Below are 114,482 nucleotides of genomic sequence, written 5' to 3' on the forward strand. Positions count from 1 at the left end.
CGGCCGCGGTCTGCTGGACGGCGAGGGCGGGTTGACGGAGTCCGGCGTGGCCCTGCGGGCGGAGCTGGAGGAGGCGACGGACCGGATGGACGCCGCACCGTACGAGCATCTGGGCGCGGCCGGTGTGGAGCGTCTGACGGAGCTGGGGCGCGGCTTCCTGTTCTCGGCGGCCACGGCGGGCGCGTTCCCCGAGGACCTGACCGGCAAGGGCTGAGCGCGCCTTCGGGCCGTGTTCGTGGAGGGCGCGCGACACGGCCCCCGGCCACCCGGCACAATGCAGGCGAACGGGACCACCCCGTAACAGCGTGCAGCGGTAGGAGCGGAAAGCTCTGTGCACGGCCAGCACAGCCAGTACAGCCAGTACGAGAAGGCGAGTCGGGAAAACCGTGACGACGTCCATCGAAGGCAGGATCGCCGAGGAGCTCGGCGTACGTGAGCGCCAGGTGAAGGCGGCCGTCGAGCTGCTCGACGGCGGGTCGACCGTGCCGTTCATCGCGCGCTACCGCAAGGAAGCGACCGAGATGCTCGACGACGCGCAGTTGCGCACGTTGGAGGAGCGGCTGCGGTATCTGCGGGAGCTGGAGGAGCGGCGCACGTCGATCCTCGACTCCGTACGTGAGCAGGGCAAGCTCGACGAGGCGCTGGAGGCGCGGATCCGGGCCGCCGACACCAAGGCGCGTCTTGAGGACATCTATCTGCCGTTCAAGCCGAAGCGCCGCACGAAGGCGCAGATCGCCCGTGAGGCGGGGCTCGGACCGCTGGCGGACGGGCTGCTCGGCGACCCGTCGGTGGACCCGCTCGTGTCCGCCGCCGCGTTCGTCGACGCCGACAAGGGGGTCGCGGACCCGGCGGCGGCACTGGAGGGCGCCCGCTCCATCCTCACCGAGCGCTTCTCCGAGGACGCCGATCTGACCGGTGAGCTGCGCGAGCGCATGTGGTCGCGCGGGCGGCTCGCGGCGAAGGTCCGGGAGGGCAAGGAGGAGGCGGGCGCGAAGTTCGCCGACTACTTCGCCTTCTCGGAGCCGTTCACCGCACTGCCCTCGCACCGGATCCTCGCGATGCTGCGGGGCGAGAAGGAGGACGTGCTCGACCTGGTCCTGGAACCCGAGGAGCCCTCGGAGGCGGACCGGCCCGGTGCGTCCGCCTACGAGAACATGATCGCCCGCCGCTTCGGCGTCGCCGACCGCGGCCGCCCCGGCGACAAGTGGCTCGGCGACACGGTGCGCTGGGCATGGCGGACCCGGATCCTGGTGCACCTCGGCATCGATGTGCGGCTGCGGCTGCGTACGGCGGCGGAGGACGAGGCGGTACGCGTCTTCGCGTCGAACCTGCGCGATCTGCTGCTCGCCGCCCCGGCCGGGACACGGGCCACGCTGGGGCTCGACCCCGGTTTCCGTACGGGCGTCAAGGTCGCCGTGGTCGACGCGACCGGCAAGGTCGTGGCCACCGACGTCATCCACCCGCATGTCCCGGCCAACAAGTGGGACCAGTCGCTGGCGCAGCTGGAGCGGCTGGCGAAGGCGCACGATGTCGATCTGATCGCGATCGGCAACGGCACGGCGTCCCGCGAGACGGACAAGCTTGCCGGTGAACTCATCGACAAGCACCCCGAGTTGAAGCTCACCAAGGTGATGGTGTCGGAGGCGGGCGCCTCCGTGTACTCCGCTTCGGCGTTCGCCTCGCAGGAACTGCCCGACATGGACGTGTCGTTGCGCGGCGCCGTCTCGATCGCACGGCGTCTGCAGGACCCGCTGGCCGAGCTGGTGAAGATCGACCCGAAGTCGATCGGGGTCGGCCAGTACCAGCACGACCTGTCCGAGGTGAAGCTGTCGCGTTCGCTGGACGCGGTGGTCGAGGACTGTGTGAACGGTGTCGGAGTCGACGTCAACACCGCCTCGGCGCCCCTGCTTTCGCGGGTCTCCGGGATCAGCTCCGGACTCGCCGAGAACATCGTCGCGCACCGGGACGGCAACGGCCCCTTCCGTTCCCGCAAGGCGCTCAAGGACGTGGCACGGCTCGGCCCGAAGGCGTACGAGCAGTGCGCGGGCTTCCTCCGGATCCGTGACGGCGACGACCCGCTGGACGGGTCGAGCGTGCACCCCGAGGCGTACCCCGTGGTGCGGCGGATGGTGAGGACGACGGGCGGCGAGGTCGCCTCCCTGATCGGGAACGCGACCGCGCTGAAGTCGCTGCGGGCGGCCGACTTCGTGGACGACACCTTCGGTCTGCCCACGGTGACCGACATCCTGAAGGAGCTGGAGAAGCCGGGCCGCGACCCGCGCCCGGCATTCCGGACGGCCACGTTCAAGGAGGGCGTCGAGAAGCTCGGCGATCTGTCTCCCGGGATGGTGCTGGAGGGCGTCGTCACGAACGTCGCCGCGTTCGGCGCGTTCGTCGACATCGGTGTCCACCAGGACGGTCTGGTGCATGTCTCGGCTCTGTCGAAGACGTTCGTGAAGGACCCGCGGGACGTCGTGAAGCCCGGGGACATCGTGAAGGTCAAGGTCATGGACGTCGACATTCCGCGCAAGCGGATCTCGTTGACGCTGCGGCTGGACGACGAGGACCGACCGGCCGCGGGCTCCGGTTCCGGGCAGTCGGGGCAGGCCGGTGGCCGGGGCGGCCGGCCGCCGAAGCAGCGGCAGGGGCAGGCGCAGGGCCAGCAGCAGGGCGGCGGTCAGGCGGCGCGCGGCGAGCGCGGTCGGGACGGCCAGGGCGGTCGGGACCGGCGCGGTGGTGGCGGTGCGCCTCGCGGCGGGGGCGGTGCCGCTCGTGGTGGCACGGGGGCTCCCGCTCCGGCCAACAGCGCGATGGCCGACGCGCTGCGGCGGGCCGGGCTGACGGATCCGCAGCAGGGCGGCCGGAAGCGCTGAGTCCGGCGGGGGCGGGGTGGGGACGGGCCGCTGTGCGCGGCACTGTCCCACCCCGCCCGGTCACCACCGCGCCCCTTCGCCCCCGCGTTCCTTCACGGGACGGGGGCCGGCCCCTCAGAGTTCCTTGACGCCGCCGTCGGCCACCTCGACCCGCCGGGTCGTCCGCACCGCTTCCAGCATCCGCCGGTCGTGCGTGACCAGCAGCAGCGTGCCGGTGTACGACTCCAGCGCCGATTCCAGCTGCTCGATCGCGGGCAGGTCCAGGTGGTTCGTCGGCTCGTCGAGGACGAGGAGATTGACGCCCCGGCCCTGGAGGAGGGCCAGGGCCGACCGGGTGCGTTCGCCCGGGGAGAGGGTCGTCGCCGGGCGCATCACATGCTCCGCGCGCAGGCCGAACTTGGCGAGCAGGGTGCGGACCTCGGCCGGCTCCGTGTCGGGGACCGCCGCGCAGAACGCCTCCAGCAGCGACTCCGCGCCGAGGAACAGCTTCCGTGCCTGGTCGACCTCACCGACCACCACTCCCGAGCCGAGCGTGGCGTACCCGGAATCCAGCGGCAGCCGGCCCAGGAGGGCGGCGAGGAGGGTGGACTTGCCGGCACCGTTGGCCCCGGTGATGGCGACCCGGTCCGCCCAGTCGATCTGGAGCGATGCCGGGCCGAACGTGAAGTCGCCGCGCACGACCTGTGCGTCGCGCAGGGTGGCGACGACCGATCCGGAGCGGGGAGCGGTGGCGATCTCCATCCGCAGGTCCCACTCCTTGCGCGGCTCGTCGACGACATCGAGCCGCTCGATCATGCGCTGCGTCTGCCGTGCCTTCGCCGCCTGCTTCTCGCTCGCCTCGCTGCGCGCGTTACGGCCGAGCTTGTCGCCGTCGGTGGCCTTGCGCCGGGCGTTCCTGACGCCCTTGTCCATCCAGGAGCGCTGCATATGGCCGCGGGCTTCGAGGGCGGACCGCTTGCCCGCGTACTCCTCGTATCCCTCGCGGGCGTGCCTGCGGGCCGTCTCGCGCTCCTCCAGGTAGGCCTCGTAACCGCCGCCGTACAGGTTGATCTGCTGCTGGGCGAGGTCGAGTTCGAGGACCTTGGTGACCGTACGCAGCAGGAACTCGCGGTCGTGGCTGATGACGACCGTACCCGCGCGCAGTCCGGCCACGAAGCGTTCGAGGCGTTCCAGACCGTCCAGGTCGAGATCGTTGGTCGGCTCGTCGAGCAGGAAGATGTCGTAGCGGGACAGGAGGAGCGAGGCGAGTCCGGCGCGGGCCGCCTGGCCGCCGGAGAGTGCCGTCATCGGGAGATCGAGGCCGATGGTCAGCCCCAGGTCGGCGGCGATCTCCTCGGCCCGCTCGTCCAGGTCGGCCCCACCGAGGGCGAGCCAGCGCTCCAGGGTGTCGGAGTACGCGTCGTCCGCGCCCGGCGCCCCGTCGACCAGGCCCTGCGTCGCGGCGTCCATCGCGCTCTGGGCGTCGGCGACCCCCGTACGGCGGGCCAGGAACTCCCGCACGGTCTCCCCCGGGCGCCGCTCGGGCTCCTGCGGGAGGTGCCCGACCGTGGCGGTGGGCGGGGAGAGCTTCAGCTCCCCCTCCTCGGGCCGGTCGAGCCCGGCGAACAGACGGAGGAGGGACGATTTACCGGCGCCGTTGACTCCGACGAGACCGATCACATCACCGGGTGCGACCACGAGGTCGAGCCCGGCGAAGAGTGTGCGGTCGCCGTGTCCGGCGGCGAGGTCCTTGGCGACGAGGGTGGCAGTCATCAGGGCTCGATAGTAATCGGCGACCGGGCCGCCGGTCAGCCCGGCCCGGCCCGATGGCCGGTCCTCGACGGGTCCCCGCCGCGCGCGCCGGGTACCGGTGCGGCGGCGGCTCCCGGACGGTGGGCCGGGCCGCCGCCGCACCCCTGCCGGCGGTTCTCGGTACTCGGTACTCGGTACTCGGAGGGTGCCGTCAGTCGGTGGGGTCGGACGTGTGGCGCCGGTCCGTGGTGATCTGGGTGGTCCCCGGGCCGATCCGGATCTCGAAGTCTCCGTCGTACTTGGCGTGGCCCTCGATCACGGCGGATTCGACCGCTTCGACCCCGAACTCCTGCCGGACGATCATCGGGTCCTGCCGCAGGTCCCGCATCAGGGACACACACATCCCGATCATCACGATGGTGAACGGCGCGGCCACCAGGATGGTGAGGTTCTGGAGCCCGGCCAGCGCATCGCCCTTGCCGTCACCGATGAGCAGCATGACCGCGGCGACGGCGCCGGTGACGACGCCCCAGAAGATCACGACCCACTTGGCCGGTTCGAGGACGCCCTTCTGGGAGAGCGTGCCCATCACGATGGAGGCGGCGTCCGCGCCGGAGACGAAGAAGATGCCGACGAGCACCATGACCAGGACGCTCATCGCGGTGGCGATCGGGAATTCCTGGAGGACACCGAAGAGCTGGGCCTCCGGGGTGTCGGCGTCGTTGAGCTTCCCGGCTTCCTGGAGCTTGATGGCCGAGCCGCCGAACACCGCGAACCAGACCAGGCTGACGGTGCTGGGCACCAGGATGACGCCGCCGATGAACTGCCGGATCGTCCGGCCGCGGCTGATCCTGGCGATGAACATGCCGACGAAGGGCGTCCAGGAGATCCACCAGGCCCAGTAGAAGACCGTCCAGTCGCCGAGCCAGGTGGCCACCTCACCCTTGCCGGTCGCCTCGGTGCGTCCGGCGAGCTGTGCGAGGTCACCGAAGTACGCGGCCAGCGAGGTGGGCAGCAGGTCCAGCACGATGATGGTGGGACCGGCGATGAAGACGAACACGACAAGGACCAGGGCGAGCACCATATTGGTGTTGGACAGCCACTGAATGCCTTTTTCCACGCCGGACACGGCGGAGGCGACGAAGGCGACGGTCAGGACCGCGATGATGGTGACCAGCAGTCCCGTGCCGGTCTTCTCCTTCCAGTTCAGCTCGTGAAATCCACTGCCGATCTGGAGGGCGCCCAGGCCCAGGGAGGCGGCCGAGCCGAAGAGGGTCGCGAAGATCGCGAGGATGTCGATGAACCGGCCGACGCCTCCGTGGGCGTGCCGTTCGCCGATCAGCGGCTCGAAGACCGCGCTGATCGTCTGCCGCCTGCGCCGCCGGTAGGTGCTGTACGCGATGGCCAGCCCGACGACCGCGTAGATCGCCCAGGGGTGCAGCGTCCAGTGGAAGAGGGTGGTGGCCATGGCCGTCTGCATGGCCTCGGCCGCGTCGGCGGGGTGGGTACCCGGCGGCGGATCGATGAAGTGGGCCAGCGGCTCACTCACCCCGTAGAACATCAGGCCGATACCCATTCCGGCGCTGAACATCATCGCGACCCAGGAGACGGTCCGGAATTCGGGCTTCTCGCCCTCCTGGCCCAGCGCGATCTTCCCGTAGCGGCTGATCGCGAGCCACAGCGCGAAGACCACGAAGCCGGAGGCCGCGAGCATGAAGGCCCAACCACCGTTGTGGATCAGCCCGTTGAGCAGTCGGCTGGAGACCCTTTCCAGCGAGTCGGTGGCGATCGAACCCCAGAGCACAAAAGCGAGGGTGAGGACCGCCGTGACACCGAACACCACCCGGTCGGTCGTGGGGCGCCTGCCGTGGGGCGACTCGGCGGGGAGATCCGCCGTGACCGACAGATCTCCCCGCCCACCCGTTCTCTGATCGTCCTGCGACACAAGTGGCACCTTTCACGGAGTCCGAAAATCGCTCTCCGTAGGCAGTACCACACCCGCCGCACAACTCAGGGGATCAACAAGCGGTATCGGCTTGACCGTTTGTGAGGTGATATGTCGCCCGCTCGTCCAGCAGCAGGGGAACCAGGTCCCGCGCGGACTGCCGCAGGGGTACGTACGCTCCGTCACCGTCGCGCCGGGAGGTGACACCGTGCAGGGCCAGTTCGTCCTTGACATCGGCGTACTGGGCGGCGTCGAGCCGGTAGCCGCACGGCGGATCCTGAAGCACCTCGTCCGGCTCCGCCGGGTCGTTGTCCGCTCCGCCGAGGTGGATGGGACCGCGGTCGCTGAACCCCGCGAGGCGCGAGGCGGTGGTGGCGGCCTCGATCCGGCCGCGCTGTTCACCGGTGAAGGTGAACAGACCGTCGAGCGCCGCCTGCTGCGACTGGACCCGGCGCCGCTGGTTGAGCGCGTGGTCGGCCTTCTCCGCGGCGGAGAGCGCGTCGACCCGGGACTCGATGAGGAGGCCGACCGCGTGCTTGATGCCCGAGGTGTTGCGCAGGATGCGCTCCTGGCCGTCGCCCGCCGTCTGCTTGATGGGATCACCGGTGACCGGGTCCGTCCAGATGCCGTACAGACCGCTGCTGTACCCGGCCGCTGTCGCCGCGGTCCTGACATAGCGGTCGGAGAGGGTCTGCGAGGCGTCGTGCACCCCGTCGTCGACATTGAGGTTGCGCGGCCACAGGACGAAGAGGTCCTTGTCGTAGTACGGAGGTGTCGCACCGTACTCGTGCAAGTCGTAGATGACGTCGGGCCGTTGGTCACGGATCACCGCCGCCATGGCGCGGCCCTCGGCGGTCTGCAGGGCGATGTGGTCGCGGTTGATGTCGACGCCGTCCGAGTTGCCCCGGGTGTTGGCGGCGCGCCCGTCGGGGTTGGCCGTCGGCAGGACCAGCACCGTCGTGCGGGACAGGAAGGCACGGGTCGCGCGGTCCTCGGCGAAGGCGAGATCGCGGACCGTGGACAGACACGCCTCGCGGCCGGAGGGTTCGTTGCCGTGCTGACTGCAGATCAGCAGCATCGTGTTCGCCGTGGGGCGGTGACCACCGATGCGGACGAGCTGGAGCGGCCGGCCCTCCTCGGTCGTGCCGATCCGGTCGATGGAGACCCGGTCGCTGCCCCGGTCGACGGCGGCGAGGAAGGACCGCTCCTCCGGCTGCCCGGTCCAGCGGGCCCCGTCGCTGAGCTCGAAGCCGGTGCGGGGCGGGCGGTGCGCGGCCTCGGCGGGGACGGTGGCGAACGGTACGGCGAGTGCGGCGACCGAGGCCGCCAGCGCCACTTGGCGCAGGGCCGTGCGACGGCGGCATGGAAGCCCCGGTGCGCTCGTCCGTCGCCCGTCGCCCGGCATGGGGGCCGGGCGACGGGTGAGGATACGGAGAGCTCGGGCGATGCGAGGGGTCATCAGCGACTGCCTCCCGGGATGCGGAGGACGGGCACGGGGGTACCCGCCGGCCTGTCGGCGTGTGCGGAAGGTACCCCGGTGAACTCCGGTGCGACAGGGGGCGATCACCTGGTCACCGTGACAGCCGGATGGCGATCGTGTGACAGAAATGGCCATGAGCCGGTCAAAAGCGGTCTCGGCTGATTAGTCTCACCAACGACCGGTCGGAAGATCATCCGTCCCGACGACTTGGAGCATTCGTGCACCGCAGACTCATCGTCCCCAGCGCACTCGCGGCCACCCTCGTGCTGGCGATCCCGGCATCGGCCGCCGAAGGCACCGTGGGCGCCCCGGGTATCGGCGACCCCTACTACCCGGCCAGCGGAAACGGTGGCTACGACGTGTCCCACTACGACCTGCGGCTGAAGTATCAGCCCGCGACCGATCTGCTGGAGGGCACGGCGACGCTGGTCGCCACCCCCACGCAGCAGTTGTCCCGCTTCAACCTCGACTTCGGACTCGCCGTCTCCGAGGTACGGGTGAACGGCAAGAAGGCGCGCTTCACGAAGACCGGGGAGCAGGAGCTGGAGATCACCCCGTCGGCCGCCCTCACCAAGGGCAGGTCGGTCTCGGTCGTCGTCCGCTACGCCGGAAAGCCCTCCGAGGTGAAGGTCAACGGCTGGACCGCCTGGGCCCGTACCCCGGACGGCGGCGTCGCCGCGCAGGAGCCGGACTCGGCGGTGTGGTGGTTCCCGAGCAACGACCACCCGCTGGACAAGGCGACGTACGACGTGTCGGTGTCCGTACCGGACGGCACCCAGGCGATCAGCAACGGGGTCCTCCAGTCGCAGAGCTCGAAGCTCGGCTGGACCCGCTTCAACTGGCGTTCGAACAAGCCGCAGGCGACCTATCTGACGACGCTCGCGATCGGCAAGTTCGACATCACGACGGACAAGACGGCGGACGGTCTGCCGGTCCTGAACGCGTACAGCAAGGACCTCGGCGACAACGACGGTGCCGCGCGTGCCAGCATCGAGCGCACGGGCGAGGTCGCCGAGTGGCTGACCGAGGTGTTCGGGCCGTATCCGTTCAACGCGCTCGGCGGCTACGTCCCCAATGTGACCAGCGGATTCGCCCTGGAGACCCAGACGCGCCCGTTCTACAGCCCGAAGCAGTTCGCGAACGGCGCCAATGTGTCGGTCGTCGTGCATGAGCTGGCGCACCAGTGGTACGGCGACAGCGTGTCGGTCGAGGGCTGGAAGGACATCTGGATCAACGAGGGCTTCGCCCGCTACAGCCAGTGGCTGTGGTCGGAGAAGGAGGGCGAGGGCACGGCGCAGGAGCTGGCCGACTACACCTACGCCCAGCACCCGGCCGACGACAGCTTCTGGACGGTGAAGCCGGGCGATCCGGGCCCGGACAACCAGTTCGCCGGGGCCGTCTACGACCGGGGTGCGCTGGCGCTCCAGGCACTGCGCAACCAGGTCGGCGACGAGACGTTCTTCGAGCTGCTGAAGGGCTGGCCGGCCGAGCACGCCTACGGCAACGCGAGCGTGGGCGACTTCGTACGGTACGCGGAGCGGGTCTCGGGCAAGCCGCTCGCCGCCTTCTTCGACACCTGGCTGTACCAGCCGTCCCGGCCGGAGTCCCCGGCGGCCGACACCTCCACAGGCGCACGGACCCAGGCACCGGCCGCGCGGGAGGCCGCGCGCAAGGCCGCTCGTGAAGCCGATCGTGAGGTGGCGAGCCCCGAGCGGCCCGCCTCCTGGAAGAAGATCGCGGCGACGAACACCATCCACGACCACCGCTGACCCTCATCGGTACGCTCCGGGCGCCGCCGCCGTCACCCGACGGCGGCGGCGCCCTGTCCCGGCTTCCGGCGAGGGACGGCTCCAGGCTTCCGGTGGGGGACAGCCTCAGGCCTCCGGTGGGGGAAGGCGCTCCGGCACTTCGCGAGGGGCGGCGGATAGGCTGGCGGTGTTCGTGCAGTTCCGCCAGTCCCCGGCTGTTCCCGGCCGGATTCCCGTGCGTACGAGGAGCGTCCCTTGTCCGGTCCGAGCCCCGATTCCCTGCGTGACGCCCGGCCCACCCTGGAGGCGGTGGCGGCCCGTGCGGGAGTCTCCCGGGCGACGGCCTCCCGGGTCGTCAACGGTGGCGCCGGGGTGCGGCAGCCGCTGGTGGATCAGGTGCGCAAGGCCGTCGAGGAGCTCGGTTACATACCGAACCACGCCGCGCGGACGCTGGTCACCCGGCGCAACGGGGCGGTCGCCGTGATCATCGACGAGCCCGAGTTCCGCATCTTCTCCGATCCGTTCTTCTCCCGGCAGATACGCGGCATCAGCCGCGAACTGAATCTGCACGACGCTCAGTTGGTGCTCCTCCTCGTGGAGGGGAGCGGTGACTTCGACCGGGTCACGCGCTATCTCGCCGGTGGCCATGTCGATGGCGTGCTGGCGTTCTCGCTGCACACCGACGACGAACTGCCCGCGATCATCCGCCGGTTCCATGTCCCCACGGTGTACGGCGGCCGCCCCGGGGCGGGTTCCGGACCGGCGGTGCCCTATGTCGACTGCGACAACCGGGGCGGTGCGCGCGAGGCCGTGCGCCATCTGGTCTCGCTCGGCCGGCGGCGGATCGCGCACATCGCCGGACCGCGCGACCAGACCTCGGCGCTGGACCGCATCGACGGCTACCTCGATGTACTGCCCGACGGCGATCCCGGCCTGATCGTGGACGCCGACTTCACCGCCGAGGGCGGCGCACGGGCCATGACGGAACTGCTGGAGCGCCACCCCGCCCTGGACGCCGTCTTCGTCTCCAACGACCTGATGGCCTCGGGGGCCCTGCGGGTGCTGCGGGAAAACGGCAGGCGGGTGCCCGAGGATGTGGCCCTGGTGGGCTTCGACGACATGACGTCCGTCGCGGAGGCCACGCAGCCACCGCTGACGACGGTGCGTCAGGACGTGGAGGGCATGGGGCGGTTGATGGTGCGGCTGCTGATGGAGCGGCTGAACGGCGCCACGGGTGACGGGGCCGAGTCCGTGATCACCCCGACCGAGCTGATCCACCGCGCCTCGGCCTGATCCCCCGCCGGCCGCCTCCTCCCCTTTCCCTTCCCCTTCCCCATCGGCCCGCTTCCCGATCCCGGGGACGCGGGCCGATGGGATGCCCGCCGACGCCCACCCCACCTCTTCCTGGAATATGTGTCAGCAGTGTTGACGCGCCCCATGAAACAAGTCGATAGTCTTTGTAACATTGACTCCCGTGGAACAGATGCACCGTCAGACGCCCTGTGTGTCACGGAAGTTGAGCCGGAAGATCATCGTCACCGCTCGCACAGGAGGGTGCACCATGGGCCGCTACAGCCGTCTCCGCGAGATCCGCCGGATGGATCCCAGTCGCGACTATGCCGAGATCCTCCGGCTGATCTCGCAGTACGAGTTCCCCTGGGACTACCGGCAGGGCGTGAGCATCGCGTTCCTCCGTGACTTCGGGGTCCCCCGGATCTCCGTACTCCTGGACCGCACCCAGGAGTTCGAGCGGTCCGGGCAGAAGCGGTACGACGACACCGTCCTGATCGGGTACGAGATGTCCGCGGACGGCTTCGACTCGGCGCGCGGCCGGGCCGCCGCCCGCCATCTGAACCGGATCCACGGCAAGTACCGCATTCCGAACGAGGACTTTCTCTATGTGCTGGCCACGACGGTCGTGGGACCGAAGCGCTGGATCGACCGGTTCGGCTGGCGGCCCCTGTGTGCCCAGGAGGTCGAGGCGCTGACCCAGGTCGCGCGGAAGACGGCGGCCATGATGGGCATCGAGGGAGCACCCGCCACCTACGAGGGCTTCGAGCTGCTTCTCGATTCCTACGAGGAGCGGATGTTCGCGTACGACCCGGCGAACCGGCGGGTCGCGAGCGCCACGTTCCGCACGATGGCGAGCTGGTATCCGCGCCCGGTGCGCCCGCTGACCGCACGCTTCTCGCTCGCGCTGCTGGACGAGCCGCTGCTGCGGGCGCTGGGCTTCCGGGTGCAGCCGCTCCCGGTCCGGTCGGCGGCCGCAGGTGCCCTGAGGGCACGGTCCCGGCTGGTGCGGCTGCTGCCGGCCCGGCCGCGGTGGCTGCCCTCACGCCCGCAGCCCCGCTCGTACCCGTTCGGCTGGCGGCTGGATGATCTCGGCCCGCACTGGGCCCGCAGCCGTCCCCTGGAGCCCCTGCCCGACGAGATCCGGGCTCCGGCGCCCCCGGCCCGGGAACCGTCATGAGCACCGTCCGGGCCGGGGACGCCCGCACCGGACGCCCGGCCGCGCCCCGGACACCGACGGCGGACCGACTGACCGGCTGACCGGCTATCCGGCGGCGAGCAGCGGCGCGAAGTAGCGGCGCGCGAAGGACCGGACCTGCGCGTCGTCGTCCAGCGCGAAACAGCTGACCGGGTTGAGCAGGAACGAGACGGTGATCCGCACCATCAGCTCGGCGACGGGTGTCGGATCGCTCTCCGGTCTGCCTTCGGCCCGTCGTGCCTCGCGCAGCCGGTCGGCCAGATATCCCCGCATGGCGAGGAAGGCCGGCCCGCTCTCCAGGGTGAGGAAAGGAAGCATGATCTCCGGTTCGAGCCGCAGCAGTCCGCCGACGAGCGGGTGTTCACGGATGTGCCTGAGGACGGCGACGAACCCCTCGACCATCCGGTCCTCGATGGTGGGCAGCATGGCGACCGCGTCGTCCACCTCCACCAGGAAGCGCCGGTACTCACGCAGCAGACAGGCCGAGACGAGGCCGTCCTTGTTGCCGATCCGCCGGTAGACGGTCACCCGCGAGACCTTGGCCCGTTTGGCGACATCGTCCACGGTCGACCGGCGCAGCCCGAACGTGATGAACTGCTCGCGCGCCGCGTCGAGGATCTGTTCGCTGAGCGCGTCGGACGGCGGGGTCTGCGTGAGCGCCCCCGCGAGCAGCGCCTCGTTGGTGTCCTGCGTCGGCATGAGCCCTCCCCCCGTCACTGCGGTTCGATTCCACCATAGCCATGCCGGGACAGAGCGACATGATCCGTCACCCCGTAACTCTCCCCCGCTCAGGCAGCCTTCCGGAAGGATCCGCCGCGAGGTCGGTCCGAGCCGTAGTCGTACACCGTCACGGGTATGTCCTTGCCGAGGAGCCGTTGTCCGATCAGCGGCTCGATCCTGGACCACTTGCCGCCCGCCAGACCGCAGCCGATCCGCGGCATATGGACCGATACCCCCAGCTCCGCCGCCCGTTCGGCCACGGAGCCCAGGGCCGCGTCCACCGCCTCGTACCGTATGGGCACCCCCTTACTGCCCGTACGCATCCCCCGCTGTCCGATCATGTTCGCCACCCAGAGGTACGGACCGACCTGGACGAACTGCACGGCGCCCAGGGCGAAGTCGTTCCCCGCGCGCTCCCGGTGCCAGCGGCGGTACTCCCGCTCCGGCTCGGGCCAGCGGCGCGAGAGGGCCAGGACGAAGCCCTTGCCCCAGCCGCCCAGGTCGTTGCAGACGTGCGCGATCAGCTTGACGCCCTTGCCCTGCGGAGCGGTGGCGTCCCCCCGTACATACGTGATCTCCAGCATGTCACCACCGTACGGACCACCACCGACAATCGCTTTCCGACGCCGGCGGCCACTTTCACCACAGTGGTGAGACAGCAATACTGATGAACCGGATCGGCGCACGGGTACAGCCGTGGGACGCAAGGAGCAGACATCGTGACCGGGACCGACGAGCCGACGCTGACCGTCGACGAGCTGGCGGCGCGCGCCGGAGTCACCGTGCGTACGGTGCGCTTCTACAGCACCCGGGGCCTGCTGCCGCCTCCGGTCATCGGTCCGCGCCGGGTCGGGCACTACGGGCGCGAGCACCTGTCCCGTCTCGCCCTGATCGAGGAGCTCCAGCACCAGGGCATGACGCTGGCCGCCATCGAACGGTATCTGGAGCAGCTGCCGCCGGATCTGAGCGCCCGTGACCTGGCGATCCACCGGGCCCTCGTGGCGTCCTGGGCGCCGGACAAGGCGGAGGACACGACCAGGGCCGAGCTGGAGCGCCGGGCGGGCCGGACCCTGACCGAGGGGGACGTGGACCGGCTGGCCGCGATGGAGGTGCTGGAGCGTCCCGAGGTGGCCGGGGGCACCTACCGGGTGGACCCCGGGCTGCTGCGGCTCGGCGTGGAACTGCTGGACGTGCCGATCGCGCACGAGACGATCCTGGCGGCGCGCACGGTCCTGCTGGAGCACACCCGGTCGGCCGCCCAGGAGCTGACACGGCTGTTCCGGGACGAGGTGTGGAATCCGTACCGTGAGCGCGAGTCGGACCCGGAGCATGTCGCGGCGATGAAGTCGCTGTCGGCCCATATGCAGCCGATGGTGGTCCAGGCGCTGGTGACCGCGTTCCAGCGGTCGTTGAAGCAGGAGCTGCGGGCCGCGTTCACGGCGGAGTGAGTACGCCGTGCACGCGGCCCGCGCCGCCCGGCCTCAGTCGTGGAAGGTCTCGCCCTTCCCGGCCATCTCCACGAGCAGTGCGGGCGGCAGGAACCGGTCCCCGTAGCGCTCGGCGAGTTCGCGGGCGCGGGCCACGAAACCGGGCAGGCCGCCCTCGTACCCGTTGATGTACTGGAGCACACCGCCGGTCCACGGCGGGAAGCCGATGCCCATGATGGAGCCGATGTTGGCGTCCGCGACAGAGATCAGGACGTTCTCCTCCAGGCAGCGGACGCTGTCCAGCGCCTCGGAGAACAGCATCCGCTCCTTCATGTCGACGAAGGGCACATCGGCGTCCGGCTTGGTGAAGTGCTCGCGCAGCCCCGGCCACAGGCGGGCCCGCTTGCCGTCCTCGTCGTACTCGTAGAAGCCCGCGCCGCCACTGCGTCCCGGCCGCCCGAACTCGTCGACCATCCGGTCGATGACCTCGTCGGAGGGGTGCCCGGCCCAGGTGCCGCCCGCCTCCTCGACGGCCCGCCGGGTCTCGTCGCGGATCTTGCGCGGCAGGGTGAGGGTCAGCTCGTCCATCAGGGAGAGCACCTTGGCCGGGTAACCGGACTGCGCGGCGGCCTGCTCGACCGAAGCGGGCTCGACGCCCTCGCCGACCATGGCGACGCCCTCGTTGATGAACTGGCCGATGACGCGTGAGGTGAAGAAGCCGCGTGAGTCGTTGACGACGATCGGCGTCTTCTTGATCCGGCGGACCAGGTCGAAGGCGCGGGCCAGGGCCTCGTCGCCGGTCCGCTCCCCCTTGATGATCTCGACGAGCGGCATCTTGTCGACGGGAGAGAAGAAGTGGAGGCCGATGAAGTCGGCCGGCCGTGACACACCTTCGGCGAGGACCGTGATCGGCAGCGTGGAGGTGTTGGAGCAGAGCAGGGCGTCGGGCTCGATGACGTCCTGGATCTCCTGGAACACCTTGTGCTTGAGCGAGGTGTCCTCGAAGACCGCCTCGATCACGGCGTCGCAGCCCGCCAGATCGGCCGCGTCGCCGGTCGGGGTGATGCGGGCCAGCAGCTCGTCGCGCTTCGCCTCGGTCGTACGGCCCCGGGAGAGCGCCTTGGCGAGGAGCTTCTCGCTGTACGCCTTGCCCTTGGCCGCCGCTTCCGCGGAGACGTCCTTCAGGACGACGTCGATGCCCGCGCGGGCGCAGGAGTACGCGATTCCGGCGCCCATCATCCCGGCTCCGAGGACGGCGACCTTGCGGACCGGGCGCTCCGGGACGCCCTTGGGGCGGTTGGCGCCGGAGTTGACGGCCTGGAGGTCGAAGAAGAACGCCTGGATCATGTTCTTCGCGACCTGGCCGGTGACCAGCTCGGTGAAGTAGCGGGCCTCGATGGTCAGCGCGGTCTCGAAGTCGACCTGCGATCCCTCTACCGCGGCGGCCAGGATGTTGCGGGGCGCGGGCATGGGGGCGCCGGCGATCTGCTTCTTCAGGTTGGACGGGAAGGCGGGCAGATTGGCGGCGAACCGCGGGTTGGACGGGGTGCCGCCGGGGATCTTGTAACCCTTGACGTCCCAGGGCTGCTGCGACTCGGGGTGCGCGTCGATGAAGGCGCGGGCCTTGGTGAGCATCTCCTCACGGGTGGCGGCGACCTCGTGGACCAGACCGTTCTCCAGGGCGCGCGCGGGCGTGTACTGGGTGCCCTGGAGCAGCACCTTCAGGAGCGCGTCGGCGATGCCCATGAGGCGCACGGTGCGGGTGACGCCGCCGCCCGCGGGCAGCAGTCCGAGGGTGACCTCGGGCAGGCCGATGCGGGAGCCGGGCGCGTCGAGGGCGACCCGGTGGTGGGAGGCGAGCGCGATCTCGTAACCGCCGCCGAGGGCGGCTCCGTTGATGGCGGCGACGACGGGCTTGCCGAGGGTCTCGATGCGGCGCAGCGACCTCTTGATGGCGGTGCCGGTGTCGAAGGCGGCCTGGGCGTTCTCGGGGCCGACCTTGATCATGTCCTTGAGGTCGCCGCCCGCGAAGAAGGTCTTCTTGGCGGAGGTGTAGATGATGCCGCGGATGGAGTCCTTCTCGGCCTCGGCGCGGTCGGCGACGGCGGCGATGGAGTCCTTGAACGCCTGGTTCATCGTGTTGGCGGACTGGTCGGGGTCGTCGAGGACGAGGGTGACGACGCCGGTCCCGTCCTGTTCCCAGCGGATGGTCGTGCTCTCGGTCATTGCTCTTCTTCTCCGTAAGCAGGGGTGGCCGGGGACGGTCAGAGACGTTCGATGACGGTGGCGATGCCCATCCCGCCGCCGACGCAGAGGGTGACGAGGCCGTACCGCTTGTCGCGCCGCTCCAGTTCGTCGATGAGCGTGCCGAGGATCATCGCGCCGGTCGCGCCGAGCGGGTGGCCGAGCGCGATGGCGCCGCCGTTGACATTGACCTTGTCCAGGGAGAGGCCCATGTCCTTGACGAAGCGCAGGACCACTCCGGCGAATGCCTCGTTGATCTCGACGAGGTCGATGTCGTCGATGGTCAGCCCGGCCTTGGCCAGCGCCTTGCGGGTGGCGGGAGCGGGGCCGGTCAGCATGATGGTCGGCTCGGAGCCGGAGACGGCGGCGGAGACGATCCGGGCGCGCGGGGTGAGGCCGTAGCGCTCGCCGACCTCCTTGGAGCCGATCGCGACGAGGGCGGCGCCGTCCACGATGCCGGAGGAGTTGCCCGCGTGGTGGACATGGTCGATCTTCTCGACCCAGTGGTACTTCTGCAGCGCGACCGCGTCGAAGCCGCCCATCTCGCCGATCGCCGCGAAGGACGGCTTGAGGGCGGCGAGCGAGTCGGCGGTGGTGCCGGGCCGCAGGTGCTCGTCGCGGTCGAGGACGACGAGGCCGTTGCGGTCCTTGACGGGAACGACGGAACGGGCGAACCGCTCGTCCTTCCAGGCCGCGGCGGCGCGCTCCTGGGACAGGGCGGCGTACTCGTCGACATCGCGTCGGGAGAAGCCCTCGATGGTGGCGATGAGGTCGGCGCCGATGCCCTGCGGGGCGAAACCGGTCTCGAAGTTGGTCATCGGGTCCATCGCCCAGGCGCCGCCGTCGGAGCCCATCGGGACCCGGGACATCGACTCGACGCCACCGGCCAGGACGAGGTCCTCCCAGCCCGAACGGACCTTGGCGGCGGCCAGGTTGACCGCTTCGAGGCCGGAGGCACAGAAGCGGTTCTCCTGGACACCGGCGACGGAGTCGGGGAGCCCCGCCGCGATGGCGGCGATCCTCGCGATGTCGGAGCCCTGGTCGCCGAGCGGGCTGACCACGCCGAGCACGATGTCGTCGATGGCCGCCGGGTCGAGGTCCGGGAATCGGCCGCGGATCTCGTGGATGAGGCCGACGACCAGGTCGATCGGCTTGGTGCCGTGCAGGGCGCCATTGGCCTTGCCGCGGCCGCGCGGAGTGCGGATCGCGTCGTAGACAAATGCTTCGGTACTCAAGACAGCTGCCTTTCGGGGGTGGTGGGGCGACGAGGGGTCGGACGGACGGGGAGGATCAGGCGAGCAGCGAGCGGCCGATGATCTCCTTCATGATCTCGGTCGTACCGCCGTAGATGGTCTGGATACGGCCGTCGGTGAACGCCTTGGCCACCCGGTACTCCGCCATGTAGCCGTAGCCGCCGTGCAGTTGGAGGCATCGGTCGGCGACGCGCTTTTGCAGTTCGGTGGCCCACCACTTCGCCATGGAGGCGTGTACGGCGTCGAGGACGCCCTCCGAGTGGTCGACGATGCACCGGTCCAGGAAGGCCCTGGTGACGGCGCACTCGGTGGCCATCTCGGCGATCTCGAACCGGATGTGCTGGAGCTTGGAGAGCGGCCGCCCGAACGCCTCGCGCTCCTTGACGTACTGCGTGGTGATCTCCAGGAGATGTTCGGCGGCGGCGATCCCGGCGACCGCGATACCCATCCGCTCCTGGGCGAGGTTGGTCATCAGGTGGATGAAGGCGCCGTCCCGCTCACCGAGGAGGTTCTCCTTGGGTACCCGGACGTCGTGGAAGAACAGCTCGGCGGTGTCCTGGGACTTCTGGCCGATCTTGTCGAGGTTGCGGCCCCGCTCGAAGCCCTCCGCGCCGCGTTCGACGACGATCAGGGAGAGTCCCTTCGCGCCGCCCTCGGCGGTGGTCTTCGCGACGACGATCACCAGATCGGCGAGGACCCCGTTGGAGATGAAGGTCTTCGAGCCGTTGAGCAGCCAGTGGTCGCCCCTGTCCTCGGCCGTGGTGCGGATGCCCTGGAGGTCGGAGCCCGCGCCCGGTTCGGTCATGGCGATCGCGGTGATGGTCCCGCCGCTGCAGAAGCCGGGCAGCCAGCGGCGCTTCTGCTCCTCGGTGGCCAGGCCCGTGAGGTAGGGGCCGATGATGTCGTTGTGCAGACCGACGGCGAATCCGGGCGCCCCGGCCCGGGTGAACTCCTCGGCGAGAACGGCGCTGTAGCGGAAGTCGGCGTTGCCCCCGCCGCCGTACTCCTCGGGGACGGCGAAGCCGAGCAGGCCCTGCCGTCCGGCGGCGAGCCATGCCTCGCGGGAGACGATGCCGTCCTTCTCCCACTGCTCGTAGTGCGGGAGGACCTCCTTGGCCAGGAAGGTCCGGACGGTCTCGCGGAACGCGTGGTGCTCCTCGGTGAAGATCTGCCGCTGCACGGGGCCCCCTGGAGCCGGTTCTTGACGGTGGAGGTCGGCCGGGCGGCCTCGGGGCCGCCCGGCGTGACGGTGGGTGTGCTGACGCCCGCGTCGCAAAGTACGCGCCCCATCAGCCGGTGGCGCCCTTGCGCGGGGCGGCTGTTCCGGTGGTGTCCGTTCCGGTCGTTTCTGCCCCGGCGGCGTCCGTTCCCGCCGGCTCCGTGGCCCGCAGGCCCGGTACGTCCCAGTCGGCGGCGACCGCCTCGGTGTCCGCACCGGGCCGCGCGGGTCCGCTGCGTACGGAGACCGGGGTCACCGAGAACCGGGGGGCCGGCGCGGGCTGGGTGAGGCCGCCGTGCTCGACGAAGGTGCCGCGGGCGGCGAGATGCGGATGGTGCGGGGCCTCGCGGAGCGAGAGCACCGGGGCGACGCAGGCGTCCGTGCCCTCGAACACCTCGGTCCACTCCTCGCGCGTCCGGGTCAGGAACCGCTCGGCGACAGCGGTGCGCAGGTCGTCCCAGCGGGTGAGGTCCTTGCGGTCCGGGGCCTGGTCCGCGATACCGAGCAGGGTGATGAACTCGTCGTAGAACCGCTGCTCCAGCGGCCCCACCGCCATGTACTGCCCGTCGGCGGTCTCGTACGAGCCGTAGAACGGGCAGCCGCCGTCGAGGAGGTTGGAGCCGCGCCGGTCCTGCCAGCCGCCGGCCGCCAGCATCCCGTGGATCATCGTCGCGAGGTGGGCGGCGCCGTCGACGATGGCGGCGTCCACGACCTGGCCCGCCCCGCCGGGCGTGCGGGCGTGCTGGAGGGCGGCGAGGACGCCGACGACGAGGTAGAGCGAGCCCCCCGCGTAGTCGCCGACCAGGTTGGCGGGGACGGTGGGCGGCTCACCGGGTCCGCCGATCATGGAGAGGGTGCCGGTGAGGGCGATGTACGCGATGTCGTGCCCGGCCCGCTCCGCGAGGGGGCCGTCCTGTCCCCAGCCGGTCATCCGCCCGTAGACGAGTCGCGGATTGCGGGCGAGACAGCTCGCGGGCCCGACCCCGAGACGTTCGGCGACGCCCGGCCGGTATCCCTCGATGAGGATGTCGGCGCGTTCGGCGAGATCCAGGACCCGGCCGGGCCCGCCCTCGGCCTTGAGGTCGACGAGGACCGAGCGCTTGTTGCGGTTGGTGAGGTCGTACGCGGGGTCGATGCCCAGACCCGAGCCGCCGGGGCGGTCGACCCGCACCACGTCGGCCCCGAGGTCGGCCAGCAGCATCGCGGCGAACGGACCGGGCCCGATCCCCGCCAGCTCGACGACGCGCACCCCCGTCAGCGGGCCTCGCGGGCTGTGCTCTGTCCTTGCCATCAAGCCCCCAGCGGTGTGACACAACCGATGTAACATCAATGATGCTAAGAACGCGTCACGCTCCGCACAACCCCTAGGGCCGAGCAAGCGCTTAGTTCTCCCTCCCGATCCTCCCTCATAGTTGCCGCCCGGCCGTGCCCCGCCGCGTCCCGCTCCGCTAGCCTCTGCCTGCCACATCGGCACCGGCTCCCTGCGGAGGTACGCGTGAACAGGCAGAGCGGGGCGAAACGCCCCTATGACGTCGTCCTTTTCGGTGCCACCGGATTCGTGGGGGTACTCACCGCCGAATATCTGGCCGCGAACGCGCCGGCCGGCTGCCGCTGGGCACTGGCCGGCCGCGATCGCGCCAAGCTGGAGCGGCTGCGCGAGCGGCTGACCGCCATCGAGCCGCGCTGCGCCGAACTGCCCCTGGTGCGGGCGGACGCCGACGACGCCGACGCGCTGCGCGCGCTGGCCGAGTCCGCGCGGGTGGTGGCCACGACGGTGGGTCCGTACGTCTGGTACGGCGAGAAACTGGTCGCCGCCTGCGCCGAGGCGGGAACGGACTATGTGGACCTCACCGGTGAGGCGGAGTTCATCGACCGGGTGTACCTGGAGCACGATACGCGGGCGCGCGAAACGGGGACACGCCTCGTGCACGCCTGCGGATTCGACTCCGTACCGCACGACCTGGGCGCGTACTTCACCGTTCAGCAGCTGCCCCGCGACGTACCGCTCGTCATCGACGGCTTCGTCCGGAGCAACGCCGCGTTCTCCGGCGGTACGTTCGCCTCCGCGCTGACGGCGATGGGCCGCGGCCCCCAGATGCTCCAGGCGGCCAAGGAGCGGCGTCTGCACGAACCCCGGCTGGTCGGCCGACGCGTGCGCGCCCCGCTGGGCACCCCGCACTTCAGCGCGGCGACCGGCACCTGGGCGCTCCCGCTGCCGACCGTGGACGCCCGGATCATCGGCCGTTCCGCGCGGGCGCTGGAACGTTACGGCCCCGACTTCCAGTACCGGCACTTCGCCTCGGTGAAGCACCTGCCGGTGGCCATCGGCTCGACCGCGGCACTCGGCGCGCTGGTCACGGCCGCCCAACTCCCGTCCGTACGCGAGTGGCTGATGAGCCGATACGAACCCGGCGAGGGGCCCGACGCGGAGCGCAGGAAGCGGAGCTGGTTCACGGTGCGCTTCGTCGGGGAGGGCGGCGGACGCCGGGTCTTCACGGAGGTGTCCGGCGGCGATCCCGGTTACGGGGAGACGGCGAAGATGCTGGCCGAGTCGGCGCTCTGCCTGGCCCTGGACGAGCTTCCGGCGACGTCCGGGCAGGTCACCACGGCGGTGGCGATGGGTGACGCGCTGCTGGAACGGCTCAGGGCGGCCGGTCTGGGCTTCCGGGTCGCGGCGGTCCGCTGAGCGCCGGTGCCCCATTCGGTCCGGTGGCCACCGTTTCTTCCGGTGGCCACCGTTCACAGGACCCAGGCGGCCAGGGTGTAGAGCATCGCACCGAGCCAGACGAGCCCCACGGCACTGCCGAGGGCCATGCCCACCGCGATCCGGCGCTGAGCGGGGTGCAGAGGTGCCATACGGACGACTGTACGAGAAGTGTTCATACGTACCAGCCTGCCGATCATGACCGGCAGGCGCTATCCGTACGCGTACTCAGGCGGTCTCCTCGCGCAGGGCCCGCCTGCACAGCGCGTCGGCCTTGCGGGTCGTCTCCGGCTGCCGGAAGCGACGGGCCAGCCGCAGGGTGTGGGCGCAGGCGTTGTCCAGGCTGATCCGGTGGCCGACCGAGACGAAGACCGGATTCGTGCCGACCTGGGTGCGCAGGGCCCGGCCCACCACCTCGTCGCCGTCGAGCAGCGGCGAGGAGTCACCGCGCAGGGGTCCGGGGGCTTCGTACGAAAAGGTGAACGGGTTCTTGCCGACGCCGATGACCGGCAGCCCGGTGAGGACGCCGAGGTGGCTGGCCAGCCCGAAGCGGCGCGGGTGCGCCAGCCCGTAACCGTCGCAGACCACGAGGCCGGGGTCGACGGAGAGCGACTCCAGCGCCGCCAGGACCGTGGGCATCTCGCGGAAGGCGAGCAGCCCGGGAATGTACGGGAAGGTGACCTTGCCGACGGAGGTGGCCTCCTCGACCACGTCCAGGGTCGCGGCGTCCAGGACCACGGCCGCCGCGACGACGACGTTGCGTTCCTCGTCGTAGGCGACGTCCACCCCGGTCACCAGGCCGGTACCGGGCGCCGGTCCCGGCTCGTCGAGCACCACACGCGAACGCAGGGTCTCCTGGATCGCGCGGGCCTCGGATTCGTCGGCGGGCATCGTCACTGCGGGCATCTCGTCGGCGGGCAGCCCGTCGTCGGGCATCCCGTCGGCCGGCATGGGGGGCTTCGTCATAGTGAGGTCCACCTTAGGGAACGGCCGGGGGAAGAGGCGCGGCGGGCGGGTCCGGGGCCGCACGGCGGAATGGCCCCGGGCGGGCCGGGGCGGGGGAACGCGACGGATCGGCGCGGGCGAGGGCGGGCCGGGGCGAGGGAACGCGACGGATCGGCGCGGGCGAGGGCGGGGCGCACGACGGACCGGCGCGGGCGGGGGAACGAATTCTGCGGGCGGCGGGCATCCCGGTAGCCTGACGATCATGTTCGTACTCGAATTGACCTACACCGCTCCGGTCGAGCGGGTGGACGCGCTGCTGCAGGACCACGTCGCCTGGCTGGACGCGCAGTACGCGGCCGGGGTGTTCATCGCCTCGGGCCGCAAGGACCCCCGGGACGGCGGGGTGATCCTGGCCGTCGGGGACGACCGCGCGCGGATCGAGAAGATCGCGGCGGCCGACCCCTTCGTGGTGCACGCCGTGTGCGCGTACCGGATCACGGAGTTCATCGCGACCAAGACGTCGCCCGAACTGGCCTCGTACAAGCAGCGGTTGCCCGGCTGAGGGCTCTCCCGGCGCCCCGTGCGCGGACGGGACGGGTCGGCCTAGAAGCCGAGCCGTGCCACCCGGCCCCGCTCTCCGGCGGCCCAGCAGCCGAAGTCGGATGTGCAGTCGACGGTGTCGTAGGAGCCCGTGTCGACCGTGCGCCAGGTACGGCCGCCGTCGCGGGTGAGATCGGTGCCCGTCGGGCCGACCGCCAGTGCGGCGGACCTGCTGTGCGGCAGCCAGGCGACACCCGAGCGGTAGGCGGCGGGCGGGGTGGCGGACTGGCGCCACCTGCGGCCACCGTCGGCGGTCACGGCCGAGGCGTTCGGCGACGCCTGGTCGGCGCGGTAGTCGCCGCCGACCGCGATGCCGTGCGTACGGTCGCGGAACGCGACGCCGAAGACGCCCCGTGCCGGGTCCCCCGCCGGGATCGCGGACGGGGTCGCCGTCCAGGTCAGGCCGCGGTCCCCGGAGTGCAGCACCCGTGCGGTGGCGGCGCCGCCGGTGGTCAGCCAGACGTCCTTCGGTCCCGAGCTGACCAGACACTGGCCGCTCGCGGCGAAGCCCGCCTCCCCGGTCTGTGCCACCGGCATCCCGGCGTTGGACAGGACCTTCCAGTTACGGCCGCCGTCCGCCGTGGACAGGATGCGGAACTTGCCGTCCACCGGATCGCTCATGGCGAGCCCGTGCCGGCTGTCGAAGAAGGTCAGGCAGTCGTAGAAGGCGCGGGCGTCGGTGTTGCGGAACGATTCGGTCCAGGTGGCTCCGCCGTCGTCGGTGCGCAGGACCCGCGAGGCCTCTCCCTCGCCGATGGCCAGCACCACCGCGCGGCGGCTGTCGAATGCCTCGATGTCGCGGAACTCCAGATCGGCCGCGCCGGGCGGTGACACGGTGCGCCAGTTCCGGCCGCCGTCGGCCGTCCGCAGGACCGTGCCCTTCGATCCGGCGACCCAGGCGGTACGTCGGTCGACAGCGGCGAGTCCGCGGAACCGGGCGTCGGTGCCGGTGTCGGTGAGTACCCATCCCGGTGCGGCGTGTGCGCCGCGCGTTGCCTGCGCGGCGGGTGTTGCCGACGTTGCGTCTGCTGCCGATGTCATGTCTGCTGCCGTTGCTGTGTCTGCTGCTGGTGTTGCGTGTGCTGCTGGTGCGGCCAGTGCGGCAGTCACTGCCGCCCCGCACAGCACCAGCGACATCAGTCGTCTCGTCTTCCCCAAGGCCCTCATGGCGCTGGAAGCTAGCCCACCGGCAGCGGGCCGTCCAGGGTACGGCGTCCGGAACCGGGCATCCGTACGACAACGTGTTCTTCGGTGACGCAGCTCACGCCACCCGCCAGTGCACGGATCGAGGAGATCCGTCGTCTACTCCCATGCCGGGAGCCGTTCACCCAGCCGTGAGAGGGAGCAGGTCTTGTCCAGCGTTATCGAGCAGTCCGTGCAGGCCCGCATGGTCGCATCCGCTCCGCAGATGGAGACCCTGCCCGCCACCCTGCAATACGACCGCGAGGACCCGTTCGCCGTACGCATGGCGTTCCCCGGCCCGGCGACCCTGGAAGGCACCGAGGTGTCGTGGGAATTCTCGCGTGAGCTGCTCGCCACGGGGATCGACGCGCCGGCCGGTGTCGGCGACGTCCGGGTGCGGCCGTTCGGTTTCGAGCGGACGGTGCTGGAGTTCCATGCCGCCGAGGGTGTCGCGATGGTGCACGTGCGGACGGCGGAGCTGCGGCAGTTCCTCGACCGGGCCCAAAAGATGGTGCCGGTGGGTGACGAACACCGGTTCATGGACCTCGACCGCAGTCTGACCGACCTGCTCGGCGGGGCCTGTTGACGCCCGGTGGGACCTGGTGACGGTCGACGGGCCCTGGTGACGCTCCGGGTGCCCGGTGACGCCCGTCGGGGGTCGGTGAGCGCTCGCCGGTGCTTGTCGACGCTACGGGTGAAGTAACGCCCAGGTCTTGGAGCCGCCGGAAGGTGTCAGCGCCGGAGCCAGTCCCCAGTCCCCGCCGTGTTCGTCGACCGCGGCGGCCAGCAGCCACATGCTCGCGCTGCGGCGCTCCCGGCACTCCTCGGACCGCTCGGCCTCCTCATGCGCCGGGTGCTGGTCGTAGAGGACGATGCGCAGCGCGTCGAACTGCCAGTGCACCTTCAGCAGCATCTCCCGGTCGGGGGTGAACCGGTAGGCGGCCGCCACCAGTTCGGAGGCCGCCAGGACCGCCGGGTCACGCAGTCCGGCGAGTCCGTGCCGCTCCAGGAGTCCGTGCACGGCTTCGCGGGCGAGCCCCGCGCAATACGCGCCGCCCGGCAGGGCGAAGGAATAACTGAGATTGTCCGGCACCGGCGGGCGGGGTCCCGCGGGTACGGGTGCCGGGAGGCAACACATGGCGCCCTTCATCCAGGTACTCACATTTCTCGGTACATGTGGGGACGATCACACACAGGCACGGTCGCCCCGTGTGAGACTTGCGCTACCGACCGTAGCGCACACCGGAGCACAGTGCTACTACTCGTGCTGTTCCGGTCATTTCGCCGACCGCCCAACCGGAAGGAGGCCACCATGCCCCCCAGGAGCACCCCGACAGCCAGGCAGCAGCGCCTCGGCTACGAGCTGCGCAAGCTGCGGGAACAATCCGGAATGTCGGCCCAGCAGGCCGCCGCCCTGCTGGGCGTCGACCGCACCCGCATCCCGAACATCGAGTCGGGTCGGTTCGGCATAAGTTCCGAGCGGGTGCGGACGCTGGCCTTCAACTACGGCTGCCCCGACACCGGTCTGATCGACCTGCTCGCCGAAATCGCGCAGGAGCGGGCCAGGGGCTGGTGGGAGGAGCACCGCGGACTCCTGCTTCCGAGCCTGCTCGACATCGCCGAACTCGAATACCATGCAGTGGAGTTGAACACTTCGACCACCACGCACATCCCCGGTCTCCTCCAGACGGAGGAGCACGCGCGAGCGGTGTTCGACACCGCCGACCCCCGGCTGCCGGGGCCGGATCTGCAAGCCCGGCTCTCGCTCCGGCTGCGCCGCCAGGAGGTTCTGGACCGGGACCGGCCCCCGTTGTACGAGGCGGTGATCCATGAAGCGGCGCTGCGGATGCAGTTCGGCGGACCCAAGGTGAGCGGCGCTCAGCTGGCCCACATCCTGGAGCGGTCCGAACGGGACCGGACAACGGTCCGGGTGATCCCGTTCACGGCCGGCGGCTTCCCCGGAGCGGGACAGTCCTTCACCTATGTGGGCGCCGCGGTTCCTCAGCTCGACACCGTGCAGCTCGACTCCTCGCACGGTTCGATGCTGCTGGACGCGGACATGCAACTGCGCCGCTACCGGGGCCTGTTGGAACGACTGCGGACGCTCGCACTGCCCGTCCAGGAGTCGCGCGACTTCATCAGGTGCATAGCCCAGGACCTCTGAGGAGAGAGACCATGACCGATATCCGCTGGGACGAAGCCTTCTGCAGCGAGGGCGCGAACTGCTTCCGCTTCGGCCAGGACGACCAGGGAAGGGCCTACATCGGGTCCACCACCGACACCGCCACGTACATCACCGACTCCATCGAGGCGATGCGCGCGCTGATCGCCGCGGTGAAGTCCGGCGCCGCGGACCATCTGCTCTGACCCGTCATCCTGCGAACGCCCCGTGCCCCCGTGCCCGGCGCTCCGAGTACGCCGACCACTCTGAGCGGATCAGCACCGGGGGCCCGAGGTCTGCCGGGCTCCTGGGCCGGGCCTCGCCCGGCCCGAAAGCCCGGCCCAGGAGCCCGATAAATCACGACAGGACCTGTCCGGTATTCCGGTTAGCTTCGCGACCATGGATCGGAACATGGACCGGAGCATCGTCATCACCGGCGCGCGCGAGAACAACCTCCGCGACGTCTCCCTCACTCTCCCCAAGGGCCGCATCACCGTCTTCACCGGGGTGTCCGGGTCGGGCAAGTCCTCGATCGTCTTCGACACGATCGCCGTCGAATCGCGGCGGCAGCTGAACGAGACCTTCACCTCGTTCCTCAGGAACCGGCTGCCGAAGTACGAGCGGCCGCACGTCGAGTCCGTCGAGGACCTGTCGGTGGCGATCATCGTCGACCAGAAGCCCGTGGGCGGCAATGTGCGCTCCACCGTCGGCACGATGACCGACATCTGGTCGGTCATCCGGGTGCTGTTCTCCCGGCACGGCACGCCGAGCGCCGGTCCGGCGACCGCGTACTCGTTCAACGATCCGAGCGGCATGTGCCCCGAGTGCGACGGCGCGGGCCGCACGGTCCGTCTGGACCTCGACCGGGCGGTCGACTGGACGAAGTCGCTCAACGAAGGGGCTCTCCTGCTGCCCGGCCTCTCGGTCGGCAGCTGGGAGTGGAACCTGTACGCCGGTTCGGGGCGCTTCGACAACGACCGGCCGCTCGCGGACTACACCGAGGAGGAGCGCCGCCTCCTGCTGCACGGCAAGGGGTTCACGGTCCGCCTGGAGCTCCGGACGGCCTCGGCGGACATGCGGTTCGAGGGCGTCGTGGAACGCTTCGACCGGCTCTACCTCAAGCGGGACACCGAGTCGCTCTCCGAGAAACGGCGCGAGGCCGCCCGCCGGTTCACCGTCGAGACGGTGTGCGGCTCCTGCGACGGTGCGCGGCTCAACGCGGCGGCGCTCGCCACCCGTATCGACGGGCACTCCCCCGCCGACTACGCGAGGATGGAGGTGGCCGACCTCGTCGGCGTACTGGCGAAGATCGACGATCCGGTGGCGGGTCCGATCGCGCTGGCCGCCCGCGAACGGCTGGAGCGGCTGGTCGGCATCGGCCTCGGCTATCTCAGTCTGGACCGGGAGACCACCACGCTGTCGGGCGGTGAGGGACAGCGGCTCAAGATGGTGCGTCATCTGGGCAGTTCACTCACCGGTCTGACCTTCGTCTTCGACGAGCCGAGCGTCGGACTGCACCCGCGCGACGTCGGCAGGCTCAACGATCTGCTGGTACGGCTCCGGGACAAGGGCAACACCGTGCTGGTCGTGGAACACGACCCGGATGTGATGGCCGTCGCCGACCATGTCGTCGACATGGGGCCGGGCGCCGGCACCGACGGCGGACGCGTCGTCTTCGAGGGGCCCTTCGACCGGCTGCGCGAGGCCGGTACGCTCACCGGCCGGTGTCTGCGCCGGCGCACCACGGTCAAGGAGGCGTTCCGCTCCCCCACCGGGTGGCTGCCGGTGTCCGGTGCCGACCTGCACAACCTCAAGGGCGTGGACGTGTCGTTCCCCGTCGGTGTGCTGACGGCGGTGACCGGGGTGGCCGGGTCCGGCAAGTCGACTCTGGTGTCACGGGTGTTCACGGCGGCGTACCCGGACACGGTGGTCGTCGACCAGACGGCGATCACCGCCTCGTCCCGGTCCACCCCGGCCTCGTACCTCGGCGCGCTCGACATCATCCGCAAGGTCTTCGCCAAGGAGAACGGCGTCGATCCGGGGCTGTTCAGCTTCAACTCCTCGGGCGCCTGCGCCGCGTGTACCGGGCGAGGCGTGATCATCACCGATCTCGCGTTCATGGATCCGGTCACCACGACCTGCCGGATGTGCGAGGGGCGGCGCTTCCAGGACGACGTCCTCGCGCACCGGCTCGGCGGCAAGTCCATTGTCGACGTCCTGGACATGACGGCCGCTCAGGCCATCGAGCTGTTCGACGACCCGTCCCTGCTGCGGAAGTTGCGCACGCTGGACGACGTCGGGCTCGGATACCTCACGCTGGGGCGGCCCCTCAGTTCGCTCTCGGGCGGTGAGCGCCAGCGCATCAAGCTCGCGACGCGGCTGCACCGTACGGGCAGTGTGTACGTCCTGGACGAACCGACGACCGGACTGCACATGGCCGACACCGGCACGCTGGTGGATCTGCTGGACCGGCTGGTCGACGCGGGCAACACCGTCATCTGCGTCGAGCACAACCTGGATGTGGTCAAGCGGGCGGACTGGGTGATCGACCTCGGCCCCGACGGCGGCAGGAACGGCGGCGAGCTGGTCTTCGAGGGCACCCCGTCGGCGCTGGCGGCGCATCGCACATCGTTCACCGCCGCGTATCTGCGCCGGGATCTGGAGCAGCCGCGAGGCCGCGGGGCATGATGGCAGCCCGACCGCCGCCGCGCCCCTGGAGAGCCCTCGTGCCCAGCAGAACAGCCCTGGTCCGCCGTGTGAGCCCGCGACTCGGCGAGGGGCTCGTGACCCGTGTCGAGCGCATACCCGTCGACGTCGGGGCGGCCGCCGAGCAGTGGGAGCGGTACGTCGCCGTGCTCGCCGAGCACGGCTGGGACACGGTCGAGGCGGATCGGGCCGACGACTGCCCGGACGGGGTGTTCGTCGAGGACGCCGTCGTGATGTTCCGCAATGTGGCGCTGATCGCCCGGTCCGGGGCGGAGTCCCGCCGGGGCGAGACCCCGGGCGTCGAGGAGGCGCTGGTGCGGCTCGGCTGCTCGGTCAACCGGATCCGCGAGCCCGGCACGCTGGATGGCGGCGATGTCCTGAAGATCGGCGACACGGTGTACGTCGGGCGCGGCGGGCGGACGAACGCGGAGGGGGTCCGGCAGCTCCGGGCCGCCTTCGAGCCCTTGGGCGCCTGTGTCGTGGCGGTGCCGATCAGCACGGTTCTGCATCTGAAGTCCGCGGTGACGGCGCTCCCCGACGGGACGGTCATCGGGTACCCGCCGCTGGTCGACGAGCCCTCGGTGTTCGGCCGGTTCCTGCCGGTGCCGGAGGAGGCGGGCGCGCATGTGGTGCTGCTCGGGGGCGGCGATCTGCTGCTGGCGGCGAGCGCCCCGAAGTCCGCCGAACTGTTCCGGGAGCTCGGATTCCGGCCCGTCGCGGTCGATATCAGCGAGTTCGAAAAACTGGAAGGCTGCGTGACATGCCTCTCCGTACGCGTCCGTGACCTGCACACATAACGGTACGTAAGCGGATGCCCGGAGGGACGGGCTTGGCTTGGGCCTTAACGTCGCTTTAACCTACGGTCACGTAACCTACGAAGCCGTAGGTAATTCTCCCGTCCCCAGGAGCTCCCCGTGACGATCACCTCTCCCCACCTCGGCAGTTCGAAGGCGTGGACCGACGCCCAGCTGCTGTACGCGCTGGAAGAGGTGGTGGAGAAAGAACTCAACCGCCATCTCAAGGTCGCCAAGGACTGGATGCCGCACGAGTACGTCCCGTTCTCCGACGGCCGGAATTTCCCCGGTGTCTTCGAGGACGGCGACGCGTGGGCGCCGGAGCAGTCCAAGGTGACCGACATCGGCAAGATCGCGCTGGTCGTGAATCTGCTGACCGAGGACAACCTCCCGAGCTACCACCACGAGATCGCCTCGCTCTTCGGCCGTGACGGCGCCTGGGGCACCTGGGTGCACCGCTGGACCGCGGAGGAGGGCCGGCACGGCATCGTGATGCGCGACTATCTGCTCACCTCGCGCGCCGTGGACCCGGACAAGCTGGAGCAGTTCCGCATGGCGCACATGGCGGAGGGCTTCGAGTCGGACAACCGCCACTCGATGCTGCACTCCGTCGCGTACGTCGCCTTCCAGGAGCTGGCGACCCGGGTCTCGCACCGCAACACCGGCCACCAGTCGGGCGACCCGGTCTGCGACCGGATGCTGGCCCGGATCGCGACCGACGAGAACCTCCACATGGTCTTCTACCGCAACCTCCTGGGCGCCGCCTTCGAGCTCGCCCCGGACCTGACGATGCAGGCCGTGCGCGATGTCGTCGTGAACTTCCGGATGCCGGGACACGGGATGCCGGGCTTCGAGCGGGCCGCAGCGCAGATGGCGATCGGTGAGATCTACAACATGCGCATCCACCACGACGACGTGATCCAGCCGGTCCTGCGCTACCTGAAGGTCCTCGACATCGACGGGCTCGGCCCGGAGGGTCTGAAGGCACAGGACGAACTGGGCCTGTACATGGGCGGCCTGGACAGCGAGGCGTCGAAGTTCGACGAGAAGCTGGCGGCCCGCAAGGCACGCATGGCCGCGCGCGGCCGGGCCTGACCCTCCCCGTGCGGGTATGACCGTGCGGGTATGACCGTGCGGGTATGACCGTGCGGGACTGACACACCCCCGCACACGACAGCGACCGCCGAGCACCGACCACCGAGCGCCGGACGGACCCGACACCACGGGCCGTCCGGCGCTCGCGTCGTTCCGGCCCCGTTCGCTCCCGCGCTCAGTCCCGCGCTCGTGTCAGGTCTGCCCCCGGCTCACTCGCGCGCTCGTGTCAGGTCGGGCCCGACTCACTCGCGCGCCGTCACCTCCGCGTACGCGACGTCCCGCACATCGGCGACCGGATGCTGGCGCAGCATCCGCAGTTGGGTGCGCCAGGGCCCCGTCCAGCCCGTGCGACGGCCTCCCGCCACGGTCAGTCCGGCGGCGAACAGTCCTTCGGCCGGGTCGCCGCTGCCCGTGAGGCGTGCGGTGACGACGAGCAGCGTGTCGAGGCCGCCGACGGCCGGACCGTCCGCGGCGCCGGCCCGCCGGCCGACGCTCAGCGCGGTACGGGCGGCGAGCACCGGCCGCCCGTGGTGCAGTCCGGCGAGCCGGACCAGCGCGGAGTACAGGGGCTCCGCGTCCGCGTCGAGATCCACGGCGTGCGCGAGCAGACCGGCCGCCTGCGGCACGAAGTCCCGGAATCCGGCGAGTACTTCCCCGGTGGCGCCGAGCACGGCCCGTGTCCGCGGGCCGCGCGACGCGATCCGCCGGCCGAGCGCCTCGGCCACGTACACCACCCGCTGCCGGGCGGGCCGGTCCCGCTCGGCGCCCGCCTCGTCCGCCGTGTCGTCGGTGGCCAGGGCCGTCAGTACCCGGTTCAGCGCATCCACCGCCTCCGGGACCGCCATGGCCGCCTCGATCAGCGCGTCCGCCGCGGACCGCCAGGTACCGCGCCGGTCCAGGTCGGTGAGCGCGCCCACCAGGACGTCGCACGCGCCGGGCGCCCACGGCAGCCAGCGGGCCACCGCGTGGTGGGCGAGGGCGGCGAGCTCCTCGTCGTCGGTGTCGCACACCTGCTGGACCAGCCCGGCGTACCGCTGCCGGTGTCCGGCGGCCAGCTCCGCCGGGTGCGCCCGCAGCACGGCGGAACGCGGCGCACCGGCACCGCTCGCCGCGTCGGCCAGCACGTCCCACATCCGCTCGTCGTCGAGCAGGGGGACACCGAAGGCCACACAGGCGGCCCGCACGTCCGGATGCTGGTCCGGCAGGGCGTACGCGTGGGCGAGCAGGCCCGCCGCATGTGTGGTGGGCAGCCGGAGCGCGGCGAGCCGCACCGCCTCCTTGCGGCTGGTCACCTTGCCGGTGCCGGGCGCCATCCGCGTGGCCAGCGACTCGGCCAGCAGGGAAGGCCGCACGAACAGGGAGACGCGGCCCGCCGCGTACACGGCGACGCGGGCGCGGTCGTCACCGGTGTGCGCGAGCAGACCGGGCAGCACCTCGGCGGGCCTGTCGGTGCGGGCGAGCGCGGCGAGCGCCGCCTCGGCGAGCACGATGTCGGCCGATCCGGTCCAGGGGCGTACGGCATCGGCGCCGATGCCCGGCAGCCGGGCCAGTTGCCCGAGGGCCGAGGCCCGGGAATACAGCGGCAGCTTCTCGTCCCGCACGACCCGTTCCAGGTCCCGGCCGGCGGCCCGGTGCTGCCGCGGCACCCAGCGGATCACGTCGTTGTCCACGGGCACGGTCCATGGGGTCCCCGCGGCGAGGAACCTTCCCCACGGCGGTGTCTCGCCGAGGAAGCGGTCGAGCAGATCGGTACGGCGACCGGTGAGCACCTGCCGCACGGCGGGCAGGGCGATGGCCGACGGGTCGCGGGTCAGAATGCTCTCGACGCGTTCGTCCCGGTGCGCGGGCGGCTCCAGCCGGAAGCCGATCGCGGTCCGGGCGGTGGAGCTGTTGCCGTAGAGAACCGCCTGCCGGAGCATTTCCTGAAGCTCCGGCATGGTCGCGGCGCGACGGCCCACGGCCCGTGCCAGGGCGAGGACGAGGCCGTAGTCCGACCGCTCGGCCCCCGCCTCCAGCCAGGGCCTGAGCGCTTCGAGCACGGTGTGCTCCTGGCCCCGGCCCAGGGTCCGGTCGAGCCGGCCGAGGTCCGCGCTCCCGCTGTTCCCGGAGATCCGGACCAGGGTGCGCAGGGCCCAGTTCAGCAGGGCGCGCTGCCCGGTGACCGCGTGTTCGCGCAGGACGCCCACGGCGAGCGCGCTGAGTGCGGAGCGGGTGGCCGCCGACGAGTCGCGGGCCTCCACCGCATCCGTGGCTATCCGGTCCAGCAGGGGTTCCACGGCGTCGGTGCAGAGCGCGGGCGGGACGGTGAGCAGGGCGCGCAGCGCGGCGGAGCGGACCGGGTCCTGTTCGTTGCGCAGCCGCAGCATGTCGTCGAGCACGGTGGCGACGGCGGCCGGATCCGCGGAGCGGCCCGCGTTGCGGATGAGCAGCGACCAGGCTTCGGCGCGGTCGTCGGCGGCGGGCCTGCGCGTCGCCGCCAGGAGCCGTTCGCGTACCTCCGCGACCGGCAGATACGACTCGGCGAGCAGGACCGTGTCCCGGCCTGCCCCTCGGTCACGGGCTCTCGCCGCCATCCGCCGGGCCACGGGCGCCACATGGCTGCGGGGCAGCGCGTCCAGCACCATGGTGTCGACGGTGCCGGACGCGCCGTCGCCCCGGCCCTCCACGACCGCGTCGTAGAACGCGCCGCGACGGCCCGGCGGCAGGGCCAGGACCAGCCCGGCGAGCAGATCCCCGAAGTCCGCGACGGACCGGCCGAGTTCGACGAACAGCTCTTCGGGCACCGTACGGGCCAGCCGTCGCAGCAGCACCTTGCTGAGCACCCCTCCGCGAGGCAGCGAAAAGCCTTCGGGGCCGAGGAACAGACGCGCGAAGCGGACCGGGTCGGCCGCGAGGAGCTCGCCGAGCCTCCGGCGCACCGGAAGCGCCGAGGGGCCGTACCGCTCCAGGAGGTCGAGGACCCGGTGCGGGTGGGTCGCCACCGCCGCGGCGACCCCGCGTTCATGGCCGTACCACTGCCACCAGGCGTCACGTCGCGTCCTGGGCCGCGACGCCAGGTCGCGTTCCGCGGCGTCGAGGAACGGGCGGGGGTGGCGGGTGCCGAGGGAGGACCAGCAGCTCACCGAACGGAACAGTTCGGGCAGCAGCCGGTCCACCACCTCGGACGAACAGCCGGGCAGCAGCCGGGACGCCTCGGCGTCGCCCCAGGTCCCGCGCAGGGGTTCGATCAGCCGGTCGGCCAGTGCGGTGCGGCGGTCGGCGACGATCGCCCGGATCAACTGGCGGCGTACGGCCGCCGGCGCGTCGTCGAGGGCCGCCTCGTACGCGGTGTCCGGTACCCCGAGACTGTGCGCCACCCGCAGGGCCACGCCCCTGACGCGGGGGTCCTCGTCGGCGATGCGGTCCTCGATCCACCCGGTGTCGCGGGCGACGGCCGCGGCGACGACGGCGAGGTGACGCTCATAGGGATCGCCGCCCGCCAGTTCCTCCAGGACCGGCCGCAGCACCCCGTCCGCGGCCAGGTGTTCGGCGCGCACGGCGAGTTCCCGCATGCGCCGGTGGTACGGGAGCGGTTCCAGGGCATCGAGCAGGGTGCAGGCGAGGACGAGCGGCTGAGCGTCGGTCATGGGGCGATTCTGCCGTGCCCGGACAGGATCACCCCAGAGGTTTACGGACCGTATCCACAACGGCCCCGCCACGGCCGACACCGCCGACCGGCCGCGGCTCCCTACCTGACGGTCCGGTGGACGCTGCGCACCGCGGCGACATCGGCGTGCGCCGTGGGACGCGGCAGGTGCGCGCTGAACGCGTCGAGCCGACGCCGGACACTGGTCGCGATGCCCTTGCCCAGGACGTAGCGGGTCGCCGTGCTCGCGTCCGCGGCGGTGTCCAGGATGCGGTGGGCCTCCCGGCTGCGCATGCCCGTGTGGCTGAGGACCAGGTGGGTCAGCAGGTGCGGGAGCGCCGCGAGAGAGGACCCGATCCGTGCGGCGGCCTCGGCGTCGATGTGGTTGTCCGGCGCTCCGAGGGTCCCGGCGGCCCGGACCCGGCCCAGGTCGAGCAGATGCACACCCGCCGTCGCGGCCGCCGTCACCAGCCGGGCCGCGGCGCGGGGCCCGATCCCGTTGCTGGCGACGGAGATCCGGGCGGTACGGCCGTACGGCGCGCGGGCCAGGCCGGCAGCGAGCAGATCGGCCCCCTCGTCCCCCAACCGGGCTGCCGATACGTAGAGTTCGGTGATCGCCCCGGCGGCCAGGAGTGCCGCCAGCGGTGCCGCGCCGGCGGGTCCGAGCGCGTTGCCGCCGATGAACAGCCGCTCCACGGGCCGCCCCGCCGCTGCCGCGGTGAGCATCGCCTCGGCGAGGACGGCGGTGCCCGCCGCGTCGAGTCCGGTCTGGACGAGGTCGAGGGTACGGAGCGTGGCGGCGGCCTCGACGAGCTGGGCCGCCGCCTGTCCGCCTCCGGTGCCGAGCGGGTTCCGCTTGAGCCAGACCCCGGTCACCATGTGCTGCGAGGCGCGCAGGCTGTCCGCGATCCGGCAGGCGCCGCCCGCGGTGATCCGGTTGCAGCCCAGGTAGAGGGTCTCCACACCGGTTCCCGCGCTGCGGTCCGCGACGGCTCCGGCGCCCTCGTCACCCAGCCCGTCGGTGCCGAGCAGCAGATGCCGTACGGGGGCGGGTCCGCCGTCCGCCGTACGGGGGTGCAGGGCACCGGCTACCAGTGCGGCTCCCTGGGGGCCGAGCGCCTGTTTGCACAGGTCCAGACGGCCGTCGGGCAGTGCGGTGCCCGACGGGAAGTCCAGCCGTTCGTCGGCGCTCACGCCGGAGTGCAACCAGCCCAGCAGCGGGGCGAGTTCCGCGACCGAGCGGGGCAGCACCGGGGGCACTCCCGCGTACGGGGGCGAGGACGTGGCCGACGCGGAGGCCGGAGACGTCGGAGAGGACGGCGACGTCGGAGAGGACGGGGGCGTCGGAGAGGACGGGGGCGGGGGAGAGGACGGGGGCGGGGACGGGGACGGGGGCGGGGGCGTCACGGGGGTCACCACGACGCCTCCCGGTAGTCCTTGAGGAACACACCGGAGACGGGTGATCCGGCCTCGCCCCGGACGATCGGGTCGTAGACGCGGGCCGCCCCGTCGACTATGTCGAGGGGCGTCCGGAAACCTCCGGCGGCGAGTCTTCGCTTCTTCGGGGCCGGGTTCTCGTCCGTGATCCAACCGGTGTCGACGGCACACATATGGACGCCCTGTTCCGCGAGTTCGGCGCCGCTGGTACGGGTGAGCATGTTGAGTGCCGCCTTGGCCATATTGGTGTGCGGGTGGCCGCCCGTCTTGTTGCGCACCGCGAACCGGCCTTCCACCGCTGTCACATTGACGATGTAGCGACGTGGCCCCGGCGAGGCCAGGAGCAGGGGGAGCAGCCGGTCGCAGAGCAGCGCCGGGGCCAGCGCGTTGACCAGCTGGGTCTCCAGAACCTCGGCGGGGTCGAGCGAGCCGATCCGCGCCGACCAGGAGTTCACGGGTGAGGTGTCGGGCAGCAGACCCGCCTCGTCCGCGTCGGGCAGCAGCAGGGCCAACGCCCCGGGGGCGACGGAGCCCCCGACGGCGGACATCGGCGTGTAGCCGGGTGCGCGCAGCGCGCCGGTGGGCAGCGCACCGTGCTCCCCCGCCGTCAGCAGGGCGTACGCACCGGGTGGCCGACGCACGGTCTGGGCCGCGTTGTTGACGAGGATGTCGAGCGGTTCACCGGCTTCCCGCAACTGCTCGCACAGGCCCAGGACCTGGCGCGGGTCGCGCAGGTCCACGGCGAGCACGGTGAGCCGTTCCAGCCACTGCCGGCTGTCGGCCACGGCCCGGAACCGGCGCAGCAGATCGTGCGGGAAGCGGGTGGTGACGAGAAGGTCCGCTCCGTCCCTGAGCATCATCAGCGCCAGCTGGAATCCGATCTTGACGCGCCCTCCGGTCAGCAGGGCGCGCCGCCCCGACAGATCCGTACGGCTGGTGCGCCGGGCCCTGTTCTCCGTCGCGCACTCCGGGCACAGGAGGTGGTAGAAGGAGTCGACCCGGCGGTACCCCGACTTGCAGATGTAGCAGCGTCGGGGCCGGGTCAGCGTGCCCGCGGGGGCCGGGGCCGCACCCGCGGGGTCGAGCGGGGCGTCCTCCCGCCGGCTCTCGGCGCCGGTCGCGGTGGCCGCCAGGACGGTGGCGTCCGCGGCGGCGCGCCGCTCGCCGCTCGCCCTGCGGCGCTTGCTGCGGCCGTCGCGGGTGAACGACGCGGCGACCTGTTCGGCGCGGAGGCGGACGGGGTCGTCGGCGGGCAGTGCGCGAAACCGGGCGACGAGCCGGTCGAAGTCGGCCGACTCCGCGTCGGTGACGGTCCGTCCCGGGCCCACCTCGTGCGGGTCCGCGGACGCGGGGCGCGCGCTCCCGCCCGAGGCCCGGACCTCGGCCGGTCCGTCGTGGCGGTACGTCGCTTCGTGGTGCATGCCTCTGCGCTCCCCGTGGTCCCGACCGGATTCGAACCGGCGTCCCTCCGCATGTCATACGGACGCGTCTGCCTCTGCGCTACGGGACCCCGGGGGCGGCCTGCCCCGACGACGCGCCTGTTTCTGCGACTCGTCCGGGCATGGGGAGATACTAACCAGCTGTCACCCGGGCGTCCGCACGAATAAGCGGCCGTCCGCCGCTCGGCCGGGGCGACCGTGGGAGCGTGGGTGCCACCGGGTGATCCGGGGCCGGTCCGCCGTCCTGTGCGGCGGACGTACCGGGCGGGCGCGGGCCCCTCGGTACGGTGGTTCAGGCCCGGTCGGGATCGGCTCGGCTCGGCTCGGTACGGTGGTTCAGGCCCGGTCGCGATCGGCTCGGCGCAGCCGTTCGCGCTCCTTCTCGGAGAGTCCGCCCCAGACGCCGAACCGCTCGTCGTTGGTGAGTGCGTACTCCAGGCAGGCCACTCGTCCCTCGCAGGCGTTGCACAACTGCTTGGCCTCGCGCGTCGAGCTGCCCGGAGCGGGGAAGAAGAACTCGGGTCCGGCCTGCGCGCACAGCGCGCTCTCCTGCCAGGCGAGCGTCTCGTCTTCGGTCACGGTGTTGATCAGCATGGGCCTCACGGTGCCCGGTCCCGATAAACGACCGATCAACGATTCATCAATCGGGGTCACGGCCCGAGGCGGAACGGCCCGGCCCGGTCCGGTCGGAACGGCCCGGGGCGCGACGGCCCGGTCCGGTGGGGACGGCCGGTGCGCAGCAGCCGCCGTCCCGTCGGGCGGCCGGTCAGCCGGCCTGCCTCGGAGCGGGCCTGATCACGGCGAAGGCGGCGCCGTAGGGGTCGGCGAGGTTGGCCATCCTGCCGACCTCCGGGATGTCCATGGCCGCCAGGGTCTCCTTGCCGCCGAGCCGCTTCGCCCCGGCCACCGCGGCGTCGACGTCATCGACCGTGAAGTACGGCAGCCAGTGCGGACCTGCCGCCGCCTCGGTGGGTGAGTCCTTGAAGGGCACGAGGCCGCCGAAGGCCGAATCGGGTCCGGCGTTCGCGGGGCGCACCGTGGTGTAGGTGTACGCGCCGCCGTCGAACCCCATCTCGTCGGTCTGCCAGCCGAAGACCTTCTGGAAGAACGCGGCGGCCGGGGGCACCTCCGGGGTGTAGAGCTCGGCCCAGAGGAACGCGCCCGGTTCCCGGATGACGCCCAGGCCCGGATTCTCCTTCGGCTGCCAGACACCGAAGTACGCCCCGGCGTTGTCCTTGAAGCCGGCCATGCGGCCGAACTCCATGACGTCCATGGGTTCCAGCAGCACGGCGCCGCCCGCCCGCTCCACCTTCTTGGCCGTGGCGGAGGCGTCGGGCGACTGGAAGAAGACCGACCAGGCACTCTTCGACTGCTCCGCGGGGACCTTCATCACACCGGCGGCGGTGCGGCCGCCCAGTGTGTACATCCCGTAGCCCCCGACCTCGGGACCTCCCGGGACCAGATCCCAGCCGAAGAGACCGTGGTAGAAGGCGGTGGCGCCGTCGAGGTCCGGTGTACCGAGGTCGATCCAGTTGGGGATGCCGTCGACGAAAGTGGGGCTGAGCATGGTGTGCTCCTTCAGCGAGTCCCATGGTCTCGCTTGTCCTGATGCGCGGGCCTTTCTCCTGACTTTCCGAGTCTCGCACCGGGCCGTGACGGCCGCAGTCCGCGCGAGGCCGGGTCCGCCGCGTGAAACGCGGATACAGGAGGGGCCGTCTTCGGCGCACCGGCGCGGGCTGTGGCCCATGGGGCGCCTCACGGCGGCCGACGGCCCGCCGGCATGCTCGGCCGACTGGGTGAGGAGCCGGTGCCGGACGGCAGCGGGGTGGTGCCCCGGGGCGCCCGCCCGGGGCGGCAGCACGGTCCCGGCCGGACCGTTCGGCCCTGATCCGACGACGATCGTGTGTGCCATGCCGCCCAGCGTAGGGGCGGCCCCCCGGGCGGGCCGAAGCATTGCGGCGGTGCGGCGCGTCTCTCCTCAGTGGCGTACGCCGAGTGCCGGAAGTACCGTCTCGGCGACCCGGTACGCCTCCTCCAGCAGCGGGTTGCCGGACAGGATGAAGGTGTCGACGCCCAGGTCCTCGAACTCCTTGAGCCGTTCGACGACCTGGGCCGTCGACCCGACCACCGCAGTGCCGGGACCCGGCCGGAACAGGCTCATGCCCGGCCACATATTGGGGTGGGCCTCCAACTCCCTCGCCCTGGCGGGGACCTTGCCGCCGTGCTGGCGGAACTGACGCTGCCAGCCGACCCCGTCCTCCCCCGCCCGGTCGCCGAGCTGCCGTGCGTACGTGGCGTCGCTGGTGACGTCGAGGAGCCGGTCCGCCGCCGCCCACGCCTCGTCCTCCGTGTCGCGGACGATGAGGTGGAGGCGCAGTCCTATGCGCAGGGTGCGGCCGTACGCCGCGGCACGCGCACGGACCCGATCCAGCTTCTCCTTCAGCAGATGCGGAGGCTCGCCCCAGGTCAGGAACACATCGACGTGCTCGGCCGCCATCTCGATGCCGGGCGCCGACGAGCCGCCGAACCAGAGCGGGATGTGCGGGTCCTGGACGGGCTTCAGCTCACGGAAGGAGGCGCCCGCGTTCTTCAGGTCGTAGAAGCGCCCCTTGTGGTCGAAGACCTCGCCCGCGGTGAGGCGCTTCACGATCGACCAGTATTCGGCGCTCAGTTCGTACCGTTCGTCGTGCTCCACGTGGAGGCCGTACTCCCGGAGGGACGCGGTCGAGCCGTTGACGACGTTGAAGCGCAGTCGCCCGCCGAACAGGGTGTCGAAGCTGAGCGCCATCTTGGCCAGCAGCGTCGGCGAGATCAGCCCGGGGTGGACGGCCAGCAGGGGTTTGAACCGGGTGCTGGTGGTGGCGGCGAGCGCACTCCCGAGCGGCCAGACGTCGTAGAGATCCGTCGCGAGCAACGCCCCGCTGTAGCCGAGCTGTTCGACCGTTCCGGCGAGTCGGCTCAGATAGCCGAGGTCGACGGGGCGGCGACCGGCCGGCTCCCAGGGGTAGGCGCCTTCGCGCGGGATGATGTACCAGAGGACTTCGCTCGGCATAGCGCTCAGGCCGCCTTCGGCGCGGAGGGGCGGGCGACGGCGGCGGCCACGATGACGGGCCGTTCGATGAAGCCGGTGCGGTGGAAGATGTCGGCGGCCTCCTGCTGCTCGGCGAGGAACTCCTCGCTCACCGTCTCGATCAGCCAGGGCAGGGAGCGCAGTGCGCTCTCCCAGTCGTCGGCGCTCCCGCCCAGGTCCGCCGCGGCGATCTCGGCCGCCCGGCGCGGGTGTGCGGCGACCCATGCGTCGGCGTGGCGGAGGGCGCGGGTCAGCGCCTCGATGACCTCGGGCCGCTCCTCGGCGAGTTCGCGCCGGGTGAAGAACACGGAGCGGTCGGTGATGACGTCGGCGGTGGGCACGAGGGTGCGCAGTCCGCCGGTGCGCCGGGCGGCGGCGAGCTGGGCGCCCTGGGCGACCCAGGCGGCGATCTCACCGGTGCGCAGGAGCTGTTCGCTGTCCTCGGTGCCCCGTACGGCGGTGATGTCGTCGGCGTACGAGAGCCCGGCGTCGTGGAGTGCCTTGGCGATGAGGTGGGTCTGCCAGGAGCCGATCGCCAGATGGACGACCGTGCCCTTGAGGTCGGCGACGGTACGGACCGGGCTGTCCACGGGCACCAGCAGGGCGCCGTGCTCCGGGCGCGGGGCGGAGACGGCGGTGTAGACGAGGTCGTGGCCCGCGGCCTGGGCGGTGACGGGCGGGGTCGAACCGGTGCCGCCGAAGTCGATGACGCCCCGGGTGAGCAGTTCGCCGGTGCGGACGCCGTTCGTGTACGGGTGGAGGACGACGCTCTCGCCGAGCGGGGCCAGCTCCTCCTGGGCGAAGCCGAGCCGGGTGAGGTGGTACAGGTAGTAGAGAGACGGATTGCTGCTGTGGACGCCGATGGTGATGGTCATTCAGATCACTCCGATTTCGGTACGTTCGGGAGCCGGCGCGGGGACGGTGGCAGGCGCGGCGGGCTGGGCGGAGGGCGTGGCGGGGGCGGGGGGTGGGGGCGTGTGAACCCCGAGGTCCTGGAGCAGACGGCGGCGCAGGGCGACGAACGCCGGGTCTCCGGGTTCGCGCGGCCGGTCGACGGTGACCGGCTCGTCCGTGACGAGCCGCCCGTCCCGCAGGACGGCGACCCGGTCGGCGAGCCGTACCGCTTCGTCCACGTCGTGGGTGACGAGGAGGACGGCGGGGCGGTGCTTCCGGCACAGTTCATCGACCAGGTCCTGCATCTTCAGCCGGGTCAGCGCGTCCAGCGCGGCGAACGGCTCGTCCAGCAGGAGCAGTTCGGGCTCACGGACCAGGGCGCGGGCGAGGGCGACGCGCTGGGCCTCACCGCCGGAGAGGGTGGCGGGCCATGCCTGTGCGTGCCGTTCCAGGCCGACTTCCGCCAGTGCCCGGATGCCGTCGTCGAAGCGGCTTCGCGGCAGGGCGACGGTCACATTGGCGAGGACCTTCTTGGACGGTACGAGGCGGGGTTCCTGGAAGACGACGGTGCGGGCCTCGGGTACCAGGACCTCTCCCCCGTCGGCACCGTCCAGTGCCCCCAGGATGCGCAGCAGGGTGGTCTTCCCGCTGCCGCTCGCGCCGAGCAGGGCGACGAACTCACCCTTTGCGATGTCCAGTTGCAGATCGTCGAGTACGGCGCGGGTGCCGAAGACGCGGCGCAGCCCCCGTACCCGTACGGCGGGCGTCGTCGTTCCGTGGCCGGTCATCGGGAGGCTCCCTGCGGGGTACGCCACGGCATCAGGACGCGCTCCAGCAGCCGTACGGCGATGTCGGCGCCCAGGCCCAGCAGGCCGTAGACCAGGATGCAGACGGCGAGGATGTCGGTGCGGGCGTAGCTCTGGGCCTGCGACATCAGATAGCCGATGCCCGCGGTGGCGTTGATCTCCTCGGCGGCGATGAGCGCGATGACGCTGAGGGTCATCGACAGGCGCAGTCCGGCGAGCAGGGACGGCAGTGCGCCGGGCAGGACGACCTCGCGGACGATGCCGAGGCGGCTCATGCCGAAGCTGCGCATCGCCTCGATGAGTTTGGGGTCGGTGTTGCGCACGCCGCTCGATGTCGAGACGTACATCGGGAAGGTGGTGGCGACGGCGATGAGCAGGATCTTGGCGGTCTCGTTGATGCCGAACCAGACCATGAACAGTGGCACCAGGGAGAGGAAGGGGATGGTGCGCAGGGTCTGGAGCGAGGAGTCGAGGAGCTCGTCGCCCAGACGGGTGAATCCGGTGGTGATGCCGAGCGTCAGTCCGGCGGCCAGCCCGATGAGCAGGCCGAGACCGGAGCGGGTGAGGGAGGTGGTGAGGGCGTCGGGAAGCTGCCCGTTGCCCCACAACTCACCCACGGCGCGGATGACTTCGACGGGCGAGGCCAGTACGTCCGCGGTCAGGACTCCGGTCGCGGAGGCCGTCCACCACAGGGCGAGCAGCGCCACGGGGCCCAGTGCCCGTACGGTCAGGGCGTAGGTACGGCCGCGGGCCTTGCGGAGCTGCGGGCGCGGGGTGACGAGCGAGGTGGTCGCGGTGTCGCTCATGTCAGCTTCTCGACGTCGAGCAGATGGGCCGCTACGTCGACCTCGGTCCTGGTGACCTTCTGCTCGGCGTAGAACGCGGCGACGGCCTTGAAGCGTGCGATGTCCTCGGGGCCGATCGGATCGACCGTGCCGCCCTGGGCGGTGAAACCGGTCTGGACTTCCGCCGCCTTGCCGGTGACGGCGGTGGGGCCGACGTCGGTGAAGACGTTCAGATACGCGGCCGGGTTCTTCTTCTCCTCGGCGCTGGCGTCGTGGAGGTACTGGTAGAGCGCCTTGACGACCTTGGGGTGCTGCTCGGCGAAGCCCGTACGGACCGCGTTCAGGCTGTAGTTGTCGGAGCCGATGGCGGCGCCGTCGGCGACGAAGTGCGCCTTGCCGCTGCCGATCTCGGCGACGGCGTAGGTGGCCCAGACGGCCCAGGCGTCGACCTTGCCCGCGTTGAAGACGGCGGCGGTCTGGTCGGGGCGCAGATAGACGCGCTGCACCTCGTCGGCCGGGATGTTCGCCTTGGCGAGTGCCTTGAGCAGCAGGTATTCGCCGGTGCCGCCCTGGTTGACGGCGACCTTGCGGCCGACGAGGTCGGCGACGGACTCGATACCGGAGCCGTTGCGGACCAGGATGCCCTCGCCCGCCGCGTCCGGGTCGACGGCGGTGAAGAACCTGAAGCCGGGGCGCTGGGCGAGCGAGGTGATGCCGGAGGTGATGGAGCCGGTGGCGATGTCGAGCTGGTCGGCGTTCATCGCCTGGGCGGCCGGGGCGAAGGGGCCGGCGCTGCCGGTCCACTCCACCTTGGCCCCGACCTTGCCGAGCGCCTTGTCGAGGCTGCCGTCCTTCTTGCCGAGGGCGAGCACCCCGGAGTTGCCGGGGTCGGGGATGCGTACGGAGACCGTGCTCCCCGCGCCGGAGCCGGAGGCGCTGTCGGCCTCGGACGTGCCGCAGCCGGTGACCGCGAGCAGCGCGGTGGCCGTGAGGAGGGCGGGGAGTGCGGCGTTGCGCAGTGGTCGGGTCACGTTCATGGTGGCGGGGGTCCTCAAGGCTCAGGGGGCGGCGGGCAGTCGGGCGGGGGGCGGGCCGGTCAGGGCGGCGGCGCGGCGGAGCGGCCCGGGGTCGGCCCAGGCGGTGATGTCGACGCGTTCGGGCAGGAAGCCGTGGGCGTACAGCGCGGACTCCTGCTCGGCGAGCAGGGCGAGGCGCCGCGGTGTCAGGTCGGGGTGCAGGGTGAGGTGGGTTCCGGGGCGGTAGGCTCCCGCGACTCCGTCGGCTCCGGCACCGGTCTCGGCGCCGAGGATGCGGGCGACCTCGTCGGGCCGGCCGGCGGCCCAGTCGGCGGCCCTGAGCAGGACGGCGAGGAAGCGGTCGACGAGGTCGGGGTGTTCGTCCAGGAGGTCCTGGTGGACGGTGATGGGGCGGGGGGTGCCGTTGTTGATCCGGAAGCGGTGGTCGGGCAGTTCGTCGAGTTCGACGGCGACCTCCGCGCCGGAGCGCCGGGCCGCCTCGACGGCGAGGGCGCCCTTCACGTACACCGCGTCCACCTCCCCGCGCCGCAGCGCGGCGAGTTCGGCCGCCCATTGCCCCTCGTGCCCGTCGGCGGGTACGTCGACGAGTACGGCGTCCTCCTGGCTCAGCCCGGCGGAGGCGAGTGCGCCCTCGAAGCCGCGCAGGGCCATGGCCCGCCAGAAGTCGATGGCGATGGTGTGCTTCGGCACGGCGAGCCGCAGTCCGCGCAGGGCCTCGGCGCCCCGGATACCGGAGCCCGGCGCGACGAGCACGCTCTGGCGCTCCTCGATCCAGGTGAGTCCGATCAGCCGGGTCCGCTCTCCCCGCGAACGCGCCCACAGGGCGGGCACGTTGCCGCCCTCCCGGAACAGTCCGGGGAGCGCGTGGGTGAAGTGCGCGGCGCGGTCGGCACCGGGGGCGGCGTCCTGGAGGGAGCGCACCTCGATGCCGTCGGGGGCGAACGCGTCGGTGAGCCAGCCGCGGTCGGCGGCGATGCCGGTGGCGGTGGGTACGGGACAGCGGGTGAACCAGAGTGTCTGGGGCAGGACGGCGGCATGCGGCATGGGGTGTCATCCCGGTCGGGTCGGCGAAATGGGCGCGGGCATGCGTGACCGGACCGCTCGGGAGCGGCGCGGTGAGCGCGGGAGGGTGAGGCGGTGGGGCGATCGCGGCGATGCGGCGGCGGGCGCCTGTCGGCACCCCGGCACCCCGGATCACCGGATCACCCATGGATCGGTGCGGGGCCCGCGACGACGACGCCGACAGGCCGACGGAAGATCCGGAAGTCCTGAAAATCCTGGATGCCCGGGAAGGCGCGGGAGGAGAGGAGCGTGCGGAGGGTCAGCGACAGGCTGCGCTGGAGACGCGCGCCAGATCGATGTGACGGCGCAGCGTGAGGGCGAGCGGCACCGGAGCGGCGGTGGCGTGGGAGTGGTCCGCGATGTGGCGACCGGCCATGGCACTGCTCCGTTCCTGCTCGTCGGTGGTGACGGCTGAAGCCTGCCACGAATGCGAGCACCCGGACAACTCGCTTCCCATCATGTGGGATTACATATGAACAGAGTGTTTCTTGACCCGGTTGAGCCATGGGTCAACTCCCGTAATGTGGCAAGGGAAGGCACCCCTCCCACCCCACGAGCGGAGAGTGAGACCGACATGACCGAGGCCGCGACAGCGCGCGCTCCGGGCGGAGCCCAGGCGGTCCGGCGCGCGTTGGACGTCCTGCACTGTTTCCACGACAACGGCCCCGACCTCAGCGCCTCCGACCTGGCCCGGCGTCTGGAGCTGTCGGTGTCCACGGCCCACCGGCTGGCCCGTACGCTGCTGGGCGCGGGCTTTCTGGAGCAGGACCCGCGCACGTCCCGGTACCGGCTCGGCCCCTCGGTCACCGAACTGGGCCGGCTCTCCTACCACCAGCGCGGGCTGCATCTGGCCGCCCCCGAACTGGCCGACCTCGCCGAACGCACCGGCGCCACCACCGACCTGGCATTGCGCAGCGGCCCGCACGCGGTGATCGTGGCGGGCGGTTCGGTGACTCCGAAGGTGGGGCTGCGCAGACCGCTGCACTCCACGGCGCTGGGCAAGGTACTGCTGGCCTGGGCGCGCCCCGGCGAGGGCGGCCCCGACTCACTGCCCCCGCTGCCCGCGTTCACCGATCGCACGATCGTCGAACCTGCCGCGTTGCGGGCCGAGTTGGCGCGCGTACGGGCCGACGAGTACGCGCTCAACGACGGCGAATCGGCGTACGGGGTGCGGACGTTGGCGGTTCCGGTGCTGGACGGCGCGGGTCACGCGCGGTTCGCCCTGGCGGTACGGGCCACCCCGAGCGTGATCACACCGGAGCGGACCGACTGGCTCCTGACGCAGGCCCGGTCCTGCGCGCGGGCGCTGGAGGTGCTGCTGCTGTCCCCTGCCGAGCGGCGACCGCCCGCGCGGTAGACGCGTGCGGGCCCGGTCCCGGGGCACGGGGGCGCGCTCGGGCGCGGGCACGGCCACACCACGCGAGCCGGAGTGCGGAGGCGGGTGCCGGACGGAGGGTCGCCAAGGTGCGGGTGCCGGGGGGAAGGATCGCCCCCCGGCGCGTTCCGCTCAGTGTTCGTGCTGCCCGCCCGCCCCGGCCGCCTTGTCCGCGCTCCCCGCCTTCTCCGCGCCTCCCGGCTTCTCCGCGCTCGCCGTCTTGTCGGCCTTGGCCGTGGGGCTCTTCGTGCTCGACACGTGGTGCGGTTCGTACCCCGGGACCGTGCCGTCGGGCTTGGCGACCAGCAGCAGTCCGGCCATGCCCATGTCGGAGTGGCTCTGGACATGGCAGTGGTACATCCAGGCGCCCGCGCCCACGTTCTCGCCCGCGATGATCTGGAATCCGAAGGAGTCGGCGGGGCCACAGATCTTGGTGTCCACCACCCGGCTGGGGTCGTCGGGACCGGTGAGCAGCCCGGTTCTGTTGTCCGCCCAGCGATGACCGTGGATGTGGAACGTGTGGTAGTACTCGCCGTGCGTGATCATCACGACCTCGACCCGGTCGCCCACCGTGGCCTCGAAGTTCGGACTCTCGTGGCCCGCCTTGTTGTTGATCGTCATGTCGTTGAAGACGATCGTGATCGTCCTGTCCGGCAGGATGTCGCCCTGGCGCCGCACGACCAGGGGCCCGTAGAGCCCCTTGCGGATGCCGCCCGTGCCGTGGTCCGTGCCGACGACATGGTCGTGGTAGTGCCAGTAGCCCGCGCTGCCCGGCCGCCAGGTGCCGTCCTTGCGGCGGCCCGGGGCGTGGGTGCGCCAGGTGTAGGTACGGGTGCCGCCCGGCTCCACATGGCTCTTGTTCATCCGGGTGCCGTCACTGGCGATGTCGTAGTCGACGCCGTGGACATGGAGGCTGGCGTCGACGTCCGTGGTGTTCTCGAACTCGATGTGCAGGGTGTCGCCCTCGTTGATCTCGATGAGCGGCCCCGGAATCGACGCCTTGCCCTTCTCGAAGCCGTAGCCGAGGGAGCCGTCCGCCAGCTTCTCGGCGTACATCTTCAGCCGGCGCACCACACCTCCCGCCGGTGCGGTCCTTGGCGGGTTCTCCGCCGAACTCGCCTCGACCGCGCCGAGGGACAACGATGTCACGCCGGTCGCCGCCGCTGCTGCGCCACCCACCAGCATCCGCCGGCTGAAGGTCCTTCGATCCATGCCGAACTCCCCAATGCGTGAAGGAAATTGCTGAGGCTCAGAGCCCAGTCGGGCACAGGAGATCCCCGGGACGGCCCATACCGTAGCCGGGGGATCTGCGTTTATCCACACCCAGGACAAAGTTAGTGCGAATCCCGCCATAGCTATTGGCGCGCCACGAAAAGAGGTCTAGCTTCATGCGCTGTTGCAGTGACCGAAAAGTTGCAGTGACCAAGAGGGGTGGGTGACACATGCAGCGCACACCGCATCACCGGTCCAGAACACGCCGCGGTCTCGCGGCGGCCGTGGCGACCGGCGCACTGACCGCGTCCTTGCTGGGCGGCAACGCCGCCAGCGCCAGGCCCTATCCGGAGCCGGCCGACCGGCTTCCGACAACGTTGTCCCTTCCGTCGCCGCCCGGCGGGGCCAATGTCAAGGTGCTGGTCTTCCACGCCTCGGCGGGTGACGAGTCGCCGACCGTGGACGCCGGTATCGCGGCGATCGAGAAGATCGGGCTGAGCGGGCCGGAGGCCGGGCGTTTCAAGACGGTCGCCTCGGACGACGCCGGGGTGTTCACCAACGCCAAGCGGCTCGGCACGTTCAACGCCGTCGTCTTCCTCACCGGCGGCGGCGATGTCCTCGACCCGGAGCAGGAGGCCGGTCTTGAGGCGTACATGGAGGCGGGCGGAGGGTTCCTCGGCATCCATGACGCGGCGCGCACCGAGCCGTACTCGGACTGGTTCACCGGTCTGGTCGGGGCCCGTCCGGCCGCGAACAGCCCCACCACCGCGCAGCGCGCGACGGTGGAGATCGGGGACCGGAGCCACCCGGCGACCAAGAACCTGCCGCTGGAGTGGAAGCGCCCCGACAAGTGGCTGAACTGGACGAAGAACCCGTCCGGAGATGTGCACACCGTGGCCAGGGTCCGCGAGCTCACCTACAAGCCCGGCGCGAGCGCCAACGGCTGGGACCACCCGGTCTCCTGGTGCCGCGACTACGACGGCGGCCGGTCCTTCTACACCGCGATGGGCGGCACCGTCGACAGCTTCGCGGAGACCGACTTCCGTGACCATCTGCGCGGTGCGCTGTCCTGGACCACCCGTCTCTCGCAGGCCGACTGCACGGCCACGATCAACGCCGACTACAAGGCCGAGCGCCTCACCCAGCCCAACCAGCCGGGGAAGAACGACCAGATCGGCGAGCCGCACGGCCTGGTCACCGCCGCCGACGGCAAGGTCTTCTACATCGGCCGCGGCGGCGCCGACAGCAGCGTCCCGGTCGTCACGGACTGGAAGGACCCGAACGTCGGCAAGGGCCTGGGCGAGATCCACGTCTACGACCCGAAGACCAAGAAGGTCACGCTCGCCGGGGCGCTGACCGTGTTCGGCAACAAGGGCGGCGGCGACGAGCTGGTCAAGGTGGAGGAGGGGCTGCTCGGCATCGAGCTGGACCCGGACTTCGCGTCCAACGGCTGGGTGTATCTGCACTACACGCCGCACGCGAAGATCGACCGCGACAGGCAGATGGCGGTACGCCAGGTCTCCCGCTTCACCTTCGACCCGGCCACCGCCACACTGGACCTCGCCTCCGAGAAGGTGCTGCTGAACTGGCCGGTCCAGATCCACAGCTGCTGCCACGCGGGCGGCGGAATGGCCTGGGACTCCAAGGACAATCTGTACATCGCGACCGGTGACAACAACTCCTCCGGTTTCAGCGACGGTTACTCCGGCAACAACCCCCAGCCGAACTACAAGGGCGTGTCGTTCGCCGACGCCCGCCGCACCGCGGGCAACACCAACAACCTCAACGGGAAGATCCTGCGGATCCACCCCGAGGACAACGGCACGTACACGCTGCCCGAGGGCAATCTCTTCACCGGCAAGGAGCCGGACGAGGGCGGCGGCAAGACCCGCGGCGAGATCTATGTGATGGGGGTGCGCAACCCGGCCAGGATCTCCATCGACAAGTCGACCGACACGCTGTACGCGGGCTGGGTCGGCCCGGACGCCGGGGAACCGAGCACCACCTGGGGTCCGGCCAAGTACGACACGTTCGCCGCGATCACCAAGCCCGGCAACCACGGCTGGCCGTACTGCATGGGCAACAAGCAGCCCTACCGGGACCGCAATCTGCCCGACCCGGGCAAGCCGCTCGGCTGGTACGACTGCGACGCCCCGAAGAACGAGTCGCCGAACAACGACGGTCTGGTGAAGCTGCCGCCGGTCACCTCCAACACCATCTGGTACTCGCCCCAGGGCGGCGGCGTGGACTACCCGCGCAACGCCGACGGCGTCCCGAGCTACAAGGTCGAGGAGCAGAAGCAGCTCCTGCCGTGGCTCAAGGGCGGCGGACAGGCCACGATGAACGGTCCGGTCTACCGGTACGACGCCGCGAGCACGAGCGCCGACAAGTGGCCCGCGTACTGGGACGGCAAGTGGTTCGTCGGTGACTTCTACGACGCCGACCAGCCGCGGCACGCCGTACTCACCGACCCGAAGACGGTCGGCAAGGGCGGTCTGCCCACCCACGCCGAGTCCCTGAAGAAGATCATCCCGGTCGGGGCCGACGGCATCCGCAACCTGATGGACTGGAAGTTCGCCCCGGACGGTTCGCTGTATGTCCTGGACTACGGGCGCGGGTTCTTCACCTCCGACTCCAAGTCCGCGCTGTGGCGTGTGACGTACAAGGGCGGCGGCCCGACCCCGGCCGCCGCCGACCTGGCCAGGAAGGCGGCAGCGCAGTGAGACACCCCTCGCTCCTCGCACGACGGCGATACCGTCCCGCCCGGCTGTGGGTGGCCCTGCTGGGATCGTTCCTGATGGTCCTCGGGCTGACCTCGACGGCGGCGTACGGCCGCACGGACGACCGTGCGGCGGCGGCCGGCCAGGTCCTCAACTGGACCGCGGGCGACCCCATCGACCACTATCTGTCGGCACCCAGGACGGCGGTGGCCGGCAAGGCGACCATCGTCTTCGAGAACAGCACGGCGACCGGAAACACGACCGGAATGCCGCACACGCTGACGTTCAGCGTCTCGGACCCCGAGTTCAACAACGACGTCCAGCTGAACATCCTCGCCAACCCCAGCGACAGCGAGGGCGGCAAGCACAGCGTCGAGGTCAACCTCACCCCCGGCCGGTACTTCTACCACTGCACCATTCCGGGGCACGGGTCGATGCAGGGCATCCTCACCGTGACGGACGGCGGTGGCGGTGAGGACACCACCGCCCCGGAGACGTCCGCCGAGGTCGACGGCGACAAGAACGCCGACGGCGCGTACCTCGGCCAGGCCACCGTCACCGTGGCGGCGACCGACGAGGGCTCCGGCGTCGACACCGTCGAGTACGCCATCGGGGCGGACGGCGCCTGGCAGCCGTACACCACGCCCGTCGTGGTCAACGAGGTCGGCACCCACAAGGTCCGCTACCGGGCCACCGACAAGTCGGGGAACGCGGCGGCGGAGAAGGCCGTCGACTTCACCGTGGCCGCCCCGCCGACCGACGACAGGACACCGCCGGAGACCTCGGCGACCGTATCGGGCGAGAAGGACGACCAGGGCGCGTACCTGGGCATGGCCACGGTCACCGTGACCGCGTCCGACACCGGCTCCGGTGTCAACACCATCGAGTACGCCATCGGGGCGGACGGCGCCTGGCAGCCGTACACCGCCCCCGTGATGGTGCACGAGGTGGGAACGCACAAGGTCCGCTACCGGGCCACCGACCGGTCGGGGAACGTGGCCGGCGAGAAGGCCGTCGACTTCACCGTCGTCGAGCCGCCCTCGCAGGACACGACCGCGCCGGAGACCTCGGTGAAGGTGGCGGGCGACAAGAACTCGGACGGCGCCTTCATCACCAGCGCCAAGGCCACGATCACGGCGAGCGACGACGACTCCGGGGTGGACAAGGTCGAGTACTCCCTCGACGGCGGGCCGTATCTCGCCTACACCGCTGTCGTGATCGTCGACCGGGTCGGGTACCACACGCTCGCCCACCGGGCCACGGACAAGGCGGGCAACACCTCCGAGGCGAAGAAGGTGTCGTTCACCGTCGCGCGGAGCGGCGGAGTCCCGGCACCGAACTGCGCGGAGTTCGACGAACGGCTCACCGTCATCGTGGGCACCGTCGACACCGGTGTGCCCAACCGGATCACCCGCAACCGCTGCACGATCAACGAGCTGATCGAGGACGAGAAGGACTGGTCCTCGCACGCGCTGTTCCTCAAGCACGTGGACAAGGTCCTCGACCGGCTGCTGACCGACGGTGTGATCGACACCCGTGAGCACAAGAAGATCTACCGCGCGGCCAAGGAGTCCGGTATCGGCAGTCCGGGGCAGTCCGAGGGCTACACCAAGCTCTTCGACGGCACGGCCGCCTCGCTGGCCAAGTGGCAGCAGGTGGGCGGCGGGCAGTTCGCGCTCAACGAGGAGGAGGGCTCGATCACCAGCTCCACGACGGTGGACGGCATGGGCATGCTGTGGTTCCCGTCCCGGAGTTACGGGGACTTCTCGCTGAAGCTCCAGTGGCGGGACGACGCTCCCGGCGCGGGCAACGCCAACGGCGGCGTGTTCGTCCGCTTCCCGAACGTCCACGACAACCCGGAGGAGACCCGTCCGGAGTGGGTCGCCATCAAGTACGGCCATGAGATCCAGATCAACGACCGGCCGGACGGCGACATGTACAAGACCGGCTCGCTCTACGGCTTCGACCGGGTGGGTCTCGGCGGCGCCGGGGTCACGCCCAAGGGCACCTGGAACGACTACGAGATCCGCGTGGTCGACCAGCACTACTCGGTCTACCGCAACGGTGTCCTGCTGAACGAGTTCGACAACAACGGCGGACAGCTCTTCGAGCCGCCGCGGGGCGACGACCCGGGCACCGACGGCCGGCGGTTCGCCTCCGGCCACATCGGGCTCCAGGTCCACAGCACCTCGGACGTCATCTCGTACCGCGACATCCGGGTCAAGGAGCTGTAACCCGCACACGCACCTCTCAGGAGGCCGCGGCCGCATGCTCCGGCATGTGGTCGCGGCCTCCCGGGTGCCGGTGCCGCCACACCCAGAACACCGTGCAGGACACCAGCGCCCAGGCGCAGCTGGATCGATCCGACGAAGCCGATGATGACGGCGGCGAGCGAGATGTAGAAGAGGGCGAGACCGCGCGGATCGCCCTTCTGGAGCGGTTTGACGTCCGTGACCGTGACCGGCACACCGATGATGTCGCCGACCTTCACCCCTGTCCCGGTGAGCAGTTGGGCCACCGTGGCTCCGGAGGCCGCGGCCACGTCGAGAGCCACACCACGTCCCCGGGGCCGCACGATCGTGAACACCTTCTGCTCCTCCAGCGCCTCCCGGGCCCGCGCCGGGGTGGCGTAGACACGCAGGTCGAGCGAGGCGTCGAGCGCCTTCTCCATCCCGGCGACGAACGCCCTGGTCCCCGGTTCCCGGCCATCACCCACCAGGGCGCCCGGAATCCGGTGCGGGGTGGGGTTGGCCATGGCGTACGTGTACGAACCCGCGAAGAGTCCGGCCGCGGCCGCGATGATGAACAGCAGCACGGTCGCGGGCAGATAGGGCGACTTCTTGAACGCCTCCCACCGGTCCCGGCGCGTCGGCGGCCGCCCGTGCGCACCGTGCGCCGCGCTCCGTTCCCTCATGCCGCGTCGCCGTCACCGTCGCCGCCGTCACCGCCCTCGTCGCCGCGCCCGTCCGCGCCGTCGTCGTGCCGGGCGCGGCTGGGCTGCACCCGCTTCGGTTCGCCGGGCATCTTCGGGTACTCCGGCGGGTAGGGCATGTCGCCGAGACCGCGCTCCTTCTCGTCCCGGTCGGCGAGTTCCAGCAGCGCGTCGAGCCGGAACGCGTGCTCGTCCATGTCGGCGTGGACATCGCCGAGTTCGGCGTAGCGCGCGGGAAGGGTCCTGATGTCGAAGTCGCGGGGCTCGGCGTCGTCGACCTCCTCCCAGCGCAGGGGCGCGGAGACGGGGGCGTGCGGGAAGGGCCGTACGGAGTAGGCGGAGGCGATCGTGCGGTCGCGGGCGGTCTGGTTGAAGTCGACGAAGATCCGCTCGCCGCGCTCCTCCTTCCACCACGCGGTCGTCACGCGCTTCGGCATGCGCCGTTCCAGTTCGCGCCCGGCGGCGATGGCCGCCCGTCGCACCTCGGTGAAGGTCCACCGCGGGGCGATGGGCACGAAGACATGGATGCCACGGCCGCCGGAGGTCTTGGGCCAGCCGCGCAGCCCGTGGTCGTCGAGGACGGAGCGCAGTTCGTGGGCGGCGGCCACGGCGTCCGCGTAGTCCGTGCCGGGCTGCGGATCGAGGTCGATGCGCAGCTCGTCGGGGCGGTCGGTGTCGGCGCTCCGTACCGGCCAGGGGTGGAAGGTGAGGGTGCCGAGGTTGGCCGCCCAGATCACCGCGGCGAGCTCGGTGGGGCTGATCTCGTCGGCGGGACGGCCGCTGGGAAAGGCGATCCTGGCGGTCGGGATCCAGTCGGGGAGGTTCTTCGGCGCCCGCTTCTGGTAGAAGAAGTCCCCCTCGACGCCGTCCACGAAGCGCTGGAGGGTGGTCGGCCGGTCGCGCAGGGCGCGGGTGATTCCGGGACCCACGGCCAGGAAGTACTCGGCCACGTCCCTCTTCGTGTAGCCCTTCTCCGGGAAGTACACCTTGTCCGGGTTGGACAGCCGTACGGCTCGTCCGCCCGCGTCCAGCTCCACCGCTGCTCCCATGACGGCCACCGTAGGCCGCTCGCACATATGCCGCATATCGGGAGACGTGCGGCGGCGGGTGGGTGAGAATCGGGCCATGGATCTGCCGGTGATGCCGCCCGTGAAGCCGATGCTCGCAAAATCCGTGTCCACGATCCCGCCGGGCATGCAGTACGAGGCGAAGTGGGACGGCTTCCGGGCGATCGTGCACCGGGACGGCGACGAGGTGGTGATCGGTAGCCGCACCGGCAAACCCCTGACCCGCTACTTCCCGGAGCTGGTCACGGCGGTGCGGGACAATCTCCCCCCGCGCTGTGTCATCGACGGGGAGATCGTCGTCGCGTACGAGGGGCGCCTGGACTTCGACCGGCTCGGTGAGCGGATCCATCCGGCGGACTCACGGGTGCGGCTGCTGGCCGAGCGGACCCCGGCCAGTCTGATCGCCTTCGACATCCTCGCGGTGAACGACGACGCGCTGCTCGCCACCCCTCAGTCGGACCGGCGGGCCGTGCTGGAGGCGGCGCTCGCCGATGCCTCGGCGCCGGTCCATCTCGCCCCGGCGACCACGGATCAAGCGCTCGCCCGGCAGTGGTTCGAACGGTACGAGGGCGCGGGGCTCGACGGGGTCGTGGCCAAGCCGCTCGACCTTCCCTACCGGCCCGACGCCCGGGTGATGTACAAGATCAAGCACGAGCGGACCGCCGACTGCGTGGTCGCGGGATACCGCGTGCACAAGAGCGGCCCGGTCGTCGGCTCGCTGCTGCTGGGCCTGTACGACACCGGGGGCGTCCTCCAGCACGTCGGGGTGTGCGCGGCCTTCCCGATGAAGCGGCGCGCGGAGCTGGCCGAGGAACTGGAGCCGCTGCGCACCGGGTTCGCCGAGCACCCGTGGGCGGCCTGGGCGGACGCCGCTGCGCACGAGAGCTCCCGGCTGCCCGGGACGCAGAACCGCTGGTCGGGCAAGAAGGACCAGTCCTGGGTGCCGCTGCGCCCGGAGCGGGTCTGCGAGGTCGCCTACGACCACATGGAGGGCGACAGATTCCGGCACACCACGCAGTTCCGGCGGTGGCGCCCGGACCGCACCCCCTCCGGCTGCACCTACGGGCAGCTGGAGGAAGTGGTGCGGTACGACCTGGCCGAGGTGCTGTCAGGCGGCTGATCCCGGCTCGCCCGACGGGGTGGCGCAGGGGTCCTCGCTCTCGCCGGGGTCCGGCGTGGGCGTGGGTGTGGTGTCGGACGGGTCGGGGCTCGGGGAGTCGGTGGGGCAGGCCGGCCCGGTGGGACCGGGGTCGGTGGGGCCGGTGTCCGTCGGGTCGGGGCTCGGACCGGGGTCGGTCGGGCCGGTGTCCGTGGGGTCGGGGCTCGGACCGGGGTCGGTGGGACCGGTGTCCGTGGGGTCGGGGCTCGGACCGGGTGAGGCGGAGTCCGTGGGGCGGGGCGTGGGGGACGGGCCCGGTGTGCGGGTGGGCTGCGGTCCGATGACGATGCCGCCGCCCTTGCCGGGGGTACCGGGGCCGCCGACCGGGGCCTTGGGTTCGGCCTGGCCGCCCGCGCCGGGGCTCGTGGGGATCACACCCTTGCCGTCGGCCACCGGATGGGTGCCCTCGCGGTAGAACGCCAGCCAGGACAGCACGGTGCGCAGGTAGGTGTCGGAGTGGTTGTAGCTGAGGATCGCCCGGTCCAGGTCGCCCCGGACGGCCAGGTCGCGGGGGCCGGCGCAGAGGTAGTGCCCGGCGGCGAGGGCGGCGTCGTAGATGTTGTTGGGGTCCTTGCGGCCGTCGGCGTTGCCGTCCTTCCCCCAGTGCGCCCAGGTGGAGGGGATGAACTGCATCGGGCCGACCGCCCGGTCGTACGCGGTGTCGCCGTCGTACGCGCCGTTGTCGGTGTCCCGGATCGTGGCGAAGCCCGCCCCGTTGAGCACGGGTCCCAGGATCGGGGTGAGCGTGGTGCCGCGGGCGTCGACGCGGCCGCCGCGGGCCTGGCCCGACTCGACCTTGCCGATCGCCGCGAGCAGCTGCCACGGAAGGCGGCACCCCGGGTCGCTCCGCCCCAGGGCGCTCTCGGAAGCCCGGTACGCGGCCAGCACGGTGGCCGGAATCCCGGACTGCGCCCAGGACTTGGCGACGGCCGGGTTCGGCCTCGTGCCGGCCTTCGGCGGCTCGGGCGACCTCAGTGGGGGCAGATCGGTGTGGTACGAGTCGTCGTTGGGCACCTGGGTCCACACCACGTCGTCCGCCGCCGCGGCCTTCTTCGGGTGCTGCGCGGGACCGGCGAATCCCGGCGCCTGGGACGCGGTGAGCGCGGCCATCGCGGCGAAGGCCGTGGCCGTGCCGGTGAGTCCGCGGCGCATCGTGCCGTTGAACCTCATGCGTGCTCCCTTCTCCTCCGGGTCACCGGGTGAACGTATCGATGGCGGCGATCCGCCAGGTGTCGCCGCGGCGAACGGCGTCCACGGCGAACATGGCCGCCGCGTAGGTGGTCTCCTCGGCCTTGCCGGTACGGGTGTTGCTCTGGTCGGCGAAGATCAGCAGCCGGGCCCGGTCGCCGTCGAGCAGCTCCACGCCGCTCTCGGTGACGGTCGTGGTGAGGACGAGCTTCTGCTTCGGCGCCTGGGCCCGCACCTCGGCGAGCATGTCCTTGTGCTGCCCCACCGCCTTGCCGACGAGATACGTGCTCGCGGCCCGGTCGGACTTGGCGGGCGAGGCGTAGTCGTACGAGAAGACGGCACCGACGGCCTCGGTGATCTGACCCTTCACCTCACTGGTGCGGCCGATGTCGGTGAGGGCGGTGTTCTGCCGGGACGGGTCGTCGCGCAGGCTTCCGGCGGAGGTGAACGCCCAGGCCGCGAAGGCGCCGAGGAGCACGGTGAGGGCGCAGAGGAGGGCGGGCAGAACGGTCCTAAGGCGGGGCGGGCGCCTCTTGGGCCGGGGCTCCGGTTCGGCTTCGGTCTTCTTCTCGGCCTCGTGCCGGGTGGGCGTCCTGCCGTCCGACTCCGCTTCGGGTTCGGGGGTGTTGATCTCCCCGGACTCCTTGGGCGGTGCGGGCGCGGCAGTGCGGTCCGCGGCGGCGGTGGCGGTGGCGGTGGCCAAGCGGCGTCGGCGGTTGACGAGGTGACGGGTCGTCGACATGTCGGGGGTCCTCTCGGTGGCGGGGCGGGGGGCGGGCGTCAGTCGGCCGTGTTGCCGACGGGCGCCTGGCCGAGGGCGCTGAGCTTCCACCCCTGAGAGGTCCGGGTGAGCTGCCCGAGCATCCTGCTCTCCTTCACCGCGGGTTCGCCCTTCGGTGCGGTGACGGTGACCCGCAGCGCCACCATGACCCCCGCCCGCCCGGCCCGGTCGTCGAGTTCGGTGACCGCGCCGGAGAGGACCTTCGCGGTGCTGACCGTCTTCGCGGCCTGGATCTGCTTCACGAACCCGTCCCGGCCGTCGATGAGCTGCTTGTGCAGATCGCCGGTGGTGGAGCTCTCCCAGCTGTCCAGCCCCTGTTCCAGCTTCTGGTGGTCGAGGGTGTTCATGTTCTGCACGGCCTGCTCCCCCGCGGCCAGCGCGTCGTCGCGGGCCTGCGCGTACGACGCCGAGTCGTCGTGCGCGGCGTCGTACCGGGACCAGCCGCCCCAGCCCGCCGCGCCGGCCGCCACGACCGTCAGCGCGATCGCCACCCTCACCAGTGGATTCCCCGTCGTGCCTACCCGTGCCATTGCTTTGCCTCTCCCCTGCCCGCTGAGCCGATCCGGGCCTTGTGCGTTGCCTGCGTGCGCTACCTGGAAGTGATCTCGACGATGCGCCAGTGCCCGTCCCGCAGTTCGGCGGTCACCGAGAGCTGCGCGGCCGCTGTCGTGGCGGGCTTGCCCCGGCGCTCGTAGACCTGGTCGAGAAGGACGAGGAGGTGGGCGCTGCTGTCGGTCAGCCGGGTCACCCCGGCGCGTACGACATGGGTGGTGAGCGTCAGTTCCTGGTCGCCGGACTGCTTCTCGACCTGGCCGAACAGCGCCGCGTACTGCTGGAGCGCCTTCCCCGCCAGGACCTCCTTCGCCGCCTCCTTGGTGACGGCGGTGGCCTGCGGGCTGTACGAGAACACCTTGCCGAGCGCGTTGCTGACATCGCCCACGACCCGCGTGGTCGCCTCGGCGTCGGTGAGCGCACGGTTGGACGTGGCGGGGGTGTCCCGCAGTTGCCGTCCCTCGGCGAAGAGCAGGCCGCCCGCCACGAGCAGTGCGCACACGAGGACCGCGCCGAGGACCCGGAGCAGGCCGCGGTCCCGGCGGGGCGTCCCGGGCGCGGGAGCGTCGGCCCGCGTGCGTGTCCTGTCCTCGGGCCGCTCCGCGTCGGCTCCCTCGTCGCGTTCCTCGGTCCGCCCCGCCGTGCTCGTGCCGTTCACCGTCGCCGTCCCTCCCCGCTGCCTCATCCGCCGCCTCCGACCCCGATCGCCGTGAGCGCCTCGACCTTCCAGCCGTCCGCCCCTCTCGCGAGGGTGGCCTCGAAGCGTTTGCGCTGGGTACCGGCCTTCCCGGTGCGCGGGGTGACTTCGATGTCGACGGTCGCGATCAGTCGCGCCGTCCGGGTCCGCTCGTCGAGTGCGGTGAGCGCGGCGTCGGTAACCTTGCCGCGTGCGGTGGCTCCGGACGCCGTGAGTTCCCTCGCGTCCGTCTTCCGGGTCCGCTTGAGCTGGTCGTGCAGCGGTCCGGTCGAGGAGTCGAGCCAGGCGCGCAGCCCGGTGTCCACGCTCCCGGCGCTCTTGCCGTCCAGGCTGTTCAGCGTGGCGATGTGCCGGCGCCCTTCGGACAGTGCGGCGTCCCGGCTCTTCGCGAACGCGAGCGTGTCGTCGCCGCGTGCACCGGCGTACGACCAGCCGCCGAGGGCGCAGACCAGCACGGCGGCGAGCAGCACTCCCCAGCCGCTCAGGGTTCTGGCGCGGCGCGTCATTCGTCTCCTCCCAGGCCGAGCAGACCGGACATGCCGTCGGCCGGGGGCGCGGTGCGGGCGTCGAGGCCCAGCGCTCCGGGCAGCCGGTCCGCCGCGTCGGTGCCCCGGAACACCGTTCCCGCGGTGGCGGGCTCGGGTACGGGCCCGCCCTTCGGGGCGTTCGCGCTGCCCCGTACGTTGATGCCGGTGCCGGGTGACGAGGTGCAGCGGGCCTTGGTGTTGAGCGGGGGTGCGGCCGAGGTGTCGAGGCCGTTGCGGTAGGTCGTCGCGCCGTATCCGGCGGTGCAGGGCAGCGGTTCGAAGAAGGTGACCGACATCCCGAACCGGGCGCCGCCCTCGTCCACCGCGGTCGCGCCCGCCGCCGCCACGGCGGGGAGCTTCACGAGCAGTTCCTCCAGGCCGCGCTGGCGCGTGACGGCGACCTCGGACGTCGTGAGGAGGTTGGCGACGACGACTCCGAAGCTGGGGTCGAGGTCGCGCAGCAGTCCGCTGACCTGCCCGGCCGCGTCCGGGGCGGCCGCGATGAGCTTGCGCAGGTCGGTGTCGGAGCCCTTGAGTTCGGCTGCCAGCTCCTTGGCCCCGGAGGCGAAGCCCTTCAGTGCCTCGCCCTGTTCGGCCTGGGTCCGCAGCACGGTCTCGCCGTCGGCCATCAGCCTGGTGGTGACCGGCAGGGACCTGTCCGCCGCGTCGATGAACTCGCTGCTGGTGTCCAGGAGCACCTGGAGGTCGTCGCCACGCCCGTTGAACGCGGTGCCGAACTCGTCGACGACCGTGCGCAGGTTCTCCAGGTCGACCGAGCCCGCGAGGTCGTTGACGCTGGTGAGGACGTCGGTGGGCGGTGCCGGGATGGTGGTGTCGGCCTGGTCGATCACCGAACCGTTGCCGAGGAAGGGGCCGTCCCCGCGGGTGGGTCGCAGGTCCACGTACTGCTCGCCGACCGCCGAGAGGTTGGCGACGACGGCCTGGAGGCTGTCCGGGATGGGAGGTGAGTCCTTCTCGATGCGCAGTTCGGCCTCGACCCCTTCGTCGGTCAGCTCGATGGGTCCGACGCGGCCGACGGAGACGCCCCGGTAGGTGACGTTGGAGTGGGTGTACAGGCCGCCCGTCTGCGGGAGCTGCACCGTGACGGTGTAGTAGCTGCGCAGCCCGACGTAGTGGCCGAGGTCGGCGTAGCGCACGCCGAGGTAGCCGAGCACGAGGACCGCGATGACGAGGAAGGCGATGTTCTTGAGCCGGATGGCGAGGGTGATCATCGGTTGCTCCCCTGCGAGGTCTCGGGGACTGAGGGCAGCGGGAGCGGGAGCGTGTCCTTCAGGGGCGCTCCGCCGCCGGTACCGCCCGTGGGCAGCGGGGGTACGGGGTCGCCGGGGATGAGGGCCGGAATGACCTGGGTGCCGGGCCGGGCCGTCACATCGAGGTAGACGTTGAGGTAGTCGCCCTTCACTCCGCGCAGCACCTCGTCGGTGAACGGGTAGGTGAGCAGCACCTGGAGGGAGTCCGGCAGATCGTTGCCGGAGTCGGCGAGGGCCTTCAGGGTCGGGGCGAGTGCCTTGAGGTCGGCGATCATGTCGGCCTTGCTCTTGTTGATCGTGTCGACGGCCACGGTGGAGAGCGTGTCGAGCGAGCGCAGCATCGTCAGGAGCGAGCCGCGCTGCTTCTCCAGGACCTTCATGCCGGGGCTGAGCCCGGTGAGGACCGTGCCGACGTCCTGCTTGCGGGTGGCCAGCGTGGCGGCGAGCCGGTTGACGCCGTCGAGGGCCTGGGTGATGTCCTCCTTGTGGCCGTCGAGGTTGGTGACGAGGGTGTCGACCCGGTTCAGCATCGAGCGGACCTGGGGTTCCTGTCCGGCGAGCGCCTTGTTCAGTTCGGTCGTGATGGTCTTCAGCTGGTTGACCCCGCCGCCGTTGAGGAGCAGGGACAGGGCGCCGAACACCTCCTCGACCTCCGGGTTCCGGTTGGTGCGGGCCAGCGGGATGCGGTCGCCGTCGGCGAGGGAGCCCCGGGCGCTGCCGCCCGCGGGGGGTGAGAGCTGGACGAACTTCTCGCCGAGGAGGCTGGACTGTTCCAGGTGGGCGTAGGCGTTCCGGGGAAGTTCGACCTTCCCGTTGACGCGCATGGTGACCTTCGCGGTCCAGCCGCCCGGGGTGAGGGAGATCCTGGTGACGCGTCCGACGGAGACGTCGTTGACCTTCACCGAGGACTGCGGGGCCAGGCTCAGCACGTCCCCGAATTCGGCGGTGATCTCGTAGGGGTGGTCCCCGAGGTCGGCGCCGCCGGGCAGCGGCACCTGTTCGATGCCGGTGAAGGCCGGCGCGTCCACGCTCGTCACCACGAGGGCGATGCCGACTCCGGCGGCGAGCAGCGCGGCGGCACCGGTGAGCACCCGGGGCCCGGGTCTGCGCGGGGCACGGCTCATCGCTTCGCTCCCTTCCTGTCCGGTGTCGGGTCCTTCTCCGGGGTGCCGTAGACGGTGCCGACCTCCGGCAGCGGCAGTACCGGCAGGGCCTTTCTGCGGGTGGGGTCGACCGGGGCGAGTCCGGTGAGGGAGGGGTTGCGCGCGTCGGTCTCCGGTTCGACGAGCGGGCCGCCCATGGACAGTTCGTTGAGGTTCGTCCGTCCGTTGAGCGTCCGGTTCACCGGGTCGTAGGCGTTGAGGACGTTCCCCGCGGCGAGCGGCAGGGTGTCCATGGCCTCGGCGAGCGAGGCCCGTTGGTCGACCAGGGTCTGGGTGAGGGGCACCAGTGCGTCCACGTTCTCCTTCAGGGCGCCGCGGTTGTCCTCGATGAAGGTCTTGACCCGGCCGAGCGCGGTGCCGAGTTCCCGCAGTGCGGCGCTGAGGTTCTCCTTGTCCTCGGCGAGGAAGCCGGTGACCGAGTTGAGCTGCTGCTCGGCGGTGCGGACGTCGCTGTCGTTGTCCTTCAGCATGGTGGTGAAGGACTGGAGGTAGGACAGCGTGTCGAAGAGGTCGCCGCTGCTCCTGTCCAGGGTCTTGGTGGCCTTGCCGAACTGCTCGATGGAGTCCCCGATGGCCTTGCCGTTACCGTCGAGGTTCTTGGCGCCGGTGTCCAGGAGTCCGGCCAGCGCTCCGTCGGCGTTGGCCCCTTCGGGGCCGAGCGCGGTGGACAGCTCGGTGATCGACTCGTACAGCTGGTCGACCTCGACGGGTGTGGCGTTGCGTGCGGCGGGCAGTACGGCGTTGTCGGCGAGCCGGGGCCCGCCGTCGTAGGCGGGCGCGAGCTGGATGTACCGGTCGGCGACGAGGCTGGGCGCGACGACGACCGCGTGGGCATCCTTCGGAACCGTGATGCCCCGGTCGAGCCGGAGGACGACCCTGACCTCCTTGCCCCGCGGCTTCACGGATTCGACCGTGCCGACCCGTACGCCGAGGATCCGCAGGTCCGATCCGGCGTAGACGCCGGTGGCCTGGTCGAAGTAGGCGGTGACGGTGGTCGTCCCCTCTTCGTCCAGTGCCATCACCCCGCTGGTGGCCGCGACGGCGACGACCGCGAGTCCGGCGCCGATGCCGACGATGCGCGTGAGTCTCATGTCAGCGGCCGCCTTGCTGCTTGGGTGGCATGCATCCGGTCGCCGGGGGTGTGCCGGCGGGCAGGTAGTTCTTCGGGACGACCCCGCAGACGTAGTTGTCGAACCAGCGCCCGCTGCCGAGGGTGTTGCCGATGAGGCGGCTGTACGAACCGGTCATGGCCAGTACCTTGTCGAGGCTCTTGCGGTTCTTGATCAGGACGGCGGTGACCCGGCCGAGCGAGTCCAGGGTCGGTTTCAGCTGCTTCTCGTTGTCCGCGACGAGCCCGGTGAGCTGGGTGCCGAGGTTCCTGGTGCCGGTGAGCAGCAGATGGATGGAGTCGCGGCGCGCCTGGATCTCGCCGAGGAGCAGATTGCCGTCCTCCAGCAGGGTTTCGAAGCTGCTCTTCTTGTTGGAGAGGGTCCTGGTGAGCTGCTTGCTGCCCTGGAGGAGGGTGGCGAGCTGGGCGTCGCGCTCGGAGACCGTCTTCGACAGCGCGGAGAGGCCGTCCGCGGCGCTGCGTACGTCGGGGGGTGAGTCCTTGAAGGTGGCGGAGATCGTCTCGAAGCTCTTGGCGAGCTGGGCGGTGTCGATCTCCCCGATGGTCTCGCCCAGTCCGTTGAACGCCTGGGTGACGTCGTACGGGGAGGTGGTGCGGCTCGCGGTGATGCGCGCGTGCGGGTCCTGCGGGGCGTTGCCCAGCGGGTCGACGGCGAGGTACTTCTCGCCCAGCAGCGTCTTGATGGCGATACCGACGGTGGAGGAGTTGCCGATCCAGGCGTCCTTCACCCGGAAGTCGACCTTCACCTTGGGGCCGTCGAGGGAGACCCCGGTGACCTCGCCGACCTTCACTCCGGCGATCCGTACCTCGTCGCCGTCGGTGAGCCCGGCCGACTCGGTGAAGTCGGCGCTGTAGGTGGTGCCGCCGCCGATGAAGGGCAGCGAGTCCGCGCGGTAGGCGGCGAGACCGATGAGGGTCAGGACGAGGAGTCCGACGATGCTGACGGCGACCGGGTTGCGTTCCCGGATGGGTGTGATTCTCATGCCAGGCACCTCGGTTGGGTGATCGCGATGCCGGTGGGCGGCGCGCTGCCGTCGTCGGTCGTGACCCCGCTGACCTTGGCTTCGCAGAGGTAGAGGTTGAGCCAGGATCCGTAGGACGTGAGGCGGCTGATCGCCTCCATCTTGGCCGGCGTCTTCTGCAGGAAGTTCTCGATCTTCGGCGTGTTGTCACCCAACCGGTCGCTGAGGCGGCCCAGTTGCCTGATGTCGTCCTTGAGCGGCTTGCGGCCGTCCTCGAAGAGACCGGCGGTGACCGTGGTGAGGGCGCCCATCGCCGTCACCGCCTCGCCGAGCGGTTTGCGGTCGCCGGAGAAGCCGGTGACGAGCTTCTGGAGGGTGACGACGAGGTCGTTGAAGCCCGCCTCCCGGTCGTTGACCGTCTTCAGGACGGTATTGAGGTTCTTGATCACCTCGCCGATCACCTTGTCCTTCGCGGCGACGGTGCTCGTCAGCGAACCGACGTGCTGGAGGATGCTGTCGACGGTTCCGCCCTCGCCCTGGAGCACCTGGACGATGGACCCGGCGAGCTGGTTGACGTCCGGCGGGGACAGTCCCTCGAACAGCGGCTGGAAGCCGTTGAACAACTGGGTGAGGTCGAGGGCCGGGGTGGTGCGGGCGAGCGGGATGGTGTCTCCGGCGGCGAAGCTCGCTCCGACCTGGCCCGCGCCCTGGTCGAGGTCGATGTAGCGCTGGCCGACCATGTTGAGGTACTTGATGGAGGCGGTCACCGAGGCGGGCAGCTTGCGGCCCTTGCGCACGGCGAAGGAGACCTCGGCGAGCCGTTTGTCGGCGACCTCGATGGACTCGACCTGGCCGACCTTGACCCCGGCGATCCGGACGCTGTCCCCCTCGATCAGCCCGGTGGCGTCGGTGAACCTCGCCTTGTACGTGGTGGTGTCCCCGACCCCCGTATTGGCGATGGAGAGCCCCAGCACGGTGGTGGCCAGCACTGTCACCAGGATGAAGACGATCGATTTCGTGAGCGGTCCCGCGAGGGAGCGGCGATTCACTTGAGCTTCACCTCCGCACCGCGGAAGGCCGGACCGATGAGCACGCTGCTCCAGTCGGGCAGGGTCTGCGGCTGGACTTTCAGTGAGGGAGCGACCAGTTCGTTCACGAGCCGGGACTCCTGCGGCGAGTTGGGCAGACCGAGGGCGGTGTCCTCGGCCGGGGGGCCTGCCGCCGCGTCCCGGCCGGCGGCGCCGTCGGGGGTGACGGCCTGCGCCTTTCGGGCATCTGCGGTGGGTACGTGCTTGCCGATGTAGGGCACCGAGTAGCAGTGCGGGCCGCCGTCGGCGTCGTAGACCGGGGTGTCCTTGCCCGCCACGTACTTCCCCTTGGACGGGACGGACTTGACGCTCACGTGCAGGCCCGGCCGATCGGTCCCCTTGCCCAGGGCCTTGTCCATGGCGGGCACGAATCCGGCCACGGTGCGCAGCGTGCAGGGGAAGGAGGACGAGTACTTCGCGAGGACTTCGAGCGTCGGCCTGCCGGACGCGGAGAGCCTGATGAGGTTGTCCTTGTTCGCCCGGAGGAAGGAGGTGATGTCCTGCGCGGTGGCGGTGGTGGCCCCGTACAGGTCGGCGAGCTCTGCCTGCTGGTCGGCGATGGTGCCGCTGGTGGTGGTGAAGTCGGTCAGCGCGTCCAGGACATCGGGCGCGGCGTCCCCGTACACCTTGCTCACCTTGACGAGTTCCTTGATGTCGGCGTTGAGCGTGGGGAGTTGGGGGTTGAACTTCTTCAGGTGGGCGTCCAGCGTGACCAGTGTGTCGCCGAGCTTGTCGCCCCGGCCCTCAAGCGCCTGGGCGACGGCGTTGAGCGTGGCGGAGAGCTTCTCCGGCTTCACCGCGGTGAGCAGCGGCAGCACGTTGTCGAGGACCTGTTCCAGCTCGATGGCGTTGCTGGACCGGTCCTGCGGGATCACCGCCCCGGCCCGCAGCGTCCGGTCGGAGGGGATACGCGGTGGCACGAGGGCCACGAACCGTTCGCCGAAGAGGGTGGTGGGCAGCATCTGCGCGGTGACGTCGGCGGGGATCTGTCCGAGCTTGCCGGGTTCGATGTCCAGGGTGAGACGGGCCCCGTCGCCCTCGGACGCGATGTGGCGGACCTGGCCGATGACGACTCCGCGCAGCTTCACATCGGCGTTGTCGTGCATCTCGTTCCCGGCGGACCCGGTGTGTACGGTCACGGTGGCGTTGTCGGTGAAGTCCTTCTCGTACACCGAGACCGACACCCACACCAGGACGACGGGCACCAGCAGGAAGGCGACTCCGGCGAGTCTGCGACGGACCGTCTGGGTGCTGCTGCGGGCATTCATCAGCCGGCCACCTTCACCGTCGTCGTGGCGCCCCAGATGGCGAGCGAGAGGAAGAAGTCGGTGACGCTGATCAGCACGATGGCGTTGCGCACCGACCGGCCGACCGCCACTCCCACCCCGGCGGGACCTCCACTGGCGTGGAAGCCGTAGTAGCAGTGGGCGAGGATCACCAGCACGCTGAAGATCAGCACCTTGAGCACCGACAGGATCACATCGTCCGGGGAGAGGAAGAGAGCGAAGTAGTGGTCGTACGTTCCCGCCGACTGGCCGTTGAAGAAGATCGTGATGTAGCGGGAGGCGACGTACGAGGAGAGCAGCCCGATCGCGTACAGCGGGATGATCGCGACGACCCCGGCGATGATCCGTGTCGTGACGAGGTACGGCATCGACCGCACGCCCATCGCTTCCAGGGCGTCGACCTCCTCGTTGATCCGCATCGCCCCGAGCTGGGCGGTGAAGCCCGCGCCGACGGTGGCGGAGAGCGCGAGACCGGCGACGAGGGGCGCGATCTCGCGGGTGTTGAAGTAGGCGGAGATGAAGCCGGTGAAGGCGGAGGTGCCGATCTGGTTGAGCGCCGCGTATCCCTGGAGGCCGACGACCGTACCGGTGAAGAGGGTCATCGCGATCATCACGCCGATGGTGCCGCCGATGACACCGAGGCCCCCGCTGCCGAAGGCCACTTCGGCCAGGAGGCGCTGCACCTCCTTCAGATAGCGGCGCAGGGTGCGCGGGATCCACACCAGTGCCCGTACGTAGAAGGTGAGCTGGTCGCCCGATCTGTCGAGCCAGCTGAGCATCGACATCGGTCAGCTCCCCTTCGCGGGGACGATCTGGAGGTAGATCGCCGTGAGGACCATGTTCACGAAGAACAGGAGCATGAAGGTGATGACGACGGACTGGTTGACCGCGTCACCGACCCCTTTGGGACCGCCCCTGGGGTTCAGGCCCCGGTAGGCGGCCACGATCCCCGCGATGAAGCCGAAGATCAGCGCCTTGAACTCACTGATGTACAGGTCGGGCAGCTGGGCCAGGGCGGAGAAGCTGGCCAGATAGGCGCCCGGCGTGCCGTCCTGCATGATCACGTTGAAGAAGTAGCCGCCGAGGGTGCCGACGACGGAGATCAGCCCGTTGAGCAGGACGGCGACGAACATGGTCGCCAGGACGCGCGGGACGACGAGGCGCTGGATGGGCGAGACGCCCATGACCTCCATCGCGTCGAGCTCCTCGCGGATCTTGCGTGAGCCCAGATCCGCGCAGATGGCCGATCCGGCCGCTCCGGAGATCAGCAGCGCCACGATGATCGGGCTGGCCTGCTGGATGACGGCCAGCACGCTGGCGCCGCCGGTGAAGGACTGTGCGCCGAGCTGCTGGGTGAGCGAGCCGACCTGGAGGGCGATGACCGCGCCGAACGGGATGGAGACGAGGGCGGCGGGCAGGATGGTGACGCTGGCGACGAACCAGAACTGCTCGATGAACTCCCGTACCTGGAAGGGCCTGCGGAAGATGGCCCGGCTCACCGCGAGGCCGAGCGCGAACAGCTTCCCGGTCTCCCGCAGCGGGGCGAGCAGCCGTGTCGGGGGCTTGTTCCCGGGCGGTTCGGGCGCGGACTCCCCGGTCGTGGGCGGCTCGGGGGGCCGTACCGGCAGGGGGGCCGTCACGGGCGCACCCCGCCCGCGGCCGGCGAGTAGCTGTTCATGATGGCCGTACGGGCGGCCTCCGGCAGCTGGCCCATCATCGACATGACCCGCTCCCGGCGGCGCAGCGCCCCCTGGCGTACGGGCATGCCGGGTGAGGGTTCCAACTGCGGTACGACGGTGCGCGGCCCGGTCGCGGGCGCGGCGCTGCTGTCCCGCTGCTCGGCGGCGAGGGTGGCGGCGTCCTTCTCCTCCGACATCCCGATGGGGCCTTCCCGGCGTCCGGCGAGGAACTGGGAGACGACCGGGGTGTCGCTGGTGAGCAGCACCTCGCGCGGGCCGAAGGTGACGAGATTGCGGCAGAACAGCATGCCCATGTTGTCGGGGACGGTCGCCGCGATGTCGAGGTTGTGGGTGACGATGAGCATCGTCGCGTCGATCTGCGCGTTGAGATCGATGAGGAGCTGGGAGAGGAAGGCGGTGCGGACCGGGTCGAGTCCGGAGTCGGGTTCGTCGCAGAGGATGATCTGCGGGTCCAGGACGAGGGCGCGGGCGAGTCCGGCGCGCTTGCGCATACCGCCGGATATCTCGCCCGGCAGCTTCCCCTCGGCACCGAGAAGTCCGACGACATCGATCCGCTCCATGACGATGCGGCGGATCTCGGATTCCTTCTTGCGGGTGTGTTCACGCAGCGGGAAGGCGATGTTGTCGAAGAGCGACATCGAGCCGAAGAGCGCACCGTCCTGGAACATGAGCCCGAACAGCTTCCGGGTCTCCATGATTTCGCGCTCGGGGCTGTTCACCATGTCGACGCCGTTGATGAGGACGCGCCCCTGCTCGGGCTTGAGCAGTCCGATGATGGATTTCAGGAAGACGGTCTTTCCGGTGCCGGAGGGGCCGAGCATCACGCTCACCTCACCGGCGGGCAGGGTGAGGCTGACGTCCTGCCAGATGTTCTGTTTGCCGAAGGACTTCGTGAGGCCCTCGACGACTACTTCGATTCCCATCTGCCCTCCTTCGAAGTGGTCGTGAACGTAGTCATCTGTCTGCGCTCCGGCTCTGAGAAATCCAATGGCGGCTCATCACACGTGCACCAGGAGGCGCACGTTATGTCCGTCGAAACCGCCAGGACAAGCAGTTGAACAGCGGAAATCGGCGAACGAGGCGCTGGAAGTGGATCACTTGTCACTCGATGACAAATCCGCCCCCCGCTTTTGTCGCACAGTGCGCAAGCGATTCGGTGCCCGAGCCTGGGCCCTGACCTGCCAAGTCGCCGAGCCGTGCAGGCGAACGGGATTCCACGAACGCCGAACGAGCAGGTGCCGAGGGGTTCCGAGTCGCTCATCCGGGACGCTACGGCCGAGTAACCTGACTGCGCAATACCGGATACGGAACTTTCTGCGAGGTGATTGCGGGGACGCGATTACTTGTCCCGAGGTGAGTATTCGGCGCGCGAAACCTGTGAAAAAGTGAGGACCCATCCGCGAATGGCGCGGGAGACTTCCGCCGGCGCTCCGCCGGCCAGGAGGCTCCTCCGCGCCGATTCCACACCGATGAGCCCTTCCGGCGAGGTGCCACCGGAAGGGCTCATGGGACGGTTCGTACGGAGTTCGCGGCGGAGGTCACCGCTCCGGCTTCGGCACCTTCGGCGGGCAGTCGGGGCCGTCCGGGTTCGTGGACACACACAGGGGCGCCTGGGTCATCTTGATGTAGTTTCCGCCGCCCGAGATGGACGCGGTGAGCAGCGGATCCAGGTCCTCCCCGACGCCGCACCCCTCGAAGGCCGGGATATAGGTGTTTCCGTCCATGGTTCCGCCGTACTGGACGGTGTATCCGGAGCGGGGGTAGGTCGTCCCGAATGCCTTCAGCGTCTGGTCGATCGGCTTGGACGCCCGGCAGTTCGGCCCGACGTCGAGGGACACGCCGTTGACCTTGACATCCTTGACGCGCAGTTCGAACTTGGCCGTGATGGTGGTGTATTCGGGGTATCGCGGGTCGACGATGAGGTCGTTGATGGTGAGGGAGTCGATGCTGGCCGTCGGGCCGACCTGGCTCAGGATCATCGTCGCCGTGGTCGGCATGAACCCGAAGGAGAGGAACGTGCCCCGGGACGGCGGGAGCTGCCGCTTTCCCTCGTGCTCGAACTCCGCGCCGCTCAGCACCCGCACGGTCTTGAGGCACGGGTCATTGGTGTAGTTCATCATCATCGTCACGTTCGTGCGGGCGGGCCCCAGGAGCGCCGCACCGTTCAGCTTCTTGACGTTGGTGAACCCCGCCACGTACGCCTCGGAGGGGGTCGGGAGCGACATCGAGAAGGGGCACGGTTCGACGTCGCCCTCGCTCCCCTCCTGCGCCCGGCCGGCCTCCCGGCGCGCGTCGTCCAGCTTCTCGCGCTGATCGGGCGGGAGCGTGTCGTCGCGGTCGGGGTCGGCCGGAGGCGGCTCGACGGGTTCCTCCGTCGGGGTGCCGCTGATGGGCAGTGAGGCCAGGACGGTGTCCGCTCCCGGCACGGGACGGCAGGTCACGTCGATGGCGGCCGGTTCGGCGGGTGAGCCGTCCGCCTTCAGCGGGCTCAGTGTGAGGGTCAGGTCGGAGGCCGACAGGGTGGCTTTGCCGGGTGAGCCGAAGGTGGCTGTCGGGACCGGCCCGGCGGCCTCCAGCGTGACGCTCTCCCGGCCCGTGATGTCCTGTGCGGGGGCGGTCAGACCGGACCAGTCGGCCTTGGCCGAGTCCGTCGCGTCGGTGTACAGGACCGCGAGCTGGGCGAGGGCGGAGACCGCGGTGGCATCGAGCTGTTCCAGTTCGCCCAGCACTCCGCGCGGCAGGTCGAGGCCGACCGTCACGTCCCGGGCGGCGACGGGGTCGCCCACCGTGCCGCCCGCCGGATATCCGGCGGCCACGACAGCGGTCACCGCGCGACTGCCGGAGGGGAACTGGCAGTCGTAGTCGATGACGGCCTCGGACCGCTGTCCGTCGGCCGCCGATTGGGCACCCGGCAGAAAGGTGGCGGCGACGACCAGGAGGCCGCCCGCGGTCATCCGCGCGGTGCGGCGGGGGGCCGGACGTGCATTGGCTGCCATGCTTCTCTGCCTTCCGGACTCGAATGGACGAGATCGCCCAGGGGCGGGCGGCCGTGACGCGTCGCACCGGGAATACCTTGGGCCCGCACGTCCGTCCGGAACGAGGAAATGACGTGCGTCCCAGGAGAATTGACCGGGTCTCCGCAGGCGTCCACGGCCGCTTACCGGTCGGTACGCTACGCGGCGCCCGAGAGGATTGGGAAGCGGTTCGCGCCCGGCTCTTCCGGGCCGGGGCGAGAACACGAGAAGAGTGACAAGAAACGCGGGCTCTTTTATCAGTTCATGAGTATTCCGGCGCCCTTCACCGACGGCTCCGGCCCGGCCGCGGGAACCGCGGCCGGGCCGGAGCGCTCGGGCGCTGCGACACGGCCCGAGCGATCCCCGCCCGCGGATCAGCTGTAGCTGATGACGGGCGAGCCGCCCACGGCGGCCACGACGTTGTACGTGCCCTTGAAGGTCGCCGTCGCGCCGACGATGCCGCAGCCGCCGCCGACCTTGCTGCCGATGGTCAGCAGACGGGGGCTGGTGGCGGCCGGAGCCACGGCCAGCGTGCCGTTGGCGCCTCCGGCGCTCGGGTTGTTGTAGATGCCGTCCACCGTGCCGGTCACCTTGAAGGTGCACGGGCCGAGGACGCTGGAGCCGGTGACCGTGGCGCTGATGCCGCCGATCCAGCCGGTGGTCTTTCCGGTGCCGTTGGTGCCGGCTCCCGCGGTGTACCCGCCCGGGGTGTTGCCGTTGAGCGTCCAGGGCGTGGTGGCCGTGACGGTCCAGGTGCTGCCGAACGGGCCGGTGCACGGCGCGTTGAACGAGGCGCCGGTGATCTGGGCCAGGACCGGCCCGGCGACGGGCGAGGAGGCGGTGCCGTTGGCGGAGGCGGTGGCGCACTGGATCACGTTGCCGACGTTGTCCGTCAGGGTCGTGACACCGGCCGTGCCGGTGAACGCTCCGGACGGCGCGACGGTCCAGGCGGCGGTGGGTCCGGCGATCGCGGACGGTGTGGCCAGGGCGACCGCGGCGGCGGCGGCACCGACTGCGGCGAGCATACGCGTCTTCTTGAGCATGGAACTTCTCCTGTCCCGTTGGGGAATTGGGCCGGTGGAATTGCGCCCGAAAGGGCACACCACTGTCCGGCACGGATTTCTGGGGGAAGTACTCCCGTTCGCGAACGAAGGGGATACAGCTGAACGTGAACCTATCGACGCCTTAATCAGGCGGCTCTCCCGGGCAGCGATCGTGCCAGGCATTCGATGTGCGGTTCCCGCATTGATGCCGATCCATTTGATGACTCAATGACTACTGACCGGTACTTTACTGCGCCAATTCGGAGTTGAGAAGAGTTGGTGCAGAATTCCGTTCCGCTCTTCGGTCCTTACTTCAGCGCCGAGTGCCAGAACCGCGAGAACTCCTTGCCCTCGTTCGGCGCGAGGCTCGCCGGGGTGTAGGGGCTGGCGAAGTAGGTCGAGGTGTTGTCGAGGACCACGTTGTTGTTGCCGGCGGCCGACGGCAGCCCCGTCTTGAGGTTCACCGCCCAGTCCAGGAGCCCGGCCCCGCAGCCGCTGGCACCCGGGACGGCGAACGTGGCATCCCCCTGATCGGCGCTGTCGAAGGTGTACCGGCCCATCTCGCCCGCCTCGTCCGAGGCCCCGTTCGCCGCGAACCGCTGGAGCGAGAGCGTGGGCTGGGTCAGGTTCTGCGGCTTGAGCAGAACCGGATTCGCCGTGGTGCCGATGTAGCACTTGTCCCCGAGGAACGGGTTCTTCAGGTGGACGCGGACCGGGATGGTGAGAATCGGCTGACCGGTGGAGAATGCCCCGGCCATATGGAAGTCGCGCGGCGCCCCGGCCGGTTCGATGGTGGCCGTCACCCGGTTGAGGCTGTTGTCCGTGAGCTGCTTGCAGATGCCCGAGATGACGGGGATGCCGTTCGGGCACATGAGACCGAGCAGCCCACCGGGGATTTCCGCGGAATCCGCGAGGAGCGCGCCGTCGGACGGGGGGACCAGGGTGGTGGTTCCGTCACTGTGCTGGATCACTCCGAGCTGGAGGTCGCTGTTGCCGGTCGGCACCTGCGACTTGCCGAGCTTGATGGAGCCGCTGGCCGAGCTCGACGAGATACAGGTGGCGACGTCGTTGACGCCGTCCGCCGCGAGCATGGCGGGAGCGTCCACCGGGCAGCGGCTGAACGGCGCCCAGTGGCCGTTCAGCTGACTGGCCGCGGTGGCCGAGCCGGTGGAGAGCAGGGCGGTGAACGCCGTGAAGGCTGCGAGCAGCCCCACACGCGTTCTGGTGGAAGCGGATCTCATGTCGTCCCCTCTTGACTGCCGCCGCGGTGACGGCCTTGTCCACGGAGTTGATCGGTTTCGGCAATGCCCGGACGTGGAGGTGGCGTGCGCCGGCAGCTCGACGTCTGCGGTGCATCGTGGGTGGACCGGAAGAACGAAAGGTCTGAGCATCAAATTTCAGGCAGATTTCATGCCCGAATTGACCGAGGCGTGATGTTACTCGCGAGAAACAGGGCGACACAATCCGTCCGTCTAAGATCTTTTACACAGCGCGGATTTTGATCCGGAAATGAGCACAGCAACGGTTCCGCTTTATCAAGTGGTGCGCATTTATGGGACCGAACGCGGTTCCGCGGGGCAGGAATCCCGCCGGTCGCGCACACCGGGCCGGTGTACGGCGACGCCCGGTGGCCGGCACCTCGATCCCGCGCTCGGGCACGCCTCCCGCACCCGCCGGCAGCGGCCGTCACGGACACCCGGTTCGCGTTCCCCGTGGTGAGCGCCCCCGCACCCGCCGAATCCCGTACGCCCGCCGGGCGGTCCGGAGCGCTTGGCCTGATCCGCGTCGGCGGCGAATTGAGTTTCTTGTCGGCCACCGAGCAAGCGGCCGAAATACATTGTCCGAAAGTGAGCAGTCCGCCCCACCTGCACCGCAGCACCACAACACGGCCGAGATGTGTGCCCCCTGCACTCCGATCTTGTCGAAGAGGTGGGCAGTGCCCGTGACTTGGTCTATCTTCATCGCGGACTTGGTACGCACCTGTCGGTTCGTGGGAGCGCCTCCCCCCACCGCCTCACCCCACCACCGGGCGCCGAGAGCAAGGGGACACGCATGCCACATCTCATACAGCCGTTGGATACCGAAGACCCCCTGGGGCCCCTCCCCCAGGAATTCGCCGCGATGATGCGGCCCGAACTGCCCAGTCTCATCAAGGAAATCGGCATAGAAGTCACGCGGGCGTACCCGGAATACGCCCGGCTGCTCGACGGCCCGAACGGACTGGCCATACGCGTGGGCGTGGAGCAGAGCCTTTCCTCGTTCGTCGACCTGGTGGCCGAGCCCTCCGCCTCCACCACCCTCCGCGACGACATGTGCCGTCGTTTCGGACGGTTCGAGGCGTACGAGGGAAGGAGCATGGACACCCTCCAGGGCGCCTATCGCCTCGGGGCGAGGGTCGCGCTGCGGCGCGCGAAGAAGGTCGGGCAGAGCTATCACCTCTCCCCCACGCTCATGCTGAGCTTCGCCGACGCGCTCTTCACCTATGTCGATGAGCTGGAATCCCTTTCCCGCGAGGGATTCCTGGAGGTGCAGTCCCAGTCGGGCGAGCAGGGCGAGGCCATGCGCCGCCGCCTCCTGCACCTCATCCTCGCCGGCCGCCCGGTACCCCGCAGCGCCATCGCCGATCTGTGCGAGCAGACCGGCTGGGCCCTTCCCGAGCAGGTCACCCTGATCGCCGTACGAGCCCCCGTGGGCCTGGACCGGCTCTGCGCCGACCGCGACGTCCTGTCCGATCTCAGCGATCCGCAGCCGCACTTACTGATTCCCGGGCCGATCGACGACGCCCGAAGATCCATGCTGGAACAGGCCCTGCCCACCGCGCGCGCCGCGATCGGGCTGACCGTCCCGACCGCCATGGCCTCGGACTCGATCCGCTGGGCCCGCCGGGTGCTCGAACTCGTCGACACGGGCGTGATCGACGACGCGCCGTTCATCCGGTGCGAGGACCACCTGATCACCCTGTGGCTCCTGTCCGACCCGGCCCTTCTCGACCAGCTCGCCCAGCGGGAGTTGGCCCCGGTCGCCGCCATCAGCGTCAACCGTCGCGAACGGCTGATCGAGACGCTCAGAATCTGGCTCGACACCCGCGGCACCGCGGCCCAGATGGGCGAACTGCTCGATGTCCATCCGCAGACCGTCCGCTACCGCATGCGCAATCTGGAGAACATCTTCGGCGACCAACTGGTCGACCCGGAGAGCCGGTTCTCCACGGAAGCGGTATTGCGCGCACTGCGACTGCGTGCCCGCAGCGACGCCCCACCCGCCTGAAGGGGCGCGCGCCCCCGCCCTTCGGGGCGGATGCACGATCGGCGCCGCAGATCAACTTACCCGCGAGTAAGGCGAAATAGACGGTCAGTCCCAAACGGTTGCGACACGGAGACGTATCCAACGAGAAACCCGGAACCTCGTCCCGTAGACATGGAGGAGCCGGCCGCCCACCAGGCGGCCGCATCCCAGCACCGCCTCCTGGCCAACCATCCGAGAGGGAACCACCCATGACCGCCTCGCACCTGCTCGTCCCCGTCCCGATCCCGGACCGGGTCGCCGCGCTGATCGGCTCCTGCATCCCACCCCACATCCTCCAGGCGGAGTTCGACGCGGACTGCGCGGCCCGTGAGGTCCGCCGGTTCCGCGGGCCGCGCCTGGGGATCGAGGACCAGGCCGACCGCGAACAGGCGCTGGCCGAACTGGCCCGCGCCAACAAGGTGCTCGCCGCCCATCACCCCCGGCTGGCGGTGCGTCCGGGCTCCACCTGGTGACTCCGGCCGCCGTCCGCCCGGTCGTACCGACCGCTTGCGGAGCGACGGCACGGCCCTTACCTTACTCAAAAGTAAGTTTACTTCAGAGTAAGGAACTGGCGTGGCCGACAACAGCAGCGGCAACCTGACGGACGAACTGGCCGGGCTCGACTTCTCGGCCGTCTCCCCCGAGGAGTTCGCACGGATCGTCAAGGGCCTGTCCGCCGGTCAGCTCGGCGAGGTGATGCGCGGCCCCCTGCGCACCCGCATCCTCGACGAGGTCTTCGGCAGGATGAGGCAGCAGTTCCGCCCGGCGGCGGCAGGACAGCTCCAGGCCCTCATCCGCTGGAAGATCACGGGCGAGAGCGACGAGATCTTCGAGACCGCCATCGCCGAGGGCGCCTGCGAGATCACCCGGGGCCGCTCGGAGGCAGAGCCCCGTACGACACTCGTCATGGCGGACGCCGAATTCCTCCGGCTCGTCTCCGGCAACGGCAACCCCGTGACGATGTTCATGTTGCGCAAGCTGAGGATCGCCGGTGATGTCGGCCTGGCCTCGGGGCTCACCCGGTACTTCGACATCCCGAAGGTCTGAGCCGATGAGCTTCTTCTCCCTGGCACTGACCGAGGAACAGCAGGACCTGCGCAACTGGGTGCACGGCTTCGCCGCCCAGGTGGTCCGCCCGGCGGCGGCCGAATGGGACGCCCGGGAGGAGACCCCGTGGCCCGTCATCCAGGAGGCGGCCCGGATCGGTCTGTACGGCTTCGAATCGCTCGCGGACATGTACGGGGACCCGACGGGGCTCTCCCTCCAGATCGCCAACGAGGAGCTGTTCTGGGGCGACGCCGGGATCGGCATGGCACTCTTCGGCACCTCGCTCGCCGTCGCCGGGATCTTCGCCTCCGGCACGCCCGACCAGCTCGCCGAGTGGGTGCCGCAGTGCTACGGCGACGCGGACGACCCGAAGGTCGCGGCCTTCTGCGTCTCCGAACCCCAGGCCGGGTCGGACGTCTCCGCCATGGCCACCGGGGCCCGTTACGACGAGGCCCGCGACGCATGGGTGCTCCGGGGCCAGAAGGCGTGGATCACCAACGGGGGGATCGCCGGAATCCATGTCGTCGTCGCCTCGGTCGACCCGGCGCTCGGCTCCCGCGGACAGGCCGCGTTCATCGTCCCCCCGGGAACCGAGGGCCTGGTGGCGGGCCGCACCGTCAAGAAGCTGGGGCTGCGCGCCTCGCACACGGCGGACCTGTTCCTCGACGACGTACGGATACCCGGCCGCTGTCTGCTCGGCGGCAAGGAGAAGCTCGACAGGCGCCTCGCGCGGGCCCGCGAGGGCGGCACCGCCAAGGGCCAGGCGGCGATGGCCACCTTCGAGGTCAGCCGCCCCACCGTCGGCGCGCAGGCGCTCGGCATCGCGCGGGCGGCGTACGAGTACGCGCTGGAGTACGCCGGGGAGCGGGAGGCGTTCGGCCGCCCCATCATCGAGAACCAGTCGATCGCGTTCGCCCTCGCCGACCTCCGTACCGAGATCGAGGCCGTACGCCTGCTGATCTGGCAGGCCGCCTGGATGGCCCGCAACGACCGGACCTTCGACGCGGGCCAGGGCTCCATGTCCAAACTGCGGGCCGGTGAACTGGCGGTCTCGGCAACGGAGAAGGCCATCCAGATCCTCGGCGGCGCCGGGTACAGCAGGGAACACCCGGTCGAGCGGATGTACCGCGACGCCAAGATCTACACGATCTTCGAGGGGACCAGCGAGATCCAGCGACTGGTCATCGCGCGGGCGATCTCCGGACGTCACATCCGCTGAGCCGGACGCCCCCGTGCCGCCCGGTACGCCCATGGGGTCACCGGGCGGCACGCCGCGCCGACCGGGCCCGGTCCCCGGCCCGTCTCTCACCTGCGGTTCACCCCGGTCAGGCTCCGACCGGGGTGAACCGCACCGGCAGCGAGCCCGGCCCACGGGTGAAGACGCCCTGTTCCGACGGGACGAAACCGTCCGCGAGGCGCACGTCCGGCATCGCGTCGAGCAACTGGTTCACCCCGGCCTCCACCTCGGCCCTGGCCAGCAGCGCGCCCACACAGAAGTGCCGGCCGAGCGCGAACGCCAGATGGTCCGCCGCCGCCGAGAACGCGGTGGTGCCGGTCAGATCGGTGCGGAAGATGTCGAAGCGTTCGGGGTCCCGGTAGCGGGCCTCGTCCCGGTTCGCCGCGCCGATCAGACAGGTGACGGTGGCACCGGCCGGGACCGTGCCGCCGCTCAGTTCCACCTCCACCGCCGTCTGCCGCATGATCATGTGCACCGGCGGGGTGAAGCGCAGGGTCTCGGCGAAGGCCCGGTCGATGAGGGTGCGGTCCTCGCGTACCGCCGCGAGCTGCCCGGGGTGGCCGAGCAGATTGGCGAAGATCGAGGCGATGGCCTTGTCGGTGGTCTCGCCGCCCGCCGCGAGCAGCAGACTGCAGAACGCCTTGATGTCCTCGTCGCTCATCCGTACGCCGTCGACCTCGGCGGCACAGAGCGCGGACAGGAGGTCGTCGCCGGGCGCGCTCCGGCGCCGCTGGATGACCGGGATCATGTACCCGGCGAATTCCTGGCGGGTGCGCTCCCCGGCCGCCGCCACGTCCGGGTCCCCGGCGAGGTTGCCCAGGAAGGCGATGACCGTGGTGTACCAGGCGTGGAACCGGTCGTGGTCCGCCTTGTCCAGGCCGAGCATGTCGGCGATGACCAGGACGGGGAAGCGGGTCGCGAACGCCTCGACGAGGTCGGCCTCGCCGGAGTGCCGGAAGGTGTCGATCAGCTCGCGGGCATTGCGTTCGATGACCGGCAGGAACTTCTCCTGGAGCTCCCTGCCCCGGAAGGCGGGCGCGACCAGGGCCCGTCGTACGGCGTGCTCACGGCCGCTGAGCTGAAGGATCGTCCTGCCGTGGACCGGTTCGATCTGCCAGTCGTAGTTGTCCGTGGTGAACTCGCCGGCCTTGTCCCTGAAGACCCGCTCGACGTCCTCGTAACGGGAGACGAGGTAACTGTCCGTGGCCTCGTGCCGGATCAGCGGCGCATGGGCGCGCATGGTCCGGTAGGCCCCGTACGGATCGGCGGCGAAGGCGGGCGAGAGAATGTCGGGCGAAGACGACGCGTGCGATGCGGTCGGCTCCTGCGGCGCGGTGGTCATGACGCTCCAGGGTCGGGAACGGGCAACGCCGTCAAGGCTATTGATCATCCGTCCGTCCACACACCTCTGGGGAACGCCATGTCTGCCGGTCCGCGGCCCTCCGTCCTGCTGGTCACCGATCTCGCCTACGAGGCGCGCGGTCGCCGTTACTGCGACGAGGACATATTCCTGAGCTCCCGGCTGCGCGAGGAGTTCGACGTCGCGCTGTGTCACCCCCGGGACGCGGCCGCGCTGCTGGCCGGTTTCGATACGGTCCTCATACGCAACAGTGGCCCGGTTCTGCACTACCAGGAGGCGTACGACGCGTTCTGCGCGCGGGCGCGGGAGCTGGGGACCCGGATGTACAACCCGCTCGGCGGGCGCGGGGACATGGCGGGCAAGCAGTATCTGGTCGATCTGAGCCGTGCCGGATATCCGGTGATCCCGACCGTGGACCGGGCGGCGGATCTGGGGCTCCTGCCCCGGGCGGACGAGTATGTGGTGAAGCCGAAGCTGGGGGCGGACTCGGTGGGGCTGCGGTTCCTGCGGGAGGCCGCGCTGCCCGAGGGGACCGACGGCACGCTGCTCGTCCAGCCGAGGATCGACTTCCGCCACGAGGTGTCCTTCTACTTCGTCGATCACGATTTCCAGTACGCGCTGTACGCCCCGCACCCCGAGCGGCGGTGGGAGCTGGAGCCGTACGTGCCGAGCGCGGCGGATCTGGAGTTCGCCCGGCGCTTCATCGCGTGGAACAGCCTCGCCCACGGCATCCAGCGGGTCGACGCGTGCCGGACGGCGCGGGGTGAACTGCTGCTCGTCGAGCTGGAGGACCTCAATCCGTATCTCTCGCTCGACCGGGTGGCGAAGGAGATCCAGGAGGCGTTCGTGGCCCGGCTGAAGAGCTCTCTGCGGGCGCTGCCGGCCTGACCCGTCCGGCCTCGGTCCGCATGCGGCCGGTGCGGGCCGGTGTGAGGGTGCAAGCGTGACCACTGCCAGCGAGACCACCCCCGCCGCGCAGAGTGCCGCCGCGCCGCCCGTACTCGACCGACGCCGCCGCAACATCGTCTTCGCCACGATCGTGCTCGGGATGCTGCTGGCGGCGCTGGACCAGACGATCGTGGGAACGGCCCTGCCCACGATCGTCTCGGACCTCGGGGGCGCCTCCCATATGTCCTGGGTGGTCACCGCGTATCTGCTCGCCGAGACGGTGGCGACGGTCCTGGTCGGCAAGTTCGGTGACCTGTTCGGGCGGAAGCTGGTCTTCCAGGTCTCGGCGATCATCTTCATCACCGGATCGTTCCTCTGCGGTCTCGCGTCGAACATGCTGCTGCTGATCATCTGGCGCGGCATGCAGGGCATCGGCGCGGGCGGTCTCATGGTGACGTCGATGGCGCTCATCGCCGATGTGATCCCGCTGCGGGAACGCGGCAAGTACCAGGGGGCGATCGGGGCGGTCTTCGGTATCTCCACGGTCATCGGACCGCTGCTGGGCGGGCTGTTCACCGACCATCTGACCTGGCGCTGGGCGTTCTACGTCAATGTGCCGATCGCGATCGTGGTGGTCATCGCCGCCGCCCGCAACATTCCGTCCGTGAAGGCGGCCGGCCGGCCGGTCATCGACTATCTCGGCATCGCTCTGGTCACGGTGGGGGCGAGCGCCCTGATCCTGGCGACGAGCTGGGGCGGCAACGAGTACGCCTGGGGCTCGCCGGTCATCATCGGTCTGTTCATCGGCGGTCTCGTCGCCCTGGCGCTGTTCTGCGTGGTGGAGACGCGGGCGCGGGAACCGATGCTGCCGATGCGGCTGTTCCGCAATCCGGTCTTCACGGTCTGCTCGATCCTCAGTTTCATCGTGGGCTTCGCGATGCTGGGCGCGATGATCTTCCTGCCGACGTATCTCCAGTACGTGGACGGGGACTCGGCGACGCTGTCGGGGGTGCGGACGCTGCCGATGGTCGTCGGCCTGCTGATCGCCTCGATCTTCAGCGGCAATGTGGTGAGCAAGACCGGCCAGTACCGGCTGTTCCCGATCATCGGCTCCATGATCATGGCCGTCGGGCTCTTTCTCCTCTCCCGGATGGGACCGGAGAGCGGGGTGTGGCTGGAGTCGCTCTACATGCTGGTACTGGGGCTCGGCATCGGGCTGTCCATGCAGGTGCTGACGATCGCCGTGCAGAACACCGTCGACTACGCGGACCTGGGCACGGCCACGTCGGGCGTGACCTTCTTCCGTACGCTCGGCAGCGCCTTCGGTACGGCGGTGTTCGGCACGATCTACGCCAACTCGCTCAAGCCCAACCTGGCCCAGGGGGTCGCCGAGGCGGCACGGACGGGCGGTGATCCCGCGACGCTGGTCAAAGCCTCGCAGAACCCGCAGGCCCTGCACGCCCTGCCCGGCGCGCAGTCGGCGCCCCTGGCACAGGCGTACGCGGACACCCTGCACACGGTCTTCCTGTGGACGGTGCCGGTGGCCCTGATCGGGTTCGTCGTGGCGCTCTTCCTGAAGCAGGTGAAGCTGCGGGACTCCGCGCGCGCCGGATCGACGGACATGGGTGAGGGGTTCGCCCAGCCCAGTACCGGGGACTCGGCGAAGCTGCTCGAATTCGCCGTGGCCAGAATCCTGCACGACGCGGGTCCGGACACGGCGCGGCGGATCGTGGCGGACTCCGACACCCGGCTCGACATGGCCGGGGCGTGGGCGGTGATGCAGGTCGACCTGTTCACCCGGATGGTGGGCCACGCGGGCCTGGGCCTGATCGCGACCCGGCACCGGATCCCGCCCGAGGTGCTGGTGCCGGTCTTCGACCGGATGATCGAGGAGGGCTATCTGACCGGGGACGGCCGGTTGTTCACCCACACCGCGGCGGGCCGCCGCGAGGCCGCGACGATCTCCGGCGCCTGGGGGCAGTGGCTGAACGCCCGGCTGGCCGAGGACGGTGCCCGGCCGGACGACCGTCAGCTGCGGGCGGCCGTCGATGTGATCGCCAAGCGGCTCCTGGCGGAGGATCTGGCCCAGGAGCTGTCCCCGGCGGCGCGGGCGAGGGGGGCGACGCGGGTGGGCGCCCCGGTCTGAGGTCAGCCGTGCTCGTGGTCGCCATCCGCCCGGTGGTCGCGGAGCAGGCGCCGCCATTCCGCGTTTCCGCCGGGCAGGGGCCATGCCCGGGTGGGCCAGCGAGCCGAGTGGAGTTCCCGGAGCCGGGTGGCCAGCAGCGGTCCGGCGACCCGGGCGCCGTCGGGCACCCGGCTTCCGTGGACAGGGCCCAGCCGTTCCCGTAGCCAGGAGAACCGCCCCAGTTCGCTCTCGTACGCCGCGACGGCCGCCGCCGTACCGGAGTCCTTCTCGTCCTGCGGCACCGTCCGGTGGAGGTCGAGCAGCGTAGGTTCCACCGACTCCGCGACGGCCGCGGCCAGCCGGGCGTGCCCGTCGAGCACGGTGAAGCAGTCGAGTCCGCTGACCCACCACAGCAGCACGGGCGGCAGGATGCCCTCGCGGGCCTGCTTGCGGTACGCCTTGACGCGGGCGTCGTCGGCCTCCGGCAGGGCGCGCAGCGGCAGGAGCTCCCACGAGCCGTTGTGGACGAACCAGTCGATCTCCCCGCTGGGGTGGCCCTCGACCAGAGGGGACTGCCCGTACTCGCCGGGCGGCCGGGACCAGCGGTTCCGGTGGTGCGAGGCGGCCTCGCGGCCGAGCACCCAGCGGCCGTCGTGCAGGGGGCCGTACGGCGTTTCGGCGAGCGCGTCGGCGAAGTGATACGCCCAACGCCGGGCACTGCCCCCGTAGCGGCGTGCGGTGTCCGCCCGCAGCGGCGGCAGGACCGGGCGGAAGCAATCGGTGCGGTAGAAGTCCACGCCGCAGCGGTCCGGGGCCACCACGGCGAACAGCAGCGGGTCGGGTCCCTGGGTGAGCAGCATCCGGCGTTCCGCGGTGCGCACGCCGAGTGCGGGCGCCGGCCGTCCGTCGACGTCCAGGAGGAGTCCCGCCCAGGTGCCGTCGGCGCCGGTCAGCGGGGCGCGGCGCGCCCGGACCGTCGGGGTCGCCACGGTGTCAGTGCTCCCAGGACCGGGGGCGGCTCTGCGCCTCCCACTCCTCGCGGAGCAGCGAGAGGAGCGCGCTGTCGTAGCGGCGGCCCCGGTGCAGGCAGGCGGAGCGGCGTACGCCCTCCTGGACGAAGCCCGCGCCGGCCAGGACGGCGAGCGCGGCGGTGTTGTCGGTGTGGGTGACCGCCTCGACGCGCTGCAGCGGCAGTTCGCCGAAGGCCAGATCGGTCAGGGCGGCCAGGGCGTCGACGGCGTACCCCTGACCCCGGTGCTCGGGGGCCAGCAGCAGATACGCCTCCGCGGTGCCGTCGACGAAGTCCTCATCGCTGAGCGAGATGTGACCGGCCGGGGTGCCGTCCGGGAGGAGGACGAGGAAGTCGTCACGGGTCCGGTCGTCGATCCAGCCCTCGATGCGTTCGCGGAGTTCGTGCAGCGCACCGGGCCAGATGCCTATCTCGTGGGCGGCGACCGGGTCGGAGCGCCAGTGCTGGATCAGTCCGGCGTCGTCGGGCTCGATCGGGGTGAAGGCCACGGTGCGGCCCCGCCAGAAGCGTTCCCGTACGGTGTCCGGCTGCTCGGCATCCTCGTTCATGCGCGGATCGTACGGGGCTGTCGGCACCACCGTGAACAGCTTTTCAGTCGACGAAGACGGCTGCCGCGTAGACCCAGGCACCCTGGTGGCGGACGAAGCGGCTCTGCTCGTGGAGCGAGCCGGGCCGCCCGTTGTCCGTGTAGTGGGCCCGGAAGGTGACCGTGCCCGTCGTGTGGAAGGCGCTGCCTTCCGTGGTGTCCAGGATCTCCAGCCGCACCCAGCGCATCGCGGGGTCGAACTCGACGGCGGGCGGCCGGGTGTCGGGGTGCCAGCTGCGCAGCAGGTACGCCGCGTCCTGGACGACGAAGGCCGTGTACCGGGAGCGCATCAGCGCCTCGCAGCTGCGGGCGGCGGCCGTTCCGGAGTGCAGGGGGCCGCAGCAGTCCCCGTAGGCGGCGGGCAGGCCGCAGGGGCAGGGTGAGGTGGGAGTGATCCGTGGGGCCTGCGGTGCGGCGGTGGCGGGCCGCCGCGGTCGGGAGGTGCGTCGTGACATGGGTCCATTGTGACCGGTGCGGCGTGGGGTCCGCTGTCACCCGGTGGTTCATCGGGTCACGGGGCCGGGGCGGCATCGGGCCGGTTGCCGCCCGGTGCGGCATCGGCTCAGGGGGCCGGGGTGAAGCGGCGGCGGTACTCGGTGGGGGTCAGGCCCGTCCGGCGGCGGAGCTGGGTACGCAGATTGGTCGCGGTGCCGAGTCCGCTGGTGCGGGCGACCACGTCGAGGCGTTCCTCACCGCGCTCCATGAGGCGGCAGGCCAGGGTGACGCGCTGTTCGGTCAGCCAGGCCAGCGGGGTGGTGCCGAGCTGGGCCCGGAAGCGGCGGTGCAGGGTGGCGGGGCTGACGGCGGCGCGGGCGGCGAGGCCGGGCACGTCGAGGGCGGCGCCGATGTGCGCTCCGGCCCATTCCAGGAGCGGGCCGAGCGAGGTGTCGGGGACCTCGGGCACGGGGTGCTCGACGAACTGACGCTGGCCGCCGTCGCGGTGCGCCGTGAAGACCAGACGTCTGCTGACCGCCGCGGCGATCTCCGCACCGTGATCGCTGCGCACCAGGTGGAGGGCGGTGTCGAGGGCGGCGGCACTGCCCGCGCCCGTGATGATCTGTCCGTCGTCGACGAACAGGACGTCGGGGTCGAGGCGGACCTGGGGGTAGCGGGCGGTGAAGGTGTCGGCCCACCGCCAGTGCGTGGTGGCGCGTCGGCCGTCCAGCACTCCGGCGGCGGCGAGCGTGAACGAGCCCGTGCAGAAGCTGACCAGCCGTGCGCCGCGTGCGGCGGCGCGCCGGATCGCGTCGAGGACGGCCGGGTCGGCGGCGGCCTCGGGATCGGGGCGGTTCGGCACGATCACGGTGTCGGCGCGGTCCACGGCATCGAGCCCGGCGATGCCGGTGAGCTGGAAGAAGCCGGAGTGCATACGGACCGTCGGGGTCGCGGCGCAGAGCGCGAAGTCGTACCAGGGAACGGTCAGCTCGGGGCGGCGCAGACCGAAGATCTCGGTGGCCACGCTCATCTCGAAGGGGTTGGAACCGTCCGAGACGATCATGACGACCCGGTGAGAGGATTCTTTCGCCATATGCGATTCCTATCACTCCCCGGGTCCGGGCGTCGAGGGGCACGATGGCGGGCATGAGCGATGACACGACAGGCCCCGCCACCGGCCCGATCCTGCTGAGCGACGCGCTGAGCACCTTCGACGCGCTGTGGAGCCCGCGCATCGTGACCCGCGTCAATGACTACGACGTGCGGGCCGCGAAGGTGCGCGGCGAGCATGTGTGGCATGTCCACGAGGACACGGACGAGTTCTTCCTGGTGCTGGAGGGGGCTCTGGAGATCGCCCTGCGCGAGGAGGGCGGCGAGCGGGCGGTCACCCTGGAGCGCGGTGCGGTGTTCGTCGTCCCGCGCGGGATCTGGCACCGGCCGTCCTCGGCGGACGGCGCCTCGATCATGCTCTTCGAGCCGTCCGGTACGTCGACGGTGGGCGACGCGCACGACGAGGTCCCCGCTCATGTGGACGCGACGACCGGTCACGCGCTCGCGCTCTGAACACACGAGGACCGGGTGGCCGCCGGCGACGACGATCGCCCTGGGGCGTCCCCCGGTTCCTGGGCCGGCGGTGGCGGGCGCGGTCAGGACTTGCGGGCGACGCCCGCGTATCCGGGGATCGGCTCGTCACCGGGGACATCGATGACCTCGCCGAGTTCCGGGTGCCAGTCGGCGGAGAGCGAGACGCCCGGCTCCACGAGGTCGAGTCCGTCGAAGAACGCGGTGAGTTCGGCACGGGTACGCGGCCGCAGCGTCATCCCGCGCGCCTTGTACATGGCACGCGCCTGCGCCGCGCCCTCCGGGTTGAAGTCACCGGTGGTGTGCGAGAGGACGAGATAGCTGCCGGGGGCCAGTTGTCCCACGAGACGGTCGACGAGCTCCGCGGCACCGTCCTCGTCGTCCAGGAAGTGCAGCAGCGCGAGCAGCGACAGCGCGATCGGCCTGCCGAAGTCGAGGACCTTTCCCGCCTCGGCCAGGATCGCCCCCGGCTCCCGCGCGTCGGCCTGGATGTACTCGGTGGCCCCCTGCGAGGTGGAGCGCAGCAGGGCCGCGGCGTGGGCGAGCACGATCGGATCGTTGTCGCAGTAGACGATGCGCGCGTCGGGAGCGGCCTGCTGGGCGATCTGGTGGAGGTTCGGCTCGGTCGGTATGCCGGTGCCGATGTCCAGGAACTGGCGCACGCCCTGCTCGGCCAGCCAGCGGGTGGCCCGGTGCATGAACGCCCGGTTGACGCGTGCCATGTCCCGGCCGCGGGAGTCCAGCACGAGCAGTTGCCGGGCCATCTGTTCGTCGACCGGGTAGTTGTCCTTGCCGCCGAGGAACCAGTCGTACATCCGCGCGGGATGCGGCTTGCTGGTGTCGATCTCGATGGACTGGGGGTCTTGCCCGGTCATGGCACGCTCCGTAACTGGCTGTCCGTACGTCGACGTTCACAGAGAACAAAGAGATATGGGGCGAGAATAGGTGCCGATGCGTCAGGTGAGAAGGAAGTCGGCCTGCCCCGCCTTGGCACCCTGGATGAACGCGGCGATCTCGCCGTTGGAGTAGATCAGCGCCGGACCGTCGGGATCCGCGGACTGGCGTACGGCGACCCTGCCGTCGGCCAGCTTCATGGCCTCGATGCAGTTGCCGCCGTTGCCGCCGCTCCACGGCTTGTACCAGCCTTCGGAGCCCAGGTCTCCGGCCGGCATGCCGTTGTATATGTGGTTCATCACAGCTCCTTGCGGAAGTCCCTGAGGATTTCCTTCGTGCGTTGTGCAGTTGCCGCCTGAGCCGCCATACGGTCCATGACTTCGAGGTAGGAGGCCACCTCGGGGCGCGCGTCGAAGTAGACGGCGCCGGTCAGGTACTCGCTGTAGACCATGTCGGGCAGTTCGGGGACGGCGAACCGGAAGAGCACGAAGGGGCCGTACGTGCCGGGGTGATGGCCGGTGGCGAACTCCGCGATCTGGATCGTCACATGGGGCATCTCGGTGGCGTCGAGCAGCTTGTCGATCTGTCCGCGCATCGCGTCGACACTGCCGACAGGGCGCCGCAGGACGGTCTCGTCCATGACCACCCACAGCTTCGGGGCGTCCCCCTTGGCGAGCAGCGCCTGCCGCTCCATCCGCAGCGCGACATGGCGCTCGATGTCCTCGGGCCTGGTCTGGCCGACGGCGCCGGTACGCATCACCGAGCGCGCGTAGTCCTCGGTCTGGAGCAGCCCGGGGACGAAGTGCGGCTCGTACATGCGGAGCAGGCTCGCGGCGCCCTCCAGGCTGACGTACATGCTGAACCAGTCGGGCAGCACATCGTGGAAGCGCTGCCACCAGCCCGGTTTGTTGGCCTCCTCGGCGAGCTCGACGAAGGCCTCGGCCTCATCGTCGGCTATCCCGTATGCCTTCAGCAACAGCTGGACATAAGGGATTTTCAGCCCGACTTCGGCCGTCTCCATCCTGCGTATCGTCGCGGGGGCGACCCTGAGCACCTTCGCGGCCTGGTCACGGTTCAGGCCGACACGCTCCCGCAGATCCTGCAGGCGCTTGCCCAGAACGACCTGTCCCACGGTCGGGGCGGACCGCGGTTCGCTCACTTAGACCTCCCCATGCGCTGTTTGGCAGCAGTGTGCCATGTGCGTGCCACCAAGGACACATCCACTCTGAAAATTTCAGAGTGCCCCTTGCCAAGTGTTCATGTCAGGGGGAGAGTTGGTGAGTGAACCAGTTCACTTAGTCGCGCCCACCCTTTTTCACAAAGGAACAAAGCGTGACGCAGCCCCCACTGTGAGGAATCGGTCGTGGCACCTGGCAGTGCGCTCATCCCCCGGCTCATGGACCTCAGCCCCGGGACGGAAGCGCTCCGTTACTGCTTCGCGCTGCCCGCGCAACCGGAGTCGGTAGCCGGTGCGCGACGGCTGACCCGGGCCCGGCTCGACACCTGGAAGCTGGACGGTGACACCTACGACGCCGCGATACTCATCGTTTCCGAGCTGGTGACCAACGCGATCGTGCACACCGCGAGCGCCCGTGTGGTGTGCGAGCTCCGATGTCTCGGCAGGCGGCTGCGCATAGCCGTACAGGACCAGGGGCACCAGCCGGGCGGCCCGCGCCTGCGCCGCACGGCCGACGACGAGCACGGGCGCGGCCTGCTGCTCGTCGACTCGATGAGCAGCGCCTGGGGGTCCGAGGACGCGGGGGACGCCTCCGGGCGCATCGTCTGGGCGGAACTGCCGCACGGCACGGAGCAGCCATGCTGAGGAATGCCATGTCCCGTCTGCGGGGAGCGCAGCACTCCGCAGACCGGGACGAGACCCGCGAGGGCCGGGTACGGCTTCCCCTGCCCCCCGCGCTGTCGGCCAGTCTCGGCTGTGACGCGGTGGGGGTTCCCGCGCGGTACGGATTCCGGCTGATGTCGCACCTGCCACGCACCGGGTGCGTCTTCGCCGATGCCGAGCGGTGGTGGTGGATCGTTCCGGCGGGCTCGGATCTGGACCTGGACTGGCCCGAGCAGGTTTCGTACGAAACCGGGGTGTACGTGCCCGCCGTGCGGCCCCGGCTCATTCACGCCCCCGACAGCCTCACGCCCTACACCCCGCCCATTCCGCTTTTTCTGATGGCATGCCAGGTGACCGGCGTGACCCCGTCCTGGGCCGCGGCCGGACGGCCCAGCGTCGTGTCCGCGCCCTGACGGAAGTCCCCTCGCGAACGGCCCCGCGGTGCCGTCCGGACCTGGTCGGCACCCTTGTCACGCTGCGTTGTCAGTGGTCGGCCCTACTGTGGCAGCACTGATCGAGACGCCCGCGGCGGAGCGGGCTGTCGGGGTGTGAAGGGGGCGTTCCTGTGCGGCGCTGGGAGTATGTCGAGGGCACTGCTTCGAAGTTCTGGGAGACCGGGGCGGAGGGTGTCACGGTCACGGTGCGGTACGGGCGTTGCGGGAGCGACGGTCGGACGCAGATGAAGGAGTACGCGTCGGCGGACGCCGCCGAGGAGCAGATCCGCAGGACGATCGCGGAGAAGGAACGCAAGGGCTACCGCGAGGTGGGGGCGGCGGACGCGGCCCCTGCGGAGACTTCGGCGCCTTCCGTTTCCCCGGCTTCAACGGTCACGACGGCATCTTCGGCTTCCTCGGCGACTTCGACGTCATCGGGTGCGACAGTACCGTCGGCTTCCTCGGCTTCCTCGGCTTCGACGGTCCCGTCGGCATCCTCGGCGGGTGCTCTCCCCGACGAGGACACCTTCGAACTCTCCGCGAACTGGCGGCGAGTGCTCCACCCGCGTCGGGGCGGCGTGCCGCGGACGCCCGGAAAGCCCCGGCGTCAGGTGCTGGAGGCGGTCGAGGCACGGGTGGCCGAGGAGGCCGCGTGGATCGAGGAGTTCCTGCTCGCGCCGCGCACCGATGCCGCCCTCGCCGAGCAGGTTCGCTCGCAGCTCACCGGTGATCCGTCCCCCGTCGGCGCGGCCGCAGTGGCCGCGATGGTCACGATCTCCGGGTCGCACTCGGCCTGGGCGGACACCTGGGTCGCCCGGCACGGACTGCCGTTCGCCGCGCGCGCGGCGGTGGAGTTCTTCGAGATCGACGCGCGCTGGAACCAGAACGGGCGCCAACGGAACAAGCCCCTGCTCCAGCCGCTCGGCGGCGCCCGGCACATCTACTGGTCCAGCGAGCGCCGCCCGGCGCTCGACCGCGTGCGGGTCCTCATCGCGGCGGCCGACGAGGAGACCTACCGCGCGACGGTCGCGGCACTCGCCGACTGCCGCACCGGCACGCAACGAAAGATCCTCGCGGCCTATCTGGCACCGAGCGAGAGCGACTGGGTCGCCGATCTGTGCACGGACGCACAGGTGATCGCGGAGCACGACCTGACCCTGCGGTCCCTGGTGTTCTCCTCGCTCAACTCCTTCGACCAGATCGAGCTGTTCGACGAACCGCCCGGCTTCGACCACAGCGTCGCGCTGATCGCGACCGTCGCCGAAGGCATCGGCACAGCCATCACTCCGCTGCTGGCGGAGGCCCTCACCGGGTACTACTACGCGGACGGGGAGAAGCTCATCGCCCAGGCGCTGATCGAGATCCCGACCGACGAGGCGTTCCTCGTCCTGCTGCACCACTCGGACAAGAAGCACTCGCGCGCCGCCCTCCTCGACGCGATGCGCCGCTATCCCGTACGGGCGCTGCGCCTCCTCGGCACCGACGTGCGGGACACGAACAGCCCGACGTCCGAGGCATCACGGAAGCTGCTCCTCGGCCATATCGGCGCCCACCGTGAACTGGTGGCGACCGTGCTCCCTGCCTTCTCCCCCGAGCTCACGGAGATCATCGAACCACTCCTCAACCCCGTGGACCGGGTCGCCGACGCACCCGCGCACGCGCTGCCCGCCGTGCTGACGTCGCCCCCGTGGTCCCGGCCGCGCACCCAGGTCAAGGCGGTCGTCGTGGCCGGACTGGAAGCGGTGCACGAGCCCTCGGTGCGCTGGGAGCCCGACGAGCGGGACCGCTGGGCGACATGCACCAGCTGGTACACCCGCAAGCACAACATCCACAACTGGGAGAAGGAGATGACGCAGCTGCGTCACACCCTCGACTCCGACAGCCTCCACCCCGCCTGGGTCTACGTCCACGGACCCGAGGAACTGGTCGCACCCCACCTCGCCACCTGGGACCCGACCGACCTGTGGGACGCCGGGGACACGCTCAAGCCGATCACCGCCCGTTTCGGGCTCGCCGCCCTGCCGTTGCTGCTGCGCGCCGTGCCCCGCCAGCCCAGTCAGCTCGCCCCACTGCTGCTCCCGTTCCTCGATGTGCACGTCGCACGGCACATGGCCAACTGGGCGGTGCGGCTCAAGTCCGCCGCGACGACGGCACGCGCCTGGTTCGCGCGGCACGGAGCCGACGCCGCCGCGCTGCTGGTGCCCGACGCGGTGGGCAAGGCCGGTGTCCCCCGGCGCTCCGCCGAGCACGCCCTGCTCCAGATCGCCGCGGTGCACGGTGACCAGGCAGTGCGCGAGGCCGCCGCGTCGTACGGTCCGCGGGCCGCGGAAGCCGTCGAGGCGCTGCTCGCCACCGATCCGCTGGAACGCGTCCTGCCCTCGAAGATGCCGGCCGTACCGGGGTGGGCGGAGCCCGTGCTGCTGCCGCAGATCCTGGTCCGGTCCGGTGGCGCGCTCCCCGAGCAGTCGGTGCGCGACGCCGTGATGATGCTGGCCCTGTCCAGGCCCGGGGAGGTGTACGCGGGTGTCGCCGCGCTCACGGAGACCGCGGACGCCGGTTCGCTCGCGGAGTTCGCCTGGGCCCTGTTCCAGCAGTGGCAGCAGGCCAATCTGCCGGCCGCGGAGTCCTGGGCCCTGCATGCGCTGGGCCTGCTGGGCGACGACGAGACGGTGCGCCGGCTGACTCCGATCATCCGGTCCTGGCCCGGAGAGGGCGCACACCACCGGGCCGTGGAGGGCCTCGATGTGCTCGCCGCCATCGGCAGTGACGTCGCGCTGCTGCATCTGAACGGCATCTCGCAGCGGGTGAAGTTCAAGGGGCTGAAGGTCCGGGCCCAGGAGAAGATCGCCGAGGTGGCGTCGGCACTGGGGCTGACCGGGGAGCAGCTCGCGGACCGGCTGGTGCCCGACTTCGGGCTGGACGACAACGGCTCGACGGTCATCGACTACGGCACGCGGACGTTCACGGTCGGCTTCGACGAGCAGCTGAGGCCGTATGTGCTGGACGCCGACGGCAAGCGGCGCAAGGACCTGCCGACGCCGGGCGCCCGGGACGACGCGGAGCTGGCCCCGGCGGAGCGCAAGCGGTTCATGGCCCTGAAGAAGGACGTGCGGACGGTCGCCTCCGATCAGGTGCGGCGGCTGGAAGCGGCCATGGTGACGGACCGTTCCTGGACGGCTCAGGAGTTCCGGGAGCTGTTCGTCGGCCATCCGCTGCTCTGGCACCTGGTGCGCCGGCTGGTGTGGCTGAGCGAGCTGGACGGGGTGCGGACACCGTTCCGGGTGGCGGAGGACCGTACGTTCGCCGATGCCGAGGACGAGGTGTTCGCCCTGCCCGACGGGGCCACGGTCGGCCTCGCGCACCCGCTGCACCTGGGGGACGAACTGACCGTCTGGTCCGAGGTGTTCGCGGACTACGAGATCCTTCAGCCGTTCCCGCAGCTCGGCCGGGCGGTGTACGCGCTGACGGAGGAGGAGGCCGGAGGCTACCGACTGCCCCGGTTCGAGGGGCTCACGGTGCCGATAGGCAAGGTGCTGGGACTGGAGCGGCGCGGCTGGCAGCGCGGAGTGCCGCAGGACGCGGGCGTGGAGCGCTGGATCTCCAAGCGGCTCGGCGAGGACTGCTATCTGGTGATCGGCCTGTACGAGGGCATCGCCGTCGGAGTCGTCGACATGTTCCCGGACCAGAAGCTCGAAACGGTCTGGCTCGACACCGAGCCCACCGATCACTGGGAGAGGCGCGCCCACCCGCTGCGCTTCGGCGGCCTCGGTCCGGTGGTCGTGTCCGAACTGCTCGCCGACCTGGCGGAGCTGACCGAGGGTGTCGTGGCATGAGCGGGCGGACGAGGGAAGAGGACGGGGCCGTGGTGCCGGGGGACAGCGTCGCCGAGGCGAGCGGTGCGCCGGTACGGGGGAGCTCCCCCGCCGAGGGGGGCGGGCCGGCCGCCGTGCAGCGGCCACCGGCCGAGGTGCGGTACGCGGACGAACTGGCGGCGCTGCGGGCCGCGGACCGGGATCCGCGGCCACCGGGCTGGGAACTGAGCCTGCGGGCGGCCCGGCGGTTCGTCATCGGCGACGGCAGCGCGGGCGTCAGCCGCAAGTTCGTCGGCAATCCGTCGCTGGTCGACCGGGCTCTGGTGACGCTCGCGACCAGCCGCGGGCTGATGCTCGTCGGCGAACCGGGCACGGCGAAGTCCCTGCTGTCCGAGCTGATCGCGGCGGCGGTCAGCGGGGTCTCGACACTGACCGTGCAGGGCGGCGCGGCCACCACCGAGGACCAGATCAAGTACGGCTGGAACTATGCGCTGCTGGTGGCCGAGGGCCCCTCGCCCCGGTCGCTGGTACCGGCCCCGATGCTGCGCGGGATGGCGGAGGGCCGGATCGTACGCTTCGAGGAGATCACCCGCTGTCCGCTGGAGGTCCAGGACTCGCTGCTCTCGCTGCTCTCCGAGCGGGTCGTGGCCATTCCCGAACTCCCGGGCGCCGACGGCATGGTCTTCGCCCGTCAGGGGTTCAATGTCATCGCCACCGCCAACACCCGGGACCGGGGCGTCAATGAGATGAGCGCGGCGCTCAAGCGGCGGTTCAACTTCGAGACGGTCTTCCCGATCCCTGATCTGGACACCGAGTTGGCCCTGGTCGAGGCCGAGGTGGCCACGCTGCTGCGGCGTTCGGGGGTGGAGCCGCCGCCGGACCGGGATGTGCTGGAGGTCCTGGTCGGTACGTTCCGGGAACTGCGGGCGGGCGGCGGCGCCAAGAGCGGCGCGGGCCCGGACCGGCCCGCGGCGGTGATGAGCACGGCCGAGGCGGTCTCGGTGGCCCATGCGGTGGGGGTGCGCGGCTGGTTCCTGCGCGGTGAGCCGGGCAGCGCCGCCGATGTCGTGGCCTGCCTGGCCGGTACGGCGGCGAAGGACAGCCCGGAGGACATGGCCCGGCTGCGCCGCTATCTCGAACAGCAGGTGCAGCGTCGCCGGGGCCCGCAGTGGCAGGCTCTGTACGACGCGCGTCATCTGCTGGCCGACTGATGTCCGCCGTGTTCCTGGGAGTGCGCCACCACTCCCCGGCCTGTGCCCGGCTCGTCGAGCGGACCATCGAGCGCCTGCGGCCCGCCCATGTGCTGGTGGAGGGCCCGGCCGAGATGAACACCCGGCTGGACGAACTGCTGCTCGGGCACGACCTGCCGGTCGCGGTGTTCAGCCACTACCGCGACGAGGACCGGTCGGCCACGTCCTGGGCGCCGCTGTGCGACTACTCCCCCGAGTGGGTCGCGCTGCGGGCGGGCCGGGCGGCCGGGGCCGAGGTCCGCTTCATCGATCTGCCCGCCTGGCACCCGGCGTTCGCCGACCGCACCAACCGGTACGCCGATGCGGAGGCCCGGTACGCGCAAGCCACGGCGCGACTGTGCGAGCACTTCGCGGTGGACTCCTCGGACGCCCTGTGGGACCGGCTCTTCGAGGTCGAACCGGACGACGGGCTCGCGGAGCGGCTCGACGCCTACTTCGCCCTGGTGCGCGGCGACGCGGAGGCCGATGACCGCGACCGGGCGCGCGAGGGGTACATGGCCGCGTGGGTGCGGTCGGCTCTCGCCGCGTCCGTCGGCCGCCCGGTGCTGGTGGTGACCGGCGGCTTCCACCAGCCGGCGTTGCGCGCGCTCGTGGCGGGTGAGACCGAGGACGGGTGGGCCGTGGGCGCGGACGGCTGGCCGGAGGTGCCCGTTCCGCCTGCCGCCGCGCAGGCCGGGAGTTTCCTGGTGCCCTACTCCTTCCGCCAGTTGGACTCCTTCTCCGGCTATCAGTCGGGCATGCCGTCGCCCGGCTACTACCAACAGGTGTGGGATGCGGGCCCCGAAGCCGCGGCGGACGGGTTGCTGCGTGTCGTCGTCGAGCGGCTGCGGGCCCGTAAGTACGCCGTGTCCACCGCCGATCTGATCGCGGCCCGAAGCATGGCCCAGGGCCTCACGGCGCTGCGCGGCCATCCCCGTCCCGCGAGGATCGATGTCCTGGACGGCCTGGCGGGCGCGCTGATCACGGACGATCTGGACGGTCCGCTCCCCTGGACGTCCAGGGGAGCGCTGGCGGCGGGCACCCATCCCGCCGTTGTCGAGATGGTCGCGGCGTGCAGCGGTGACCGCACGGGACGGCTGCATCCCGCCACCCCGGCGCCCCCGCTGGTGCACGATGTGGCGGCACAGCTCGCCCGGCTGCGGCTGGACGGCGCCCGGGAGACGGCGTACAGCCTCGATCTCATGGACGCCGGCGATCTGGAACGCAGCCGGGTCCTGCACCGGCTGCGGGTACTCGGCGTGCCCGGCCACACCCGGACCGCGGGCCCCGAGCACGGCATCGACCCCGTGTTCACCGAGCGGTGGGAGTCCACCCCGGCACCGGGCCGGGACGCCGCACTCGTCGAGGCCGGGGCGTACGGGGCGAGTCTCGCGGAAGCCGCGGCGGCCTCGCTCACCGAGCGCACGCGCGCAATCGAGGCGGGGGCGGACACGCTGGCGGGCGCCCTGTTCGACGCCGTGCTGTGCGGAGCGGGCACCCTGTCCGAACCCCTCCTGACCGAACTGGCCGACCGCGTCGGTGGGTTGAAGACATCCGGCCCGCTCGGTGAGGTGCTTGCCACGGCGCTCGGCCTGTGGCGGCACGACCGGGTGTACGGGGTGGCCCGCGGCCCGCTCCTCGGCTCCGTGATCGACAGCGCCGCGGTCCGGCTGCTCTGGCTGATCGAGGGGGCTCGCGGGGCTTCGGGCGTGGACTTCCCCCGGCTGCGGGCGGTGGCCGCGGTGCGGGACGCGGTGCTGCACGCGCCCGGACTGCTGTCGGTGGCACGGGAGACCGTGACCGGGATCGCCCTGCGGGTCAGCCGTGACCGGGCCGCCCCGCTCGACCTGCGCGGCGCGGCCTTCGGCCTGAACCGCACGCTGGAATCCGGTGCCCCCGACGATCCGGGCCCCGCCGTGCACTCGGTCGCGGCAGGCGGTGCGGACGCGCTCGGCGACTGGCTGGCCGGGCTGTTCGCGGTGGCCCGCGAGGAGGTGACCGGTGTGCCGGCCGACGGTTCCGCGTCACTCATCGCGGTGCTGGACGATCTCCTCGGCGCCCTCCCCGACGCGGACTTCCTGTCCGGGCTGCCCGCGCTGCGCCAGGCGTTCGCGTACTTCCCGCCCCGCGAGCGGGAGCGGATCGCGGCCCGGCTCCTGGAGCGCCGCGGAGTACGGGGCTCGTCACGCTCGCTGCTGCGGACCACGGCCGACCCGCTGCTGATCGTCCGGGCCGGCGCCCTGGAGGAGGACGTGTCCCGTTTGCTGGCCCGTTACGGACTGGGAGTCGCACCATGACCGCATCCGCACCCCTGCCCGCCCGCGGGCACGACGTGCCGAACGGGCCCGACGTGCCGGAGGGAACCGATAGCTCCGGCGTTCCCGGTGTTGCCGCGACTGCCGTGACTGCCGTGACTCATGACACTCCTGGCGCTCCTGACGCGGGACTTGAGCGCTGGCGGCTGGTGCTGGGGTCCCCGGCCGAGACCCGTACCGGGCCGTTGGGTGAGGGGGCCGCCGAGCAGGACGCCGCGCTGGACTGGCTCTACGGCCGGGATCCCGACCTCGGACGGCGCGGTGTCCGGCGCTCCGGTTCCACCACCCGGCGTACCGCGGGCGACGGGCCTTCGGCCGTGACCGCGATCGACTGGCTGGAGGACATCCACCGGCTCTTCCCGAAGGACACCGTCGAACGCCTGGAGCGCGACGCCGTCGAGCGGTACGGCATCCAGGAGATCGTCACGGACCCGGCGGTGCTGGAGCGGGTCGAGCCGAGCCCCACCCTGCTGCGCGCGGTGCTGCGTACCAAGCATCTGATGAACCCGCAGGTGCTGCTGCTCGCCCGGCGCATCGTCGCCTCGGTCGTCAAGCAGTTGCTCGCCCGGCTGCAACCGGAGATCCGCCGGGCCTTCCACGGCACCCGCTCCCGCAGACCGAGCCGCGTACCGCTGGCGAGGGACTTCGACTTCCGGCAGACGGTGCGGGCCAATCTCGCGCACTATCAGCCCGAGGAACGCCGCATCCTCATCGAGCGCGCCTACTTCCACTCCCGTACCCAGCGGCATCTGACGCAGTGGCAGCTGATTCTGCTGGTGGACCAGTCGGGCTCGATGGCGGGTTCGGTGATCCACTCCGCGGTGACCGCCGCCTGTCTGTGGGGGGTCCCCGGCCTCAAGACCCATCTCGTGGCCTTCGACAGCAATGTCGTCGACCTGACCTCCGATGTGACCGATCCGGTGGAGCTGCTGATGCGGGTACAGCTCGGCGGCGGCACGGACATCGCACGCGCCGTGTCGTACGGGGCGGGCCTGGTGGAGAATCCGCGCCGCACGATCGTCGCCCTGATCACCGACTTCTACGAGGGGGGCGACCCCGTCCGGCTGGTGCGTTCGGTGCGTGCGCTCACCGAGCAGGGCACCACCGTGCTGGGGCTCGCGGCACTCGACGAGGACGCGAACCCCGACTACGACCGCGAGCTGGCCGGCCGGCTGGCCGGGGCCGGGGCGCACATCGGTGCCATGACACCGGCGCGGCTGGCCGAGTTCGTCGCCGAGAGGCTGGGCCGATGACCGACACGACCACCATCACGACCGCCCTGCCGCGTACGGGCGGGGCGGGCGCCGCCACCCGCCGCGACCTGCTGGCCCTGACCCCGGACACCCTCGCCGCCCTCGCCAACCGCGGTCTGGTCAAGCGCGCCACGAAGGAGCTGGACGCGGGGGCGGTCCCGGCGGTCACCACCGATGCCGACGCCACCGTGCGGGCCCGCTTCGAGGACGGGACGGCCACCTCACTGCCGCCCGGCGCGGGGCTGGAGAACGGTGCGTGCAGTTGCGCGGCTCCCGGTGTCTGCCGCCACCTCATCGCGCTGGTACTCGCCTACCAGCGCACCGCCACGCCGCCGGAGCACCCACCGGCCGCACCCGCATCCGGCGAGGCACCGGATACGGGGCCAGGAGCGGAGCCGGGGTCGGGGTCGGGGTCGGGGTCGGGGTCGGGGTCGGGGTCGGGGTCGGGGTCGGCAACGGGGACGGAACCAGAGCCGACCACAGGAGCGGGAACAGGGGCGGGAGCGGTCCCGGCCCCTGTCCTTCCGTGGTCCCCCGGTTCCGCGGACGACGGAATACTGACGGCCGCCTTCGGGGCCCGCGCACTCGCCTCGGCCCGTCGCACCTTCGAACGCGGTTACGGTGCACGCGTCCACCGCCCCACGGCACAACGGCCCGACCCCTGGGTCGAACTGCCCACGTGCACGGTGCGCTTCCCGGTCCCCGGGGAGATCGCGTACGCCCTGACCGACGCGGCCGCCATGCTGAAGGGCGAGGTGGTGACCCTCGCCGTCTGGGCGTTCCGCGAGGCGGACCGGACGGGTGAGTCCGCCGTCCGGGTGGGCGGCGGCGCCACCGTCCGGGCCGCGGCGGGGCGCGGGCTGGACACGGTCGCCGGTCTGGCCGACGAGCTGCTGCTGTCGGGCACGGCGCACGCGAGCCCGGTCCTCGGGGGTGCGCTGGCCCGTGCCGGTGAGGCGCTGACCGCGAATTCCCTGCACTGGCCGGCCGGTGCCGTGGCCGAACTGACCGACCAGCTCTCGGCGTACGCCGACCGCAGCGCCCGATACCGCCCCGAACGGGTCGCCGAACTGCTCACGGAGATCCATGCGCGGCGCCGGGCGGCGGCGCTCCCCGGCGTTCTCGGCACCCAGGAAGCGGGCGACACCCCCCTGCGCCGGGTCGGGCTCACCTCCCTCGGCTGCCGGATACGTGCCGTCGGGAACAGTTCCGTCGCCGAGGTGTACTTCGCGCATCCGGGCGCCGCCACCGTGCTCGTACTCCGCAAGGAGTGGGCCGCGGCGGACGGGGAGCGGACCACCGGGGCCCGGCTCTCCACCCGGCGTGTCCTCGGTACGAGCCTGGCCGCGCTGGCCACCGGCAGCCTGGTCAGCGAAAGCGTGCGGCGGACGGCGAGCCGCGCCCTGACGGTCGCCCGCGGCCGGCTGGGCACGACCAGCATCACTCCGGTCGGCGGCGCCTGGACGGAGCTCGCCGAACCCCTGCTCGTAAGCGATCTGGCGGCGCTGACCGCCTCCTGGGAGGGCAGGCCGCCCCGGCTGATCCGCCCGCGTGTCGAGGCCGAGACGGTGCGGGTCATCGCGCTGTCGGAGGTGGAGAGCATCGGCTACGACCCGGCCGAGCAGCGGCTCGAAGCGGTGGTGCGGGATGCGGCGGGCACGTCCGCCCTGGTGTGTTCCGATTACCGGCCGGAGTGTCCCGGGTCGCTGGACGCCCTGGCCGACGCGCTGTCGGGCGGGGCCACACTCATCAGCGGCGCGGTGCACCGCTCGGGCGGCGGTATCCGGATCGACCCGATCGCGGTGCTGACACCGGCCGGAGTGACCGTGCCCGATCTGGCCCCCGGCGACGGCTCCACGGTCCTGGCCGCGGTGGTACGGCCCTCGCCCGATCCGCTGGCCGCCGCGCTGGACGAGGCGCTCGCCGCCCTCGCGGCGGTGGCCCACAGTGGCCTGCGCCATCTGTCGGCCCCGGCCCACGACCGGATCGACGAGGCGGCCACCGCGCTGGCCCGGACCGGACTGACACGGTCGGCAGCGCTGCTGCGCGCCTTCCTGAACGCCGCCACCGCCGACGGAGACGGAGACAACAGCAACGGTGACGGCAGCGGCGAGCGCTCGGGGGAGGCGGCCCGCTCCGCCGCCTGGCTGGAGGCACAGCTCCACCTCCTGGTCAGCGGCGAACTCCGGGCCGCCGACACCCCGTGACGGACGGAAGGTCACCCATGCGGCCCGGGACGCTTCCTGCAACGCCATCCGAGACGTCGTCCGGGAGCCTCCACGGAGCCGGACAGGGCCGACCGACGACGGCCGGTTACGGCTTGTCGAGGTAGGCGAGGCCCGGGTGGGCACGGAGGTATCCATCGAGCAGCCGGCGGGCCACCGCGACGGAGTCGACCAGCGGGTGCAGCGCGAACGCATGCGCCGCTGTGGCGCGTGAACCGCTCGTGGCCGCGTCGAGCACCGCCCGTTCGACCGCCTTCACCGCGGCGACGAGGCCGACCGCGTGATACGGAAGCGGCGAGACGGCGACCGGGTGGGCGCCGTTCGCGTCGACGAGGCAGGGCACCTCGATGACGGCGTCCGCGTCGAGCACCGACAGGGTGGTGCGGTTGCGGACGTTGAGGATCAGTGAGGTCCGCTCGTTGCGGGCGATGGCCCGCATCAGGGCGAGGGCGACCTGTTCGTAGCCGCCGGACTCCAGATCGCTCTCGTCGCGCTCGCCGACCCCGGCCACGTCCCGGTTCTCCGACATGTACGTGGCTTCCCGTTCGGCGCGCGTACGGTCCCAGGTGGTCCACGCCGGGGCGTCCGGCTCCTGCATCCGGGCGTAGAAACCCTGCTGCTGCTCGCGCAGGAAGGCGCCCCGGGTCTGCTCCGCCTCCTGGTAGGCACGGACCGCCTCCCGGTTGAAGTAGTAGTAGTGCAGATACTCGTTGGGGATCGCACCCAGCGACCGGAGCAGTTCGGCGCCGAAGAGCTTGCCCTCCTCGAAGGAGCCGAGCAGTGCCGGGTCGGCGAGCAGCCGGGGCAGCTCGTCACGGCCGTCGACGTACAGGCCCCGGACCCAGCCGAGGTGGTTGAGCCCGGCGTAGTCGATCCAGGCCCGGTCCGGGTCGGCGCCGAGCACCCGGGCGATCCGCCGGCCGAGCCCGACCGGGGAGTCGCAGATGCCGATGACCCGGTCGCCGAGGTGGCGGGACATGGCCTCGGTGACCAGGCCCGCGGGGTTGGTGAAGTTGATGACCCAGGCGTGCGGGGCGAGCCGGGCGATGCGCCGGGCGAGGCCGACCGCGACGGGTACGGTGCGCAGTCCGTACGCGATGCCGCCCGCGCCGACGGTCTCCTGGCCGAGCACACCCTCGTCGAGGGCCACCCGTTCGTCGGCAGCGCGTCCTTCGAGTCCGCCGACGCGGATCGCCGAGAAGATGAAGTCGGCGCCGCGCAGGGCTTCGTCGAGTTCGGTGGTGGCCACGACGGCGGGGGCGTCCGGGACCCCCGCGGACTGTTCGTCGAGCACCCGGGCGACGGCCGTGAGCCGGTCGGCGTCCGTGTCGTACAGGGTCACCCGGGAAACGCGGCCCTCGGCATGATCGCCGAGCAGGGCCCCGTACACAAGAGGCACCCGGAATCCGCCACCGCCAAGAATTGTCAGCTTCACGCTGCTCGATGGTACGGGGGTGGCCGGACGAATCCACGGTGCGCGCCGGTTGCCAGGGTGCCCCGTGCGCGCCGTGGCGGGGCAGCGACGGGGTTCGGCCGAATCATGGGCGTACGCGGGCCATTCCGCACGCGCGCGTAGACAGCGCTTACCACCAGGAGGGTCAATGCCTTCCGCATCACCTGACATGCCCATGAAGTTCCTGACCCCGGCGCAGGACCGGCTCCGGGGCAGGACCGGCCCCGCACCGCAAGGGGAGGAATCAGCACCCATGAACATCGACACTCCACCGAACAGCCCCCGTTGGCGACGCCGCGCCTCGCTCACCACGCTCGCCGCAGCCGTCGCGCTGGGCAGCGTGCTGACCGCGGCAGCCGTGTCGTCGGCCGACAGCGCCAACGGCGCCGCCGATATCGCCAGTACCACCGATACCGCGAGCACCACCGATACCGGTCGCGCCACTTCCCAGGTGGTCACCTGGGCCGCGAGCGCCGACCGTCAGGTCACTCCCTCCCAGGACCGCACCTACCGCCTCGTCGTGCGCACGAGCACCGGCGGCCAGGGCCTGCGGATCCGTCTTTCCAACGCCTTCGGCGATCAGCCCGTCACCTTCGGGCGGGCGTACGCCGGGGAGCGGGCGACCGACGCCACGGTGGTCCCGGGCACCAACCGGGCCCTTTCGTTCGGGGGTTCGCCGTCCGTCACCGTACCGGCGGGCGGTTCCGTGTACAGCGACACGCTGCCCGGCACCGTCCGGCCGGGATCGGACCTCGCGGTCAGCCTCTACGTACAGAGTTCCGGAACCACCGCGTCCGGTCACCGGATGGCGCTACAGACCTCGTATGTCGCACCCGTCGGTGATCACACGGCGCAGGAGTCGGCCGACGCGTTCACGCAGCGGGTCTCGTCCTGGTTCTATCTCGACGCCGTCGTGGTGGGCGCCCGCCGCGGCACGGGTGCGGTGGCGGCGCTGGGCGACTCGATCACGGACGGGGCGAGTTCGACGCAGGACACCAACCGCCGCTGGCCCGACCTGCTGGCGGGACGGCTCGCCGCCGACCGGACCACGCGCATCAAGGGCGTCGCCAATGAGGGCATCTCCGGCAACAAGGTGCTCAGCGACGGCGCCGGGCAGAGCGCCCTGAAGCGGCTCGACCGGGACGTCCTGTCGCAGCGCGGGCTGGAGACGGTGATTCTGCTGGAGGGGGTCAACGACATCAAGTCCGTCCCGGCCCCCACCGCCGGGCAGATGATCGCGGGATACCAGGAGATCATCGCGCGTTCGCACGCGGCGGGTGTCTGTGTGGTCGGGACGACCGTCATGCCGTACGAGGGCTGGCGCGACTGGAACACTGGCGGTGAGCAGGTCCGGCAGGCGGTGAACGCGTTCATCCGGGACAGCGGAGCCTTCGACGCGGTCGTCGACTTCGACGCGACGACCAGGGACCCGTCGGCTCCCACCCGGATGCTGACCTCCTTCGACAGCGGTGACCATCTCCACCCCAACGACGCGGGCATGGAGGCCATGAGCCGCACCGTCGACCCCGACGACCTGCGGTGCGACCTGAGCTGAGCGGGCGCCGCCGGGTGCGACCGGAGCCGAACCGGCGCCCGGGGCTGAGCCGGCGCAGCCGAGTGTGCCCCGGGCCTCTCCCCCCTGACTGGTGGCCCCGGACCGCGCACACCCGAGCCTCTCCCCCTGCCGGGTGGCCCCGGACCGCACAAAGTCCGGGGCCACCCGGTGGGGTCGTGCGACGGGCGTCAACGGGGCTTCAGCTGCCGTACCACCAGCGCGACACCGCCCGCCACAGACGGGCCGGCGCCCCCGGACCGCGCTGTTGCGGAATCGCGGCGGTACCGGCGGGGTCACCGCCCGCCGGATCGTCGCCCTCCCGAACGGCCGCCGGGTCTCCCGTCGGAACGGACGGCGGAGCGGGCACCGGAACGACCGGCGGAGCGGCTGCGGGCACGACCGGCCGGAGCGCCGTCGGCTCCGGCTCCGGCTCCGGCGCCCCCACCGGATCCGGGTAGGGCACCGCGCCCGGAGCATGGGCGGGCGGCGTCCCCACCGCGCTGGACGTCGGCGCGGGGACGGGACGTGACGGGGAGGAGACCTCCCAGTCGACGGCCGGCCGGGAGCGGGCCATCATCGACAGCGGATCGGAGTCCACCGCCTGCTGCGGGCTCGGCGCGAACGTGGCGGGCAGCTCCACCAGGTGCCGCGACATGATGTTGCCCACCCAGCGCAGCTCGCTCTCCTCGACGCCGAGTTCCAGGTCCGGCAGGCGCATCAGCAGGGCGTCGACACCGACATCGGCGATGGCGCGGCCGATGTCCTGGCCGGGGCATTCGTGCGGGCCGCCGCTGAAGGCGAGATGCGAGCGGTTGCCCTCCATGTTGGCGGCGAGGTCCGGCCGTACCCTCGGGTCGGTGTTGGCCGCGGCGATGCCGACGAGCAGGGCGTCACCCGCCTTGATCTGCTGGCCGCCGAGTTCCGTGTCGCCGACCGCCCAGCGGCCGAAGACCGCGGTGAACGGCGGCTCGTCCCACAGCGTCTGTTCCACGGCCTCCGGCACCGTCATGTGGCCGCCACTGAGACGGGCACGGAAGCGCGGGTCGGTGAGGACCATGCGCAGCACGTTGGCCATCAGATTGGCCGTCGACTCGTAGGCGGCGATGAGGATCAGCCGCAGGTGCTCGACGACCTCCACATCCGTCAACGAGGCCGGATGCTCAAGGAGCCAGCTGGCGAGGTCCGGAGCGGGGGCCGCGCGGCGCCCTTCGACGAGCCGGGTCAGCGTGGCGACGACATGGGCGTTGCTCGCGACGGCGGTCTCGGTGCCCCGGATCATGTCGCGTGCCGCCTGCACCAGGGCGTCGTCGTACTCCTCCGGCATGCCGAAGATCGCGCACACCACCATCATCGGCAGATGCTCGGCGAACTGGCCGACCAGGTCGGCGGTGCCCTTCTCGCAGAAGTCGTTGACGAGCCGGTTGCTGAACCGGTTGATGTGGCGGCGCACCCCCCGGGTGTCGATGCGCTCCATGCTGTCGGTGACCGCGCCGCGCTGACGTTCATGGGTGGCTCCGTCCGCGAACACACAGACCGGCTGCCAGGTGAAGATCGGGGCCAGCGGGTGGTCCGGGGCGACGCTGCCGTCCTGCAGGGCGCGCCAGCGCCGGGAGTCCCGGGAGAACTGGGAGGGTGTCCGGGTCAGGTGCAGGTTCTCGCTGTGCCCGAGGACGAGCCAGGCGGGTACGTCTCCGTGCAGCAGCACCGGGGCGACCGAGCCGTGTTCGGCACGCAGCTTGTCGTAGAGACCGGCGGGGTCGTTCTCCGCCTCGGGTCCGTAGAACCGACGCAGCCCGCCGGGTCCGACTCCGACGCCATGCGCGGGGCATTCGGGAGGCGGGACCGGTCCGGAGGCCGCTCCGGGTTCGTCGTGGAAGGGGATGGTCACAGTCGCTCCAGGATCAGGATTCCAAGGATCAGGCAAGGGGCGCGGACGAGGGGCGCGCCGACCGATCGGCGCGCGGGGGTGGTGCCGCGCGGGACAAAGGCGCGCGCAGGGGTGTGCGCGCGCCTTTGTCTTCAGTTGGTGCGTCGGGTGAACAGCCGGCGGGCCCGGTGCCGACGGACGTTGTCCGCGGGCGATCTCCGCAGGCGATCTCCGCGGACGTTGTCCGCAGGCGATGCCATCCGGTCGGAGTCCGCGGCCGAGATCCTCAGGTGAGGGGGACGGCCAGGCTGTGCAGGTAACGCATCAGAGTCATCAGCACATCGCGGCTGGATGTCCGCGTCCGGGCGTCGCAGTCGATCATCGGGATCTCGTCCGCCAGGTCGAGGGCTCTGCGCAGGGCCTCGACCGGGTGGTGCGGTGCCTCGGGGAAGGTGTTCACGGCGACGACGAACGGGACACCGCGCTCCTCCAGCCGGCCGATCACGTCGAAGCTGACCTGAAGCCGCCTGGTGTCGATGAGGACGACGGCGCCGAGGGCCCCTTCGAAGAGTCCGTTCCACAGGAACCAGAAGCGTTCCTGGCCCGGGGTGCCGAACAGATAGAGGATCAGTTCCTCGCTGAGACTGATCCGGCCGAAGTCCATGGCGACGGTGGTGGCGGTCTTGCTCTCCACACCGACGTTGTTGTCGACGCCGATCCCGGCCTCGGTCATGGTCTCTTCGGTCGTCAGCGGCCGGATCTCGCTCACCGAGCCGACCATGGTGGTCTTGCCGACCCCGAACCCGCCGACGATCACGACCTTCACCGCGGCGTTGGCCGTGGTGGGAAGGACGTCCTCGCTGCGGGGTCCGGTGATCGTGTCAGAGTTTCTGAAGTCCATGCATCACCGCTTCGAGAAGGGACCTGTCGGGCAGGGTGGCTCGGACGAGAGGGGCTCGCGACTCGATGAGTTCGGTCGCGAGCAGATCCGTCAGGAGCGAAGTGACCACGCTGAACGGCAGGCTGAGGTAGGCCGAGATCTCGGCGACGGATAAGGGTGCCCGGCAGATCCGCAGGATCGCGGCCTGCTCGGGCTGGCACGTCGGCGTGGGCTCGGCGTGCGCCACGACCATGGTGACCAGGTCGAGCGAGGCCCGCCCGTCGCCGTCGAGTTCGCCGGTGATCACATACAGCCGTTCCGGATCGCTCAGCGCCGGATCGGCCTTGCGGCGTTCTCGTCGGGGAGCATTCATCCGGACTGCCTGTCGTGGCGCGGCGGACTGGTCAGATGGGCGCCGATCCGGACGACCAGATCACGCATGCGGGCGCCGACCATCCCGGCGTCGATGGTCTGACCGGCCAGAACCGCGAGATACGCGCCGGTCCCGGCCGCCATCAGGTAGAAGAACCCGCCGGTGACTTCGATGACGACGAGCTTCATCAGCCCGTCGCTGTAAGGGATTTCGGTGGCGACAGCCGCGGCCAGGCTCTGCAGTCCGGCGCAGGCCGCCGCGAGGCGGTCGGCGACGTCGGGGTCCCCCCCGTGCATGGCGATGCGCAGACCGTCCGACGAGAGCACCACGATCTGGTGGATGCTGGGCACGTCGTCGGCCAGTTCCTTGAGCATCCAGTCCATGTTCCCGCGCTGCTGGATCACTTCAGGTCTCCCTTGTCCCACGCATCGTCAGAGTCCTCGCCGTTCCTGGGTTCCTGCGGCACGCCGTTGACGGCCTTGGTGAAGGCCTCCAGCCAAAGGCCGGGGGGCTTCTCCTCGCCCCTGGCGGGCCCGCCCTCCTCGTCGCCCGCCGCACCCCACCGGCCGGCGTGCCCGCCGTTCGCGGAGTCGACGACGGGCTGTACGGGCTGCGGCGGGAGGTTGTGCGAACCGAGCGGGGCACGGCCCCGGCTGCGGCGCTGCGGAAGACCGCCCTCCGTCCACTCGGTCACGATCGGGCCGTCGTCCTCCATGGCCGATGGCGTGGCGACCGGATGCGGCGAGGGTCCGGACACCGATCCCTCGGGGAGACCCGCGACCACGGAGGGCGGCAGGCCGGTGGACGGGGGCTTCGGCTTGCGCTTGCCGGGCGGCGGCACGACGTGCTGGAGCTGTGTCATGTCCAGCGAGCTGTTGGGCCGCGAGGTGGCACCGATGCCGTGGGCGATGCCGGGTGCCGGACCGGTGGTGATCATGTCGCGCGGGACGATCAGCACGGCACGGACCCCGCCGTACGCCGACTGGCGCAGCGACACCTGGAGTTGGTACATGCGGGAGAGGCGGCCGACGACGGCCATGCCCAGGCGCGGGGACTCCCCGAGGTCGTTCATGTTGATGCCGGCCTGGGCCTGCGCCAGCATGTTCTCGGCGCGGGCGCGGGCCTCCTCGCTGAGGCTGACGCCGCCGTCCTCGATCTCGATGGCGATGCCGGTCTGCACCTCGACCGCGGTGACGTGCACCTTGGTCTGCGGGGGCGAGTAGCGGGTCGCGTTGTCGAGGAGTTCGGCGCAGACGTGGATGAGCGGCTCGACCGCGGTCCCCACGATGGCGATCTTGGAGATCGAGTGCAGTTCGATGCGCGGGTATTCCAGGATGCGGGACATCGCGCCGCGCAACACGCTGAACAGCGGTACGGGCTTGGGCCACTGGCGGCTGGGCCGGGCTCCGCCGAGTACGGAGACGGAGTCGGCGAGCCGCCCGATCAGCGCGGTGCCGTGGTCGATGCGGAGCAGGTCGTCGAAGACCTCGGGATTGCGCCCGTAGTGGTCCTCCATCTCGCGCAGTTCGCTCGCCTGACGGTTCACGATGGCCTGGACCCGCCGGGCAACGGCGACGAAGGCGCGCTGCGCCGAGTCACGCCGCGCCTCTTCGCCGTCGATGATGTCGAGGACCTGGAAGACCTGCTCGCGCAGCGCCTTGGGCAGGTGCCGGTTGGCCACGTCCGCGTCGAAGACGTCGCGCATCACCTCTTCGGGTGAATTGCCCACGCGCAGCTGTCGGATCGCGGCCGGCATGACCTCCTTGGTGAGCCGCACCGTCTCGGCCTCGTGCGACTGAATGCGGTGTTCCAGGTAGGCGATGCGCTGTTCGTACTCGGCCCGCTGGACGCTCATCGCGCGTCGGCGGCGGTTCAGCGCAACGGCGAGCGCGGAGACCACGATGGTGGCGATCGCGCCGCACACGGCGACTGGTATCCGCGCGATCTCGGTCACCAGCGCCGCACCGGCGGCAGTGGCGCCGACGAGCAGCACCACGGGCAACAGGACTACGCGGACAACGGGAATTTCTCGGTCGGTCGGCGGTGATTCAACACGGACCATCTAAACCCTCTGGCGGTTGATTCCGGGATGTATGCATGCGTGTGCGGATACTGCGGATACTCATGAACAAGTGCTCGAATTCGTATCAACTCGACTTCACTGCGCGTGAGCTTAGCCAGATCAGAACAGTGCTTCGGCATATTCACCCAACCCTCTGCGCGAGGACTCCGGCAGTAATACACTCACCAGTTTTTGCACTCAGCGCCGTCGAGCATGTGCGGGGAGTGACGACAGGGGGGAAACGGCCGAAACTTTCCGCATCCGTACCTCACAGAAGGACAGCAGCGGCATCCTGATGACCCTTCATGTCCAGGAGACCCATCGCGTACCGCAGAGCAGGACAGGGGCACATGTGAGCGAACCGGATCGAAAGGAGCAGATTAGTGACCGCCGGAAGGGTGGACGTCAAAATGTCCGTGGTCACGAACCGCTCGGTCGCCCGTGCGGGCCGCCGATCGCGGTCGAACGAGAACGGCGCACGGGGCCGCAACTCGCGTACCCACAACGGCCCGAGCCCGCGTCACCCACGGGCCGGCCTCACGTACGGCACGAACGGGAGCGGCATGACGGCGGCACGCGACTACACCATCGAATCGCTGGACACGGGTCTGCGGCTGATGCGGCTGTTCCTCACCCATGACACCCTCACCGTCACCGGGGCCGCCGAACGGCTGGGCGTCGGCAGGTCCACCGCGCACCGGGTGCTCAGCACCCTGGAAGGCCGGGGTTTCGCCATCCGGGACACCTCGGGCCGCGGCTACTCGGCGGGGCCGGAGCTGGTGCGGCTCGGCCGCCCCGCGGGCTTCGGCACGGCGGTCCGGCAGCAGCTCGTGGCCGTGCTGGAGGACGCGGCACGACGGACCGGCGAGACGGTACAGAGCGTCGCGCTGATGGGTGACCAGATCATCGTCACCGACGGCCGGGAGTCCTCCCACCCGGTGCGGGTGATGCTGGAGAGGGGGCGCACCCACTCCGCGCACGCCACCTCCGGCGGCAGGATGCTGCTCTCCCGGATGACGACGGATCAGGTGTGCGCCCTGTATCCGTACGAGGAGTTGGAGCCCGTCACCCCGCACACCCTGGCCTCCCGCACGGCTCTGCTGGCCGAGTTGGACGAGATCCGTGCGGCCGGGCACGCGTTCAGCCGGGGTGAGCCGGTCCCGGGGATGTACACCGTCGCGGTGCCACTGGCCGGGTCCAGCTGGCGCGACCGCCTCGCCCTGGTGGCATCGGCCCCCGCCGACCGCTCCGGGGACAGCGCCCTGGCCGAACGGGCCGGGCTGCTGCGGCAGTCGGCCGCGCTGCTGAAGTCCGGGCACGGCCTCTGACCCCGGGAGCGGGGCGATGGCCGGGGCGCCCGGCCGGGCGTCCCGCCGTCAGCGCCGGGCTCCGCCGATACGTCCCTCCAACTGCACCAGCAACTCGCTGAGCTGGGCGCTGAGCAGGCTCCGGGTCCGGTCGTCGAGGCCGGAGAGCACCGCACGTTCGTACGCGAGCTGCTCGGGCAGCAGCCGGTCGACCAGGCCGAGGCCCTCCTCGGTGAGACGGACATGGGCGACCCTGCGGTCGCGGTCGTCGCCCCGGCGGTCGATGAGGCCGCGCTCCTGGAGGGCCCGGAGCCGTTTGGTGACGGCGGCGCCGGAGGAGAAGGTCTCACGGGCCAGTTCGCCGGGGGTCAGCTCCCGGTCGTTGCGGCGTACGGCTCCGAGCAGGTCGAACTCGGCGCGGGTCAGTCCGGCGGCGCGCAGCGGGGCGTCCTCCGCCTGCTGGAGGAGCGCGGCGCAGCGGTTGATGCGGCCGATGAGTTCCATCGGTCCGGTGTCGAGCTCGGGGTTGACGGCCCGCCACTGCCGTACCACCGAGGCAACGATGTCGTCGGTCACACCGCTCCGTTCTCCGGGGCGAGGGCGATCAGCCCCCGCCGTTGTGCTGTCGCGGCGAGCGTACGGTGTCCGGCCCGCTCGGCCGCGAGAAGCTCCTGCTCGGGCAGGGCGCGCTGCCACCACTCGCCGGCCGCGGTGTCCCCGGCCTCGCGGAGTTCGACGAGTGACCCGGTCAGGCGGCGGCGTGCCCGGTCCAGGGAGGCGGGGCCGGAAGCGGGGTCGGCGAGGGTGCGTACGGCGTGGGCGCGGGCGGTGCCGGTGGCGGCGAGGGCCTTCTCGACGCGACCGGCGGCCCGCCGGTTGGTGACGAGCATCGCGGCGAGGAAGCCCACGGAGGCGCCGACGAGGGTGTCCAGCACCCGGTCGCCGATGAGTTCTCCGGCCGGGTGGGTGCCGCCGAACTCCAGGACCAGCAGGGCCATCGGGGTAACGGCGACGGAACCGAGCCAGTAGTTGCGGGTGATCAGGGCTTCCGCGGCGAAGCTGAAGAACAGGACGCAGCCGATGAGGGCGAGCGGACCGGTCCGGGTGAGGGGGAGGACGGCGGCGAAGACCAGCACGCCGAGGAGGTTGCCGAGGGTGCGCTGGAGGGTCCGGTTCCAGGACAGGGTGACATTGGCCTGGTAGAGGGAGGCGGCGGTGACGATCGCCCAGTAGGGGCGTCCGACGCCGAGGGCGGCGCAGAGATATCCGGCGAGCGCGCAGCCGATCAGCGTCCGGGCGGCGACGGGCAGCAACGGGGAGCCGGGGGCGAGGGCGCGCAGCAGGGTGCGACGGGCGTCCCGGCGGCTGTCGGCGCGCCGCAGCTCGGCCCGTTCGGCCTCGATCCCGAAGAGTTCGTCCGCGGTGCCGGGGGCGGCCGGCGGAGTGGGGACCGGGCCGCGGGCGCGGGTCGCGGCGGCCCAGGCACGCAGCCGCTCGGGCGGGACGGCGCCGGTGCGGCCGGTGAGCGCCGAGCCGGCGAGGGCCGCTTCGGCGTGCACGACGAGCCGCTCCAGGGCCTGTCGTACGGGGGTGGGGCGGCCCGTGGTGAGCAGGGACTGCCAGGCCATGTGCACGGCGGCGGCCGCGGCGTGCCGGGTACGGGGGCCGGGGTCGGCGGCACACGCGGCCGCCGCGTCGAGCGCGCGGGCGGTGGCCCGGCGCTCGGGGCCCTCGCGGCGGATCAGCGCGGGTCCGACGGTGACGAGCCAGGAGACGGCGCCCGCGGCCAGGGTCAGGGCGAGGTGGCCGGGGATCTGTCCGAGGTGCTGCGGTGTGAACAGCGCGGCGGAGGTGACGAAGGTGAAGATCACATGGCCGGGCGGACCGATCCGGGTCGCGTCGCAGAGCGTCTTCTGGGCGGCGGCGAGGAGTGCGGCGACCGCGATCAGGACGGCGGTCGAGCCGGTGAGCGAGGCGGTGAGCAGCGCTGTCGCGAGACCGGCGAGCATGCCGAGCACGACGCGCGCCACGGTTCCGGCACGCCGGGCGTACGGCAGGCTGTGGCCGTACAGCGCGCACAGCGAACCGGCCATCGTGTACATCACGAGGTCCAGCCGGTCGACGGCGAAGAGCAGCAGATTCGGTACGGCGGAGGCGACGACGACGCTCAGCGCCGGCTTGAACCAGGTGTCCGAAGGGCGGGCGAGGCGGAGCGCACCGACCAGCGGGAGTCTGCGGACGGAGGGCTGCCGGGATCGCACAGGTGTATCACTCACCCATATACGTTAACAGGTATTACACCTGTAAAAGATACGCCGAGGCCGCCCGCGCAGTAGAGCGTGTCGCCCCGTTCCAGCCGGTAGAAGTTGCCGTCCGCCTCGACCTCCGCGGCACCGTCGGCGACGTACAGGATCTCGTCGTTACGGTGCCGGAACTCGCGGCCCCAGTCATGGGCGCCGGTGAACTCCAGCGCGTCGCGGCCGTCAGCGGCACGACGTTCCACATGGCGCAGGGTGCCGCCTTCGCGCTCCCGGACCCGTTCCCGTACGGCACACCGCACTTCGATCTGCTGGCCGCCGTCCCGCTGCTGGTCTTCGCGCTCGCCTCGCTGGCGGAGGCGACCGGGCAGACGGTGCTGAACAGTGAGGCCGTGGGGCGTACGCCGGACGCGGCACGCGACGTACCGCGCATCTCCCGCGCCGACGCGGTGGCCTCGCTGGGTGCCGGAGTCTTCGGTACGTCGCTGATGGTGACGAGCGCCGAGAACATCGGCATCGTTCAGCTGACCGGGGTGCGCAGCAGGTTCGTCACGGCGGGCGCCGGGGTGCTGCTGATCGCGTGCGGGCTGATCACTCCGCTCACCCGGCTGCTGGCCGCCATTCCGGAGCCGGTGGTCGGGGCCGCGGGCCTGATCATCTACGCGGTGATCGCGACGATGAGGTTCGGGATGCTCAGCCGGGAGAACCTCTCCGCACGGGACCAACGGCATCGTCGTGGCGCTGGCCCTGTGCGTCGGGCTGCTGCCGGTCTTCGCGCCCGAGATGTACGCGGGGCTGCCGGTGTGGGCCCGCACGATCTTCGGCAGCGGGGTCGCCGCCGGGGCGTTGGCCGCGGTAGTCCTGGCAGCGGTGTTCAGCAGACTGGGCCCGCCGCAGGACAAGCGCGACGCGGCCTGAAGTCCGGTACGACATGGCGGTGCCCCCGAACGCGGACGGTTCGGAGGCACCGCCATGTCCGCGACCGCGGGTCAGCCGAGGCCGCGGGAGTCCTGCTTGAGTGCGGTGTCCACGGTCAGAGCCGTCGCGACGACGAGACTCAGGAGCGGCTCGGGCAGCTGGTAGTGGATCTGCAGCACGTAGTTGTCCGCCGTGGTGAACATGGTCTTCGCGAGACCTTCCCAGGTCTTCGTGATCCGGGCGATCTCGGCGTCGTTGTGGTCGACGATCGCGAAGTTCCAGGCACGCCAGTTCTCCGCCTTGATGGCACCGACCTTCCGGCCGTCGGCCATCATCGCGAAGTTGATCTTGCCGATGGCGTTCTGCTGGACGATCTCGCCGACCGGCTGTCCGTCGGGACGCTGGACGACCACCCGCGACTTGATGAACTTCGCGGGGCGGGTCAGCAGCAGCTGCGGCACACCGTACGCGTCACGGATCTCCAGCCGGTGCGTCAGGTACTGGTCGATGCTGGAGACGAACCGGAGCACCTTGCGCAGGGCGCTCTGCCCGACCTGTACGACCGAGCCGATGGTGGCGCCGTGCTGGTCGAAGACGCTGTACTCGTTCGTGACCTCGATCAGTTTGGCCTTCTGGTTCACCACCAGAACCTGCTGGGTGAACAACGAACCGGCACCGGGCGCGGCCTGCTGCTGCGGCGCATGGGCCTGCTGCGACAGGTGGGCCTGCTGAGCCGCTTGAGCCTGCTGCGGCACGTGGGCCTGCTGGGCCTGCTCCGGTGCGTGGGCCGGCTGAGCCTGCTGAGCGGCTTGCGCCTGCTGGACCGGCTGGACGGGAGGCTGGGCCGGAGCCGCGGCCTGCTGTCCCTCGGCCGGGTGCGTGTGCTCGGTCCACTGCGAGCCGTCCCAGTAACGCAGCAACTGGGGCGCGCCGTGGGGATCCGGAAACCAGCCCGCAGGTATGTTCGATTGCATCGTCACCGGGGCACACTATCCCGCGAACCTGTGACCCACACTCCTTGAACCTTCATATACCTACTACGATGGCGGCGATGAACAGTCTGAGCGCGCGGACCGACCGGAGACCGGGCGGCGTACGCGTGCCCGCCTCGCTGGGCTGGGTGTTCGTCCTCCTGGCGATGTTCTTCTGCTGCTCGCTCACCGCCCCGGCCGCCGCCGCGCCTTCGACGGGCGCCCACGGCACGGCCGCGGCGCACACGATGACTCCGACGCCCGAGGCGGAGGCCGCCCGCGTGGTCGCGGACGCCCCCGCCGACCGCGGCATGGGAACCTCCTGCCACGGCGCGTCCGACCACTCGAAGGCCGTGGTGCTGCCGGGGCCGTCCGCTCCCGTCGCGCTGCCCTCCCCCGTGGCCGTGGTCCCCGTCGCGCCGCTCACCGGCGCGGCCGCCATCCGCGGCCCCGCCAACGACGGTGTGCGCGCCGTCGACCACCTGCGTCTTCAGGTCCAACGGATCTAGAGGTCCGGGTCCGTCCCCCTTTCCACCGCGTTCCGGGCAACTGCCGGAGCGCCGGGGACGGCCGCCCGTATGCCCTCTTCCCTCCATGCATCACCACGTATGCATCCCGTTCGAACCCGAGGACCCTCCATGGCTTCCGCCAAGAACACGTCTTCCCCCAAGAACCAGAACAGCTCCACCGCCGCGCGCCGCGCCAAGCTCGAAGAGGCGCGCCGCAAGGAACGGGCCCGCGAGCGCCGCACCCGGATCATCACCATCAGCGCCTCCGTGGCGGTGGTCGCCGCACTCGTCGCCGGGGGCGGGTATCTGATGGCGCAGGCCGACGAGCAGGACAAGGCCGAGGAGCAGGCCAAGTCCTCCCCCGTGACGGGCGAGCGCAGCTGGGACAAGCTGACCCAGAACCATGTGGACAAGCCG

General features: G+C 71.0%; 98 protein-coding genes, 1 tRNA gene and 3 pseudogenes (2 of these 102 only partly in view). 38 read left to right on the forward strand and 64 right to left on the reverse strand.

Going from position 1 to position 114,482, the window contains the following annotated elements; translation table 11 throughout:
- A protein-coding gene (locus A6A29_RS10505; RefSeq protein WP_073719757.1) for an SCO6745 family protein crosses the window boundary here: on the forward strand, positions 1-214 show its 3' end. It extends 650 nt beyond the left edge of the window; only the last 214 of its 864 coding nucleotides appear in the window; the start codon falls outside the window, past its left edge; the stop codon is at positions 212-214.
- Positions 215-386: 172 nt separating this feature from the next.
- On the forward strand, positions 387-2,873 hold the full coding sequence (locus tag A6A29_RS10510) for a Tex family protein (protein ID WP_073719758.1): 2,487 nt from the start codon (positions 387-389) through the stop codon (positions 2,871-2,873).
- Between the two features lie 114 nt (positions 2,874-2,987).
- Here the strand turns inward: A6A29_RS10510 and A6A29_RS10515 are convergent, their stop codons facing one another.
- From A6A29_RS10515 to A6A29_RS10525, 3 genes are all read right to left on the reverse strand, one after another.
- Positions 2,988-4,625: an ABC-F family ATP-binding cassette domain-containing protein gene (locus A6A29_RS10515; RefSeq protein ID WP_073719759.1), complete on the reverse strand. Its 1,638-nt coding sequence runs from the start codon at positions 4,623-4,625 to the stop codon at positions 2,988-2,990.
- 190 nt (positions 4,626-4,815) lie between these two features.
- Complete coding sequence (locus tag A6A29_RS10520) at positions 4,816-6,549, reverse strand: BCCT family transporter (RefSeq protein ID WP_073719760.1); 1,734 nt, start codon at positions 6,547-6,549, stop codon at positions 4,816-4,818.
- Positions 6,550-6,622: 73 nt separating this feature from the next.
- Complete coding sequence (locus A6A29_RS10525) at positions 6,623-8,008, reverse strand: M14 family metallopeptidase (RefSeq protein WP_073719761.1); 1,386 nt, start codon at positions 8,006-8,008, stop codon at positions 6,623-6,625.
- Positions 8,009-8,247: 239 nt separating this feature from the next.
- Here A6A29_RS10525 and A6A29_RS10530 point away from each other — a divergent pair, with 239 nt between their 5' ends.
- The 3 genes from A6A29_RS10530 to A6A29_RS10540 all read left to right on the forward strand — a co-directional run bounded on the left by A6A29_RS10530 (position 8,248) and on the right by A6A29_RS10540 (position 12,247).
- Positions 8,248-9,798, forward strand: a complete 1,551-nt coding sequence (locus A6A29_RS10530; RefSeq protein ID WP_073719762.1) for a M1 family metallopeptidase — start codon at positions 8,248-8,250, stop codon at positions 9,796-9,798.
- Positions 9,799-10,032: 234 nt separating this feature from the next.
- A complete protein-coding gene (locus tag A6A29_RS10535; protein WP_073719763.1) occupies positions 10,033-11,070 on the forward strand; it encodes a LacI family DNA-binding transcriptional regulator in 1,038 nt (345 codons plus the stop codon).
- A 268-nt stretch (positions 11,071-11,338) separates the two neighbouring features.
- Positions 11,339-12,247: an oxygenase MpaB family protein gene (locus A6A29_RS10540; RefSeq protein ID WP_073719764.1), complete on the forward strand. Its 909-nt coding sequence runs from the start codon at positions 11,339-11,341 to the stop codon at positions 12,245-12,247.
- Between the two features lie 84 nt (positions 12,248-12,331).
- On the opposite strand, the gene A6A29_RS10545 is transcribed toward A6A29_RS10540, so the two are convergent.
- Positions 12,332-12,964, reverse strand: coding sequence for a TetR/AcrR family transcriptional regulator (locus tag A6A29_RS10545; protein WP_073719765.1), 633 nt, complete (start codon positions 12,962-12,964; stop codon positions 12,332-12,334).
- A gap of 89 nt (positions 12,965-13,053) precedes the next feature.
- Entirely contained in the window at positions 13,054-13,569 is a 516-nt protein-coding gene (locus A6A29_RS10550) for a macro domain-containing protein (protein ID WP_073719766.1), read from the reverse strand.
- A 132-nt stretch (positions 13,570-13,701) separates the two neighbouring features.
- On the opposite strand from A6A29_RS10550, the gene A6A29_RS10555 reads away from it, so the two are divergent.
- Positions 13,702-14,433, forward strand: a complete 732-nt coding sequence (locus A6A29_RS10555; protein ID WP_073719767.1) for a MerR family transcriptional regulator — start codon at positions 13,702-13,704, stop codon at positions 14,431-14,433.
- Positions 14,434-14,466: 33 nt separating this feature from the next.
- Here A6A29_RS10555 and A6A29_RS10560 read toward each other — a convergent pair whose 3' ends face one another.
- From A6A29_RS10560 to A6A29_RS10575, 4 genes are all read right to left on the reverse strand, one after another.
- Entirely contained in the window at positions 14,467-16,638 is a 2,172-nt protein-coding gene (locus tag A6A29_RS10560) for a 3-hydroxyacyl-CoA dehydrogenase NAD-binding domain-containing protein (protein ID WP_073719768.1), read from the reverse strand.
- Positions 16,639-16,676: 38 nt separating this feature from the next.
- Complete coding sequence (locus A6A29_RS10565) at positions 16,677-17,891, reverse strand: acetyl-CoA C-acetyltransferase (RefSeq protein WP_073719769.1); 1,215 nt, start codon at positions 17,889-17,891, stop codon at positions 16,677-16,679.
- Positions 17,892-17,946: 55 nt separating this feature from the next.
- Positions 17,947-19,089 carry an acyl-CoA dehydrogenase family protein gene (locus A6A29_RS10570; protein ID WP_073719770.1) on the reverse strand — a complete coding sequence of 381 codons (1,143 nt, stop codon included), beginning with the start codon at positions 19,087-19,089 and terminating at the stop codon, positions 17,947-17,949.
- Between the two features lie 109 nt (positions 19,090-19,198).
- Positions 19,199-20,419, reverse strand: coding sequence for a CaiB/BaiF CoA transferase family protein (locus A6A29_RS10575; protein WP_079182687.1), 1,221 nt, complete (start codon positions 20,417-20,419; stop codon positions 19,199-19,201).
- A gap of 204 nt (positions 20,420-20,623) precedes the next feature.
- On the opposite strand from A6A29_RS10575, the gene A6A29_RS10580 reads away from it, so the two are divergent.
- Positions 20,624-21,814: a saccharopine dehydrogenase family protein gene (locus A6A29_RS10580; RefSeq protein WP_073719771.1), complete on the forward strand. Its 1,191-nt coding sequence runs from the start codon at positions 20,624-20,626 to the stop codon at positions 21,812-21,814.
- A 53-nt stretch (positions 21,815-21,867) separates the two neighbouring features.
- Here the strand turns inward: A6A29_RS10580 and mmpA are convergent, their stop codons facing one another.
- A complete protein-coding gene (gene mmpA / locus A6A29_RS47955) occupies positions 21,868-22,011 on the reverse strand; it encodes a morphogenic membrane protein MmpA (RefSeq protein ID WP_385727504.1) in 144 nt (47 codons plus the stop codon).
- Positions 22,012-22,060: 49 nt separating this feature from the next.
- Entirely contained in the window at positions 22,061-22,738 is a 678-nt protein-coding gene (locus tag A6A29_RS10585; RefSeq protein ID WP_073719931.1) for an endonuclease V, read from the reverse strand.
- A gap of 301 nt (positions 22,739-23,039) precedes the next feature.
- Between A6A29_RS10585 and A6A29_RS10590 the strand changes: the two genes are divergently transcribed.
- On the forward strand, positions 23,040-23,339 hold the full coding sequence (locus tag A6A29_RS10590) for a YciI family protein (RefSeq protein WP_073719772.1): 300 nt from the start codon (positions 23,040-23,042) through the stop codon (positions 23,337-23,339).
- A 41-nt stretch (positions 23,340-23,380) separates the two neighbouring features.
- On the opposite strand, the gene A6A29_RS10595 is transcribed toward A6A29_RS10590, so the two are convergent.
- Positions 23,381-24,544, reverse strand: coding sequence for an oxidoreductase (locus A6A29_RS10595; RefSeq protein WP_073719773.1), 1,164 nt, complete (start codon positions 24,542-24,544; stop codon positions 23,381-23,383).
- 184 nt (positions 24,545-24,728) lie between these two features.
- On the opposite strand from A6A29_RS10595, the gene A6A29_RS10600 reads away from it, so the two are divergent.
- Entirely contained in the window at positions 24,729-25,145 is a 417-nt protein-coding gene (locus tag A6A29_RS10600; protein WP_073719774.1) for an SsgA family sporulation/cell division regulator, read from the forward strand.
- A gap of 102 nt (positions 25,146-25,247) precedes the next feature.
- Here A6A29_RS10600 and A6A29_RS10605 read toward each other — a convergent pair whose 3' ends face one another.
- Positions 25,248-25,652, reverse strand: coding sequence for an ATP-binding protein (locus A6A29_RS10605; RefSeq protein WP_241838412.1), 405 nt, complete (start codon positions 25,650-25,652; stop codon positions 25,248-25,250).
- Positions 25,653-25,871: 219 nt separating this feature from the next.
- Here A6A29_RS10605 and A6A29_RS10610 point away from each other — a divergent pair, with 219 nt between their 5' ends.
- The 5 genes from A6A29_RS10610 to A6A29_RS10630 all read left to right on the forward strand — a co-directional run bounded on the left by A6A29_RS10610 (position 25,872) and on the right by A6A29_RS10630 (position 31,315).
- Entirely contained in the window at positions 25,872-26,723 is an 852-nt protein-coding gene (locus A6A29_RS10610) for a Scr1 family TA system antitoxin-like transcriptional regulator (RefSeq protein WP_073719776.1), read from the forward strand.
- Between the two features lie 11 nt (positions 26,724-26,734).
- Positions 26,735-26,926: a hypothetical protein gene (locus A6A29_RS10615; protein WP_073719777.1), complete on the forward strand. Its 192-nt coding sequence runs from the start codon at positions 26,735-26,737 to the stop codon at positions 26,924-26,926.
- Between the two features lie 205 nt (positions 26,927-27,131).
- Positions 27,132-29,408, forward strand: a complete 2,277-nt coding sequence (locus tag A6A29_RS10620; protein ID WP_073719778.1) for an ATP-binding cassette domain-containing protein — start codon at positions 27,132-27,134, stop codon at positions 29,406-29,408.
- Positions 29,409-29,446: 38 nt separating this feature from the next.
- Positions 29,447-30,223, forward strand: a complete 777-nt coding sequence (gene ddaH / locus A6A29_RS10625; protein WP_073719779.1) for a dimethylargininase — start codon at positions 29,447-29,449, stop codon at positions 30,221-30,223.
- Between the two features lie 117 nt (positions 30,224-30,340).
- A complete protein-coding gene (locus A6A29_RS10630; RefSeq protein WP_073719780.1) occupies positions 30,341-31,315 on the forward strand; it encodes an acyl-ACP desaturase in 975 nt (324 codons plus the stop codon).
- Between the two features lie 242 nt (positions 31,316-31,557).
- On the opposite strand, the gene A6A29_RS10635 is transcribed toward A6A29_RS10630, so the two are convergent.
- The 13 genes from A6A29_RS10635 to A6A29_RS47780 form a co-directional block, all read right to left on the reverse strand.
- Positions 31,558-34,941, reverse strand: coding sequence for a hypothetical protein (locus tag A6A29_RS10635; RefSeq protein WP_073719781.1), 3,384 nt, complete (start codon positions 34,939-34,941; stop codon positions 31,558-31,560).
- A gap of 101 nt (positions 34,942-35,042) precedes the next feature.
- Positions 35,043-36,191, reverse strand: coding sequence for a ribonuclease inhibitor (locus tag A6A29_RS10640; protein ID WP_073719782.1), 1,149 nt, complete (start codon positions 36,189-36,191; stop codon positions 35,043-35,045).
- Between the two features lie 161 nt (positions 36,192-36,352).
- Entirely contained in the window at positions 36,353-37,798 is a 1,446-nt protein-coding gene (locus tag A6A29_RS10645; protein WP_079182689.1) for an SDR family NAD(P)-dependent oxidoreductase, read from the reverse strand.
- A 16-nt stretch (positions 37,799-37,814) separates the two neighbouring features.
- A tRNA-Val gene (locus tag A6A29_RS10650) sits at positions 37,815-37,887 on the reverse strand.
- A gap of 265 nt (positions 37,888-38,152) precedes the next feature.
- Positions 38,153-38,410 carry a WhiB family transcriptional regulator gene (locus A6A29_RS10655; protein ID WP_073719783.1) on the reverse strand — a complete coding sequence of 86 codons (258 nt, stop codon included), beginning with the start codon at positions 38,408-38,410 and terminating at the stop codon, positions 38,153-38,155.
- Positions 38,411-38,582: 172 nt separating this feature from the next.
- A complete protein-coding gene (locus A6A29_RS10660; protein WP_073719784.1) occupies positions 38,583-39,383 on the reverse strand; it encodes a VOC family protein in 801 nt (266 codons plus the stop codon).
- 411 nt (positions 39,384-39,794) lie between these two features.
- Positions 39,795-40,868, reverse strand: a complete 1,074-nt coding sequence (locus A6A29_RS10665; RefSeq protein ID WP_073719785.1) for an LLM class flavin-dependent oxidoreductase — start codon at positions 40,866-40,868, stop codon at positions 39,795-39,797.
- A gap of 5 nt (positions 40,869-40,873) precedes the next feature.
- Positions 40,874-41,761, reverse strand: a complete 888-nt coding sequence (locus A6A29_RS10670) for an ABC transporter substrate-binding protein (RefSeq protein ID WP_073719786.1) — start codon at positions 41,759-41,761, stop codon at positions 40,874-40,876.
- Entirely contained in the window at positions 41,762-42,568 is an 807-nt protein-coding gene (locus A6A29_RS10675; RefSeq protein WP_073719787.1) for an ABC transporter ATP-binding protein, read from the reverse strand.
- Positions 42,565-43,392, reverse strand: a complete 828-nt coding sequence (locus A6A29_RS10680; RefSeq protein WP_073719788.1) for an ABC transporter permease — start codon at positions 43,390-43,392, stop codon at positions 42,565-42,567. Before A6A29_RS10680 ends, A6A29_RS10675 begins: the two co-directional genes overlap by 4 nt.
- Positions 43,389-44,408, reverse strand: coding sequence for an NrtA/SsuA/CpmA family ABC transporter substrate-binding protein (locus A6A29_RS10685; RefSeq protein WP_073719789.1), 1,020 nt, complete (start codon positions 44,406-44,408; stop codon positions 43,389-43,391). Before A6A29_RS10685 ends, A6A29_RS10680 begins: the two co-directional genes overlap by 4 nt.
- A gap of 21 nt (positions 44,409-44,429) precedes the next feature.
- A complete protein-coding gene (locus A6A29_RS10690) occupies positions 44,430-45,452 on the reverse strand; it encodes an ABC transporter substrate-binding protein (protein ID WP_073719790.1) in 1,023 nt (340 codons plus the stop codon).
- Between the two features lie 277 nt (positions 45,453-45,729).
- Positions 45,730-45,846, reverse strand: coding sequence for a putative leader peptide (locus tag A6A29_RS47780; protein ID WP_338012864.1), 117 nt, complete (start codon positions 45,844-45,846; stop codon positions 45,730-45,732).
- A gap of 198 nt (positions 45,847-46,044) precedes the next feature.
- On the opposite strand from A6A29_RS47780, the gene A6A29_RS10695 reads away from it, so the two are divergent.
- Positions 46,045-46,827, forward strand: a complete 783-nt coding sequence (locus A6A29_RS10695) for an IclR family transcriptional regulator (protein WP_073719791.1) — start codon at positions 46,045-46,047, stop codon at positions 46,825-46,827.
- 150 nt (positions 46,828-46,977) lie between these two features.
- Here the strand turns inward: A6A29_RS10695 and A6A29_RS10700 are convergent, their stop codons facing one another.
- Positions 46,978-48,057, reverse strand: a complete 1,080-nt coding sequence (locus A6A29_RS10700; RefSeq protein WP_073719792.1) for a multicopper oxidase domain-containing protein — start codon at positions 48,055-48,057, stop codon at positions 46,978-46,980.
- Positions 48,058-48,287: 230 nt separating this feature from the next.
- Between A6A29_RS10700 and A6A29_RS10705 the strand changes: the two genes are divergently transcribed.
- Together A6A29_RS10705 and A6A29_RS10710 are read left to right on the forward strand one after the other, a co-directional pair.
- Positions 48,288-50,780 carry a ThuA domain-containing protein gene (locus tag A6A29_RS10705; protein WP_241838413.1) on the forward strand — a complete coding sequence of 831 codons (2,493 nt, stop codon included), beginning with the start codon at positions 48,288-48,290 and terminating at the stop codon, positions 50,778-50,780.
- Positions 50,777-53,011 carry an OmpL47-type beta-barrel domain-containing protein gene (locus A6A29_RS10710; protein ID WP_073719793.1) on the forward strand — a complete coding sequence of 745 codons (2,235 nt, stop codon included), beginning with the start codon at positions 50,777-50,779 and terminating at the stop codon, positions 53,009-53,011. Before A6A29_RS10705 ends, A6A29_RS10710 begins: the two co-directional genes overlap by 4 nt.
- A gap of 92 nt (positions 53,012-53,103) precedes the next feature.
- Here A6A29_RS10710 and A6A29_RS10715 read toward each other — a convergent pair.
- Positions 53,104-53,691: pseudogene (locus tag A6A29_RS10715) on the reverse strand (ABC transporter permease); the annotation flags it as partial.
- Complete coding sequence (ligD, locus tag A6A29_RS10720; protein WP_241838414.1) at positions 53,688-54,758, reverse strand: non-homologous end-joining DNA ligase; 1,071 nt, start codon at positions 54,756-54,758, stop codon at positions 53,688-53,690. The gene ligD and the pseudogene A6A29_RS10715, both read right to left, overlap by 4 nt.
- Before the next feature lie 76 nt (positions 54,759-54,834).
- Here ligD and A6A29_RS10725 point away from each other — a divergent pair, with 76 nt between their 5' ends.
- The gene (locus tag A6A29_RS10725; protein ID WP_073719794.1) at positions 54,835-55,896 is read left to right on the forward strand and encodes an ATP-dependent DNA ligase; all 1,062 of its coding nucleotides are present in this window, start codon (positions 54,835-54,837) and stop codon (positions 55,894-55,896) included.
- On the opposite strand, the gene A6A29_RS10730 is transcribed toward A6A29_RS10725, so the two are convergent.
- The 17 genes from A6A29_RS10730 to A6A29_RS10810 all read right to left on the reverse strand — a co-directional run bounded on the left by A6A29_RS10730 (position 55,885) and on the right by A6A29_RS10810 (position 73,577).
- On the reverse strand, positions 55,885-57,105 hold the full coding sequence (locus A6A29_RS10730; protein WP_073719795.1) for a lytic transglycosylase domain-containing protein: 1,221 nt from the start codon (positions 57,103-57,105) through the stop codon (positions 55,885-55,887). The two genes, A6A29_RS10725 and A6A29_RS10730, sit on opposite strands and share 12 nt — an antisense overlap.
- Before the next feature lie 22 nt (positions 57,106-57,127).
- Positions 57,128-57,865 carry a hypothetical protein gene (locus A6A29_RS10735; RefSeq protein WP_073719796.1) on the reverse strand — a complete coding sequence of 246 codons (738 nt, stop codon included), beginning with the start codon at positions 57,863-57,865 and terminating at the stop codon, positions 57,128-57,130.
- A 38-nt stretch (positions 57,866-57,903) separates the two neighbouring features.
- Positions 57,904-58,434: a hypothetical protein gene (locus A6A29_RS10740; RefSeq protein ID WP_073719797.1), complete on the reverse strand. Its 531-nt coding sequence runs from the start codon at positions 58,432-58,434 to the stop codon at positions 57,904-57,906.
- Between the two features lie 59 nt (positions 58,435-58,493).
- Complete coding sequence (locus A6A29_RS10745) at positions 58,494-59,141, reverse strand: hypothetical protein (RefSeq protein WP_073719798.1); 648 nt, start codon at positions 59,139-59,141, stop codon at positions 58,494-58,496.
- Positions 59,138-59,659: a hypothetical protein gene (locus tag A6A29_RS10750; protein ID WP_073719799.1), complete on the reverse strand. Its 522-nt coding sequence runs from the start codon at positions 59,657-59,659 to the stop codon at positions 59,138-59,140. The genes A6A29_RS10745 and A6A29_RS10750 overlap by 4 nt, the downstream gene beginning before the upstream one ends.
- Positions 59,656-60,912, reverse strand: coding sequence for an MCE family protein (locus tag A6A29_RS10755; protein ID WP_073719800.1), 1,257 nt, complete (start codon positions 60,910-60,912; stop codon positions 59,656-59,658). Before A6A29_RS10755 ends, A6A29_RS10750 begins: the two co-directional genes overlap by 4 nt.
- Positions 60,909-62,075, reverse strand: a complete 1,167-nt coding sequence (locus A6A29_RS10760; RefSeq protein ID WP_073719801.1) for an MCE family protein — start codon at positions 62,073-62,075, stop codon at positions 60,909-60,911. Before A6A29_RS10760 ends, A6A29_RS10755 begins: the two co-directional genes overlap by 4 nt.
- On the reverse strand, positions 62,072-63,205 hold the full coding sequence (locus A6A29_RS10765) for an MCE family protein (RefSeq protein ID WP_073719802.1): 1,134 nt from the start codon (positions 63,203-63,205) through the stop codon (positions 62,072-62,074). The genes A6A29_RS10760 and A6A29_RS10765 overlap by 4 nt, the downstream gene beginning before the upstream one ends.
- A 1-nt stretch (position 63,206) precedes the next feature.
- A complete protein-coding gene (locus tag A6A29_RS10770) occupies positions 63,207-64,226 on the reverse strand; it encodes an MCE family protein (protein ID WP_073719803.1) in 1,020 nt (339 codons plus the stop codon).
- A complete protein-coding gene (locus A6A29_RS10775) occupies positions 64,223-65,254 on the reverse strand; it encodes an MCE family protein (RefSeq protein ID WP_073719804.1) in 1,032 nt (343 codons plus the stop codon). Before A6A29_RS10775 ends, A6A29_RS10770 begins: the two co-directional genes overlap by 4 nt.
- Complete coding sequence (locus A6A29_RS10780) at positions 65,251-66,561, reverse strand: MCE family protein (protein ID WP_073719805.1); 1,311 nt, start codon at positions 66,559-66,561, stop codon at positions 65,251-65,253. Before A6A29_RS10780 ends, A6A29_RS10775 begins: the two co-directional genes overlap by 4 nt.
- Positions 66,561-67,364 (reverse strand): MlaE family ABC transporter permease, encoded by an 804-nt coding sequence (locus A6A29_RS10785; protein ID WP_073719806.1) that lies wholly within the window; start codon positions 67,362-67,364, stop codon positions 66,561-66,563. The genes A6A29_RS10780 and A6A29_RS10785 overlap by 1 nt, the downstream gene beginning before the upstream one ends.
- Before the next feature lie 3 nt (positions 67,365-67,367).
- Complete coding sequence (locus A6A29_RS10790) at positions 67,368-68,219, reverse strand: MlaE family ABC transporter permease (RefSeq protein ID WP_073719807.1); 852 nt, start codon at positions 68,217-68,219, stop codon at positions 67,368-67,370.
- The gene (locus A6A29_RS10795) at positions 68,216-69,202 is read right to left on the reverse strand and encodes an ABC transporter ATP-binding protein (protein WP_073719808.1); all 987 of its coding nucleotides are present in this window, start codon (positions 69,200-69,202) and stop codon (positions 68,216-68,218) included. Before A6A29_RS10795 ends, A6A29_RS10790 begins: the two co-directional genes overlap by 4 nt.
- A gap of 615 nt (positions 69,203-69,817) precedes the next feature.
- The gene (locus A6A29_RS10800) at positions 69,818-71,275 is read right to left on the reverse strand and encodes a DUF6801 domain-containing protein (RefSeq protein ID WP_073719809.1); all 1,458 of its coding nucleotides are present in this window, start codon (positions 71,273-71,275) and stop codon (positions 69,818-69,820) included.
- A 392-nt stretch (positions 71,276-71,667) separates the two neighbouring features.
- Positions 71,668-72,336 carry a hypothetical protein gene (locus tag A6A29_RS10805; RefSeq protein ID WP_073719810.1) on the reverse strand — a complete coding sequence of 223 codons (669 nt, stop codon included), beginning with the start codon at positions 72,334-72,336 and terminating at the stop codon, positions 71,668-71,670.
- Positions 72,337-72,644: 308 nt separating this feature from the next.
- Entirely contained in the window at positions 72,645-73,577 is a 933-nt protein-coding gene (locus A6A29_RS10810; RefSeq protein WP_073719811.1) for a hypothetical protein, read from the reverse strand.
- 811 nt (positions 73,578-74,388) lie between these two features.
- Here A6A29_RS10810 and A6A29_RS10815 point away from each other — a divergent pair.
- The 4 genes from A6A29_RS10815 (at position 74,389) to A6A29_RS10830 (ending at position 77,887) form a co-directional block, all read left to right on the forward strand.
- Complete coding sequence (locus A6A29_RS10815; RefSeq protein ID WP_073719812.1) at positions 74,389-75,603, forward strand: helix-turn-helix domain-containing protein; 1,215 nt, start codon at positions 74,389-74,391, stop codon at positions 75,601-75,603.
- Between the two features lie 227 nt (positions 75,604-75,830).
- Complete coding sequence (locus tag A6A29_RS10820; RefSeq protein ID WP_073719813.1) at positions 75,831-76,094, forward strand: hypothetical protein; 264 nt, start codon at positions 75,831-75,833, stop codon at positions 76,092-76,094.
- 100 nt (positions 76,095-76,194) lie between these two features.
- A complete protein-coding gene (locus A6A29_RS10825; RefSeq protein ID WP_073719814.1) occupies positions 76,195-76,668 on the forward strand; it encodes an SCP2 sterol-binding domain-containing protein in 474 nt (157 codons plus the stop codon).
- Positions 76,669-76,672: 4 nt separating this feature from the next.
- Entirely contained in the window at positions 76,673-77,887 is a 1,215-nt protein-coding gene (locus tag A6A29_RS10830; RefSeq protein WP_073719815.1) for an acyl-CoA dehydrogenase family protein, read from the forward strand.
- A gap of 106 nt (positions 77,888-77,993) precedes the next feature.
- Here the strand turns inward: A6A29_RS10830 and A6A29_RS10835 are convergent, their stop codons facing one another.
- Positions 77,994-79,247 carry a cytochrome P450 gene (locus tag A6A29_RS10835; protein ID WP_073719816.1) on the reverse strand — a complete coding sequence of 418 codons (1,254 nt, stop codon included), beginning with the start codon at positions 79,245-79,247 and terminating at the stop codon, positions 77,994-77,996.
- Positions 79,248-79,325: 78 nt separating this feature from the next.
- Between A6A29_RS10835 and A6A29_RS10840 the strand changes: the two genes are divergently transcribed.
- Positions 79,326-80,153 (forward strand): hypothetical protein, encoded by an 828-nt coding sequence (locus A6A29_RS10840; protein WP_073719817.1) that lies wholly within the window; start codon positions 79,326-79,328, stop codon positions 80,151-80,153.
- A gap of 55 nt (positions 80,154-80,208) precedes the next feature.
- Positions 80,209-82,299, forward strand: a complete 2,091-nt coding sequence (locus A6A29_RS10845; RefSeq protein ID WP_073719818.1) for an MDR family MFS transporter — start codon at positions 80,209-80,211, stop codon at positions 82,297-82,299.
- A 2-nt stretch (positions 82,300-82,301) separates the two neighbouring features.
- On the opposite strand, the gene A6A29_RS10850 is transcribed toward A6A29_RS10845, so the two are convergent.
- The 4 genes from A6A29_RS10850 to A6A29_RS10865 form a co-directional block, all read right to left on the reverse strand.
- A complete protein-coding gene (locus A6A29_RS10850) occupies positions 82,302-83,267 on the reverse strand; it encodes a hypothetical protein (protein ID WP_073719819.1) in 966 nt (321 codons plus the stop codon).
- A gap of 4 nt (positions 83,268-83,271) precedes the next feature.
- The gene (locus A6A29_RS10855) at positions 83,272-83,856 is read right to left on the reverse strand and encodes a GNAT family N-acetyltransferase (protein WP_073719935.1); all 585 of its coding nucleotides are present in this window, start codon (positions 83,854-83,856) and stop codon (positions 83,272-83,274) included.
- 43 nt (positions 83,857-83,899) lie between these two features.
- Positions 83,900-84,349 (reverse strand): YchJ family protein, encoded by a 450-nt coding sequence (locus A6A29_RS10860; protein ID WP_073719820.1) that lies wholly within the window; start codon positions 84,347-84,349, stop codon positions 83,900-83,902.
- Between the two features lie 107 nt (positions 84,350-84,456).
- Entirely contained in the window at positions 84,457-85,422 is a 966-nt protein-coding gene (locus A6A29_RS10865) for a GlxA family transcriptional regulator (RefSeq protein WP_073719821.1), read from the reverse strand.
- Positions 85,423-85,475: 53 nt separating this feature from the next.
- Between A6A29_RS10865 and A6A29_RS10870 the strand changes: the two genes are divergently transcribed.
- Positions 85,476-85,892 carry a cupin domain-containing protein gene (locus A6A29_RS10870; RefSeq protein WP_073719822.1) on the forward strand — a complete coding sequence of 139 codons (417 nt, stop codon included), beginning with the start codon at positions 85,476-85,478 and terminating at the stop codon, positions 85,890-85,892.
- 83 nt (positions 85,893-85,975) lie between these two features.
- Here A6A29_RS10870 and A6A29_RS10875 read toward each other — a convergent pair whose 3' ends face one another.
- The 3 genes from A6A29_RS10875 to A6A29_RS10885 form a co-directional block, all read right to left on the reverse strand.
- The gene (locus A6A29_RS10875; protein WP_073719823.1) at positions 85,976-86,785 is read right to left on the reverse strand and encodes an SAM-dependent methyltransferase; all 810 of its coding nucleotides are present in this window, start codon (positions 86,783-86,785) and stop codon (positions 85,976-85,978) included.
- An 81-nt stretch (positions 86,786-86,866) separates the two neighbouring features.
- Entirely contained in the window at positions 86,867-87,103 is a 237-nt protein-coding gene (locus tag A6A29_RS10880; RefSeq protein ID WP_010058136.1) for a DUF397 domain-containing protein, read from the reverse strand.
- The gene (locus A6A29_RS10885; protein WP_073719824.1) at positions 87,103-87,963 is read right to left on the reverse strand and encodes a helix-turn-helix domain-containing protein; all 861 of its coding nucleotides are present in this window, start codon (positions 87,961-87,963) and stop codon (positions 87,103-87,105) included. Before A6A29_RS10885 ends, A6A29_RS10880 begins: the two co-directional genes overlap by 1 nt.
- A gap of 204 nt (positions 87,964-88,167) precedes the next feature.
- Here A6A29_RS10885 and A6A29_RS10890 point away from each other — a divergent pair, with 204 nt between their 5' ends.
- The 7 genes from A6A29_RS10890 to A6A29_RS46370 all read left to right on the forward strand — a co-directional run bounded on the left by A6A29_RS10890 (position 88,168) and on the right by A6A29_RS46370 (position 99,894).
- On the forward strand, positions 88,168-88,626 hold the full coding sequence (locus tag A6A29_RS10890) for an ATP-binding protein (RefSeq protein WP_073719825.1): 459 nt from the start codon (positions 88,168-88,170) through the stop codon (positions 88,624-88,626).
- On the forward strand, positions 88,620-89,057 hold the full coding sequence (locus A6A29_RS10895; RefSeq protein WP_073719826.1) for a hypothetical protein: 438 nt from the start codon (positions 88,620-88,622) through the stop codon (positions 89,055-89,057). Before A6A29_RS10890 ends, A6A29_RS10895 begins: the two co-directional genes overlap by 7 nt.
- Before the next feature lie 152 nt (positions 89,058-89,209).
- Complete coding sequence (locus tag A6A29_RS10900; RefSeq protein WP_073719827.1) at positions 89,210-92,911, forward strand: WGR and DUF4132 domain-containing protein; 3,702 nt, start codon at positions 89,210-89,212, stop codon at positions 92,909-92,911.
- On the forward strand, positions 92,908-94,101 hold the full coding sequence (locus A6A29_RS10905; RefSeq protein WP_079182690.1) for an ATP-binding protein: 1,194 nt from the start codon (positions 92,908-92,910) through the stop codon (positions 94,099-94,101). Before A6A29_RS10900 ends, A6A29_RS10905 begins: the two co-directional genes overlap by 4 nt.
- A complete protein-coding gene (locus tag A6A29_RS10910) occupies positions 94,101-96,416 on the forward strand; it encodes a DUF5682 family protein (RefSeq protein WP_073719828.1) in 2,316 nt (771 codons plus the stop codon). Before A6A29_RS10905 ends, A6A29_RS10910 begins: the two co-directional genes overlap by 1 nt.
- Positions 96,417-96,529: 113 nt before the next feature.
- Positions 96,530-97,687, forward strand: a complete 1,158-nt coding sequence (locus tag A6A29_RS10915) for a VWA domain-containing protein (RefSeq protein ID WP_073719937.1) — start codon at positions 96,530-96,532, stop codon at positions 97,685-97,687.
- The gene (locus tag A6A29_RS46370; RefSeq protein ID WP_073719829.1) at positions 97,684-99,894 is read left to right on the forward strand and encodes a hypothetical protein; all 2,211 of its coding nucleotides are present in this window, start codon (positions 97,684-97,686) and stop codon (positions 99,892-99,894) included. Before A6A29_RS10915 ends, A6A29_RS46370 begins: the two co-directional genes overlap by 4 nt.
- A 106-nt stretch (positions 99,895-100,000) precedes the next feature.
- On the opposite strand, the gene A6A29_RS10925 is transcribed toward A6A29_RS46370, so the two are convergent.
- Positions 100,001-101,347 (reverse strand): 6-phospho-beta-glucosidase, encoded by a 1,347-nt coding sequence (locus tag A6A29_RS10925; protein ID WP_073719830.1) that lies wholly within the window; start codon positions 101,345-101,347, stop codon positions 100,001-100,003.
- Between the two features lie 271 nt (positions 101,348-101,618).
- Here A6A29_RS10925 and A6A29_RS10930 point away from each other — a divergent pair, with 271 nt between their 5' ends.
- On the forward strand, positions 101,619-102,920 hold the full coding sequence (locus tag A6A29_RS10930; protein WP_079182692.1) for an SGNH/GDSL hydrolase family protein: 1,302 nt from the start codon (positions 101,619-101,621) through the stop codon (positions 102,918-102,920).
- A gap of 199 nt (positions 102,921-103,119) precedes the next feature.
- Here the strand turns inward: A6A29_RS10930 and A6A29_RS10935 are convergent, their stop codons facing one another.
- The 5 genes from A6A29_RS10935 to A6A29_RS10955 all read right to left on the reverse strand — a co-directional run bounded on the left by A6A29_RS10935 (position 103,120) and on the right by A6A29_RS10955 (position 108,102).
- Positions 103,120-104,808, reverse strand: coding sequence for a cytochrome P450 (locus A6A29_RS10935; RefSeq protein WP_073719831.1), 1,689 nt, complete (start codon positions 104,806-104,808; stop codon positions 103,120-103,122).
- 265 nt (positions 104,809-105,073) lie between these two features.
- Positions 105,074-105,688: a GTP-binding protein gene (locus tag A6A29_RS10940; RefSeq protein ID WP_073719832.1), complete on the reverse strand. Its 615-nt coding sequence runs from the start codon at positions 105,686-105,688 to the stop codon at positions 105,074-105,076.
- On the reverse strand, positions 105,669-106,040 hold the full coding sequence (locus A6A29_RS10945) for a DUF742 domain-containing protein (protein ID WP_073719833.1): 372 nt from the start codon (positions 106,038-106,040) through the stop codon (positions 105,669-105,671). Before A6A29_RS10945 ends, A6A29_RS10940 begins: the two co-directional genes overlap by 20 nt.
- Positions 106,037-106,444 (reverse strand): roadblock/LC7 domain-containing protein, encoded by a 408-nt coding sequence (locus tag A6A29_RS10950; protein WP_073719834.1) that lies wholly within the window; start codon positions 106,442-106,444, stop codon positions 106,037-106,039. Before A6A29_RS10950 ends, A6A29_RS10945 begins: the two co-directional genes overlap by 4 nt.
- The gene (locus A6A29_RS10955) at positions 106,441-108,102 is read right to left on the reverse strand and encodes a sensor histidine kinase (RefSeq protein ID WP_073719835.1); all 1,662 of its coding nucleotides are present in this window, start codon (positions 108,100-108,102) and stop codon (positions 106,441-106,443) included. Before A6A29_RS10955 ends, A6A29_RS10950 begins: the two co-directional genes overlap by 4 nt.
- Before the next feature lie 383 nt (positions 108,103-108,485).
- Here A6A29_RS10955 and A6A29_RS10960 point away from each other — a divergent pair, with 383 nt between their 5' ends.
- A complete protein-coding gene (locus tag A6A29_RS10960; protein ID WP_241838416.1) occupies positions 108,486-109,430 on the forward strand; it encodes an IclR family transcriptional regulator in 945 nt (314 codons plus the stop codon).
- 48 nt (positions 109,431-109,478) lie between these two features.
- Here A6A29_RS10960 and A6A29_RS10965 read toward each other — a convergent pair whose 3' ends face one another.
- From A6A29_RS10965 to A6A29_RS10975, 3 genes and pseudogenes are all read right to left on the reverse strand, one after another.
- Entirely contained in the window at positions 109,479-109,985 is a 507-nt protein-coding gene (locus A6A29_RS10965; RefSeq protein WP_073719836.1) for a MarR family winged helix-turn-helix transcriptional regulator, read from the reverse strand.
- Positions 109,982-111,685, reverse strand: a complete 1,704-nt coding sequence (locus tag A6A29_RS10970; RefSeq protein ID WP_073719837.1) for an FUSC family protein — start codon at positions 111,683-111,685, stop codon at positions 109,982-109,984. The genes A6A29_RS10965 and A6A29_RS10970 overlap by 4 nt, the downstream gene beginning before the upstream one ends.
- Positions 111,682-111,882, reverse strand: a pseudogene (locus A6A29_RS10975) (cupin domain-containing protein); the annotation flags it as partial. The pseudogene A6A29_RS10975 and the gene A6A29_RS10970, both read right to left, overlap by 4 nt.
- 30 nt (positions 111,883-111,912) lie before the next feature.
- Between A6A29_RS10975 and A6A29_RS46375 the strand changes: the two are divergent.
- A pseudogene (locus tag A6A29_RS46375) lies at positions 111,913-112,320 on the forward strand (solute carrier family 23 protein); the annotation flags it as partial.
- Between the two features lie 82 nt (positions 112,321-112,402).
- On the forward strand, positions 112,403-112,585 hold the full coding sequence (locus A6A29_RS46380) for a hypothetical protein (RefSeq protein ID WP_073719838.1): 183 nt from the start codon (positions 112,403-112,405) through the stop codon (positions 112,583-112,585).
- A gap of 71 nt (positions 112,586-112,656) precedes the next feature.
- Here A6A29_RS46380 and A6A29_RS10990 read toward each other — a convergent pair whose 3' ends face one another.
- Positions 112,657-113,565, reverse strand: a complete 909-nt coding sequence (locus A6A29_RS10990) for a phospholipid scramblase-related protein (protein WP_073719839.1) — start codon at positions 113,563-113,565, stop codon at positions 112,657-112,659.
- Positions 113,566-113,636: 71 nt separating this feature from the next.
- Here A6A29_RS10990 and A6A29_RS10995 point away from each other — a divergent pair, with 71 nt between their 5' ends.
- Together A6A29_RS10995 and A6A29_RS11000 are read left to right on the forward strand one after the other, a co-directional pair.
- On the forward strand, positions 113,637-114,065 hold the full coding sequence (locus A6A29_RS10995; protein ID WP_107468191.1) for a hypothetical protein: 429 nt from the start codon (positions 113,637-113,639) through the stop codon (positions 114,063-114,065).
- 129 nt (positions 114,066-114,194) lie between these two features.
- Positions 114,195-114,482 carry the 5' portion of a DUF3105 domain-containing protein gene (locus tag A6A29_RS11000; protein ID WP_073719841.1) on the forward strand. It continues 381 nt past the right edge of the window, so only the first 288 of its 669 coding nucleotides appear in the window; the start codon lies at positions 114,195-114,197; the stop codon falls past the right edge of the window.

The sequence above is a fragment of the Streptomyces sp. TSRI0281 genome (genome assembly GCF_001905125.1).
Lineage (GTDB): Bacteria > Actinomycetota > Actinomycetes > Streptomycetales > Streptomycetaceae > Streptomyces.

Bases quoted from the DNA above. Each gene is read 5' to 3' on its own strand.
- A6A29_RS10515 (WP_073719759.1), bottom strand. From the start codon at position 4,625: ATGACTGCCACCCTCGTCGCCAAGGACCTCGCCGCCGGACACGGCGAC.
- A6A29_RS10525 (WP_073719761.1), bottom strand. From the start codon at position 8,008: ATGACCCCTCGCATCGCCCGAGCTCTCCGTATCCTCACCCGTCGCCCG.
- A6A29_RS10540 (WP_073719764.1), top strand. From the start codon at position 11,339: ATGGGCCGCTACAGCCGTCTCCGCGAGATCCGCCGGATGGATCCCAGT.
- A6A29_RS10545 (WP_073719765.1), bottom strand. From the start codon at position 12,964: ATGCCGACGCAGGACACCAACGAGGCGCTGCTCGCGGGGGCGCTCACG.
- A6A29_RS10550 (WP_073719766.1), bottom strand. From the start codon at position 13,569: ATGCTGGAGATCACGTATGTACGGGGGGACGCCACCGCTCCGCAGGGC.
- A6A29_RS10560 (WP_073719768.1), bottom strand. From the start codon at position 16,638: ATGACCGAGAGCACGACCATCCGCTGGGAACAGGACGGGACCGGCGTC.
- A6A29_RS10575 (WP_079182687.1), bottom strand. From the start codon at position 20,419: ATGGCAAGGACAGAGCACAGCCCGCGAGGCCCGCTGACGGGGGTGCGC.
- mmpA (WP_385727504.1), bottom strand. From the start codon at position 22,011: ATGAACACTTCTCGTACAGTCGTCCGTATGGCACCTCTGCACCCCGCT.
- A6A29_RS10585 (WP_073719931.1), bottom strand. From the start codon at position 22,738: ATGCCCGCAGTGACGATGCCCGCCGACGAATCCGAGGCCCGCGCGATC.
- A6A29_RS10590 (WP_073719772.1), top strand. From the start codon at position 23,040: ATGTTCGTACTCGAATTGACCTACACCGCTCCGGTCGAGCGGGTGGAC.
- A6A29_RS10595 (WP_073719773.1), bottom strand. From the start codon at position 24,544: ATGAGGGCCTTGGGGAAGACGAGACGACTGATGTCGCTGGTGCTGTGC.
- A6A29_RS10610 (WP_073719776.1), top strand. From the start codon at position 25,872: ATGCCCCCCAGGAGCACCCCGACAGCCAGGCAGCAGCGCCTCGGCTAC.
- A6A29_RS10615 (WP_073719777.1), top strand. From the start codon at position 26,735: ATGACCGATATCCGCTGGGACGAAGCCTTCTGCAGCGAGGGCGCGAAC.
- A6A29_RS10620 (WP_073719778.1), top strand. From the start codon at position 27,132: ATGGACCGGAGCATCGTCATCACCGGCGCGCGCGAGAACAACCTCCGC.
- A6A29_RS10635 (WP_073719781.1), bottom strand. From the start codon at position 34,941: ATGACCGACGCTCAGCCGCTCGTCCTCGCCTGCACCCTGCTCGATGCC.
- A6A29_RS10645 (WP_079182689.1), bottom strand. From the start codon at position 37,798: ATGCACCACGAAGCGACGTACCGCCACGACGGACCGGCCGAGGTCCGG.
- A6A29_RS10655 (WP_073719783.1), bottom strand. From the start codon at position 38,410: ATGCTGATCAACACCGTGACCGAAGACGAGACGCTCGCCTGGCAGGAG.
- A6A29_RS10660 (WP_073719784.1), bottom strand. From the start codon at position 39,383: ATGCTCAGCCCCACTTTCGTCGACGGCATCCCCAACTGGATCGACCTC.
- A6A29_RS10665 (WP_073719785.1), bottom strand. From the start codon at position 40,868: ATGCCGAGCGAAGTCCTCTGGTACATCATCCCGCGCGAAGGCGCCTAC.
- A6A29_RS10670 (WP_073719786.1), bottom strand. From the start codon at position 41,761: ATGACCATCACCATCGGCGTCCACAGCAGCAATCCGTCTCTCTACTAC.
- A6A29_RS10675 (WP_073719787.1), bottom strand. From the start codon at position 42,568: ATGACCGGCCACGGAACGACGACGCCCGCCGTACGGGTACGGGGGCTG.
- A6A29_RS10680 (WP_073719788.1), bottom strand. From the start codon at position 43,392: ATGAGCGACACCGCGACCACCTCGCTCGTCACCCCGCGCCCGCAGCTC.
- A6A29_RS10685 (WP_073719789.1), bottom strand. From the start codon at position 44,408: ATGAACGTGACCCGACCACTGCGCAACGCCGCACTCCCCGCCCTCCTC.
- A6A29_RS10690 (WP_073719790.1), bottom strand. From the start codon at position 45,452: ATGCCGCATGCCGCCGTCCTGCCCCAGACACTCTGGTTCACCCGCTGT.
- A6A29_RS47780 (WP_338012864.1), bottom strand. From the start codon at position 45,846: ATGGCCGGTCGCCACATCGCGGACCACTCCCACGCCACCGCCGCTCCG.
- A6A29_RS10695 (WP_073719791.1), top strand. From the start codon at position 46,045: ATGACCGAGGCCGCGACAGCGCGCGCTCCGGGCGGAGCCCAGGCGGTC.
- A6A29_RS10700 (WP_073719792.1), bottom strand. From the start codon at position 48,057: ATGGATCGAAGGACCTTCAGCCGGCGGATGCTGGTGGGTGGCGCAGCA.
- A6A29_RS10705 (WP_241838413.1), top strand. From the start codon at position 48,288: ATGCAGCGCACACCGCATCACCGGTCCAGAACACGCCGCGGTCTCGCG.
- ligD (WP_241838414.1), bottom strand. From the start codon at position 54,758: ATGGGAGCAGCGGTGGAGCTGGACGCGGGCGGACGAGCCGTACGGCTG.
- A6A29_RS10725 (WP_073719794.1), top strand. From the start codon at position 54,835: ATGGATCTGCCGGTGATGCCGCCCGTGAAGCCGATGCTCGCAAAATCC.
- A6A29_RS10730 (WP_073719795.1), bottom strand. From the start codon at position 57,105: ATGAGGTTCAACGGCACGATGCGCCGCGGACTCACCGGCACGGCCACG.
- A6A29_RS10735 (WP_073719796.1), bottom strand. From the start codon at position 57,865: ATGTCGACGACCCGTCACCTCGTCAACCGCCGACGCCGCTTGGCCACC.
- A6A29_RS10740 (WP_073719797.1), bottom strand. From the start codon at position 58,434: ATGGCACGGGTAGGCACGACGGGGAATCCACTGGTGAGGGTGGCGATC.
- A6A29_RS10745 (WP_073719798.1), bottom strand. From the start codon at position 59,141: ATGAGGCAGCGGGGAGGGACGGCGACGGTGAACGGCACGAGCACGGCG.
- A6A29_RS10750 (WP_073719799.1), bottom strand. From the start codon at position 59,659: ATGACGCGCCGCGCCAGAACCCTGAGCGGCTGGGGAGTGCTGCTCGCC.
- A6A29_RS10755 (WP_073719800.1), bottom strand. From the start codon at position 60,912: ATGATCACCCTCGCCATCCGGCTCAAGAACATCGCCTTCCTCGTCATC.
- A6A29_RS10760 (WP_073719801.1), bottom strand. From the start codon at position 62,075: ATGAGCCGTGCCCCGCGCAGACCCGGGCCCCGGGTGCTCACCGGTGCC.
- A6A29_RS10765 (WP_073719802.1), bottom strand. From the start codon at position 63,205: ATGAGACTCACGCGCATCGTCGGCATCGGCGCCGGACTCGCGGTCGTC.
- A6A29_RS10770 (WP_073719803.1), bottom strand. From the start codon at position 64,226: ATGAGAATCACACCCATCCGGGAACGCAACCCGGTCGCCGTCAGCATC.
- A6A29_RS10780 (WP_073719805.1), bottom strand. From the start codon at position 66,561: ATGAATGCCCGCAGCAGCACCCAGACGGTCCGTCGCAGACTCGCCGGA.
- A6A29_RS10785 (WP_073719806.1), bottom strand. From the start codon at position 67,364: ATGTCGATGCTCAGCTGGCTCGACAGATCGGGCGACCAGCTCACCTTC.
- A6A29_RS10795 (WP_073719808.1), bottom strand. From the start codon at position 69,202: ATGGGAATCGAAGTAGTCGTCGAGGGCCTCACGAAGTCCTTCGGCAAA.
- A6A29_RS10800 (WP_073719809.1), bottom strand. From the start codon at position 71,275: ATGGCAGCCAATGCACGTCCGGCCCCCCGCCGCACCGCGCGGATGACC.
- A6A29_RS10805 (WP_073719810.1), bottom strand. From the start codon at position 72,336: ATGCTCAAGAAGACGCGTATGCTCGCCGCAGTCGGTGCCGCCGCCGCC.
- A6A29_RS10810 (WP_073719811.1), bottom strand. From the start codon at position 73,577: ATGAGATCCGCTTCCACCAGAACGCGTGTGGGGCTGCTCGCAGCCTTC.
- A6A29_RS10815 (WP_073719812.1), top strand. From the start codon at position 74,389: ATGCCACATCTCATACAGCCGTTGGATACCGAAGACCCCCTGGGGCCC.
- A6A29_RS10820 (WP_073719813.1), top strand. From the start codon at position 75,831: ATGACCGCCTCGCACCTGCTCGTCCCCGTCCCGATCCCGGACCGGGTC.
- A6A29_RS10830 (WP_073719815.1), top strand. From the start codon at position 76,673: ATGAGCTTCTTCTCCCTGGCACTGACCGAGGAACAGCAGGACCTGCGC.
- A6A29_RS10835 (WP_073719816.1), bottom strand. From the start codon at position 79,247: ATGACCACCGCGCCGCAGGAGCCGACCGCATCGCACGCGTCGTCTTCG.
- A6A29_RS10840 (WP_073719817.1), top strand. From the start codon at position 79,326: ATGTCTGCCGGTCCGCGGCCCTCCGTCCTGCTGGTCACCGATCTCGCC.
- A6A29_RS10855 (WP_073719935.1), bottom strand. From the start codon at position 83,856: ATGAACGAGGATGCCGAGCAGCCGGACACCGTACGGGAACGCTTCTGG.
- A6A29_RS10860 (WP_073719820.1), bottom strand. From the start codon at position 84,349: ATGTCACGACGCACCTCCCGACCGCGGCGGCCCGCCACCGCCGCACCG.
- A6A29_RS10865 (WP_073719821.1), bottom strand. From the start codon at position 85,422: ATGGCGAAAGAATCCTCTCACCGGGTCGTCATGATCGTCTCGGACGGT.
- A6A29_RS10870 (WP_073719822.1), top strand. From the start codon at position 85,476: ATGAGCGATGACACGACAGGCCCCGCCACCGGCCCGATCCTGCTGAGC.
- A6A29_RS10875 (WP_073719823.1), bottom strand. From the start codon at position 86,785: ATGACCGGGCAAGACCCCCAGTCCATCGAGATCGACACCAGCAAGCCG.
- A6A29_RS10880 (WP_010058136.1), bottom strand. From the start codon at position 87,103: ATGAACCACATATACAACGGCATGCCGGCCGGAGACCTGGGCTCCGAA.
- A6A29_RS10895 (WP_073719826.1), top strand. From the start codon at position 88,620: ATGCTGAGGAATGCCATGTCCCGTCTGCGGGGAGCGCAGCACTCCGCA.
- A6A29_RS10905 (WP_079182690.1), top strand. From the start codon at position 92,908: ATGAGCGGGCGGACGAGGGAAGAGGACGGGGCCGTGGTGCCGGGGGAC.
- A6A29_RS10910 (WP_073719828.1), top strand. From the start codon at position 94,101: ATGTCCGCCGTGTTCCTGGGAGTGCGCCACCACTCCCCGGCCTGTGCC.
- A6A29_RS46370 (WP_073719829.1), top strand. From the start codon at position 97,684: ATGACCGACACGACCACCATCACGACCGCCCTGCCGCGTACGGGCGGG.
- A6A29_RS10930 (WP_079182692.1), top strand. From the start codon at position 101,619: ATGAACATCGACACTCCACCGAACAGCCCCCGTTGGCGACGCCGCGCC.
- A6A29_RS10940 (WP_073719832.1), bottom strand. From the start codon at position 105,688: ATGGACTTCAGAAACTCTGACACGATCACCGGACCCCGCAGCGAGGAC.
- A6A29_RS10945 (WP_073719833.1), bottom strand. From the start codon at position 106,040: ATGAATGCTCCCCGACGAGAACGCCGCAAGGCCGATCCGGCGCTGAGC.
- A6A29_RS10955 (WP_073719835.1), bottom strand. From the start codon at position 108,102: ATGGTCCGTGTTGAATCACCGCCGACCGACCGAGAAATTCCCGTTGTC.
- A6A29_RS10995 (WP_107468191.1), top strand. From the start codon at position 113,637: ATGAACAGTCTGAGCGCGCGGACCGACCGGAGACCGGGCGGCGTACGC.